Below are 115343 nucleotides of genomic sequence, written 5' to 3'. Positions count from 1 at the left end.
ACACATGCGGCCGGTTCGGGTCGGTAATCAGGTTGGTACGGCCGTAGATGTGATCGGTCATTTCTTTCAGCGACACCACTTTTGAGAAGTAGGCAATGTTTGGACTTGGGCAGATCGTGACGGCGTTCAGCTTGTTGAGGAACGGAACGTTGTAGAGGTTGGGAGCCGCGTTGCTGAGGCCGATGCACAGACATTCTTTTTCGTAGACGGCCGCCAACTGCTTCTGCCGCTCGTCTTCGGGCATATCCAGCGCGTTGATCTGCTCGATTTTCAGCTTCTGGTACTGCTGGGAAGCCGTACAGATCGGCTCTTTCGTAAACTCCGTGTTCGTGACCAGGTGCTTTTCCGTACACGGGCTGCCCGGTTTATGGTGCCGGATGCGGGTCTGCCGCTCTCCGTCCGAGGTGGTCCCTTTCAGGTAATAAAACCGCACACCCAGCGGGGAAGCTTTGCTCAGCACCACCTGCGAGGAGTCGGCATTCCGGAGTTTTTCCAGCGTATGATCGTCTACGGTCGTAGCTTCGGGAACCAGCAGAAAAGGCGTTCCCCAGCCCGTACTGACGACGCCGTAGTGCCGGTGCAGAAAAGCGGCCTCCTCGTGGGTGCCGATGCCGCCCTGAACGGTCAGCGCAATGGGGTGCGGCTGGTCATAAACGGGCTTGTTCTTGGCCAGCAGCGTCTGGTTGTACAGCCCCGCCAGCGTTTCGGTCAGCTCGTCTTTCTTCGCTTTGAATTCTTCCAGAATCGGCCCCATCAGGTAGCCGTCGGTAGCAAAGGCGTGGCCTCCGCAGTTCAGGCCCGATTCAATGCGGAACTCACTCACCCAGATGCCTTTTTTCGCCAGATACTTCCCCTGAATCAGCGCCGAACGGTAATCGCTGACCTTGATGACTACTTTTTTGTCGAAAACGCCCCAGCCTTTGGCCTCAAATTCGGGGCATTTTTCGAGGTAATTGTACAGGCGGGGATTCAGCCCGGCCGAGAAAATGAGAGAGGAGTTGGTCAGGTCGCTTTTGGCATACCCCCGCAGGGAAGCAACCGCGTCTGAGCTGTCGGGGAGGGGAGAACCGGCCTTGTCGAGGTTGGCCTTGTCCACCTTCGTCATGATGTTGACGTCGATGCTTCCCGGCTCAATCTGCAATTTCAGGTAAGCCGCCAGTTGATCCCGTTCGTAGGCATCCACGGCTTCCTGCATCTTGCGGTACAGCTGTTTGAGGGAACTGTCGTCGGGCAGCATCTCGAAGTACTTGACCAGGTCCGAACCCGCCTCGAAAGCCGCGCTTTTCAGCTTGTCCACCTGCATCTGCACCGTCCGGTTGACCAGATTCAGGTAGTCCGTAACGCGTTTGGCGCGGTAGTCTTCTTCTTTGGGGGTAATGGGCACGTACGGCTCATTGATCTGCTGGTAATAGTATTGCCGCATCGACTCAATCAGTCGGTCTTCCACGATGGAAAGCACCGAATTGATGCCGAAGCGGGCCACTTTGATGGGGGTGTCGATGGTAAAGGCCAATCCCATCACCGGGATATGGAAACGGTGTACGGCTGCATGCATGCGCAATCAGGTTTGGACGGGAAGTCCGTCGTGGTTACAACCCGCGCAAGTTAACGCAAAACCGGAAGGCAGAATGGATGATAAATATCAGGTTGATTCAACCGCAAATCAGTAAATAGCGAATTGGCGAATAGGCTCCGCCAGGTCAAAAAACCTGAATCTGCGGAGCCTATTCGCCAATTCGCTATTCACCAATTCACTATTCAATTATTCAATGTCAATCACTTCGCCCGACTCCGGGGGAGCGTCCTGCCGGTTGCGTTCCCGCCGCTTGCGTTCCCGGCGTTCCTGCCGGAGCTGCCGCCGCGACTTGACCGTATCGGCAGGCTGCACCTGAGCGCCGCTGCCCGACTCCTCGTTCGGAGTGCTCACTTCTTCGTTGCGGTCGCGGCCGAAAAGGCGGCGGAAAACATCGTTCAGGTCGTTGCCTTCGCCGTTGGAATCCATTTCCATATCCGGTTCAAACTCCAGGCTGTCGAGGTAGAGGCTGTCGGCCGGGGCGATTTCGTAACGCAGCCCTTCGCGCACCCGCACCCCGTAAAAGCCGTAGGCGCTCGAATCCGCCGGGGTCAGGCCGCGGCGGGCCATGATTTTGCCGATCAGCCTGAAATAGCCGCGCAGATACGTCTTGACCGAACCGTCGGGATTGAAGTGGTTCAGCGCCCGTTTCGGCGAAGGCACCACATAGGCCAGAAAAATACTTTCGCCAATGTCGAGCTGCGACGGGTGCTTGGCGAAATAATACCGCGATGCCTCGCCGATGCCGTAGATATCGCGGCCCCATTCGATGATGTTCAGGTAGACCTCGTACATCCGCTGTTTGCTGACAATCCGCTGGTTTTCAATAAGCCAGACGATCAGGATTTCCTCAAATTTGCGCGAAAGCGTCTTGTTCCGGTTCAGAAAAACGTTCTTGACCAGCTGCATCGAAATGGTACTGGCTCCCCGCTTGAATTTCTTTTCCTTGTAATTGGTCGCAATCGACACCCGGAAGGCCTTTTCGTTGAACCCTTTGTGGGTGAAGAAATTATAGTCTTCGGCCGTCAGGACGGCATTGCGGATGTTGGGCGAAATGTTGTTGAAAGAAACGAAATCCGGGTTTTCCGGCCCTTCCGTCAGCGGTACGATGAACTTCCGGACCAGCTTGCCTTTTTCGTAGACCTCATGCTCGAACGGCTGGTTCATCTTGGCCAGATTGACCTTGCCGAACTGCAGGATTTTGAAGTCGTAGGGCGTCATCGTGGCGTCGAACTTCACCGAATCCGGCAGCGAACTGTCGAGGTGCAGGCGCAGGTCATACTTAAGTTTGCCCGAAACCCGGATGCCATCCAGCGACTCGAAGAGGCCCTGCGGGAAGGCGTCGAACATGGCCTGGGCTTCCTGCGGGTCCGTGTGCAGCGCCACCTCGTAGATTTTGTTCGGCGAAAGGGTGTACTTCACAAACGGCCGCGCTTCGGCCCGGCCTACCCGCACGACGGACGAACTGTCGATGCCGACGTAATTTTCGCCCACAAAAACCCGGGCATCCATCGACGCCTGCGGCACCACCACGTCGTTGAGCGCCACCGCCGGGTGGTTGATGCGCAGGTTGCGGACCGACCCGACGCCTTCGAGGTGAAACTCCCCGCCGGACCGCTCGGCTTCGCGCAGCTCGGCTCCCAGGGTGTCGGCCTGAAGTTTGAGGTCGAAGCGTTCCTGCAAATACGGAATTTCGAGCGGTTTGCCGTCGGCGTACAGTTTCACGGCCGCTTCCCGGTCGCTTCCGTCCACCTGTCCGGCGAGGTGCCAGGTCGCTTCCGTTCCGTTGACGAGGATGGTGGACGAAAGATTTTCGTCGTCGATAACCGCCGTCTGCGTCAGAAAGCTCTGGCGGCGGTTGCCGTCGGTCAGCCGAAACTCCAGATTCTGCACGTTCATGTCGTCGGGAATCTTCGACAGCACGTTGTCGACCAGATTATCCGCCAGTACTGAAAGGTCCGTGCGGCGTTTTTCTTCGGTCTGGGTCGAATCCTTCTTTCGTTTCAGCAGAAAATCGATGTTGGTCAGGCTGTCGCGGCGCACCACGTTGACGAGGCCATTCTGAAGGTTGAGGGACGAAACGGCCACCTTGCCGACCAGCAGCGGCCAGAGACTGACGCCGACTTCCACGCTGTCGATGCGCAGCAGACTGTCCCGTTCTTCGGGCACGACGGCGATGTCAGTAAACGCCACGGTGGAGAGTCCGGTGAACCGGGAGGAGCCGACCGTCACATCCAGTTTATAATCGCGTTTGGCTTTTTTGATTCCGCGTTCGAGCACGGTCTGGAGCAGGGCTTCCCGTTTTGAAAAGGCCACAGCGCCTCCTACCGCGCCAACCGCCAGTAGCCCCAGCAGAACCCAGCCGGTAATTTTGAGTACTTTTTTGGTGTTAACTTGCATTCGCCTGAAAATGAAATCGGTAGGGCTGCTGTTTCCAGTGACCCGCGCAAAAATAGCGTTTTTGACGAAAAAGCCCGGTTGAGGGCCGGAACCCTCCCGAACGGACCCTTAAAAATCCAGATGGCCGTTCCACCATTCGGTATCGAAACGGGTGCCGTAGGTTTTGTAAAATTCAATGGCCGGGGTGTTCCAGTCGAGCACCTGCCACATCATCCCGGTACAGTGGGTCCGGTGCGCTTCTTCAATAGTGGCATCGAACAGGGCCTTGCCCAGCCCTTTGCCCCGGTAACTTTCCGTGACAATCAGGTCTTCGAGATACAGCCGTTTGCCCTTCCAGGTAGAATAACGAAAATAGTACAGGGACATTCCCACAATTTTATCATCGGCTTCGGCCACGATGACGCCGTAGAGCGGATTGTCGCCGAAGCCGTCCCGGAGCATCATCTCCGGGGTATTCGAAACCTGTTCGGGCGCTTTTTCATAAACGGCAAGTTCCATCACCAGATTGTACAGCTGCGGAACATCGGCCGGGGTTGCTTTGCGGAGATTCATTGGTTTTAAGGAGCTGCCGTAAAAAGCGGAAGGGTACGCTCCGTCCGAAGCCGGTCTTTGCGTAATACTTCTCGTTTTGGCGGCAAAAAATTATCGGTTTGCAATATAACTTTCCCATTTCTCCAGCGCCGCCCGGAAGTCATCGGGCAGGTCGGAGTCGAACTGCATCCATTGTTTAGTTTTGGGATGCACAAAACCCAGCGATTTGGCGTGCAGTGCCTGCCGTGGAATGAGGTTGAAACAGTTCTGCACAAACGTTTTGTAGGAGCCGTTGGGCGTGCCCTTCCGGATCTGGTCGCCGCCGTACACGGCGTCGTTGAACAGCGGGTTGCCCAGGTACTGCATATGAGCCCGAATCTGGTGCGTGCGGCCCGTTTCGAGATTACATTGCACCAGCGAAACGTAATGCAGCGGCTTCAGGGTCTTGTAGTGCGTCACGGCATGTTTCCCGTAAGAGCCGTCGGGATAGATGGCCATAACCTTGCGGTCGCGGGGCGAGCGGCCGATATGGCCCGTAATGGTGCCCTCGGCTTCCTTCGGCTCTCCCCAGACCAGCGCGTAGTAGGTCCGCTCGATGGTGTGCTCGAAAAACTGCCGGGCGAGATGCGTCATGGCGTATTCCGTCTTGGCAATAACCAGCAGGCCGGAGGTGTCCTTGTCGATGCGGTGCACCAGCCCCGGCCGGGCCTCGCCGTTGCGGTGGGTCGGCAGGTTCTGGAAATGGTACACCAGCGCGTTGACGACCGTCCCGTTCCAGTTGCCGTGGGCCGGGTGGACCACCATCCCGGCGGGTTTGTTCAGCACCAGCACGTCTTCGTCTTCAAAAACAATGTTCAGCGGAATGTCTTCCGGGACAATATCGGTATCGCGCGGCGGGTGCGGCAGCGAGACGGTGATGACATCCAGTGGCTTGATTTTATAACTCGCCTTCACCGCCTTGTCGTTGACCTTCACGGCCTCCGTGTCGATGGCGTTCTGGACTTTGGTCCGGGTGGCGTTGGGGATTTTTTCGGTCAGAAAGCGGTCGAGACGCATCAGGCCCTGGCCCTTGTCGGCCACGATGCGGTGGTGTTCGTATAACTCGTCTTCGTCGGGTTCCGGGCCGGTCAGTTCGTTGTCCCGGTTATCGGACGTATCTTGCAACATTCTGCAAAAGTACGAATGTTACCAGACTTCTTCGCAACCGCCGCGCCTTCCCGGCTTCAGTTCCTTCCGGACCCGTTCCCGGAGCCGGTTCCCATCGCCCTGTATCTCAAGCGCGACGACGAACTCCACCCGGCCGTGTCGGGCAACAAATGGCGGAAGCTAAAGTATAACCTCCTGGAAGCCCGGCGACTGGGGCACGACACATTGCTGACCTACGGCGGGGCGTATTCCAACCACATCCACGCGCTGGCCGCGGCCGGGCAGGTGTTTGGCTTCCGGACCATCGGCGTCATCCGCGGCGAAGACCACCGGGAACGGGACACGCCGACGCTGGCCTACGCCCGCGCGCAGGGCATGCACCTCCATTTTGTAAGCCGTGCGCAGTTCCGGGACAAAACAGGAGCCGGTTTTCAGGAAAGTCTCCGGCAGCAATTCGGGCGGTTCTACAACGTTCCCGAGGGTGGCACCAACGCGCTGGCCGTGCAGGGCGTGGCCGAAGTCGTGGCCGAAATCAGGGCGCAACTGGGCCGGGAACCGGATTACCTCTGCTGCCCGGTGGGGACGGGCGGAACGTTGGCGGGGCTGGTTTCCAGCAGAACAGGAGCCACCCAAATTCTCGGTTTTGCTGCTTTAAAAGGGCTGCAAACCCTGGAAGCGGTCGCAGATCCTTCCCGCGGTTTGGCCCAGGCGCAGATTTTATTTCAGGAGACGATTGACGATCAGAAAACCGGTGAACCGCTGAAAAGGTCTGCGACCACTTCCAGGGTTCTGACCGGCTACCATTTTGGCGGCTACGCCCGGACCACGCCCGAACTGCTCCAGTTCATCCGGCAGTTTGAGGCCCGGACCGGCGTCCGGATTGAGCAGGTGTATACCGGAAAAATGCTCTACGGCATTTATGACCTGGCCCGGCAGGGTTTTTTCCCCGACAAGGCCACGGTGGTTGCCCTGCATACGGGCGGATTGCAGGGGAGGAGCGGGGAACTGGAACTGTTTCCCGCGGATTGACGGGTTCTCGCAGATTAGCGCGGATTTTTAGCGCAGATATTCGCAGAAAAATCCGCGCTAATCTGCGAGAACCATAAACTGCGCCGTGGCGTAAGACTTCCCCGAACCAGTACTGGGGACACAATACGGGAAATTGTGGCTTATTTCTTGCTTCATTCTAGCTATGTTCAAACAGTATTTAACATAAAATTTACTTATACAACAGATTGAATACCCCTGAAATAGCTTGACACCAACCATGTAAGGCTATGAAGCCGAGAAGCCTTTATATTTAACGCACAAATACAAAGTATACACATGGAGAAAATAACTGAACAGACACTTTTAAACTTTTATAATGATACATTAAATAAGTGTGGTATATTCTTACTTAAAGAAGATGACGAAACAATTGAGTACTGTATTTATGAAGATTTTGATATTGGAATTCATTCCTTTTTTCATATAAATAATTTGCAAAGGCTTTATAATAGCAATTTAATCAGTTTAGAAAAATTAAATGAGAGTGTGTTGTTACGAAGTAAAGTAATTAATTTGCAAAACAATGATGAATGGGGCTTTGAGCATTTTAAAACTTCTAAAAGATGGAAAGAGATAATGATATTATCAGACAAGATAAAATCTATCGTCTAGTAGATATTTAGTTTTCCATAATATTTATAGAAAACTAATTTCAAGTAAAAACTTATAAAAAGCTTTTCAGTCAACATAAGATTAGTGGCTGTTGCAAAAGTCGATAAGCTACTAACTACAGGTTAGTAAGCTAGGAAGTAAGGCCGCTACACCGTTGATTTAGAAACTCAGTAGGCCCCAACTTCCTATATTCTGGACTTTTGCAACAGCCATATTAGTTATAAAACAGATCTATGTAAAGTACAATAAACTGCCCTACAGTAAGTTAATACTATTCCTAGACCTGTTTTATAACTAATGTTATGTTATTCGACTATTCCGTTATTGATGATGCTAAGTTTATATTAGTCAAATTGAAGTAATGCAAAAATTGGTACAGTTCGTCTGCCAAGAAAGTTTTTCAATCCTTTGAAAGGTACATGGGGTAAAAATTACCCGTTCTTTTGGCATCCAACCGGCCTACAATCACTTCTATCGAGCTTTTACTGAGCTCAAGGTTAGGTCTTAAATGAACATGTTCTCTAGCTCCTATTGGCAGGTCATTTATTGTATCTTGATTTAAATCGGCTAGTTGTATCAAGAGATTAGCCAATGATTTCAGGCCTTCCGGATCTCCATGAATCAAGATTTCTTGCCATTTAGTTATTTCACCTTTGTTTTCATCTTCATTATGGACAACAATCATATCAAGATGGCCTTTAATCTCAAACTTGAATTTGTTCATTATTCTAAAGGCTTATGTAAAAATTGCACCAGTAAGAAAAGCTTTTTGAACACTAGAAAGTAATTTGAACCTTTTCCAAGCTTGTTGTATAAGTGCACTTATATTAACTAAGTTATGAAATATGTTCTTCAAGCACTCTAATTGCTTTTTTAATATAGCTCCTCTTGATCTTATCCTCCTGACTAGAAAAATCGCGCTTCAATATGTCTAATGCCAGGAGAATTTTATAATTATCGGTATGAGTAGGTAAATCCTCAAATAGCATCAAAACCATTAAAGTTGCCTCGTAGCTTCCTTTGTCAACTACCCGAGCTAATTCCGATAGGATTGACGAATAATCAAGGTGCCTCAAGGCATAAATCAAGGTGCCAGCGCACGAAAGTAGACTTTCATCCTGCAAGAGCTTAGAGACGACAGGCACTAGCTCAATCACATGCAAATCGCTTAAAGCCATTGCTGATGCGTTTCGAATAGAAGCATCCTGAGTACTGGCTAATATGTCAAGCAATAAAGGAGTAGCCTCCACCTTCTGTTCAACCTTTATGTCTTTTACAGCAGCTAGAACAGTGTTCTTATCTTGAGAAGTTAGCCGTTGTTTGGAGACTGCTCGCTGAACTGTGTCAGGCCACAGGGTGAATAGAAGGAAAGAAAAGCCTACATTCACAACTATGACCGACCAATTCGATTTTGAGGCCTTCAAACAGGCCGCCATCAAGGGCCTTTACGAAGGTAAACCCCTGACGGGAGAGAACGGTTTGTTTGCGCCTCTGCTGAAGCACTTTTTAGAGTCCGCTTTGGAAGGGGAAATGGATAGTCACCTCGCCCAGACTCGGCAGGTAGAACAGAACCGACGTAACGGCAAGACAACCAAGCGCGTCAAAAGCAGTGCCGGTTTGCTAGACTTACAGACGCCCCGCGACCGTACGGGTAGCTACCAGCCTCAGCTTGTGCCCAAGCGCCAGGTAGTACTCACACCCCAACTTGAGCAGAAGGTATTATCACTCTACAGCGTGGGTAACAGCTATGCCGACATCAGCCAGCACTTGCAGGAGATGTATGGCTACGCACTCTCCGACAGCGAGTTAACGGCCATTACTGACAAAGTCATTCCTGCTATGCGGGAGTGGCAGAACCGGCCTTTGGAGAGCCTATATACCCTGGTCTGGCTCGATGGTATTTATTACAAAGTGCGCCACGAGGGGCGTGTGGTAAGTCGGGTGCTCTACAGCGTGATCGGCCTGAATCTGTCAGGCAAAAAGCAGGTGTTGGGCATTTATACAGCAGAAACCGAGTCAGCCAAGTTCTGGCTTTCGGTGCTCACCGACCTCAAACAGCGGGGTGTAGAGGACCTGTTGATCACATGTGTGGACGGCCTAAAGGGCTTCGATGTGGCCATCAACAACGTTTACCCAGCCGCCACCGTCCAGCTTTGTATTGTCCATCAGCTACGCAATTCTTTCCGCTTCGTACCCGATAAGTTGCTCAAAGACTTCGCTAAAGATCTTAAGACGGTCTATCAGGCTCCAGACCGGGAGCAGGCCATGGAAAACTTACTACTGGTACAGGAGCGATGGGGCGGTATGTACCCCAAAGCCGTTCAACCGTGGCTCGACAAATGGGAATTACTCTCGCCCTTTTTCGACTATCCGCCTGCTATTCGCAAGGTAATGTATACGACCAATACGGTAGAGGGCTACCATCGTCAGTTACGCAAGGTTACCAAAACAAAAGGAGCTTTCAGCTCGGATGTTGCCCTGCAAAAATTAGTCTATTTGACGGTTCAAAACCTGCAAATCAAATGGGAAACGACCACCTACAACTGGAAGGAAGTCGTCAACCAGTTTAGTATTATCTTTGAAGAACGCATCAAACAACATCGCTTCGACTAGAACCCTAGGCTGACACAGTTCAGCAAGCACTCCCGTTGTTTGATGTTGTCCAATGCTCCAAATCTGTTGTATAAGTAAATTTTATGTTAACTACTGTTTGAACACAGTTAGAATGAAGCAAGAAATAAGCCACAATTTCCCGTATTGTGTCCCCAGTACTAGGTCATCATGCCACTCGGTGGCTTGGCTTATTTAGCCACCGTGCACATAGACAGACGCTTACTTAACAGACGCTTACTTAATTATAGGCTAAATTCTAATCAAGCTCCAATCTCCTAACCTATTTTTATTCCTCCAGTTCGCCATTCGGCTCATCACCTGCAATCCGGTAATCAGGAATCTTCAGCCGTACGTCCTGCTTCTCCTTCTGGTTCAGATACTGAATACCCAGCCACTTGAGCATGGCGTCCGAGCGCTCGTAAAATTCTCTACCTCGTGAAAATCAATGCCTTTTGTCGTGTTGAAGGGCACCTTCTCCTTGCGCTTGTAGCCGATGGCGCGGTTGATCTGCTGTTGCCGGACTGCTATAGTTGGCCGCGTTGAGCACTTTGGCGTGCTGCAGGCCATTAGCTCGCGGAAAATACCGTTGCAATACGGTTTCTCGCAGATTTCCGCAGATTCCCGCAGATGTTTGCAAAACAATCTGCGGGAATCTGCGCTAAAAATCTGGGGAAATCTACGAGAACCAATCAATCCAGCGCATTCAGCCCCGCCGGGTGCTGCTCAGGCACGTCCGGTTCCGCAATAAAATGGGAAACTGTCGGACGGTCGGGACCGGAATGGTATTGCAGAACGGCTTCCTGAATGCGCAGATCTTCTTTGGTAAACCGCTGGTGCTGCCGGAGGTGTTCGCCCCAGGAAGCGACGGTAAAAAGCTCGACCTGCCGGAGAGGGTTTTTCGGATCGGCAAAAATACCGCCCCGCAGGGCACCGTCGCGGCGGCGCAGTCGCTGAAATTCCTCCATCGCCCGCAGAAAATCGGGCAGTACGGCCGGTTCCACCCGGTACTCGACCATCACGACCACCGGCCCGCGGTCGTGCGGAATGCTATCGCTGATGGGCGGATGCGGCTTGTCGCGGGCGGGTGTCAGGTCCAGTTTATCGGCAATGGGCAGTCGGAACGGAATCGCCAACAGCGTCGCCAATAGCAGCCAGCCCCCCGCAAGGAGCAGGGCCGCCGGAATACCGTAATGCGCCGAAACCCAGCCCCAGAGCACACTGCCCAGCGCCATTCCGCCCTGAAAAACAAGCAGGTAAATGCTCAGCACCCGGGCCTGTACCCATTTGGGCAGGTGAAGCTGCATCGACACGTTGAGGCTGGTCATAACCAGCAGCCAGGCCATGCCGCCCACAAACATGACCGGGTACAGCAACAGCACCGACGGAGCCAGGGCCAGAGCGGCATTAACACCGGCAAACAGCACAAAGGCCGTCACGACCCGCTGGTCCGGATTCTTCCAGCGTTCGTTGATGCGGTTGACCAGCAGCGCCGCCGTAACCGCCCCGGCCCCGAGCCAGGTCAGCAGGAGGCCGTACGTGCCCGAATCGGCCCCGAGCCGCCGGGCCACCACCAGCGAAAGCAGCGCCCACATGGCACTGGCCCCGAGGGTGAAGGAAAACGCCCGGATCAGAATGGCGTGAAGCGAGGGCGAAAAACGGACATATCGAATGCCCGCCGCCAGCGCCGTAAAAAAGTCCTCGACCGGAGCGTTGCTGGTCACGGCTTCCCGCTTCCAGCCCCGAATCACGAAAAAGGTGCCGACGAAGGAGACGCCGTTCAACAGAAAGACAAACGCCGGGGAGTACCAGGCGATGATGAGGCCGCCCAGCGCCGGACCGATGGCCCGCGACAGGTTGATACTGATGCCGTTGAGAGTCAAGGCGTTGGGGAGGATGTGGCGCGGCACCACTTCGGGCGTGATGGCCTGCCAGGCCGGAGCGTTCAGGGCGGCACCGATGCCCAGCAGAAACGTAAAGCCCAGAATCGATTCGGCGCTGGCCCAGCCCTGGAGAGTCACCAGACCCAGCACCAGGGCGACTACGGACATAAACCCCTGCGTGAGCATCAGCAGTCGGCGCCGGTCGAAAAGGTCGGCCAGCGCACCAGCCGGAACGCTCAGCAGAAAAACGGGGAGGCTGGTGGCGGTTTGCATCAGGGCCACCAGCACCTGCGAAGTCGAAAGGGTCGTCAGGAGCCAGACGCCCGCCATGTTCTGCATCCACGTCCCGACGTTGGAAACGAAAGCGGCGAGCCAGATGGCCCGAAACATCGGGATGCTAAACGCCGACCAGAGAGAAGCCGGAGCAGGAGGCGTATTCTTAAGCGTATCGGAGGAGGAAGTCATGAAAAATTGAAACGTTAAGCCATCTTTCAAACCTGAATCGGGAAAGATTGTTGTGGAGTAGACAGGCCGGGCAAGTGGCTTCTTTTACCGGAAAACCAAAGCCCGGTTCGCCCAACAGACCGGTCCCGCAAACCGAAGACCGATTCAACCCATCAATCCATCAACCAATCAACCCATCCATTTATGGAATACCGCAAACTCGGAGACACCGACCTGAATCTTTCCGTCATCACCTTTGGCGCATGGGCCGCCGGAGGCTGGATGTGGGGCGGCACCGAACGCAATGACGCCATCGCCGCCATCCGGACCTCCTACGAACTGGGAGTTACCTCCATCGACACCGCGCCGGTCTACGGCATGGGCGCCAGCGAGGAAATCGTCGGGGAGGCCATCCGCGACCTGCCCCGCGACCAGGTGCAGATCCTGACCAAATTCGGCATGCGCTGGGACACGACGCAGGGAACGCTGGCGTTCAACACGAAGAACAACGACGGGCAACCGACCGACATCTACCGCTTCGCCAGCCGCGAGGGCGTCATGAAGGAGTGCGAAGAGAGCCTCCGCCGCCTCAAAACCGATTACATCGACCTTTATCAGATTCACTGGCCGGACGTGACCACGCCCATCGCCGAAACGTTTGAAGCCGTCGAGCGACTCATCGAGCAGGGTAAAGTCCGCTATGCCGGGGTCTGCAACTACAACGCCGCCCAGATGCAGGAAGCGGGCCAGACCGTCAAACTGGCTTCCAACCAGGTGCCCTACAGCATGGTTCGCCGGGATATTGAGGCGGAAGTGGTGCCGTATTGCCAGCAGTCCGGACTGGGCATTCTGGCCTACAGCCCGCTGGAGCGGGGACTGCTGACGGGCAAAATCCGGCCGGGTCACCAGTTTGCGGAAGGCGACCACCGCGCCGGCTGGCGGTATTTTCAGGAACCTAATCTGAGCCGTACGAACGAGATGCTGGACAAAATCCGGCCGCTGGCCGACGAAAAAGGCGTGCCGCTGAGCCAGCTCGTGCTGCGCTGGACGCTCGAACGGCCGGGGATCACGATTGCCCTCGTAGGCGCCCGAAATGCCGAACAGGCCACCCAGAACGCCCGAGCCGCCGAGGTGAAACTGACCGCCGAAGAACGGGATCTGATCACCCGACAGGTCGAAGAACTTGAATTGGCCGTTCCCTAATATACGCGTCCAATCGCTCAAAAAATAGGAAATCTACCGCTTAAATATAGTTGCGGCCTTATGGAAAGAGCGAACACCGAACTGGACGACCAGTTGCACTGGTACAAGGATGCCATCATTTATGAATTGCACATTAAAGCGTTCCGCGACAGCAATGGCGACGGAATCGGCGATTTTCAGGGCTTGCTCGAAAAGCTCGATTATTTGCAGGAACTGGGGGTAACGGCGGTCTGGGTACTGCCGTTTTACCCGTCCCCGCTCAAGGACGACGGCTACGATATTGCCGATTATTACAGCATCAACCCGTCGTACGGGACCATTGAGCAGTTTCAGGAGTTTCTGCGCGAGGCCCACAACCGGAACCTGAAAGTCATCACCGAACTGGTCATCAACCATACGTCCGACCAGCACCCGTGGTTTCAGCGGGCCCGGCGCGCGCCGAAAGGGTCGCCGGAGCGGGATTTTTACGTCTGGACCGACAACCCGTCGCAGTGGAAAGACGTCCGGATCATTTTTCAGGACTTCGAAGCGTCGAACTGGACCTGGGACCCCGTAGCGGAACAATACTACTGGCACCGGTTTTTCTACCACCAGCCGGACCTGAATTACGACAATCCGCTGGTGCAGGAAGAGATTTTCCGGATCATCGATTACTGGTGCGCGATGGGCGTCGATGGCTTCCGGCTGGATGCCGTGCCGTACCTCTACGAACGGGAAGGCACCAACGGCGAAAACCTGCCCGAAACGCACGCTTATCTCAAAAAACTGCGGGCGCATGTCGATGAGAAATTTCCCGGCACCGTTTTTCTGGCCGAAGCGAACATGTGGCCGGAAGACTCGGCTTCGTACTTTGCCAACGGCGACGAGTGCCACATGAACTACCATTTCCCGGTCATGCCGCGGATGTTCATGGCCGTGCAGATGGAAGACCGCTACCCGATTACGGATATTTTCGACCAGACGCCCGACATTCCGGAGACCTGCCAGTGGGCCATTTTTCTGCGGAACCACGACGAACTGACGCTGGAAATGGTGACCGACGAGGAGCGGGATTACATGTACAAAATGTACGCCCGCAACCCGAAGGCCCGCATCAATCTGGGCATCCGGCACCGGCTGGCCCCGCTGATGGACAACGACCGCCGGAAGATCGAACTGCTCAACAGCCTGCTCTTTTCGCTGCGCGGAACGCCGGTGCTGTACTACGGCGACGAAATCGGCATGGGAGACAACGTGTACCTGGGCGACCGCGACGGCGTCCGGACGCCCATGCAGTGGTCCCCCGACCGGAACGCCGGGTTTTCGGGCACCAACCCGCAGAAGCTGTATCTGCCCGTCATTCTGGACCCGCAGTATCATTACGAGTCGGTCAACGTGGAAGTGCAGCGGCAGAACACCTCTTCGCTCTGGTGGTTTACGCGCCGGATGATCACGATGCGGAAACGCTATAAGGCGTTCGGCCGCGGCGATCTGCGCTTCCTGAATGCTGAAAATCCGAAAGTGCTGGCCTACACCCGCTGCTACCGGGACGAAACGCTGCTGATTGTCGTCAACCTGTCCAAGTACTCGCAGGCGGCGGAAATTGATCTGGAAGAATTCAAAGGCTACATCCCCGTCGAAGCGTTCAGCAAAAACCGGTTTCCGCTGATCCGGCAGGGGCAGCCTTACGTCATGACGCTGGGGCCGTACGATTACCAGTGGTTTGTGCTCGAAAAAGCGCATTCGGACGCCGATACCCAGATGCAGGTTCCCGTTGTGCAGGCCACGCGCTGGGAAGACCTGACCGAGGGCACCCTCCGGGCCGGGCTGGAAACCCGGATTCTCCCGGCTTACCTGGCCCGCATGCCGTGGTTTATGGGCGGCCAGAAAACGGTGAACGACATGACGATTGCCGAGGTGGTGCCCATCGCGCTGGCCGACCGTCCGGCGTTTCAACTGCTGGTCGAAGTGGCGTACGAGCGCGGTTTGCCCGAACTGTACCAGCTGCCGGTCGTTTTTGTGGGCGAATCGCAGGGCGACCAACTGACCGAGAACTGCCCGCAGGCCGTGATCGCGCGGCTACAGATGGGGGAAGAGACCGGTTTGCTGGTCGATGGCCTGTACGTGCCGGATTTCCAGCGGACGCTGTTCGACCAGCTCGTCAATAACCAGCGGATCACGACCCGGACCGGCAGTCTTTTCTTCTCCGGCAGTCAGACGATGGCGCAGTATCTGGCCGAAAACCCGACCGTCCGAACGCGGATTCACACTTCCGAACCGGGGTACACGTCGCTGGCGCTCGATTCGGCCTTTGTGCTGAAGCTGTTCCGTAAAGTGGAACGGGGCGTGCAACCGGAACTCGAAATCTCGCGGGCGCTGACCTGGGAGCGTTCTTTCGAGCAGGTGCCCACGCTGGTCGGAACGGTGGAGCTTCGGCTGGATAAGGACAATCTGGTGTTGGGTGTGGTGGAGGAATACGTCGAGAATCATGGCGATTCGTACGGCTACCTTTATGAGCGGGTCAACAACTACATCGAGCGGATTCTGGCCCGGGACCCGCTGCCGGCCTACGAAAAGCGGGGCACCCTGACCCGGCCCGTGGGCTACGACGAACTGCCGGATGATCTGCAGGACCTGCTGGGCGGACCGGCGGCCGAACACGCGCAGCTGATCGGCCGCCGGACGGGCGAAATGCACCTGGCCCTGGCGGCGGTGGACAACCGGGATTTCAGGCCGGAGGAGTTTTCGCTGCATTACCAGCGCTCGCTGTACGCGGGCATGCAGTCGCTGGTGCGGGAGGCGTTTCAGCGGCGCGATTTAAGTGCTGTGACCGACAGCATGCGGTCCGACCTGGCGCTGCTGATGACCCGAAAGGCCGAAATCCAGGAGTCGTTGAAGCGGATTTATGCCAAAAAGCTGGATGCGGTCAAGATTCGCATTCACGGCAATTATCACCTGGGGCAGCTTCTGCAGACGGGCAAGGACGTCATTATCCGGGATTTTGGTGGCGAGCCGGCCCGGCCTTACAGCGAGCGGCGTATCCGGCGGTCGCCGCTGCGGGATGTGGTGGGCATCATCCGGTCCATCTATTACGTGGCCTACGACGCCTTTTCGCAGACCGTGCAGACGACGCCTGAACGGATTCCCGAGATTCTGCCGATGGCCCGGCTCTGGACGCATTACATGACGGGCTTTTTCCTGAAAGCTTACTACGAAACGGTCGCTGACAGCCTGTTCCTGCCTTCGGATGAAGAGGACCTGCGGGTAATGCTGGAAACCTACCTGCTGGAAAACGCGCTCGACGACCTGCGAAAAGAGCTAACCACCCAGCCCGAACGCGCCCTGGTGCCGATGATGGTGGTAAATAAGATCGTTTAAGGGTTTATGGTTTATAGTTGCTTCGCAAGGCTTGGGAATGGCGGAGCAACTATAAACCCTAAACTATAAACTAAGAACCCTAAACCTTACTTAAAACTCCCCCTCAAATTATTATACAGCGTTTTCTGGCTCCAGTACCCGCTGGCGATGAGGCGTCGGACGCTGAGCATGGGGTTTTCTTCATCCCGTTTTTTCTCCGAAAGCTGATAGGCCGTCAGGTAGCCGCGTTTTTTCAGTTCGACTGTTGCTTCGTGGTTCCAGAGGCCAAACGGGTAGGCGAAATGCCGCACCGGCTTGCCGGTAATTTCTTCCAGTTTTTTGGTGGGTTCTTCGATCTGTTCCACCCAGTCTTTGGCCTCGTACTTTTTCACGTTGTGGTGGTCCCAGGTGTGGCAGCCGATGGTATGTCCCTTGTCGGCCAGCTCCTTGATCTGGGCTTTGTCGACATACGGCTGTTTGCCCCGGCGTCCGATGGCGACCGTCATGATGAAAAAGGTACCGCGAAAGCCGTGCTTTTCGAGTTCTTTGGCGGCAATTTCGTAGTGTTCCAGCGTGCCGTCGTCAAAAGTGAACATGATCGGCTTTTCGGGCAGGGCCGCGCCGGTTGCCAGATAGGCGTACAACTGGTCGGGCGTGATGGAGTGGTAGCCGCTGTCGGCCAGCATCTTCAGCTGCTGCTGGAACGCATCGGTCGGGATGATGTAGTCTTTGGCCGACTTCGAATCGCTGGCCCGCCACGGACGAATCTGGTGGTAGCACAGGATGGGCACCTGTTTCCGGCTCAGAATCGTGGCGGCATCGGCAATCCGTGAAGCGTCGATTTTGGTGGGGTCTGCCGCCGGGCCGGGGGGCGTCGTGACCGCCGCGGCCGCTTTCACGGGGGCGGAAATGGGAGACTCTCCAGTGGTTTTTTCGGTGGTTTTAGATTCCGAAGTGCAGGCGACAGCCATTGTCGCCAGAAGCGCAAGCGCAAGGGGGGAAAACGTACGGGTCATTTTTTGAAAGGTTCCTAACGGCCACTACCGGACAACACGCGTTGAGTGGTTACGGAAGCAAGATACGTATTTTAGCCAAAAAGAACTCCGCGGCGACCCGCCCGTCCGATAAATTAGCCCACGGATTTATCCGTGGGAACAGATCCCACGCACGAACCATGAGGCCGGTTTACCGGACGGGCCGGGGTCACGAAGCCGAGGGAGTTCGCGGCGAACCGTTGATCTTTCGCACAAACTTCATCCCCCGCGTCGCAATCACCCAGCCGACAAACGCCAGCAGCGCGATCACCAGCACCGCCGTCAGCAGAGGGACCAGGATCGCCATGAACGACAGCCCGAACGAAAGCAGGTTTTCCGTGGTAGACACGACCGGATTGCCCAGTCCGCCCGTCGTGGTGGACGAGCCGAGCCGCAGCATGCTGGTTCCCGCCTGGATGAGTCCGGCCGCGCCGCCGCCCGCAATGAGGCCGAGGCCCCATTTGAGCGCTGGAACGTCCACGTCCACCACCGAGGTCGTCAGCACCGTTCCGGCGGCGAAGGCGAGCGGCGTGGCGATGGTGTCGAGGGCGTTGTCCAACCAGGGAATGTAATAGGCACCGATTTCGAGGATGGTGGCGGTGGCGAAAAGCATCAGGGCCGGAAAGGTGCTCATCCATTCAAAACCCGGCGAGGTGTCCATCCAGCCGATGCGCTGCGCCAGACAAGCCACCAGAAGCGGCACAAAAACCCGAAAACCGGCACAGGCACTCAGGGCCACTCCCAGACACAAGCTTATAATCCATTCCATAAAAGGAAGTTATGAGTTAAGAGTTATGAGTGAAAAGTTTGCCTGTACCGAAGCGGAGCAGGATGCGTCGCTTGGTACAACAGTAAGTTTAGCAAAGAATATTAACTCATAATTCATAACTCTAAACTCATAATTGAAAATTTGTGTTAGAACAGACACCTTCCAACTGACTTTTTTCGTGAATCAGGAAACCAAAAGCGGGCAGATATTCGACTGGATTACCCTCCGGCGACTTTTTTCGTTTCTCAAACCCTATCGTTTTCAGTTCGTTAGCCTCGTTGCGGTCATCCTCGTCAGTGCCACGCTGGCCCCGCTGCTGCCGCTGCTGATTCGTTACACCATCGACAACAAAATTGCCTCCGGCGACTATAACGGCCTGACCCTCATGATGCTGGCTATGGTCGGGGTGCTGGTCGTGCAGGCCGTCGTTCAGTTCCTGAATACTTATTTATCGGGCTGGCTGGGGCAGCACGTGATTCGCGACATCCGGGTTCAGCTCTACGCCAAGGTCCTACAACTCCGGCTCAAATTTTTCGACAATACCCCCATCGGGCGACTGGTCACCCGCACTATTTCGGACATTGAAACCCTGGCCGACGTCTTTACGGAAGGCATGGCGGCCATCGCCGGGGATTTGCTGCAGCTGATTCTTATCATCGGCGTGATGTTTTATACCGACTGGCGGCTTTCGGCCATCAGCCTGTCCATGATTCCGCTGATGCTGCTGAGCACGTATATTTTTAAGGAAAAAATCAAGGATTCGTTCAACGAGGTGCGCGTGGCCGTGGCGAACCTCAACTCGTTTGTGCAGGAACACATCACCGGCATGAACATCGTGCAGATTTTCGGCAGCGAGAAGATTGAGTCGGTCAAGTTCCGCGAAATTAACCAGCAGCACCGGAAAGCCAACATCCGGTCCATTCTGTACTACTCGGTTTATTTCCCGGTGGCCGATATTCTGTCGGCGGCGGCCACGGGCCTGGTCGTCTGGTACGGCGCCCGCGAAATTCTGAACCAGGAAGTGACGTTCGGGACCGTAACGGCCTTCATCATGTTCATCAACCTCTTTTTCCGGCCGATCCGGATGCTCGCCGACCGCTTCAACACCCTCCAGATGGGCATTGTCAGCACCGACCGCATTCTTAAACTGCTCGACAGCGACGAATTTATTCCCAACACGGGCACCTACGTACCGGAGCGGCTGAAAGGCGATGTGGAGTTCAGAAACGTCTGGTTTGCCTACAACGAGGAAGATTACGTCCTGAAAGACATTTCGTTTTCGGTGAAGGAAGGCGAAACGGTCGCATTTGTCGGGGCGACGGGCGCGGGCAAATCGTCCATCATCAATCTGCTGAGCCGCTTTTACGAAATCAACAAGGGGCAGATTTTCATCGACGGCCACGAAGTCCACGAGTTCGAGCTGGGCGCGTTGCGCCGCAACATTGGGGTGGTGTTGCAGGACGTTTTTCTGTTTTCGGACACCATCGAAAACAACATTACGCTGGGCGACAAGCGCATCAGCCGGGAAACCATCGTTGAAGCCGCCAAACTGGTCGGCGTGCACGACTTCATCGAACGGCTGCCGGGCGGCTACGAGTACAATGTGCAGGAACGGGGCTCCACGCTGTCGGTCGGGCAGCGGCAGCTGATTTCGTTCGTGCGGGCGATGGTGCATAACCCGCGCATCATCGTGCTCGACGAAGCCACCTCGTCGGTCGATACCGAAACGGAGGAAATGATCCAGGAGGCCATCCGGAAACTGATGAAGGGCCGCACGGCCATTGTCATCGCCCACCGTCTCAGCACCATCCGCGAAGCCAGCAACATCATCGTTGTGGACAAGGGCCGCATCATGGAACAGGGCACCCACGAGAGCCTGCTCCAGCACGAAGGCTTCTACGCCAACCTGTACCGGATGCAGTACAAGGAAGTCATCAGCTAACGGATGGGACGGTCAGCGTCCCATCCATTTTTTAAAATCACTCACTTTTTCCCGGCTGACCAGCGCCTCCTTGTCAAAAACGGGTTTCAGCGTCAGCGACAGGCGGTTGCCGAAATAAGGCTGCATCTGCTCCACGGCCCGGTGGGTCAGGATGAGGCCGCGGTTGATGCGGAAGAAATTGGTCGGATTGAGGGCGTCGGCCAGTTCGTCGAGCGTATAATCGACCAGGAACTTCTGATTCTGCCAGGTTTTGAAAAAACTGAACCCGTCTTCGGTGTAGAAATAGGCAATCTCACCCACTTCCACTGACAGCAGCCGTTGCCCCTGACGGACCAGAAACCGCTGGCGGTAGTCCTTCGGTGCCTGCTGGCGTTGCAGTTCCTGCAGGAGTTTGTCGAGGTTGGGCAGGGCGGTCGTTCCGGCCGGTTTGGTGCCCCGGAGGTCCCGGAATTTCTTCAGACTCCGCTGCAAATCTTCTTTCAGAATCGGTTTCAGCAGGTAATCGATGCTGTTCACCTTAAAAGCCTGGAGGGCGTACTCGTCGTAGGAAGTCGTAAAAATGACGCCGCTGTTGACTTCGGTGCGCTCGAAGATTTCGAAGCTCTGCCCGTCGGCGAGTTCAATGTCCATAAAGATCAGGTCCGGGGCGGGGCGGTTGGAGGCCCGGTTGGACTCCAGCCAGTCCACGGTATCTTCGATACTGGCGGTTACGCCGACCACGTCCAGGGAATTATCAACTTCGGCCACCAGTTTCTGCAGCTTCCGGACGGCCAGTTCTTCGTCTTCAACAATCAGTACGTTCATAATCTCACGGGAGGGATAAGGGGTAAAGTTACACTGAAAAAGCCATCATCTTTCGAAATGACCGGTTCCTTTTGGGAGAGCAGCCGGTACTTGGCGGCAATGTTGGTCAGGCCGACCTGGCCGGGGGCTTCCAGTCGACGGTCGGCTGCGCCGGTCTTGGGCTGAAGATTGTTTTTGACCCGGAGCCGCCCGTCCACCGGAGAGACGCTGATGCTGATCATCAGCGGCCGGCTGGCCAGAATGACGTTGTGTTTCACGGCGTTCTCCACCAGCATTTGCAGCGTCAGGGGCGGGAGGCGGTGGTTCAGCGACGTGGTCGGAATGTCCGTCAACAGATTGATGCCGGTCCGGTAACGGGTTTTCAGCAAGTGAAAATACGAATCGATAAAGTGGAGTTCGGCCCGGAGCGTGGTCAGCTGGCAGTCCTCGCTGCCTTCGTCTCCGCCGTCGGGCGGGCGGTTGGTCTGCAGGAGGTAGCGGTACACATTGGCCATCTCGTCCACAAAAATCTCCGCCTGTTCGGGGTCGTCGGCAATCAGGGACGAGAGCGAGTTAAGGCTGTTGAATAGAAAATGCGGATTGACTTGGTTTTTGAGACTTTCGTACTGGCTTTGCAGATTTTCCTGCTGAAGCCGTTCGCGCTCCATGGCGTTCTCCCGCCACTTCGTCAGTGAATAATAGGTTTCATCGATTCCGACCGAGAAAAAGTTGGCTCCCAGATTCAGCAGCAGGACTTTGGCCAGAGCCGCATCGGTGTAAACTGCTCCGAACCAGTGAAACGTGCTGTACAGGCTCACGCACCCGATGCAGAATAGCGTCGTGACGAACGTGGTGATGATCAGCATGCGGGACACCCGGGAGCGGGTCTGGTCGAGGCCCGGATAACACCGGATGACGCCCTGGATGAGCAGGTCCACCAGCACCAGCGCCAGGAGCGCCAGCGCGAGATTGAACAGGGTGACGCCCGAAAACGTGCGCAGATCGCCGACATAGGCGGGCCCCACGACCCAGTAGCCAACCATCGGCACAAACCACGGAAAGACCAGCAGGCACTGCCAGCGGGCCTGCCGCCGGAGCCGGGGGAGGGCGGGCGCTATGTTGGCTGAAACGGTTGTCATGCTTTCTCGGCGGTCAATTCCTGAGGAAGGGCGGGCAGTTCGACCAGAAAGCGCGCTCCGTCGTCCCGAACCTGAATGTCCTGATCGCCCACCAGCCGGTATTTGGCGGCCAGTCCCGACAGACCCGCCGGGCGGGTATCTACCCTGACCATGCGTTTCCGGATGGTGTTCCACACCAGAATCTGGCCGGATTCGGTGGCCCGGATGTGAATGTGCAGGGGATTCTGGGTGAGAATAACGTTGTGTTTCATGGCATTGTCCACCAACGTCTGGAGCGTCAGGGGCGGCAAGTAACAGTGCGCCGGGTCAGTTTCCAGCTCCATATGCAGCGAAATGCCGTTTCCGTATCGTGTCTTGAGCAGAAAGGCGTATGAATTGATAAAGGCCAGTTCGCGGTCGAGCGTCGTGAGCGGCTCGGAGGTGTTGAGGTGCAGCAGGTAGCGGTAGACCTTCGCCAGTTCGTCCACAAAGCGTTCGGCGCAGGGGCGATCCTCGGCGATCAGGGACGAGAGCGAGTTGAGGCTGTTGAACAGAAAGTGCGGGTTGACCCGGCCCTTGAGGTCTTCGAACCGCCGCCGGAGCGTGTTTTTCTTCAGCGCCTCGTTCTCAATCTCTTCGGTTTGCCACCGCTGCAGCGCGTAGAAGTAGCTGTTTCCCAGCGAGAAAACCACCACGAACAGCACCCCAACGCCCAGCACGGTCCAGTAGCTTTCCCAGGAAAACGGAATGGCGAGCAGCGGAACCTTGCTGAACAGCCAGAGGGTCAGAATATTGAGCGTATACACCACTGGCAGGCTCCACCCGATCATCAGCCGAAGGCGCTGTCGGGTCTGCGACAGGCCAGGGTACTTCCGGATGCTGTACCGGATGAGGGCCGTCACCAGCAGCACATTAGGAATGTAAGCCAGCACCACCACTGAAGACCCCAACAGAAAGATCAGGAGGTCTTCCAGGTACCGCTGCCCGACGAGCAGCAGGTTGGCCACCGGCGTAAACACAAAGACGGCGAGGCTGTGAAAGCCCCATTCAAAAGGAGAAAAGCCCGGGGCGGCCTGCCCGGAAGGCAACGCCGCTTTCTGTTGCGGGTACTGCCGGTGATACGCGTCGAAGAGGAGCAGGGCGCCGCAGAGAAAAACGTCGAAAATAAGGCCCAGCCGCCAGATGGCTCTCACAATGTCCCAGCTAAAACGAACGCCGGTCGCCGGAACCAGGCTATACAGCCAGGTATCGAAAATGCCCAGCACCAGGGTAGCGCCGCCGACGACGCCTCCCATCACCAGCAACCGGCGCAGGGGCCGGTTCGCCGCCGGAAAACGCCGAAAAACGCAGCGCACGGCCAGCGTCATCAGCACCACCGAGAGCCAGTACAGCCCGATGACCAGCAGCGTAGCCGACACAAAGGTGGTCCGGTCGGTGGCGTACCGCGGTCCGATAAAAAAGTAATTACCGAGCGGAGCCAGCACCGGCATCATCAGCAGGTGATAAATCCACTCGGATTTGGAGAAGAAACAGGGACGGACTCGCTCGACTAGGTTCATGACAACGGCAATAACCGAAAGTACGAACGGTCGCCCCAAAGACTGTGCCCCTTGTCGGTTAATTGCGAAACGAACCGGATGAATTGAGAAAAAGGAGCGATGAATTGTAAAACGGCTTTCCCGGTCGACGACCCAGGGCTAGCGGGTTCGCTTTGCCCGGAACTTGAGCGTAAAGGGTTTACTGTCGCTGCCGCAGTTGCCGCCGCCGTACAACTGGGTAGTGACGTTGCCCTCGATGTACTCGCCCACGTTCCCCCATTTGGTGATCGTGACGCCGCCGGTTGAGAAAACGGCATTGTAGGGCGATTGGCAGGAGGAGTATGAGGACACATACCGGGAAGAGCCGACGCCCGCCAGTACTTCGATGCCCGCAAGGTCCGTGTGAAAGGCATAATTACCGGCTTTGCTCGGGAAATTCCAGATAATCAGACTCATCGTCCGGTTGTTGGGCGCCGTGGTCCGCAGCGAAAAGTGGCCGTTCCGGGCTTCGCAGGTGATGCAGCCGGTCTCGCAGTCGCCGTTGATATCCAGCGTTTCTCCGTTAAAACTATACTTGACGTAATCGCCCTGCGCAATCTCAATGGGCGTGATGATGGTCATCTGGGGCGAGGAGGCCCCGGTGCGAATTTTCGGGGAGCCTGTGAAGCCCGACAGCGTCAGGTTGACCAGCACCGGATTCTGTTGCGGCGTTGTGCCGGGGGCGGTGTAGACGCACTGGGTCTGGGCGGGTACCAGGCTGCCTTCCCCAACCAGGCTCCAGGCCAATTTCATGCCGCTGGTCATGGTCACGTGGTCGGTCCACGGGGTTATGTTCTTATCGGGTCCGGTAAGGGGAGCCACCAGGTCAATTTCCTGTAATTTCAGCGTTGCTTTTTCCCCGCGTTTGAGGGTCGTCCGGTCGGCCACCACCCGGAAGGTTTCGCAGATTTGCCAGTCGCTGAAGTGCGTCGTTTCGACGGTCAGCGTCTGGGTCGCCTTGTCCAGCTGCGTTTTGTCCACCAGCGCATACCGGCCTTCGGCATTCTGGTAGGCCAGAAACAAAGCTTCGGGAAGGGTCCCGTGCTGCGGAAAGTTTTTGTACGAAAACGTCAGGGTTACGGGTTTGGCAAAGTGGGCGTCTTCCGGCAGCAGACGGAACGATTCGCCCCGGGCACCGGGCAGCGTATTCTCAACGGGCTGGATGGAAAAGGCGGTGGCTTTCGTAACCGCCCCGGCCGGGACGGTCAGGGCCACCGAGCCGTCGGGCAGCGTCAGGGTGCCGCCTTCGGGGCCGATGGTTCGGGAAGTAGCCGTTCCGGTGGGCGCGCCATGTTCGAAGGCGGGAGCCCCGGCCGGTTCGGTCATCCGGTCCGTTTCTTTTTTGCAGGACGTGAAGAAAAAAGCGCCCAGCAGCAGGGCGGAGGCAAGCAGTCGGTTCATGATTTGTTGTGTAAGACAGTTGGAAGGCGGGGCTTCAGCCCCGTTTTGGCGGGTTACTCGCCCTGAAATTTATACCCCAGCCCCATGCAGTTTTTGCAGTGGCGCGGCGAATCGAAGCCGTAGAAGTCCTGGGTGAGGCTTTCGGCATACGGCTGGTTGCTGTTTACGTTCTGGAGCAGGACTTTGCGGCCGGTCGGCTTGTGAACGGCCGAAATGGTGTAGCGGCCAATGGGAATGTCCACCAGAAAGAGGTAGTTGGGCAGGCCCGGATCGGCGGATTTCATCGTCAGGGTCCTGCCCGTCGAACCGTCGATCAGCGGACCGACCGGCTTCAGGGTAAACTCCACGTTTTCGATATCCCACAACTGGCTGTTCGGGTCGTGCAGAAGCTCGATGGTGCCGCCGTGGTAGAGGTTGTAGCGGGCGTTCTTCTTGCCGCTCAGTTTCCAGGTAAAGTTGCGGACGGCACCTTCGTCGTCGGTGAAGCTCTGGTCGTTGTCGGGCTGCAGATCAAAGACGTAATGGCGGTTGTTGTAGTCCACTTCGTACTGCCCTTTGGCGAGGTAGGAGCCCAGGGTCAGCTTGATCTTGTAGTTGCCTTTGTCGTCGGATTTGGTGTCGGCTCCCGAGCTGACGTACAGCGTGTTTTCAACAAAAAGATAAGCGCCTTTCAGCGGGCGGCCCTGCGAATCGGTCACCTGGCCGGTCACGTATTTGGTTTGGGGTTTGGCCGGGTCGGTTCCGCCGTCGGGGTCGGTCGTGGCCGGTTCGGTGCAGGCAGAGGCCAGAAACAGGGCAGACAGGAAGTAAATCGCTTGCTTGTTCATGAGGATGTTGTTTACTGAGGTGTGTTGTTCGATGGGACAAAAGTGGCGGGCGACGGCCGGGAAACCGAGGGGATTTCGGTGAGATGCCAAATGGGCGGGGTGAATTGCGCAAGGGCGGGGTTTGATTGTACGGGCCGCCTGCCGGGCCGGAGACTTTCGGAGAGCGACCCGACCAAAGCAAAAAGACCGGCTGGCCGGTCCCGGAAACCCGGCGAAAGCGGGTTTGGCGCAACAAAAAAAGGCCCGTCGGGGCAGGTCGGATCGTTGTCCGCCTAACCCCGACAGGCCAGCCTGATTTGTGTGGATGTGGTTTTGGAATGCTTAGTTCTTCGTCGCGATGATCGTGAACGCGGTGCCGTCCTCGTCTTCGCCTTTGATCGTCATTTTGTCGCCTTTTACCTGGCCCACTTCGTCGCTGTCCACGCGCAGGCCGATGGCTCCGCCGCCGGCATCGGTCAGTTCTACATCGCCCACGTTGCCGACCAGAAATTCGCTGTTGTCGGCTTTGGCCCGGATGTTAAAATCCATGTTGACCGTCGAAGCCGTGTGTTTGGTCACTTCGATGCTGCCTTTGATGTTGGTCTGGCTGGCCGGGTACGTTTTGCCGCCCATCGTCAGTTCCGTGTAGGTGTAGTTGCCCGCCACCTGCGTGGCCTTGTCGGGAGCAGCCGGTTCGGTTTCTTTCTTACAGGCGGTAAACGAAGCGGCTGTCAGCAGAGCCAGCAACACGGTGCGACGGGAAATGAAAAAGTTTTTCATGGCTTTTGATTGAATTGGTATGGTTATCAAGAGGAAAGTTCTGTCCGGAAGTGCGTTCCGATGATGCAAAGGTGGAGCAAGGCCGCCGGTCCGCGAAGCTGATCCTGTGCAAAGCCGCAGGAATAAAGCCTCAACTGTACGATTCGGGGTTTGAAATGGAATGGCCAAGCGCCGAAAGCGATGCGTTGTGGGGCTTATCTGGCTGGTGATGGACGCAGCACTCCGGAACCGGCGGTGGCCCTACAGTTCATACCCGGTCCGGTGCAGTTCACCCCTTCGACCGGGCGTTTCAGCCGGGAAAGCGTTTCGGACCGGGAAGCGGGCGGCTAGTTTTGACAAAAAATCACGTCACTCTTCGCCAATCACCCATGCATCCTTTCTTACGAAACTTATTCACCACCGCCGGACTGCTTACCGGGTTTCTGACAACGGCACTGACTCCGGTACAGGCTCAGTCGGGCAAGAACTTTCAAATGGGGCTGAAGGTCGGGGCCAACTTTTCCCAGCTCAATACGCTGGAATTTTCCACGCCCCGGCTGACTGCCGACGGCCTGCCGGTGATGTCGGGGGGCAGCATCGTGTACGATTTTTTCCAGAAAAACGACTCCCGGACGACGGGCATCGTAGGCGGCATCTACGCCCGGTTCGGCCGAAAGCTGTATCTCCAGCCGGAAATCCTGTTTTCGGCCAAAGGCGGCAAGTTCAACCTCGTCCGGCAGGGGCTGGAAACGCAGTCGGTCAACGTGCGCTTTTCCACCATCGACATTCCGCTGCTGCTGGGGCTGCGTCTGGGTCCGCTCCGCCTGAACGCCGGACCGATGGCCTCGCTGCGGGTGACAGAGAGCGGCAGTCTGAAAGAAACCCTCAGAACCTATACTTCCCAGTCGTTCCGCCAGACGGTGGATAAAGCCCTCTGGGGTTATCAGGCCGGTATCGGGCTGACCATCAGTGGTATGCAGCTCGACCTGCGGCACGAAAGCGATCTGAACGGCCTCGCGGGGATCATCACCAAGTCGCCCGCCAACGACGGCAGCGCCTTCAATCGTACCGGTTTGTGGCAGTTGACCGTCGGCTTTGGATTGTAGTCGAGCTATTCATTTTCAGCAAGATGTTCACAACACGCTTTATTACCATTCTATTTGGCGGATTGCTCTTTCAGACCGGGACAGTTGAGGCGCAGACGCTGGCCGACAAGGCGCCCGGCCTTCGACAACATTCTGCCCCAAACGTAATGAATCAGGAGGAAACGGTTGAGCGAACGCCCCAGCGGGTGCTGCGCGGCGAGAAAATTGCCCAGTTTCTCTGTGTAAGCTGTCATGCCGACAACCAGAACCGCCTGACGGGCAAGCGCATGACGGATGTTCCTAAAGCGTTCGGGAAGATTTATTCGAGCAACATCACCCAGCATCCCACAACGGGCATCGGTGCCTGGTCCGACAGCGATCTGCTCCGGTTCCTGCGCACCGGTCGCCGCCCGAACGGCTCCCTTGCCCCGGCTATGCCGCGTTTTCCGCTGATGGCCGACGAGGATTTGCGTTCCATCGTTGCCTGGCTGCGTTCGGATGCGTTCCCGGTTCAGGCCAGTGAACAGCCCGCTCCCCGGTCGCGGTACAGTCTGCCCGTGAAACTGATAGCTAAAAAAATGTTCAGGCCGCTGCCCATGCCCCAAAAAGTGATTCTGGTGCCCGACAGCACCGATTCGGTGGCCTTCGGCCGGTACGTTGCCGACGGCATGGTGGGCTGCTTCAACTGTCACTCGGCGGGCCTTACCCGGCTGAATCCGCTGGAGCCGTCCCGTTCCAAAGGGTATTATGGCGGAGGCACCCGGCTGATTGGCGAAAATGGCAAGCCAGTCTACTCGTCCAATCTGACACCGGACCGGGAAACGGGAATCGGTCGGGCCTATACGCGGGAAACTTTTGTCCGGGCGGTGAGGTGGGGCGTGGGGCACGACGGCAAGCCGCTTCGGTACCCCATGATGCCGCACGTTACCCTGACCGAGCGGGAGGCCGGAGCTATCTACGACTATCTGCAAACCCTGACGCCTGCCCGGGTCAAAATTCCGAAAGGCTAAGGGGCATTAACCGAAAAGGGGCAGACTTTGCGAAGCCTGCCCCCTGGGTACGGATCGTGTTCGGGATTAATCCCGGGCGTTCGCTTCTTCATCCTGGAGCGACGCGCCGGTCATCCCACTGTGGGTCACTTTTCCAACGGTCGGTTCGCCAAGGGGCGTTGACTCGGAACCGTCGAGCGCGTAGGCAATCTTGCTGCCAAGATCGTCGTCGTCGGTCGGGTCCGGCGCCACCTGGGACGGAATCCGGCCCGTGCCGTCTGCCGGAGTCAGGTCGGTTTCCTCCTGACTGGGCCGGGGTGTAGTCTGGTCGATAATCTCCTCGTCAGCATTCGGATCATTGTCCATGCCGGATGGAGTTCCTTTCAGCGGATGTAACAGGGGATTGTTCGCCGGGTTCATAACGTTATCCTGATTTGGTTGAGCAATCGGTGGCCCGGATGCCTGTAACGGAAATACCTTCCCGGCCTACCGGGAATCCGGTAAGCCATCGGGGCACTGCCAATACAACGGGTGTAGGTGTAAAACTATATTGGACGGGTAGTGTTTTGGTAGACAACCGTTTTCCCGAAAAAAGCGAACCGTCACCGCGTCAGCACTTCCCGTAGTTGATAAGCTAACTTTTCCAACAGCCGACTATTATCCGTTTGAATCTCGGCCGTGGCCGAAAGGCCGGTTTTGAACGGGATCCGGCGATGAAAGGTTGTCTCCAGGCCGTTTGGAAGGGCCACTTTCGCCAGAAAAACACTGTCCTTGAGTGGTACTTCCGCAATGGCGGTAATCCGACCGCGCACGGCTCCAAACTCGGCGTAAGGATACCCGGCAAACTTCACCAGTACCTGCTGACCAATTTTTACTTTTCCAAAGTTCACCTGCGGAACGCGCAGCTCACCATAATACGCAGTGCTGTTGGGTGCGATGTAAAACAGTTCCTCGCCGTTTCGGACCGGATGCCCTTCTTGCAGCAAAACCGAAAAATGCACCCGGCCAGCCATCGGAGCCGTTACGACGTAGCGAGCCTTCCAGCTTTCGACGGTGCTTTGGAGCGTGTGCAAGGCCTGTATGAACGCCGCCCGTTGTTCGTCGACCAGTTTGTCCAGTTCCAGAATTTCCTTTTGCTTAGCGCGCTGGGCGGTTTCGTTGTTAATCAGCGCCGAAAGCGTTTGTTGGTAAGGAAGCTTGCGCGAAAGATTTTTGCTTTCTTCGCGCTTCAGGTCCAGCGGTGCAATCACTTTCTGCCGGGCCAGACTTTGCTGAATATCGAAGTCTTCCTGCGCCAGCCGCATATCCTGCGCCTGAATGGCTTGCTGTTCGCGGAGGTTTTGGGCTAAGGCCTGCAAGTCCCGGATTTCCTGCTGCAGCAGCGTCCGCTTGCGGGCGTAGAACCCATTGGACAGATAAGCTTGGAGTTCGATATGGGTTTTCTCGAACGTCTGAAAGGCCGCCTGCACCTCGCCTAAGCTGTGGAAGGTTGTCAGGTTCAGGTGCCGCAGCGGTTCCAGATTGCCCCGGCGCGTGGTACGTTGGAGGTTGATTAACACTTTTTCCAACCGAAGTAGCTGCGCGTGGTCGGCGGTGTTTTCGAGCCAGGCCAGCCCCGTTCCGGCCTGAACGTCCAAGCGTTCGCGAGCAAAAAGCCGCACTAGCCGCCCTTCCGACCGGGCCAGCACCGGCTTGGGCGCGTTGACGGAAGTCAGCCGAAACGACGACTTTACCAGGTCGGGGTAGCGAATGACCCAGGCCGCCGTAAACAGCAGCGCCACCACCGCAAACACCATCGTGATGCCCCAGCGTAGGGGCCAGGCGGGCGGGCGGCTCAGAATTTCGTGGACTTCTTCGGAGCGGAGTTCGGGCAGGGTAGGGGTCATGGTCAGTTTTACATTCCTAATTCCAACTGATTTTTTACCAACTGCCAGTACTCGCCCCGGCGGGCGGTCAGGTCGGCATGGGAACCCAATTCGGTCAGGCGGCCCCGGTTGAGCACGGCGATTTGATCGGCATTACACACGGTGCTTAAGCGGTGAGCGACCACTACGACCGTCCGGCCACGTCCGTGGTGGCCGCGAAAAAACTCTTCTAAATTCTGCATGATAACGGCCTCGTTGTTGGCATCCAGCGCGTTGGTAGCTTCGTCGAAGAAAATAAACTGCGGGTCTTTGTAGACGGCCCGTGCGATAAGAATTCGTTGCCGTTGCCCCTGGCTGATGCCGTTGCCTTCGGCCCCCAGTTTGGTGTGGTAGCCCAGCGGCAGGGTGTCGATAAACTCCCGCAAATTGGCCACCCGAACGGCATGTTCGAGCAGACGCAAATCGACGCGTTCCACGCCCATGGCAATATTGCGGGCCAGCGTATCAGAGAACAGAAACCCGTCCTGCATCACCACGCCGCATTGCGACCGCCAGAAGGCGTGGTTCAGGTTGGACAAGGCTCCCTCGCCTAGGCGTATGTTGCCCTGCCCCGGCTCGTAAAACCGCAATAGCAGTTTAAGCAGGGTCGTTTTGCCGCTGCCGCTGCTGCCCACAATGGCCGTGGTGCGCCCGACCGGGATGTCGAGCGTAATATCGTTCAACACGGGTTCGTTGCCCGCGCCGGGATATGTAAACGATACCTTTTCGAGCCGCAGGCCTTTTTGGTCGGGCAGTTCGGTGAGGCGGGGGTGGTGGGCCGGTTCTTCGTCGGGCAGGGAGTGAATTTCGGCCAGGCGTTCGAGGCTGATTTTGGCGTCCTGCAACGCCTGCGTAAAGCCAATCAACTGCTCCACCGGGCTGTTCAACTGCCCCAGGATGTACTGCACCGCCAGCATGCCCCCCAATGTGAGGTTTCCCTGCATGACGGCCTGCGCCGCCAGAAACGTAATTAGAATATTCTTCCCTTCATTGATGGCGAACGCCCCGCCCTGTTGAATCTGTCCCAGCGCCAGCCCGCGCATCTGCAACCGGAACAGCCGGGCCTGAATCCGTTCCCAGCCCCAGCGCATGGGCCGCTCGGCTCCGGCTAGCTTGATTTCCTGCATTCCCTGGATGAGCTGCACCAGACTGCTCTGGTTTTTGGCCGCCGCGTCGAACCGCTTGTAATCCAGCTTGCGCCGCTGCCGCAGGAACAGCATCACCCAGCCCACGTAGAGCAGACTCGCCGCGCCGAAAATCCCGAAGATAGTCAGGTTGTAAGAGGCCAGCACCACGCCGAAAATCAGCAGGTTGAGCAGCGAGAACAGCACGGACAGGGTTTGGCCGGTCAGAAACGACTCAATGCGATGGTGGTCGCCGATACGCTGCATGATGTCGCCGAACTGCTTGGTATCGAAAAATGACACCGGCAGGCGCATGAGCTTGGCCAGGAAATCGGACAGAATGCTGAGGTTGATACGGGTGCTGATGTGGAGCAGAATCCAGCTTCGGATAAATTCGATGGACAGCCGCCCGGCCATTAGGGCGAGCTGAGCCGCCAGCACCAGGTACACAAAAGGCAGGTTTTGGGTGTTGATGCCCACATCGACTACCGACTGGGTCAGAAACGGAAACAACAGCTGCAGACCGCTGCCCACGGCCATTCCCAGCACCAGTTGAACCAGCAGATGGCGGTGTTGCCAGAGGTAACGCAGCACCTGCCCGAAGCCGTAGGTAACCGGCGCGGCGGAATCTTCCTCTGTTTCGTAGAACGCCGGGGTGGGTTCCAGCAGCAGCACCACGCCTTCTTCCTGGCCATTTTGACCGGATGCCAGCCAGCCCGCGCAGAACTCCTCGGCCGTGTAGGTAAGCAGCCCGCCGCTGGGGTCGGCCACGTAAACCGTGCCGCGGCGGTTGCCGGTTGTGCTCGTTTTCAGGCGGGGCGCGGGGTAATTATTTTCCTGACGGTCTTGGGTGAACGTCTCGGCGGGTACGGCCTCCAGGGAAGGGACTTTGCGTCCGCCCCGGATGACAGTCATCCAGGGAGCGGGTTGTTTGATGCCGTAAACGACCACAAAGTGATTTTGTCGCCAGTGAACAATGCAGGGTAGCGGAGCTTCGGCGGCAAGCTTGGCAAAAGGAATTTTAGCCCCGATGGTGCGGAAGCCAATGGCCTCGGCGGCTTCGGCGATGCCGAGCAGCGACACGCCGTCTTTCCCAATCTGCGCCTTCTCCCGCAGGGACTGGGCCGTAAACGCCCGCCCGTAGTGTTTGGCCACCATGCGCAGGCAGGTGGGGCCGCAATCCATTTGGTCGAGTTGGCGGTAGTGGGGAAAGTTAGGCATGACTTTCAGGGTGTTGAATACGCTTATCTTTTTTTCGCAACAAAGCATACGCATCGAACGTGGAAGAGGTTTTCATGAGTCCTAATGCTACGAGTTGCTGCCAATCTTTATAGCGTACAGATTGAGTATTCGCCAGGCATAAATCCGGCTCTTCGGAGAGTTTTCGATTAAAATCTTTATAGTAGGCGGCCTTGTTAAAATGCTCTTCCCGAACGCTTTCTTCCGCTGCCTCCTGCACAAAATCATGCAGGAATTTCGTGTGAAAGACAACGCCCTGAACGTCACTTACTACAGCTCCATTGATGGCGTGCATCCCCTGACCCAGATAGGTGTCGCGGGTATTCTTAAACAACGGATACTTATTGAGGGAAGTAATCGGCGAACTGATGCCAAACACCCGTTCGCGCATGCCGCCCGTATAATGCGTAGAAGAAAACGTTTGCCACCGTTTTCGGTCGAAGTAGGGAAAGATGACTTCATAGTGAAACGTATCAAAAAAAGGTGTAGTTGCCAAAGGGTTACTGCCCGGCTCATAGAGTGCATTTTTAACCGGTTTATCCGAATACATATCAAGCAGTAGGGCACGCATGGCCGTATAACCGGAACTTTCCAGGAAAGAGCAGAGTTCGGGAAGCCGAATTGTATCCTCGTGAGGAAAGGACAAGAGTTCATCAATATCTACGACGACACACCAATGATTTTTGCCGTATTTCTCCAACAGATATTCCATCCAATACCAATGGTTTTTGTAACTGTCACTTGTCTGAAATACGTGTACGTTTGAATAAGATGAGGCTAATTTGGCTGAACCGTCTGTAGAATTGTTGTCGATGAGAATAAAACGATCTACGCCTAAATTAGAATAATGACTCAAAAAATACGGTAATCGCAAAGACTCGTTACGCATAAGAGCAAAGAGGCGAATTTCCGATACTTGATTTGATATAGGGTGGCTATGGAACGGTTTTATGGAATTTATGCATTTAATTCGTGCTCTGTTATGGAGAATACGATTCCAGTACAATTGCCAAGCTTTTTGACTTTGATTGAGCCAGGTTAGATAGGTATACCTCAAATTTATATTCACCATTTATGCTATTTATTATATGATATATTTAAAAATAATTAAGCATTTCAAAGATTATGAATTAAAATATAAAATTACATATAATGAAGCATTAAACTGTATTAAACAAACTTCCTTTTAAAGAAGTTAGTACCTATTTTTGCACCTGATTCTGGTATTTTTAACAAGTCAATAACCTATTATAAGGCAGTCAAGGGATATTTTTTTCAAATTAGGCTTTAGATGAATGTAGAATAGTTTCACTGAATTGATTTCAGGTAGACTGGTAAATGTTCTAATCAAGCAATGAAGAAGATCTTGACTGCTCCAATACAGTTAGCCTTCAAACAATCTGTCAATTCTTAATCTTTACTTTAACCGCTTGCTTTTGTTTTACCAACCTGTTATAAATATAAGCTATGATGAGAATAATTAGTAGTCCAATCAGTATAAATTGTTTTCCTTGAGTTGTAATTCTCCAAGTCTGCCAGTTGCCTTGCTGATCAAGGGTTACACTTAAAAATTTCCACCTCGCCGGGGCTTTTCCGGAATTAAAAAAACCTGCATAATCATATATTGGCTTTATAACCTCCTTCCCAGTTCTATCAACAAACCCCCACTTATTACCTTTTTTAATAACCCCAAGCCCTTCATTGAAATATTGTGCCTGATCATACACAGCCCGTATCCGCAATATTCCGTTTGTGTCTACATAACCCCATTTTCCGTTTACTGAAACACAAGCTAATTGATGGTAAAATGGTTGAGCTTTGGAATAAGCAAAGGGAATCCGGATTCTATTTGTTGCGTCAACTGCCCCCCATATTGTATCTTTTTTAACCCAAATACGGTTTTTGCCTGCTATTACTATTGAATCATATTGTATTGGAATTACTACCGACCCGTTACTTTTTCGTATATAACCGTATTTGCCTTGTTGGCCAACCATCCGCAAACCCTGCCAATCCGTCTGCTTATTCATGGATACGAAAGAATATATGGGGGGGACGATTTCCTTTCCATTTGTGTCCAAGAATCCATATCTGCCTTGCCTACTGTACATTCTCAACTCGCCCTTTTGAAAGACCTCTATAAATTGATAGCGAGCAGGTATTAGTAGTTTTCCTGTATGATCAATATAATTATCAAAATTATTTCCATCATAATCATTTTTATTTGGATTAATATCAACTCTTGCTAAGCCCCCTTCAAAGCCTTGTGCTGCAAGATATCGATAGGGAAAGACTATTCGATTCATCTTGTTGATAAATACGAATTTTTCATCTTCTGAAATCACCCAAGCCACACCTTCTTGAAACTCACCAACCGCTTTATATTTAAGTGGAATTGATGTTTCTCCTTTTGTATTAATGAAGCCATGTTCTCCTTCAAGTGCAAAAGATTTACACTCGCGTCTGTCCCAGCAACTCGTACAATACCCTCCTATCACTACTTCAGCTAATCCTTCACTAAAACGGCTAATATCATCATACATAAGTGGAACAATTACATGCCCTTGCCTGTTGACAATGCCTGCTTTCCACTTACGCTCAATCCTGACTGGATTTATTGTATCATTATAGTACCGCTTAACGACAAATAAATCTTCTGTCGGCGTAATTATATCATACTGTTTACGCCAGGAAGAGTCTGGCTCAGATACAGATAAAAGTAGTAGTAAATTTAAGGTTATACTGAGCATGGTAGTAAAGTTTTATAGCAGAGCCTAAGCGTAGTGCTACGCTTAGGCTCTCAGTTAATTATGCTTTGGAGGCAGTACACGGTTCACGGCCACCTGTATTTTTTGGGTTGCTGCAGTAAGTAGTAGCCGTACTCTGACTAGTAGATTCAAACTTCGTCGACATTGCACCATTACACCAGCAACGATAATAAGCACCCCCCCTCACATTTTTCATTTCTGACCTTGTCAGAGCCGCATTCGAAAATCTTGACAACATAGTTTTAGATGTTAAATGTTAAACAATTGATTTATATGAATTGGCCAATTCCGTAGGTTTAGTCGGTGCCGGAAGAATGCGGCATAGGATTTCCATATCGTTGAGCGTGTACGAAAGCGGCAGTTGCCGTCCGTTTAAATAGATTGTGGGCGTTCCAGTTACCTGCGCTAGCTCGCACCAGCGGGCGTGGAGTTGTAGTTGAGCTGTGGCGTCGCCGTACGCAGCTGAGGTGGTGATAACCTTGCTCCACTCTTGTGCATCCCGGAAGCGGCCGTTGTACCAGAGATGCATAGCTCGTTCGGCTTCTTCTGGGGAAAGGGTTAGCAACTTTTGCGTTATAGGCACAGAAGCCGGGGAGCCGATAAATACAAGCTGACAGCTTACGGCATCGGTACGGCTCATTAAGGCTTCCAGATCAGGATGCAAACGTCGGCAGGGGCCGCAAAGCGGGTTGGTTACCACGGTCAGGACATGCGCGGCGGTTGGATTACCTATGTTTATAACCCGCATCTCTTCAAAAACAGGCGGCATTTGCGGTTGTCGGGCAAAGAGACTTTCGACATAGTCGGGGTTAAACTTGGCCCGCTGCAACTCCCGGCGGAGCGGAAACACCCTGGCGGCCTCCTGCAGGGGCTTTTTCATCCAGGTCCATAGCACAATTGGAAGCGTAAACGAAAGGGCAAATACCGCAATTAGTTCTGAGCTAACCGCCAGCGTTGCCATCTGCCAGTATGTTAGACCCAACGCAAACTCTACCCACAACAAAGCCTGCACGGCTACACAAAGCGTACACCAGTATTTGGCTACAGCATATTGATAATAAATGGAATAGACGGTGTAGGGCAGGGCCAGCGCGTTAAGCACCAACAGCCACGCCAGCACAGAAGGAAGGGCTGTACCCTGCCCAATCAGGAGCGCGAGGGAGGTGCCCGAAAAGTAAGTAAATCCTATTTCGGACCAACCCAGCCAACCCCAAAGTTTAGCTGCTTCAGAGGTCAGTACGCTGTTGCAGTCGGTTCGGTTATCGAGGCTGCAAAGACTGCGGAGCAGGTTGTTGTCAGTGTCGATGGTATACCACAGTAACAGGGTTGTTACGACGATGCCGATCACTTTGGCCGCAAGCAGTGCCGGAAGGGTCCAGTCATTGAAAAACGTTTGCGGCAGGGCCAGCGAGCTAACGCACCACAGGCACAGAAGCAGGCCACCCATCACAACCGGCATCCGGGCGTTAGCCATAAGCTGTTCCTTCTTTTTCTGCAAGTAAGCCGCTTCGCCCGAGGCTTCGTTCGGTTCCATCAGCAAAACCACGTGGTTCCACTTGCGCGAAAAGTCGGCCAGGCTTTCGGTTTGCCAGCCCCGGTTGGTGTCGAGCCATTCTACCCGCTCGGCCGTTGCTTTCCGAATAGGGGCAAAATAGCCGCCGTTCACCTCCAGATAGGCCATAGCCGGTAGCGGTATCTCGGTAAGTTGTTCACTATACACCCGCGTTGCCAGATTGGGGACGTTCCACTCGGTCAGCACATCGCTCATCGCCAGCAGCGACGGGAAATCAGGGTGCAGGTATAACTGCTCTTTGACCGAGGCCGCCGTTATGGGTAGCTTAACGGCCTCAATCAGATAGACCAGCGCATCGTAGGCGTTTTTTTCAGCGGGCGTTAGCTTCATGATGGGCAAGGAGTAAGAGTGAGTTTAGGGTCTGGGTTATTTCAACGTCGTTATGGGAGGTTTCGATGTCATTTTTGAACTGTCGTAACCGCGCCTTGAAGGCTTTATCATCCAACAGGCGTTGTAATTTGTCGCGTAATTGAATGGTGCCTTCGGTATGAAAAACGCCCCGCAATCCCAGGCCATGATGCGCTACTTTCAGGGCGTTGCCGGGTTGGTCGTAATGCGGGTCGAGGGGGTAAACCAGCATCGGCACTTCGTAGTAAATGCTTTCTTTAATAGAGCCAAAGCCGCCGTGGGTAATGAAGATATCGGCCTGCTGTAATACCTGCAACTGCGGCACCCGGCTGAAAAACCAGACATTACCGGGTTGCCGGTGCCACGCCCGGACGGTCTGGATGACCAGGTGATTGACGGAACAAACCAACTGAACGTTTTCAAGGCTACTGACCACCTCCAGCAGGCTTTCGATAAAGGTCAGCAGCGTGCGGTCGGGACCTTGATAAAACGTGCCAAAACTGCAATAAATCAGCCGTTGTCCTTTGCTTAGGCCGCTTTTGATTTGCGGCCATGCGGCGGCAAAGGCCGGATCGAGTTCGGTATCCTGCCGATGTTCACGCATACACAACCCCAGGTAGTGCTGATTCGGCTTACGGATTTGTGGCGAAAATTCAAATGCTATTGGTGCCAGCAAAATTTCCGGCACGTTGGCAAGCAGCAGCGTGACGGTGCCATCAGGAGCTACTGGAAAATCGGGAAGGCTTTGGGCAAGTTGCTGAAGGTGTTTCTGTTGCCTTACTACCGTATGCCGTAGCAGAGCCGCTTTAGGGTGCCGCAGCCAATCCGCTAAGGTTTTATGACAGGACGTTTTGGGTGGTGTCCAAACCGGCGAAGTCGGCCAAATGCCTTCCGAGACTGCCGGAAACCCGGCTACCCGATATGTAGAGGGCATAGGGTTAAAGAACAACAACGAAAATTCAGCCCGGCGAGGGTGCATGACCCAAAAGTCGGTACACGTAAACAAGTCAATAAGAACAGAAACGGGCTTTAGCTGGTCGATCAGGGCGTATAACTCCCGTTGCCGGAACGCATACACCTCACTGCTGCGGTAGGCTTTCAGCAGACGGCGATAAGTGAGTTTCTGTTTCCGGCTTGCCAGAAAGCCGCTTTCCTGATGGTAGCCTACCCGCCATTCGGAGTTCCGCACGACCCGGTAGCCATTTTGCGTGACGATGTCGGCGATTATATCGTTGGTAACGGCATAAACCACGTCATACTGTTGTGCCAGCTGATCGGCCAGAAATAGCGACGGCAGGACATGGCTACGAATGGAGGCGGGTAAGATAAGCACTACGGGCTTTTCCGTCGGCTGGACACGACTTGTGTCCAGTACCGCCGCTGCGTTATCCTGGGGAAGCGTCCCGAAAAAGCCCGCCATACAAAGGGTTCGTTTTGGTTAAGGAGTACGAACCAAAGGTGAAAGCTTTTTATGTAGGCTCCAATCGAAAAAATGATAATTTCAATCAATAAAATGATAATTCGTCACGTTATTGACAATCGTTATCAGTTTTGGGGGCTTGCCTGTTCAACTCCCGACGCAGGGCTTCGTTCTCGGCTTCGAGCTGCTGCACGCGCTGCTGTAGCAAGAGTATTTGCGCCTGTTGTGAGTCGGTGAGGGCCTGATACAGTTGCTGGGCGGTATAAGTAGCCTCACTTTTGGGTGACGAATCGGTTTGAAGTTTCTCCTGCAGGTCGCCGGGAATCAACTCGGTCACGGGCACACCAAAGAGCTGTGCCAATTGGGAAAGAGAACGGGCATTAGGCAGGGATTTACCACTTTCCCAGTTACAATAGGTACTTTGCGAAATACCAAGCCGTTCGGAGATAATTTCCTGAGATAGTTTACTCTTCAGCCGGAGTTGCCGCAGGGTCTGACTAAGTAGCATGGGTGGCAGGGAATTGCTTCTATACCGGTCGATACCAAATGAGAAATGTATCAGCATTTGGGTATACAAGCAATGGCTCCCCGCGTGAAATGACCAAAATCCTGCGCGAAATCACCACACTTTTGAGTGAACGGCAAGAATAGGGATGAGGTATGAGGTGGCTTCGCCAGGCAGCACCGTGACCGGCGAAGCCACCTCATACCTCCTACCTCGTCCCGGTCGTGTCCGGTGCCTCGGCGGGCAGGGTGGGCGGCGCCTCAATGTCCAGCGAGTCGGACGCGGGGCTGTCAACGTCGGTCGAATCGGACTCGTCGTCATTGCCTTCCTCTTCGTCGTACCCGCCGCCGCAGTTCATGTAGTCTTTCGTGATGGTAATACCCGGTTTGGGGAACGGCCCCTGGTAAAGCCCGACGGATTTGTCGTCGTATACTTTTTCCAGAAAACGCCCGACCAGCGGCAGCGCCGTTTTGGCCCCTTCGCCGAGATCGGTGGAGCGGAAGTGGATGCTGCGGTCGTCGCCGCCTACCCAGGCCCCGACTACGAGGTCGCGGGTGACGCCGATAAACCAGCCGTCGGAGTTGTTGGAAGTCGTGCCCGTTTTGCCGCCGACTTCGTTGTTTTTGGCAAACAGGTCGAACGACCACAGGTTCTGCGACGTTCCGCCCGGTTCCTGCAGGCCGCCTTTCAGCATGTGCAGCATCAGAAAGGCCGTTTCTTCCTTGATGGCCTGTTTGCGCTCGGGCACAAATTCTTCGATCACCTTCCCATTGCGGTCCTCGATGCGGGTCACCAGCAGCGGTTCGGTATATACGCCGTTGTTGGCAAAGGTGCAGTAGGCCGCCACCATTTCGTACAGCGACACGTCCGACGAACCCAGCCCGATGGACGGCACCGCCGCCAGCGAACTCTTGATGCCCATTGCGTGGGCCGTCGCCACGACCTTCTGCGGCGTAGCAACCTCGTTGGTCAGGTGGGCCGTGACCGAGTTGATTGACCGGGCCAGCGCCCGGCGCAGCGTCAGGTTGGAATACGAAAAGTAACCGACCGAGTTTTTCGGCTCCCAGACTTTCTCTTCCCCGTTTTCGACGTACTCGGCCCGGAATGGCTCATCCCGAACCCGATCACAGGGGCCCATGTTGATGGTCGAGTCGTTGATGACCGTGGTGTAGACGAACGGCTTGAAGGTGGAACCCGGCTGGCGTTTGCCCTGCTTGACGTGGTCGTACTGGAAGAAGTTGTAATCCAGCCCGCCGACCCACGCCCGGATGAAGCCCGTATGCGGGTCCATCGCCACCATGCCCGCCTGCAGGAAGCGTTTGTAATACCGGATGGAATCCATCGGAGAGAGCAGGAGGGTGTCCACGCCGTTTTTCCACGAAAACACCGGCACCTTGTTTTTCTTCTCTTCCATGTAATACTTCACCGAGTCCGGCTGGTTCGGGAATTTGGCGACCAGCGACTTGTAACGTTCGGTCCGCTGGGCCACTTTTTCGATGAAGTTTTCGATCACCTTGCCGTCTTCGTCCCGCCACGGTTGCTGATCCCGCCAGTGGTTGTCGAAGGTCCGCTGCAGCTGCTTCATCTTTTCGGCGGTCGCTTCTTCGGCATAATTCTGCATGCGGGAGTCGATGGTGGTGTAGACTTTCAGCCCGTCGGTGTAGAGGTCGTAGCCGTTTTTCTCGCCCCATTCCTTGACAAAATCGACGACGGCATTCTTGAAATAGTTGGCCGGACCCGAGTACGGATTGTCGGGTTTGAAGCGGGTTTTGAGCGGCAGGGCCTTGATGGAATCGGCCTGGCCGGCGGTCAGAAAGCCATATTTGGCCATCTGCCCGATCACGACGTTCCGCCGGTTTACGGACTTCTCAAAATTCCGCTTGATGAGCGGGTTGTAGGTCGTGGTGGCCTTTTGCAGACCCACCAGCACGGCGGCTTCCTGGATGCTGAGGCTGTCGGTCGATTTGCTGAAATAGGTGCTGGCGGCCGTTTTGATGCCGTAGGCGTTGCTGCCGAAATCGACGGTGTTGAAATACATCGTCAGGATTTCCTCTTTCGTGAAATTCCGTTCGAGCTTGATGGCCGTCAGCCATTCCTTTGTCTTGTAAATAATCGGCCGGACAATCGGAACACTGTACAGCAGCCCCCGTGATTCCTTACGGCGGGTTTTGAAGAGGTTCTTGGCCAGCTGCTGGGTGATGGTACTGCCGCCGCCTTCGCGGTTGCCGGTCAGAATGCCGAACACCGCCCGCCCGATGCTCCGGGTGTCGATGCCCGAGTGTTTGTAGAACCGGATGTCTTCCGTAGCGACCAGCGCGTTGATCAGGTGCGGCGGCAGGTCCTTGTATTCAACGGGCGTCCGGTTCTCGGTGAAGAACTTGCCAATCAGGACTTTGTCGTAAGAGTAAATCTCCGAAGACTGCGCTACTTTAGGGTTTTGCAGATCTTCCACGCTCGGCATACCTCCGCTCAGATACAGGAAATTGGTCTCAATGCAGAAGATGTAAAAGGCAAAGGCAAGAAAGAAGTAAACGGTAGCCTTCCAGAGTTTCCAGATGGGCTTGAAATACGGTGACTGGGTATCAAATTTACCAATAAGACGACCCCGAACCCGTTGCCGGGAGGAGCGGTAGCCGCCAATCCACGAATCAGCCCGTTCCTTTCCGACAATGGCGGTAGCAAGGCGGTAAAAGACGGTGAAAAGCGCACCGCCCACTCGTCCGAAAACTGCCCCAATTCCACGCCGGAAGGCCCGAAGCCATTCCCCCATTTGACTCATGCGTACTGTTGTGTCTGTTACAAAAAAACGACCCGCCGGTTTTTCGACAGGTCGCCAAATATAACGGTTTTTCGTTGGGAAATAGTACGGGAAAAGTAGTCGTAAGTGTTGTAAGTCGTAAGGGCTCCGCAAGACCGGGATTGAGGGGCAGCCCTTACGACTTACGACTTTCGACTAATCACTTACCACTTACGACTATTTTTTGACAAACTCCAGCGCCGCCCCGTTGATGCAGTACCGCAGGCCGGTGGGCTTGGGGCCATCGTCGAACACGTGACCGAGGTGGCCGCCGCAGGTGCCGCACAGGACCTCGTCGCGGACCATACCCAGCGATTCGTCTCGGTCCTTCACCACATTTTTTCCAATGTAGGTGTAAAAGCTCGGCCAGCCCGTTCCCGATTCAAACTTGGTGTCGGAGGCAAAAAGCGGCGTTTTACAGGCGGCGCAATGGTAGGCACCTTTTTCCTTGTTCTTGTTCAGCGGGCTGGTAAAGGCCCGTTCGGTGCCTTTTTCGCGCAGAATGTAATACTGCTCGGGCGTCAGGAGCCTCTTCCACTCGGCGTTGGTCTTGCTGACTTTCCACTTGCCGGGCGGGTCGTCCTGCGGTCGGTCGGTTCTGTTAAGGCCGGCGTCGTTGGCCCAGACGAGGGCGCCAATGAGCACCACAAACGTAACCAGAAAAGCGGTTAACCAGTTTTTTGTTTTCATGTGTATGAGTTGTTTTGCGGTGTAAGGTTGAGGGTTTGGGGTAACTAGTTTAGAGTTTATGGTTTAGGGTTTATAGTTGCGCTGCCTCTTTACAAACTTCTCATTGAGGCAGCGCAACCCTAAACTATAAACCCTAAACTATCAACTATTGACCCTACCCTATTAACCCCAAACGCTTCACAATAAATCCTGAACCAGCCCTCATGCGTTTGTTTTTCCCAGGACCACCATCGTGCTCATGGTCGGGGTGGGGCTGCCGCCGCGCTTCTCGACGGTGATTGCAAAGGCGTCGGCGCGGGGGAACGCCTTCTGCGTCCGGACCAGGTGCTGCCAGTCGTCAATTTCGAATACGCCCGCATCGACCGGTTTGCCGTCCACAATCGCCCAGAGCTGGTATTGCATGAACTCGGGCGGGCGCACCAGTGAATCGACTTCCAGCTGCACTTCCCCGGACTGCGGATTCCAGAAAAGCGTCACGGCTTTGGCCTGGTCCTGGGCCACGGGGTCCAGCCGGATGAGCCGGGTTCCGGGCCGCCGGACTAGGGCGAGCGTCTGTTCGGACCGCTGCTGCTGAACCTGAACGCGGCGGAAGTCCTGTTGCAGGGTTTCGTTACTGCTTCTTAATTCTGAAACGGTTTGCTGGCTGTCTCTTAACTGAGACAGGAGGTAGAGCGAGAAAAACAGCAGTGCCAGTCCCGTGGATGCTGCCACGACCCAGCTGAAACGGTAAGTGGGTCGGGAGTTGGGCCCCCAGAGCGGACGGACGGGCGTTTCGGCTTCAGCTTCCATTCCCTCGGAAGCGGCCACTACTGGCACGGCCTTGTCTTCCTGAGGAGTCTGAAAGTCCAGTTGTTTGAGCAAGTTTTCCTTAATAACGGCGGGCGGGTCGCGGCGCAGGGTCAGGGCGTACTGCTCCATAGCCACGGAGAGGTCGTCGAGTTCCTGCTGGATTTCGGGGTAGATGCCGGAAAGGCATTCCACCTCGCGTTTCTCCTGCGGGCTGACGGTTCCGAGCACATACGCTTCCAGAATACCGGACTCTATGTATTCCTGAATGTTCATCGCTTGAATATCTTTTTCAAATCCTGCAAAGCGGCTCGTACACGGGTTTTGACGGTCCCAAGAGGCAGGCCGAGCAGGTCTGCTGCTTCTTCATGGGTATAGCCTTTAAAATACACCAGATCAATGAGTTCCTGCCGTTCGGGCTTCAGCTGACCGACCTTATCCGACACATCCATATGGTCCGGATTCGGCTGGGTAGTATGCACTTGTCGGTCAATTGTATATACGACATTATCCCCGTTTTGGATTGACTCTGCCGGATGGGAGGTACGAAGCGAATCGATGGCCGTATTCCGGGCAATATTCAGCAGCCAGGTGAAGAGGCGGCCTTTTGAAGCATCGTAGGAACCGATATTACGCCAGATCTTGACAAACGCGTCCTGCAGGACGTCGCGGGCGATCTCTTCTTCACGCACAATCCGGCAGACGACTCCGTAGAGGGCCGGACTGTACTGGTCGTATAGCTGATGAAATGCCTGCTCGTTCCGTTGCCTGAGCTGCTCGACCAGGCGTTCTTCGGAGAGTGGAGGATAGGAATGTTTCAACGTTTTCTACCAGGTAAGATAAAACTGAAAAACGGCTATTGGGATAAAAAACAGCAGTTTGACGGCAAGATAAATCATTTATAGTAATTGTAACGCCAAAACGGCATTAATGCACCTACTGTTTTGGCAGCGGTTCACTTCTGGCATTTTCCGGACGAAAACTTGCCCTAAAAACTTGTATATTTGCACCCTCAAGAGACTTATTCTCCCTTACATGCAGTTGATTGATAACCGCTATCAGATTCAGGGCGTGGATGTCCTGTCGATAGCCGAGGAATTCGGCCTGCCGTTGTACGTGTACGACGCCGAAAAGATTGTGGAAAAAATCGGTCTGCTCCGGTCTGCTTTTGCCGGGGTCAACCTGAAGATAAAATACGCCGCAAAGGCACTGACCAACGTGGCGATTCTGAAACTGATGCGGAGCCGGGGCGTCGAACTGGACGTGGTGTCGTTCAACGAAGCACGGCTGGGCCTGCTGGCGGGTTTCGAGCCGGGCCAGATGATGTTTACGCCGAGCGTGAATTCGACGGACGAAATCCGCGAAGCCATCGAAGCCGGACTGCAAATCAACGCCGACAGCCTGCCCCTGCTCGAATGGCTGGGCCAGCAGTACGGCAGCCAGATTCCGGTCTGCATCCGCGTCAATCCGCACATCTCCGAAGGAGGCAACATCAAAATTTCGACCGGTCATGCCGATTCGAAGTTCGGCATCTCCATCGAACAGCGGGCCGAGATGCGGGCCGTGGTGCAGAAATACGGCATCCCCGTCGTGGGGCTGCATATCCATACCGGGTCGGATTTCAAAAGCGCCGGAGCGTTCCTGAAAGGAGCCGAGGTGCTGTTTGACCTGGCTGCGGATTACCCGGACCTGCGTTTCCTGGATTTCGGCAGCGGCTTCAAGGTCGCTTACCGCGAAGGCGACTACGTGACGGATGTGGAAGAACTCGGTCGGCAGGTGTCCGCCGCTTTCCGGGATTTCTGCGACCGCTACGGCCGCCCGCTGGAACTCTGGTTCGAACCGGGTAAATTTCTGGTCAGCGAAAGCGGCGTGCTGCTGGTGCCGGTCAACGTCGTGAAGGAAAACCCGACCCGGACCTTCGTCGGCGTGGACTCCGGCCTGAATCACCTTATCCGGCCGATGATGTACGACGCCTACCACGACATCGTGAACGTGTCGAACCCGTTGGGGACGCCCCAGACCTACACGGTCGTCGGCTACATCTGCGAGACGGACACCTTCGGCACCGACCGGCTGCTGGGCGAAGTGCGGCCCGGCGACGTGCTGGCGCTGAAAAATGCCGGGGCCTACGGCTTCAGCATGAGTTCGAACTACAACGCCCGGGTCCGTCCGGCCGAAGTGCTGGTCTACGAAGGCCAGGCCCACCTGATCCGTCGCCGCGAAACGTTCGAGGATCTGCTCTCGACGCTGGTGCCGATGGAGTTTGAAGAAGAAATTATTGTCAAATAGGGCTGACACCCTTTTCAGCCTAATACACACAACCATGGGACGCGCATTTGAATACCGTAAAGCCAGGAAATTCAAACGGTGGGGCATGATGGCGAAGACCTTCACCAAAATTGGAAAAGACATTGCTCTGGCCGTGAAAAGCGGCGGGCCGGACCCCGAATCCAACGGGCGTCTGCGGGCAATCATCCAGAACGCGAAGGCGGCCAACATGCCCAAGGAAAACGTTGAACGGGCCATCAAGAAAGCCTCATCCAAAGAGCAGGAGGATTACAAGGAGATCACCTACGAAGGATACGCCCCGCACGGCGTAGCGGTGGTGATCGAAACGGCCACCGACAATCACAACCGGACGGTCGCCAACATCCGCAGCTATTTCAACAAACTGGGCGGGTCGCTCGGCACCTCGGGCATGCTCGATTTCATGTTCGACCGGAAATGCGTGTTCCGGATTGCCGCGGCGGACGTTGACCTGGAAGAACTGGAGCTGGAAATGATCGACTACGGCGCCGACGAACTGATGCTGGACGAAGAGTCCGGCGAAATTGTGATCTACGGCGACTTCACCGCTTTTGGAGCCATCCAGAAATTCCTCGAAGAAAAGAAGTTTGACATCAGGCAGGCCGAATTTGAGCGGATTGCCAACGACTACAAGGAATTATCCGAAGAAGAAGCCGCCGACGTGGAAAAACTGCTCGAAAAAATCGAGGAAGACGAAGACGTGCTGAACGTATACCACAATATGAAATGAGTTAAAAATTAAGAGTTAAGAGTTAAAAGTAGGCTCCGCTGATTCAGGGTTCTGGTGCAGCGGAGCCTACTTTTAACTCTTAACTCTTAACTCTTAACTCTTAATTTTTAATTCTTAACTCTTCCCGCTCCGGCCTTTCCGAGGCAACGTCGTACGGTATGCCCTCCAGGTCCAGCTCATCCACAAAGGCGGCGTACTGCTCGACCGTGAACAGGTAGAGGTTGGGGTGCGGTTCGTTGAAAACCTCCACTTCCGTCAGGGCTGCTTTCTTCTGCAACTTTTCGTACTGGGGCTGGGAAAGGTCTTCCTGTCTGATAATAAAATACCACATTCCGATTTTCTATTGAGCGACCGACAGCAGCGGATCGGAGGTCGGGGTGCGGTTCATGGCCTTTTCGAGGACCTGAGACCAGCGCTGTCCCTGCTTCCGCATCAGGTCGGGCGTGATGGCGTTGCGCAGGACCGTTTCGCTGACCGGCGTTTCGCCCGTCATGACCCGCTGCATGGCCGCCGCCATTTCCCGGACGTTGAAGCCTTCCACGACCTCGCCCATCCCCGGCTTGACAAACTCCGTAATGCCTCCCGAACTGAAGCCGACAATGGGCTTGCCCAGCACGGCCGCTTCCCGCATCACAATCGGGTAGGAATCTTCGCGGGACGTGAGGGCGAACCCGTCGCAGCAGTTGAAGTAGTCGTAATAATGCTCGGCCTGTTCGGTCAGGAAAATGACGTTCTGCCGGAACTGTTTGGTGTAGCGCTCGACGTAATAGGTATAAGCCGTTTTACGGGCGGAACCCATCCACACAAAATAAGTATCCTGGGGCAGATGCCGGAGCAGTTGTGGCATGTAATCGAAGCCTTTCCGGGGCGACCAGGCGCCCGACATCAGCCACACAAAAGCGTTCTCCGGAATACCGAGTTTGCGGCGCAGTTCGGCCCGGTCCTGTTTGACCTGAATGTCTTCCACGTTGATCAGCCCGTGCATGACCACCGCTTCGTAGCCCATATCGTTGAGGTTTTCGACCACCGTTTCGGAGGCGCAGAGCCGGACAATGGCGTGGTCGAGCATCTGGCGGAACCCTTCATACGGCTGAAAATCATATTCCTGCGGCAGTTCGTGGACGTGAACCGCGTAGGGGACGCCGAGCTTGATGGCCAGCTGGGCATATTCCGGCATCACGATGGTATTGATGTACCACATATCCGGCTTGAATTCCTCATGGGCTTTCAGCAGTTCCTTCTCGTGCAGCGTTTTGCCGGTAGCGTTTTTGTAAACCGCCTCATAAATCGAGTACCGGAACCGATAGGAAAAGTTGCCGAAATACTGTTTGAAGGAAGGTACGTCTTTGCCAATCGATAATTTACCATTCATTCGGCTGAAGAAGCCAAACTCATGCCTATCACCAGGGGAATACTGCATATAGTTCAGAATCGTGGTAACGGACCCTGAACGGTCAGCCGCAGGACTGAGGAAGAGAATGCGCATGGGGGTAGTAATGAAAATGTGGATGCCAGGGCAAAGTATTCCTTCACCTGTTCAAGTATACATATTTGTTATATATCGAAACAAAGATAGGGCGTGAAAACCTGATATTTTTGTTAGGAGAAATCTATTGGCGGAAACATTTATCGTATGGACAATGTCTGATAATGGAGCCCGGATCGGCGGGGGTAACAAACAAAAGAAGCGGCTCCTGTATCAACAGGGAGCCGCTTCTGGAAATATCCGGCAAAAGGCTTGACCGACCTTTCGGGCACCGGATGTTAGAACTTAAGACCTACGTTTACCCCCAGCGACCGGCGCTGTGAGTCGTTGAAGCCACGAATGGCGTCGTTGAAGCCGTGGTGATACATGAAGTCGATCAGGACCGGGCCGATGTCGAAGCCGAGGTTGATCAGGCCCAGAAACGCGCCGCTGCGGATTTCGCCTTCGTCAATGTCCACCGTGTTGCTGGAGCTCAGCCGGTTGGCGTATTCAGCCCCGACGCCCAGACGTACGGCCGAGATGCCGCGGTCTGACTGCGCCAGCTTCACGCCGATCAGGGCCGGAATCTGGAGCCATTTGGTGTCGATACGGCCGGAGATGTCGTTCAGCGAAGAGCCATCGCCCGGACGGAAGAAGTTCGAGCTGGAAGCAAAATACTCCGCCCCGATCTGTCCGTAAATTCGGCCGCCGCCCCGTACAAATACCCCAATCTGATAACCCAGACGGCCCGTCAGATTGTCGCCGTCCACGTCTTCACCGCGGTAGCGGGTTGAGTTGGCACCGACGTAGAATCCGCCCGTGAACGCCTTGTAAGGTCTGTCCATAGCCCGGTCTTCCCGGCCGTAACCTGTCGAAGTCGTCGTGGTTGTAGACGTAGAGTAGGTGCCGTTGTCAGTGCTGGTCGACGGAGTCGTGGTCGAATACGTGCCGGTGGTGCTGGAAGGCGTGGTTGAATACGTGCCCGTACCGGTCGTTGAGTTGTTCATGTCCGTCGATGTGCCGGTCGTGCCCGTTGTTCCGGTTGTGGTCGGGTCAGTCGTTCCGGTAGTAGTGCCGGTGGTTGTTCCCGTGTTGCTCTGGTTCGAGTACGTGGAGTTCGTCGTGGTCGTGCTCGTGCTTTGGGGTTGATCCGAGGTCGTTGACGAACCGCTTGTCTGGGCAAATGCGCTCCACGATCCTATCAGGCACAGCGCAAGCAATGTACTGCGTTTCATTTTCATAACGTTTGTTGAGTTTGACAAATAAAAAGGGTGCATGATTGCTCATACACCCTCTATAACCAGCGGCAAACATGAATGTTTGCCGGATTTACAAATTGGTTCGTCCTCCGACTTAACGGCGCATTTCCTTGTAGGCGTTAATAAGCCCGTTGGTCGAGCTGTCGTGGCCGGTTACGGCTTCATCGCCGCCGAGTTCGGGCAGGATGCGGTTAGCCAGCTGTTTGCCGAGCTCGACGCCCCATTGGTCGAAGCTGAAAATGTTCCAGATGACGCCCTGGGTGAAAATCTTGTGCTCATACATGGCAATGAGGCTGCCCAGCGAACGGGGCGTGATCTGCCGGACCAGGATCGAGTTGGTCGGCCGGTTGCCGGAAAAGACCTTGAACGGCGTCAGAAAGTCGATCTCCGCTTCGGTTTTGCCCGCTTTTTTGAATTCTTCCACCACCTCGTACCGGGTTTTGCCGTTCATCAGGGCTTCGGTCTGGGCGAAGAAGTTGGAAAGCAGCAGCTGGTGGTGGTTGCCCATCGCCCGGTGGCTGATGGCGGGGGCGATGAAATCGCAGGGAATCAGCTTGGTGCCCTGGTGAATCAGCTGGTAAAAGGCGTGCTGGCCGTTGGTGCCGGGTTCGCCCCAGATGATCGGGCCGGTCTGGTACTCCACGGGCTTGCCGTCGCGGTCGGCCGACTTCCCGTTGCTTTCCATATCGCCCTGCTGGAAGTAGGCCGCAAACCGGTGCAGGTACTGGTCGTAGGGCAGAATCGCCTGCGACTCGGCGCCGAAGAAATTGTTGTACCAGATGCCCAGCAGCGCCAGCGTCACCGGGATGTTCTGCTCAAAAGGCGTGTGGCGGAAATGCTGGTCCATCGCGTGCGCGCCCGCCAGCAGTTCTTCAAAGTGGTCGAAGCCCACGGCGCAGGCAATGGAAAGGCCGATGGCCGACCAGAGCGAATACCGTCCGCCGACCCAGTCCCAGAAACCGAACATGTTGGCCGGGTCGATGCCGAATTTCTCCACTTCGGACTGGTTGGTCGAAATGGCTACAAAGTGTTTGGCGACGGCGCTTTCGTCGCCCGAATGTTCGATGAACCACTGCCGGGCCGAATGGGCGTTGGCCATGGTTTCCTGCGTCGTGAAGGTCTTGGACGCAATCATGAACAGCGTCGTTTCGGGATTGACGCCCTGCAGGGTTTCGTAGATGTGCACGCCGTCCACGTTCGACACAAAGTGCACCTTCAGGCGGGTGGCGTAGGGCTTGAGCGCCTCCGTGACCATCACCGGGCCGAGGTCCGAGCCGCCGATGCCGATGTTGACAATGTCGGTAATGGGCTGACCCGTGTAGCCTTTCCAGTCGCCGGAAATGACGCGTTCGGAGAAGCCTTTCATCTTTTCCAGCACTTCGGCCACGTCCGGCATCACGTCCCGGCCGTTGACGGTAATGGATTCGCCGGAGCGGTTGCGGAGGGCTACGTGCAGCACGGCCCGGTTCTCGGTGGCGTTGATGGCGTCGCCCGTAAACATCTTGTCGATGGCTTCGTGCAGGCCCGCCTGACCGGCCAGCTCGCGGAGCAGCTGCATCGTCTCGGTCGTCACCCGGTTTTTGGAAAAGTCCACCAGCATGTCTTCAAACCGAAGGGAGAACTGCCCGAACCGCTGCGGGTTGTCGGTAAAAAGGTCTTTCAGGTGGCGGTCTTTGACCTGCTGAAAATGCTCCTGAAGCTGCGCGTAGGCGGGGAGAGATGTGAAGGAGTAGTTGGTTAACATAGAACAGGGGTTCTGAACCGGGGTTACACAGATTTACAGATTTACCAGGATGCTCGGCTTTTATACAGGCATCGTGGTAAATCCGTTAATCCGTGTAATCCCGGTCCACGATTATAAACAGATTTCCTGCATTCTCGCTGAGTCATACAGGAACACATTGAAATCGACCGGGCCGCGAATGCCGCTGACGGCGCCGCCTTTGTTATGCTGCCAGAAATACAGGGGTTTTTCCCGGTAATCGCGGAGGTGCTCACGCGAGTAATCAGCAATCCAAAGCGGATAGTTGTCCAGATGGCCGGCAATATACATCCGATAAAAATGACTGTTGGTATAAATAATGGGTTTGACGCCGTATTCATCCTCCACCAGGTCCAGCCAGGTTTTGAGGTCAGCAATCAGTTTGTCGTGCGGAATGCCCCGGTCGAGCTCAAAATCGAGCACGGGCGCAAAGTCGCCGGATTCGAGGGTAACCGTTTTGATGAAGTTGCGCGCCTGTTTTTCCGGGTCGCGGCGGGGGTGGTAGAAATGGTAAGCGCCCCGTTTGAGGCCGACTTTTCCGGCTTCCCGCCAGTTCTGTTTGAAGTGGCGGTCCACCAGCGTAGCGCCTTCGGTGGCTTTGATAAACACAAACTGAAGTCGGACATCCTGTCCGTCGAGGCCCTCCGCCCGCATGGCCTGGACCTTTTCCCAGTTAATCTTTTTGTTGTGGTGCGAAACGTCGATGCCGTGAATCCGGTAGTCGAGCGGCACCCGAATGCCGAAGCGGTCGATGAGTCGCCACTGCGCCTTCACTTCCTGTCCCTCCCGGAACGTCAGCCACAAACCCGTCAGCACGGCCAGCGCCAGCAAAGGCAGCACCAGCGTTTTTCGTTTCCGAAATAAAAATAGAACTATCCGCTTCATCCGGCGGCAAAAATAGGAAAAACAGTTGTAAGTGCAGAAGCGGTCCGCCGCAGCGGTCGTAAGTCGTAAGTAGCTCCGCCCATTTTTCAATGGAGGCAGCGCACTTACGACTTACGACCGCTGCGGCGGACCGCTTCTGCACTTACGACTACTTTAATCGTGTCCTTCCAGCTTCACTACTTTGTTGTAGAAGCCGAGGATCAGGATGGGAGCGGCCCACTGGCCTACCAGCAGCGCTTCTTCTTTTTTACCGTTATAGAAAAGGCTCGCTGCGGTAACGAGCGCACCCAGCCCGCCCCAGAGGAACAGGTCGGACGGCAGTTTGGCCGTTTGTTCTTCGATTGCTTTGGCTACCGGGCCCTCGTCGTGCGAGAGCTTCATGTTCTTGCCAAAAAAGCCTTTGTCAGCGTTAGCGTATTTCACCGCTTCTTTCAATGCAGATGCCATAACGTTTGTAATGGTTTATAATGGATATACGCAAACGTAACGGCGGGGCGGCGGGAAATGTTGGAAAAAAGTAATCCAGTGCATAAGGGGGTAAGTGCTCAAGGGGGTAAGTGATTAAGGGGACAAGCCCTGCTTCCTTACTTCCTTAAGCACTTACCCCCTTGAGCTCGGCGATTATTTATTCGGCTGCGGTGTTGTCCGCAGATACGGCTTGATGACGTTGACGCCTTTGGGGAATTTCTGAATGGCGTCTTCGGTGCTCACCGCCGGAACCACGATGCAGTCCTGACCTTCCTGCCAGTCGGCGGGCGTAGCGACCTGGTAGGTGGCCGTCAGCTGGAGCGAGTCGATGACGCGCAGGATTTCGTAGAAATTGCGGCCGGTCGATGCCGGGTAGGTCAGCGTCAGCTTGATTTTCTTGTCGGGACCGATGATAAAAACTGAGCGTACGGTCGCTTTTTCGCTGGCGTTGGGGTGGATCATGTCGTAGAGTTCGGCCACCTTCCGGTCCGAATCGGCGATCAGCGGGAAGTTAACGGTCGTTTTCTGCGTCTCGTTAATGTCCTTGATCCATTCCGTATGCTGGTCGAGCGGGTCCACGCTCACGGCGATAACCTTGACGCCGCGCTTTTCGAATTCATCTTTCAGCTGAGCGGTCCGGCCCAGTTCCGTGGTGCAGACCGGGGTAAAATCGGCGGGGTGGGAGAAGATCATGCCCCAGGAATCGCCCAGCCATTCGTGGAAGTGCAGGGTGCCTTCCGTGGTTTCGGCCGTGAAGTCCGGCGCGATGTCGCCTAATCGGAGTGACATAGTGTTGGGTTGGTTTATGTGTTGTGGTTTATGGTTTGGAATGTAGGGTTTAGAGTTTAGAGTTTATGGTTGGCTCCGCCTCTTTACAGGCTTTTTATGGAGGCGGAGCCAACTATAAACCTTAAACTCTAAACCCTACACCCTATATCAGCTTTTCTTCCACCGCCATTTTCACCAGTTCGGCGGCGTTTTTGACCTGGAGGCGGCGCATCATGTTGGCCCGGTGGTTGTCTACGGTCCGGACCGACAGCTGAAGCTTCTCGGCAATTTCCCGGCTGCTCATGCCATCGACGAGGAATTGCAGGATTTCCTTTTCCTTCTTGGAGAGTTTGGACCGGCGCAGGCGGCTGTTTTTGTCGGCTTTCTTCAGCTGCGACATGTAGCCGTTGAGGATGATGTTGGCGACCGGCGAGCTGAAGTACTTTTCGCCGCCCATCACCGTCCGGACCGCCTTGATCATCTCGTCGCTGGACGAATCCTTCAGAATGTATCCGTACGCACCGGCCTCGACCGCCCGCAGGATGTAATCTTCGTTATTGTGCATGGAAAGCATGAGCGTGCGTACATTCTTGTACAACCGACTCACCACCTGCGTCGTTTGAATGCCGGACATGCCGGGCAGCGAAATGTCCATCATGATGACATCCGGCTGGTGGTTTTTCAGCTTTTCGAGTGCTTCTTCCCCGTCGGCGGCTTCGTCGATGATTTCAAAATCTTCGACCTGGTCGAGCAGCATGCGGATGCCGTTCCGGACGATGGCGTGGTCATCGACCAGCATCAGTTTGATCGTATTCATATTCTGGGTAAGCGATTTTTATGGGGATGCTAACTTGAACTTTGGTTCCTTTATCCGGTGCGGACGAAATCCGGAATTTGGCGTTGATCAGCGCTGCCCGCTCGCGCATGTTGTGCAGGCCCTGCGACCGCCGGCTCCCTTCCGGGTTGCCGTTGCGATGCACGCGGAAGCCCGTTCCGTCGTCGCAGACAAGCAGGTGCAAATACGCATCTTTTTCGAACAATTCAATCGTTATCTGGTGCGGATTTGCGTGCCGGACGGCGTTGCTGACCGCTTCCTGCGTAATGCGGTACAGCACGACCTCCATATTCTTATCAAACCGCACATCGGGAAAGGTCGAATGAAAAATAATCTCGATCGGGCTGTTCTGTCCGTGGGTGTCGGCCAGCATTTTCAGCGCCGGGATCAGCCCGAAATCGCTGAGAACGGTAGGCATCAGGTTGTTCGACACGTTGCGGGCTTCCTGGATGGTCTGGGTCACCAGACTTTTGAGGGCACCGATATTCTTGACGGATTTTCCTTCGCCCTGCAAGCCCGTTTCGAGGCTTTCGATCTGCAGCTTGATGGCCGTAAGCATCTGCCCAATGCCGTCGTGCAGCTCCCGCGACAGCCGCTTCCGTTCTTCTTCCTGACCGGCGAGCAGGTAGGAAGTCCGCAGTTTCTGTTCGTCCATCTGCTGCTGGTACTGCTGGCGGGTAGCATCGAAGAGCTGCTGGCGCGTTTCCTTGAGGGTTCGGTTCAGTGACAGAAGCTTGCGGTTGGCGGTGGCCGTCCGGTTTTCCGCTTCGATCAGCTGCCGGATAGTCTGCTCCAGGCGGACCACGGCGGGGCGGATAATGAGCCAGCCAATGACGGCCAGCACGATGAGGGTGAAAAAATACTGGTACAGTTCCAGCCGCTGCAGCGCCGAGGTGTTGGCGATTGTCTCCCGGTTGGTCTGCTGGATAATGCCGTCAAACTGTTTCAGGAAAGGCTCGTCGTACCGGGCCAGCATCGCCAGTTCCTGCTGGGCGTTCAGGTCGCGGGCCGATCCGGCCTTTTCGGCTTTCCGGATGAGCTGCTGGGCGTTTTTCTCCAGAATATTGAACGTGGGTGCAATCGCCTGGTACCGGGCCTTGATGCTGTCGCTGTACGGAATGCGCAGGTCAGAGCCCGGAATGCCGCCCGCCCGGGCGCTGAGGTAAATGGAAACAAACTGCTTATAAATCGTTCGGAGGTTCTCCCGACTGCGGGCAAATTCCGCCGAATCCGAAGACTGCGTCAGGTGCAGGGCCTCCTTGGTAATCTGCTGGCTCAGGTGACGCTGCAGAGCCGAAACGCGAAGCACCCGAATTACATCCACCTGCCGCTCCAGACGCACCTGCGTAACCACCTGCCCAACCGACAACAGAACGGCCACAATGATGAGCGTCGCTCCAAAAAGCCGGGTGAATCGTCGGGAAGATGGAGGCTCCGGTTTGTTCAAAACGTCAAGTTCATCCGTCACGAAAGTAACTGTTTATGGTGCAATAGTGAGTAAAGGTACAAAAAAACCAAAAAATACCCTTATTTGGCCCCTCCGGCCGCAAGAACCAATCCTGCGGAGCCGTTGTTGTGAAAACAAATCCTCGTAGATTTGCATAACGCCTGAAAGCGATTCCCAGACTGCTATGAAAAAGATCAGCCTTGCCGTTGCCTTACTAACTCTCCTGACCGCAACTGCCTTCCGCCCGGTCCTGACGGAAGCCCCCCGCACGACGGTTGCTGCCGAGCCGGTAAAACTTTCCTGGGAGATGCTCCGGGACGTAACGTTCAAGAAAAAATGGTACCCGGAAGAGTCCGTTTATATGCTGTACCCGACGTTCGGACCTTCGGTTCAGAAACTGAATGGCAAACCGGTGGAACTGACGGGCTACGTCCTGCCGGTTGATCTCGAATCCAACCTGTACGTTTTGTCGGCCTTTCCGTACAGCGCCTGCTTTTTCTGCGGCGGTGCCGGTCCGGAATCGGTCGTTTCGCTGAAATTCAAGAAGGGCGGACGCAAATTCAAAACCGACGAACGCCGCACGTTCCACGGCACCCTGAAACTGAACGCCGATAATATTTACGAACTGAACTACATTCTCGCTGATGCAGAGGTAGTTGAGTAAAAAGACGTTTTTTTCTGCAAAAAAAGCGGAAAAATGTTCGGGTGTTCAGTTGACAGACGTTCTTCTTTTCCGCATATTTGCACCCACAAAACAGAATGAAGCGGCAAAAGCGAAGCCCACTTTTCTCTTTGCAATTTTCATTTTGACTTGTATTTGGGGGTATAGCTCAGTTGGCTAGAGCGCTACAATGGCATTGTAGAGGCCGTCGGTTCGAATCCGACTATCTCCACCCAACTTAAATCAGCCGCCCTCAGCGGCTTTTTTTATGCACTACGTGTACGTGATATTCAGCGAGACCGCCGACCAGTATCACATCGGTCTGGCAAAGGATGTGCAGATTGCGCTCTGGCAGCATAATGCGAAGGCAAACCCCGCGACGGCTGCCGGTAAACCCTGGGTAATTCGGTTTAAACAGGGATTCGAAAAACGCCCGGCCGCCCAGAGTCTGGAAATGAAACTGAAAAACAAGGACAGGCTCGGCCTCGAAGAGTTTTTGAACAATCAGAATTAAAACAAAAAAGCCGCTCGGGGGAGCGGCTTTTTTGTTTCCCCCAAAGCAAACATCGTTGCCAGGCGGCTGAGGAGGGAGGAGTTCGCCCGCACACCTCGTCCACCAGCGGGCACCCGCGTTTGGCGGAACCGCCCGTTGCCATCGGGATGCCCGCTGGTGGACGATGCGCACAAATAACCCGTCAGTACGCTACCGTAAAGCGCTGGCGGACGTGGTTCGCCTGTTCGAGTTCGTCGACGATGGCAATGGCCAGGTCCTCCACGGAGATAATGCTCCGGCCGTTGTCGTCAAACACCGGATTTTCCAGCCCCTTCCGGTAAGCGCCTTTCCGCACGCCTGAGGTGCCCTGGTGCATTTCGATGGCGGGGCTGAGAAACGCCCAATGCAGGTCTTGTTCGCCCTGGAGATGCGTTAAGTAATCACGGGCGGCCGAGGCGCCGGCTTTGTATTCGGCGGGAAATTGCGGCGTATCGATCAACTGAACACCGGGGGCCACGTACAGACTACCCGCGCCGCCGACGAACAGCAACCGCTTCACGCCGGCCTTTTTGATTCCTTCCTGAATAGCCTTGGCCCCTTTCAGGAAATCGTCGTAAATATTGGGGTTCGTCCAGCCGGAATTGAACGTACTGACCACCGCATCGTGGCCTTCAACGGCGGCGGCCACTTCGTCCGCGTTATACACATCGGCTTTGCGGACCGTTACGCCGGGGCCGGCTCCTTCCGCCTTTTCCGGATTCCGGGCAATGGCCGTTACCTGATGCCCTCTATTGGTTAATTCGTTCAGAACTGCGGAGCCCACAAAACCGGTGGCTCCAATAAGCGCTACTTTCATACTACATGGGTTTAAAAGGTAAACTCTTGTTTTAAACTGTATTGATTATTGTTACAGTTTTGTTGAAAAAAATATCAGTGAAACTTCATCGTGAATTCGGCAAGGGTTGTCTTGCCCAAACGCTGCAAAACGGCCTTGTCCGCTTCGTCGAAAACGGAATTAATGTGTTCGTTGATTTGTCGGCCAACGGGGCAGTTGGGATTTGGCTCGTTCGAGCGGCCCAGCAACGACGACTGGCGCACAACCCTGTAAATGTCCGACAGAAGAATGCTTTCGGCCGGTTTGGCGAGCATGGTGCCGCCACCTTTCCCTTCCCGGCTTTGCACCAGACCATGCGCCTTCAGATTGCCGATTTCTTTACGGACCAGCACCGGATTGATGTTGATGCTTCCGGCGATCAGGTCCGACGTCAGCCACTCGTCCTTCTGGTACTGAAGGAGGGCCAGGATGTGGAGCGCCGTGGCAAATCGACCGTTGTTCATTCTGTAATATTTTTTATTACAGTACAAAGGTATAGCAGATTTCCGTCATAAAAAAGCGCTTCGGTCTATTTTCTGGCAGATTTTGTAAGAAGGCTGTCACGTCCGAAAAAAAAAATCGAAAATTTTTCACCTTTTTTTAAACAAGGTCGGAAGCGGGCGAGTTATGTATGTGTAAATCGCTTCCAGATGGGGATACCGTGAAACGTATCCGTTTTGAAAAGAACAAACCGGACGGAGTGCGATTCAAAAAAAGCCAGGTGACATTCGTCGTCTGGCTTTACTTTTTTCCGGCGGTCGAGTTACAAAATCAGCTTAGAACGGTCGCACCGCCTTGACAAACCGGCCTTTAAAATACTTTGAGAATAGATTGTCTTCCCGAACGCCCCGCGAAGACGAAGCGTGAATGAACACGATGTCGTTGCGGCTCCGGACTTCCGTCACGATACCGGCATGGGAAACATACCCGGCTTTGCCGCTGTCGGGCACAAAGAAAATCAGGTCGCCGGGCCGAATCTCGGCCACGTCCACTTCATAGCCTACTTCTGACTGCTGCCACGAAATGCGGGGAATCTGGAGGCCCACCGTCTGGAAAGCCGCGTAGATAAGTCCCGAGCAGTCGATCCCGTCGAACCCGTTGCCGCCGGAGCGGTAAGGCGTCCCGGTGTAGGTGCGGGCCACTTTCACCACGTCGGGAACGTAGCTGCGCTGGTAGGTCCGGGTATCCACGGTTTTCAGCGGTTTCCCGGCGGGTTTGCGGACGGCCGTCGCTTTGCCTCGCTGGGCGGGCGGCGTGTAGGGCGTAGACCGAAAAACGGAACACGACGACAGGCTGAACGAAAACAGCAGGGCCGTCAGCAGGCATTTGGGGACAAAAGACGTTTTCACAAGCATGAGCAGTGGGATTGGCGACCCGTTACCGAGCCGCCTGAATTTCTAAATTTTCATCGTCAGGGCAATCCGTTTTCGCTGCAAATCGACCTCGACCACTTTCACCTGCACTTTCTGGAAGACCTTTACCACCTGCCGCGGATCGGAAACGTACTGGTGTGAAAGCTGCGAGATGTGCACCAGCCCATCCTGCTTGACGCCAATGTCCACAAACGCCCCGAATGCCGTGACGTTGGTGACCACACCGGGCAGAATCATGCCTTCGTGCAAATCCTCCACTTTCCTGACGCGTTCGTCGTATTCGAACACCGAAAGCTGCCCGCGGGGGTCGCGGCCGGGTTTTTCGAGTTCGGCCAGAATGTCGCGCAGGGTCGGCAGGCCCACTGTATCCGTAACGTAGCGTTCGGGTTTAATCTGCTTCCGCAGCTCCGGTTTTTTTACCAGTTCCTGAACGGATGCGCCCAGGTCTTTCGCCATGCGCTCGACCACCGGGTAGCTTTCCGGGTGGACGGCGCTGTTGTCGAGCGGGTTCGGCGCGTTGTCGATGCGCAGGAAGCCGGCGCACTGTTCAAAGGCTTTCGGGCCCAGCCGCGGCACTTTTTTCAACTGATCGCGGGATTTGAACGGCCCGTTTTTCGCCCGGAACTCGACGATGTTCTGCGCCAGTTGCGGACCCAGTCCCGACACGTACCGCAGCAGATGGGCGCTGGCCGTGTTGAGCGATACCCCCACCTGATTGACGCAGCTTTCCACGACCGAATCCAGGCTGTTTTTGAGGGCCGTCGGGTCCACATCGTGCTGGTACTGCCCGACGCCGATGGATTTGGGATCAATTTTCACCAGTTCCGCCAGCGGGTCCATGAGCCGCCGTCCGATGGAAACGGCTCCGCGCACCGTGACGTCCTGGTCGGGAAATTCCTGCCGGGCCACTTCCGAAGCCGAGTAGACCGAAGCACCCTGTTCGCTGACCATGAAAAGCGGAATCGTTTTGCCGAAATTCAGGCTCCGGACAAACGCTTCCGTTTCGCGGCCTGCCGTCCCGTTGCCGATGGCGATGGCTTCCAGCGCGTACTGCTGCACCAGTTTGAGCACTTTCTGCTCGGCTTCCGGGCGTTTCCAGTCGGGGTAAATCACGTCATTGGCAAGCAGCGTTCCCTGAGCGTCGAGGCACACCACCTTGCAGCCCGTCCGGAAACCGGGGTCGATGGCCAGAACGCGCTGCTGGCCCAGCGGGGAGGTCAGCAGCAGTTGCCGCAGGTTGTCGGCAAAAATCTGAATGGCCTCTGTATCGGCTTTTTCTTTGGAAAGATTATCGAATTCGGTTTCCAGCGACGGCTTGATGAGGCGTTTGTAGCTGTCTTTGATGGCCAGCGCCACCTGCTCCTTGCTGCCCGGCAGGCCGCGGAGAAACTGCCGTTCGAGCCGTTCGACGGCCGCTTCCTCGTCGGGCGAAATGCTCACCGACAGCACGCCCTCGGCTTCGCCCCGGCGCAGGGCCAGGAGCCGGTGGGAGGGAACCCGCCGCAGCGGTTCGGCAAAATCGAAGTAATCCTTGAATTTGACGCCTTCGGTTTCTTTGCCTTTTTTGACCGTCGAACGAATGATGGCTTCCCGTTCAAACAGGGTCCGGACGCGCTGCCGGGCTTCGGCATCTTCGCTGACCCACTCGGCCATGATGTCGCGGGCGCCCTGCAGGGCTTCGTCCACGGAGGCGACCTTATCGTTCAGAAACGCTTTGGCCTTCCGTTCGGGTTCGGCTTCGCGCTGCATGAACAGGGCCGCGGCCAGGGGTTCGAGGCCTTTTTCGACGGCGATGGTGGCGCGGGTTTTCCGTTTGGGTTTGTAGGGCAGATAGAGGTCTTCCAGCTCGGTCATTGTGGCCGCCGCTTCGATCTTTTTCCGCAGCTCGGCCGTCAGTTTGCCCTGTTCGTCAATGCTTTTGAGAATGGCGTCCCGGCGTTTGTCCAGTTCCTGAAGTTTCTGGTAAGTGTCTTTAATGGCCGTAATTTGAACCTCGTCCAGTCCGCCGGTGGCTTCCTTGCGGTAGCGGGCGATAAACGGCACGGTGGCTCCCCCGTCGAGGAGTTGCAGGGTATTGGCGACCGGGCGGCTCTGTAAATTCAGCAGCCCGGCAATGCGGGTTTCGTAGGTAGTACTCATAAAAAGTTACGCGCTATGGGCGCAAAAATGGGCAGGATGGGGCAGACGGACAAGAAATAACGCCGTTTTCCGAGGAATCAGACCAGCGGCGTTACGTCCACATCTCCTTTTCCGCCGAGCCGGACAAAGCGGGCTTCCACCTGCCGGTGGCCCATTTTCTGGTACAGCAGCCGTAGTTTTTCCAGATTTTCCCGCTGCGGTTCGGAAGCCTGACCGTTCTGATAGTCCAGCAGAATGACTTTTTCGGCCGTATGAACGACCCGGCTGGCCCCCCGCTTCGCTACGCCTTTCGGCAGCAGAATAGGTCGCTGGCCATCCGTCCGCAGGTCGGCGGCGTAGAAACGGGCTAGTTCCGGATGGGCGAGAACGTCCTGAAGAGCCGTCTGCATGGCGGCCGTTTCGGTCGGTCGGAGCTGGCCTTCCGCCACCATTTTCCGGATGGTTTTTTCGATGCAGGCGGGCGTCCGGACGAGCGAAAGCGCCTTGCAGACTTTGTTTTCCCAGTCCTGATTCTGCGCAAACCGTTCCTGCATCGCCTCCGACAGTCGCCGGAGCCGCAGCGGCCGGTTCCCTTCGCGGCTGTGCGTCTGCACCGACAGCGACTCGCCCTCGCGGACTTTCCTGCGGTGATCCGGGTTCGGCACTGTCTGGCAACCGTGAAGGACATAGCTGAGCTGGCCTTCTTCCCAGCCGCATTCGCCGATGGGCTGGTGCTTCAGGAAGTTGTACAGCCAGAAGTCGATACCGTCCTGGTTCTTTGCTTCGCCCTTTTTGGTTTCGTATTCTTTTTTGAGCGAAAGAATGTACAGCCGGTCGGTCGGTCGGGTGAAGGCGACGTACAGCAGGTTCATGCACTCTACAAATGTCCGGTAAAGCTCGTCCCGGTACTGCGGTGCCAGGGGCGTACTGACCAGATCTTTCTTCAGCGTGACCGAAGCCGTCCGGAGTCGCCGGAGCGGGCCGTCTTCGGAAGGCGGGCAGCACAGGACTTCGTCTTCCAGCGCCGACAGATTCATCCAGATGGTGTCGCCCGTGCGCGGCTTGCTGCTCCAGTCGGCAAACGGCACAATGACCACCGGATACTCCAGCCCCTTCGATTTGTGGATGGTCGTGATCGTAACGGCGTTGGCATCCGCCGGGGCGCTGACCGAAATCTTTTCCTGAACGGACTCCCAATAGGCCAGGAAATCGCCCAGATGGCTGCCGAAGCGGGCACTGAAGGTCAGCACTTCGTCCAGAAAGCGAAAGATATACGGGCACTCGCCTGCGTCGTCGAACAGGTTGTAGTACAGCGACAGTTTTTCGGCCAGTTCATAAACGCTCAACTGGGCCAGCATCAGCGGGTCGAGGGCCTCTTTGGTAATCGGCGAGGAGATGTACTCGAACAACTGCACCGAGTCGTCGGACTTTGCCCGTTCGTCGATATGCCGCGCCAGTTCCGCCGCCGGGATTTCGTACCGGATGATGCGGTGGTACAGAAACAGAAGCTCGTAGCGGACCAGGCGGTTGTCCGGCTGATAAAGCAGCTGCATCAGCGCCAGCAGGAAGCGGACGCGCTCGGACGACATCAGCGTCAGCGAATCCTCCGAGGTCAGCGGAATGCCCTGGCTTTTCAGAAAATCCGCCAGGAGCCGGGCATTTTTCTTGAAGCGGCACAGAATGGCTACATCGCCGAAAGTGTACCCGTCGTCCACGGCTTTCCGGATGAGTTCCAGCGTCCGCTGGGTGATCTGGCCGGCCACTTCTTCGGTCTCCTCGTCGCCCTGTTCGGGTTTTTCGAAGAAATCGATCTGGACATGCCCCAGAACGCCGGCCTTGATGGGCTGCTGCCGGAATTCTTCGTCAAAGACGTCGGTGACCTGCGCGTAATCCGTGTTCTGGTACTGGGCCGCCAGAAAGCCAAAGAAGCGGTTATTGAACTCGACAATGGATTCGGCGCTGCGCCAGTTGGTGCCCAGCCGTTCGGGCTGGAGGTAGTCCGGCAGCGCCCGAAGCCGTTCGAGCGTCATCTGGCTGTCGGCATTGGCGGAGAGCAGGCTGTCCAGCTGGTTGCGGTGCAGGGCCACGATCTGGTCCATGTCGCCGCCCCGGAAGCGGTAAATGGCCTGTTTGGCGTCGCCCACGGCCAGATTGAAGCGGTCGTAGCCGAGGTTGTTTTCGATGAGCGGCAGGAGGTTGATGAACTGGAGCCGGGAGGTGTCCTGAAACTCGTCGATGAGAATGTGGTGGTATTTTTCGCCCAGGCGCTCGTAGACAAACGGCACCGGTTCATTGGCGACCACTTCCAGAATCAGGCGGTTGAATTCCGAGATGTGGACCCGGTTCTGTTCGCGCAGCAAATCGTCGCATTCCTGCCGGATCTGTTTCAGCAGAGAGATTTTCTGGAGGTGTTTTTCGAGCAATTCGTACAGGACGTGTTGCCCGCCGTTGTTTGCGACAATGTCTTCAATCTGTTCGATATACGAACGAAGAATGTCTTTAATGGCGTCAATCGCCTCATGCTTCTTGCCCGTATACCAGCGGTTTTCTGTCAATGCCTTCTGAATGGGAGTTTTTCCCGGCTCTGGTAACCCGGAGCCAAACGCCCGTTTCTCAAAGTAGGCGCCAACTCCACCGTTTTTGCCGTTTAAGAAATCCCCCAGTTCAATCCCGTGCGCCTGAATCAGGGCGTATCCGCTGGCGGCCAGCTGCTGAATGGAGTTTTCGATGTGCTGGGTAAACGACCGGAGCTGGCGGCGCAGATGCCGGAAGTCCTCCGGCTGCAGATCGGCCAGCAGTTTGACGTAATCGTAATTTTTATCGCCGAGCTGATTTCGGGAAAACTCCACCAGCGTATCCGAGAGGTTGTACCAGCTTCTGCCTTCGCTGGCATTTTCGCGGTAGTATTCGTCCAGCACCTCGGTCAGGGCGGCGTTGTCTTCGGTATTGACCTTTTCGATAAGTCGCTCGATGGCCGTCTGCAGCACCGTGTCCGTTTCCATTTCGACCTCGAAACTGTATGGCAGTTCCAGGTCGTCGGTAAAGGCCGTCACGACGCGCTGCACGAAGCTGTCGATGGTGAGCACCGAAAAGCTCGAATAATCGTGGAGGATGGTCAGAAAGACTTCTTTCGCCCGCTTTTGCAGTTCGTCGGCAGGCAGGGGCGGCTGGATTTCCCCGGCCAGTGCTTTGAGCAGGGATTTTTCCTCGCCGCGCACCATCCGTTCGAGTTCTTTCAGGATACGCTCCTTCATTTCGTTGGCGGCGGCATTGGTAAACGTCACGGCCAGAATATGCTTGAACTGGTGCGGTTCAAACGGCTTGCGGCCTTCCACCTCCGGGCGGTCGCGCAGGGCCAGTTTGAGGTATTCCTTGGTGAGCGTATACGTTTTGCCGGAACCGGCCGAGGAGCTATATATCTTGAAGGACATAAGTCGAGTTTGTATTCACGGGCTGAAGCCCCTGGACACATGGGGATTCAGCCCGAAAATTTTACTGAATTTACTACGGCCAGAACAAAAAACAAGGCCGACCGGGCTTAAAGTCCGGCGTTACAGGTTAAACCGCAGCCCAATGCCCGACTGCACGTTGAAGAAAAGCGGCTGGGGCAGGACTTCGGCGTAAAGTCCGGCTTCGAGGAAGATGGACGTGGTTTTGTTCGGCATGAAGTATTCAACGCCGCCCACGCCCGAGCCGCCCAGGGAGATGTTGTTGACGTAATCCGTCCGCTGCCCGCTCAGGTTGCGCGGGAAATACCGCCGGGAGCCGACCTGCCCGCCGAAGCCGTAGTAATAATGCAGGGTTTGCGAACTGCCCACATCGCCATGCCATAGGTAGTGGCCCTGAATGGCCAGGCCGACGTTGCGGTAATACCCCTGCCGGTAGCTCCGGACGTTGGCATAGACCCCGCCATAGGTGCCGATATTGACGTCGAATGCGTGGTTTTCGCCGAAGTACTTGCGGACGTTGAGGCCCGCCGGTTCGCCCAGCCGGAAGCCGACGGCCCAGTTGTTGAACTGCGCCTGCGCCCGTTCGGCAGTGAAAAGACCGCTGAGCAGGATCGCCGCAGCGAGGAGAAAACGTTTCTTCATGGTTGTACGGATTGTGTGAACAGGACACGCCTGATAAGAAAAACCCCCACCTGCACCGGCGAGGGTCTTCCGATAAGACGTTTTTAAAACGTCGTTGTTACACTTTCCGCGTATTTTTTTAGCATTTCCAGAAGCCGGTTGTTCTCGGCGGCCGTCCCGACGGTGATGCGGAGGCACCCTTCGCAGAGCGTTACTTTCGAACGGTCCCGTACAATGACCTGATGGTCAATCAGAAAGTCGAATACCGCTTTGGGCTCGTCGAACTGCACGAGCAGGAAGTTGGCGTCGGAGCGGTGTACGCGGCGGACGAGCGGCGAAGCGAGCAGTTTTTCGTGCAGGACCGTACGCTGGTCCAGCACATCGGCCACCATCCGGTCTTTTTCCGCCACGCGGCCGAGGGCCAGCAGCGCCAGTTTCTGCGTCGGAGCCGAGATGTTGTAGGGCGGTTTGATTTTGTTCAGAATCCGGATCAGTTCTTCCGAAGCGAAGCACATGCCCAGCCGCAGCGCCGCCAGTCCCCAGGCTTTGGAAAAGGTCTGAAGCACGACCAGATTCGGGTATTGGTCGAGCAGCGCCGTCATGCTTTCCATCTCGGCGAAGTCGATGTACGCTTCGTCGACCACCACCAGTCCACTGAAGTTTTCAAGCAGCGTCAGGATGGCCTCCCGGTCGACGAGATTGCCCGTGGGGTTGTTCGGCGAACACACAAACAGGAGCTTGGTGGTCGGCTGAACGGCCTTCAGCACAGAGGGTACGTCGATCTGGTAGTCCGGCGTCAGCGGGACTTTGATAACCGGCACATCGTTGATGCCCGCACTGACTTCGTACATGCCGTAGGTCGGCGGCAGAATCAGGATCGAATCGTGTCCCGGCTGGCAGGTGGCCCGCACCAGCAGGTCGATGGGCTCGTCGGAGCCATTGCCGAGGAAAATCTGGGAGGGCCGCACGCCTTTCAGCGGAGCCAGCTTCTCCTTGATGGCCGTCTGGTACGGGTCAGGGTAGCGGTTGTAGGAGCCGTCGGTAGCCGAGCCGAGCGGGTTTTCGTTGGCGTCCAGAAAGACGCCTTCCTTGCCGGTGTATTCATCGCGGGCCGACGAATAGGGCGTCAGCGCGAGGATGTGCGGGCGGAGGATATCGGTTAACGCAAAAGGTTTCATCCGGTGATTGTCAAATAAACCGCTAAGATAACGACAACCGCCGCGAATCGAAAACGGGGAAGGCCGAGTCGGGCCCTGCGAAAAAGGGAACCGGCCCTTTCGCCAACGGAATCAGAAGACAGGAAGCATGGTCAGCTTTTTTCGTGCCGGTGGTAACTTTGGTCGGTGTTGGGGCCGTAAAGGAGTTAATATTGAGGGGGCTAATTTCCTGATATTGAGATACTTATTTTGATATTAATAAAGCGATACAGCAGCAAAGGTAACTTTCATACACCCGCGGTCCGGTTGGGGAAAAGGAAGGCGGAGTACCCTCCACCTTCCTTGGTTTTTCCGGCTACTTTTGCAGGACTTCCTGAAAATCAAGCTGCTGGATCAGGCCCGGATTTTCCGGGGTAAGCGTAAAGAAAACGTTGATCTTCCCGCGTTCGCCTTCCAGTAGAAAATACCCGCGAAGCTGGTTTTCCGGCACCAGTTCGCTCACGCGGACGATGCGACCGACTTTGGTGTACAACTCCTGCACCTGCTTCCTCCGCAAATCCGCGCTTTGGTCCGGGAAGAAGTTTTCGGCAAAAATACCGCTCGCTTCGGCTCCTTTCCAGTCGGGCAGCAGACCGACGAGCTGGTTTTTCCGCAGGGCCAGGATGGGTGAAACGGGAAGCTGCCGGGGTTTGAGGCCGCCAATCGCGATCAGCGTGTCCAGCACCGCCGCGTTGACGCCCCCCGTACCGGCATACGTCAGGTTGGCAAACGAAATCACTCCGAGGCCGTACTCAGGCAGGATGCGCCACTGCGAACCAAAGCCCGGCAACCCACCGCTATGCCCCACGGCCACCCGGTCGCGGCAGTCTTTGGTCCAGTTGAGGCCGTAGCCGTAGCCCACCGTCAAAGGGCATGGGGCGCTGCCGACAGTTCTAGCCTGTGCATTCAGAGCGACAAAATTCCAGGGCTGCTGCATTTCCCGAATCGAACTGCGTTTGACGGGTCCCTTTTCGGACTCGTTGCGGGCGGGCCAGGCGTCCAGATGCAGGGTCACGTATTTGCTGAAATCCTCAATGGTGGTCATCAGGCCGCCCATCGCGCCCCACGAACCGGCATCGTGCAGCGAAGGTTCGAACACCCAGCTGTTGTTCAGCCAGCGATAGCCGGGAGCCAGACGGTCGGCGGGGGCCTTGGTGTATTCCCAGTGCGTATCGTTCATGCCCAGCGGCTTCAGAATGGTTTCGGTGATGTATTGCTGATAGGGTTTGCCCGAGACGTTCGTGATAATTTGCCCGAGCAGCGCAAAGCCGAGGTTGCTGTACTCAAAGGTGATGCCCGGCGGGTTGGAAAGCGAAAGGCCGCTGCCGATCAGTTTGGCCAATTCGGCATCCGAGTCGGCCAGCTGGCGGTCACCCCAGGGATTGTCTTCCGGAAAGCCCGCCGCGTGCGTCATGCAGTGCCGGACGGTAATGGTCGGCGCGTCGGCGGTCAGCGGCGTGAGCGTTTTCAGGGCCGGAACGTAGGTGGCCACGGGCTCGTCGAGCCTGATTTTACCCTCGTCGCGGAGTTTCAGAATCGCCATGGCCGTGATGCTCTTGGTCATGGACGCAATGCGAAAGACGGATTTGGCCGTGGCGGGCGTTTTTTTCTCCACATTGGCCAGACCGATGCCCCCGGCGTATACCAGTTTTCCGTCGAGCACAATGCCGTAGGCCAGGCCGGGGTAATGCGCCTTTTCGGCCCGTTCCCGAAACATTCTTTCGACAATGGGAAAAGCCGCCTGGATCTTCTGAAGCCGGTTCTGATCCGCAAAAACGGGCGGCTGGTAGGTCGTACGGTTGCTGATGGGTGCTTTCTGGGCGAAGACGGTGGTGCCCAGAAAGAGGAAGGGAAGAAGTCGTTTCATAGTTTCCAAAACTACAAAATAGATGCCGTCAGCCAAAGTCCGAACGTTCCCTACCCAAACATGCGTTACCTTTGTCAGGCGGACGGGGTATGCCCCATTTCGGAAATATAGCATATCCCGTCCGCCTGATAAAACAAGAATCGCCTTTGGAAACACGCATTCTGCTCGTTACCCCACCCTTTACCCAAATCAACACCCCGTATCCGGCGACCGCCTATCTGAAAGGCTTCCTGAATACGAAAGGGTACGCTTCGTTGCAGGCGGATCTGGGCATCGAGGTCATTCTGGAACTGTTTTCCGGAAAAGGACTGCGTGCGCTTTTTGACGAACTGGATGCGTCCGATGCCGAACTGACCGAAAACAGCTTCCGGATTTACGCCCTGCGCGACGAATACATCCGAACGATTGACCCGGTGATTCGTTTCCTGCAAAATAAAAACCCGACCCTCGCCCACAGCATCTGCGACCGGACCTACCTGCCCGAAGCGTCGCGCTTTGGTGAAATTGACGACCTCGACTGGGCGTTCGGCACGATGGGAACCCACGACAAGGCCCGCCACCTGGCGACGCTGTACCTTGAAGACCTGTCCGACCTGATCTCCGAGGCCATCGACCCGCACTTCGGCTTCAGTCGCTATGCCGAACGGCTGGGCCGCACCGCTACGCATTTTGACGAGCTGGAAACGGCCCTGATGGCACCTGAAACGCTCATCACCCGCACGCTGACGGGCTTACTGGAAGAGAAAATTCAGCGCTTCGGACCTACGGTTGTGTGCCTGTCGGTGCCGTTCCCGGGGAATCTGTTCGGCGCGCTTAAGTGCGGACAGTACCTCAAAAAGCACCATCCGGACATCGCCGTCGTCATGGGCGGCGGCTACGCCAATACCGAACTGCGGACCCTGCGGGAACCCCGCGTGTTCGACTACCTGGATTACGTCAGCCTGGACGACGGTGAGGCTCCGCTGCTTTCCCTGCTGGAATTTCTCGAAGGCCGCCGCGAAGCGAAGCAATTGAAACGCACCTACGCCCGGACGGAAGGTAAAGTGACCTATTACAACGGGGCACCCGAACGCGACGTGGCCCAGCGCGATACCGGCACGCCGGACTACCGCGACCTGCGGCTGCTGGATTACCTGTCGGTGATTGAAATCGTCAATCCGATGCACCGGCTCTGGAGCGACGGCCGCTGGAACAAGCTGACGCTGGCCCACGGCTGTTACTGGGGAAAATGCTCGTTCTGCGACGTCACGCTGGACTACATCAAACGCTACGAGCCACTGACCGCCGCGCTGATCTGCGACCGAATCGAGGAAATCATCGAACAGACGGGCCAGAACGGGTTTCACTTCGTGGACGAAGCCGCCCCGCCCGCCCTGCTGCGCGACGTGGCGCTGGAAATCATCCGCCGCCGTCTGACCGTGGTCTGGTGGACTAACATCCGGTTCGAGAAAAATTTTACGGCCGATTTATGCCGCCTGCTGAAAGCGTCGGGCTGCATTGCCGTGTCCGGTGGGCTGGAGGTGGCCTCCGACCGGCTGCTGGAACGAATGAAAAAAGGCGTAACGGTAGCGCAGGTAGCCCGCGTAGCCGAAGCCTTCACCCGGGCGGGCATCATGGTCCATGCGTATCTGATGTATGGCTTCCCGACGCAGACCGCCCAGGAGACGATGGATTCGCTCGAAATGGTGCGACAGTTGTTCGAAGCCGGGGTCGTGCAGTCGGGGTTCTGGCACCGGTTCGCCATGACCGCCCACAGCCCGGTGGGGCAGCATCCGGCGGGGTTCGATGTGATGCGCATCGGCCCGGACTTCGGCGGGTTTGCCGATAATGACCTGCACCATGACGATCCGCAAGGAGCTGAGCATGAACGTTTTTCGGAAGGGTTACGAAAGTCTTTGTTCAACTACATGCATGGCGTCGGCTTTGAATTTCCACTCCGCAAGTGGTTCGATTTCAAGACACCGCCGACGACCATTCCGCCCAATTACATCCAGCGGAGCATCCGGGAGCGGGCGCTGAACGACCACCGGCCCAATGCCGTTGTGCTCTGGATGGGCAGCCAGCCGACCGTATCCGTTCTGGAAGTGCAGCAGGGGAGAAAACTGACCGAACGCGCTGAACTCGTGTTTTACAACAAGAAAACCGAATGGGCGCTGGAAACCGGTCTGCCGCTCGGCGAGTGGCTGGAATCGGTGATGCCCCGGCTGGTGATCGGTTCGCACGAGCCGGAGTCGCTGGAAAACCTCAAAGCGGGTTTTGAAGCCGCCGGACTCGGCAGTTTTGCGAAATTCATGGAGTCCGAGACGTGGCGGGTGCTGAAGGAAAACGGGCTGCTGGTCGTGTAGCCGTTTACAGACAATCAGATTTATTTTTATGCCAGAATCACAACCCAACAACCCGCTCCACGGCATTACGCTGGAGACAATTCTATGCGAACTGGTGGCTCATTACGGCTGGGAGAACCTCGGCGACCGGATTCCGATCCGCTGCTTTCAGTTCGACCCGAGCATCAAATCGAGCCTCACGTTTCTCCGGAAAACGCCCTGGGCGCGGCAGAAAGTGGAGGAGTTATACATCCGGATGGTGAGCCGGCGGTGAGGTTTTTCTTTGCGGATTGGTTTTTCCCGCAGTTTAATGTTTCTCGCAGATAGCCGCAGATTTCAGGCGCAGATGCTTGCAGAAAATCAGTTGAATCTGCGCTGAAAATCTGCGGTAATCTGCGAGAACCGTTCCTCTGCTGAAAGCTTCCAAAGGCCTTAATTTTACAAACATGAAATTTCAAGACTACAACATAGCGCCCGAAGTAAAGCGCAACCTCGAAACGCTGGGGTTCAAGCGCCCAACGGACATTCAGTACAAGGCTATTCCTTCCATTCTGAAGGGCGAGGACGTGCTGGCGATTGCACAGACGGGGACGGGCAAAACGGCCGCTTTTGCCATTCCGGCCATTAGCCTGCTGCACGAACGAAAGGTTTCGAGCCGGACCGAAGGCATCAAGTGCGTGGTCATGGAGCCGACCCGCGAACTGGCCCAGCAGGTGACGGAAGTGTTTCAGGAAATCGGCCGGCATACTCGCGTGAAGACGTTCTGCGTCTTTGGCGGGGTGGAGCAGGGGCCGCAGATCGCCCGCCTCGAAAAAGGCATTGACATCCTCGTCGCCACGCCCGGCCGGGTCTTCGACCTCGTGCACCAGGGCCATCTGCACCTGAGCCGCGTGGAACTGCTGATCGTGGACGAGGCCGACCACATGCTCGAACGGGGCTTTCTGAAAGACATACAGGACCTGATCCGCTTTCTGCCGCGCAACCGGCAAACGCTGTTTTTCTCGGCAACCATCGACGAAACCATCAAAAAGCTGGCCTACAAACTGGTCCGCAATGCCGTCCGGATTCAGATTTCACCGGACAATCCGGTCAACAAAAACATCAACCACGCGGTTGCCTTCATCGAAATGGACGACAAGCGGTTCTTTCTGGAACGCTTTATCAAGGAGCATCCCGACAACAAGGTTCTGGTCTTTGTCCGCACGAAAGTCCGGGCAGAGCGGGTCGCCAAGGCGCTCGACCGGGTCGGCATCCGGAGCCTGACCATCCACGGCGACAAGGAGCAGACCGACCGCCTGGCCGTTATGCAGCAGTTCCGCGAGGGCGAAGCGAAAGTCCTCATCGCGACGGACGTGAGCGCCCGGGGCATCGACATTCCGAACGTGGAGTACGTCATCAATTACGACCTGCCCGAACAGCCCGAAAACTACGTCCACCGCATCGGGCGGACCGGTCGGGGCACGGCCAAGGGAGAAGCCGTTTCGTTCTCGGCGCCGGAGGAGAAAGAACTGCTCTTCAGCATTGAGCAATACATCGGCGGCCCCATCGCCCGGATCGACATCACCAAAGCCGATTACATGGCCACCCGCGACCTGAGCGAAGAAATTACCAGCGACCTGAAAGCCCTCCTCAAGGAAGCGGAAGAGTGGGAATCCGGGCGCGGCAAGAAAAAACGGCGGTAGCTTATCGATCCCCTGACCAAAGCCAAAAACTCGTTCGCTAACTCCTTTGAGCAAGAGTTGTGGAATCTATATAGAAAATAAATCTATATAGAAAATATAGACTTACTTCTAATATTTCCAAACCTCAGCCCTCTTCGGGCAGTTACAGGAAGGAAGTCAACTAACTATTTTCCACACGTTATGAAAAAAGGAATGGCAATGGGCCTGATCGCGCTGTCGCTGACAACGGTCACGTATGCCCAGCAAACACGGGATACCCGGACCAACCCGGGCACAAACACCTCGACCAGCGGATCGACGGGTGGTTCGATGAACAGCACCATGGGCATGTCCATGAACATGGAGGAACTCGACCGGATGAACAAGGAAGGCGCGGCCAAGGTAGCGGCGGTGACGCCCACGAGCGCCCCGCTGTCGAGAGCCGATCAGAACCTGATGAAGGAAGTGGCGATGGGCGGCATGATGCAGCTCGAAATCAGCCGGATTGCGCTGGAGAAAGCCAGCACGGACGAGGTTCGCAAAATCGCCCAGGCGGAAGTAGAGGAGCAGACCGGTCTTTCCAACAAACTGAAAGAAATCGCCCAGGCCAAAGGCATGACGCTGCCGACCGAAATGGATTCCAAAACCCAGGCGATGGTTTCCCGGATGCGCAACGCCACGGGCACCAGTTTTGACCAGATGTACCTGCGCGAAAGCGGCGTAAACGGGCATAAAATGCTCGACCAGGTGATGAGCCGGGTCGAAAAGAACGCTTCGGATGCCAGCATGAAAGAACTGGCGGCGGCGGCTCATCCGCTGGTCATTACGCACATGCAGGTTTCCCAGAGCATGCTCGATAATATGAAGGGCAGCGGCACATCGAAAAGTCGATAAAGCCCGGCTGAATAGTCTTTTTGGATAAGGAAAAGACTTTTTTGGGTTTAAATTAGCTACTTGCAAAATCGTAACGCGGAAGGACCTTTCGCGTTACTTTTTTGCGTTTACCGGTTCTTTTTCTGGGATAAAATAGCCTAATTGGTAAGGAAAAGCCATTCCGGCCTCTTTCTCCAATCCTATTTTTCAAAAATCCTATGAACCGTACTCTACCCCGACTGCTTACCGCTCTGCTGGTTTTGCTGGTTACGGTAGCCCATGCGCAGTCGATTCCTTCTCCCAAGGAGCACTTCGGCTTCAACATCGGCGACGACTACCAGCTGGCCACGTTTACCCAGACCGAAGCGTACTTCAAAAAACTCGCCACGTCCGACCGTACCAAATGGGTGGATATTGGCCCGACCGAAGAAGGTCGTCGCCAGTTTATGATGATCGTTTCCTCACCTGAGAACCTCAAAAAGCTCGACCGCTATAAAGAAATTTCGCAGAAAATGGCCCGCGCCGAGGGGCTAAACGACGAACAGGCCCGCGCTCTGGCCAACGAGGGCAAAGCCATCGTCTGGATCGACGGCGGTCTGCACGCCACCGAAACCGTCGGAACGCACCAGCTCATCGAAACCGCCTGGCAGCTGGTGAGCCGCAAAGACCCCGAAACCCTCCGTATTCTGGACAACTGTGTGATTCTGCTCGTGCACGCCAACCCGGACGGACAGGAACTGGTCACCAACTGGTACATGCGTGAACTGAAGCCCGAAAAGCGCTCCCTCGATAACGTACCTCGCCTGTATCAGAAATACATCGGCCACGACAACAACCGCGACTTCTTCATGATGAACATGAAGGAGACGCAGAACATGGGTCGGCAACTGTTCGTCGAATGGATTCCGCAGATCATGTATAACCACCACCAGCGCGGCCCGGCGGGTTCGGTGCTGGCCGGTCCGCCGTACCGCGACCCGTTCAACTACGTCTTCGACCCGCTGATGATCACCGGCATTGATGCGCTCGGCGCGGCCATGTATAACCGCCTGAACGCCGAAAACAAGCCCGGTTTTACCCGCCTGAACGGCGCCAGCTTCTCGACCTGGTACAACGGCGGACTGCGCACGACGACGCACTTCCACAACATGATCGGCCTGCTGACCGAAATTGTCGGAGGCCCGACGCCCGAAAATATTCCGCTGGTGCCGAACCGCCTCATTCCCAACGGAAACACCCCCAACCCGGTGACGCCGCAGAAATGGCATTTCAAGCAGTCGATTGATTACTCGCTTTCGCTCAATTACGCCGTGCTGGATTACGCGGCCCGTCACCGCGACGAACTGCTGTTCAACATTTACCGGATGGGCAAAAACTCCATCGAACGCGGCGCCGCGGATTTCTGGACGCTTTCGCCCAAGCGCGTGGAGGTGATCAATCAGGCGTATCAGGCCGACCAGCGGAAAGCCAACCCGACGGCCTCTACGGCCAGCGCAGCCGACCCGATGGGCTGGTCGAACCGGGGCGGCATCCCGACCAAATACTACGACAGCCTTTTCCGGCAGTCGGCTTCCCGTGACCCGCGCGGCTACATCATCCCGGCTACACAGGCGGATTTCGGAACGGCCGTGAAATTTGTCAACGCGCTGATCCGGACGGGCATTCAGGTGCACCAGGCCACGGCGGCGTTTACGGTAAACGGCAAAAGCTACCCGGCGGGCTCGTACATCGTGAAAACGGCCCAGGCCTTCCGCCCGCATGTGCTGGACATGTTTGAACCGCAGGACCATCCGAACGACTTCCAGTACCCCGGCGGCCCGCCGATTCGTCCGTACGACGCGGCAGGCTGGACGCTGGCTTACCAGATGGGCGTGCAGTTTGACCGGGTTCTCGACAGCTTCGACGGCCCGTTCAAAGCCATTCCGTACGGCGAACTGCAAACGCCGAAAGGGCAGGTGATCGGTACGTCCGGTTTTGTGCTGAGCGCCAAAGCCAACAATTCCTTTATTGCCGTGAACGAACTGCTGAAAGCCGGGATTGAGGTGTTCCGCGTACCGGGCGGCATTCCCGGCAAACCGGAACTGGGCACGGGCGCTTTCTACGTAGCCGGAAACGGAAAAGCGAAGGCCATTCTGGACAAAACAGCCGCAGAACTGGGCGTTTCGGCAACCAGCATCGGCAAACGTCCGGCCGGAGCGGTGAAGCTTTCGCCGATGCGGATCGCCCTTTGGGATACTTACGGCGGCTCCATGCCGTCGGGCTGGGTGCGCTGGATGCTGGAACAGTACAAATTCCCGATGCAGGTGGTGTACGCGCCGGAAATCGACGGCGGTGACCTGCGGAAGAAATACGATGTGATTGTGTTTGTAACCCGGGCCATTCCAGGCGTGGGAAGCAATACCCAGACCAACGAATACGGCTACGCCAGCCGCGAACCGAAAGCCGAAGAACTGCCGGCCGAATACCGTCCGTGGCTCGGAAAAATCTCGGCGGATAAGTCCGTTCCGCAACTGAAGAAATTCATGGAAGCGGGCGGCACCGTGGTGACCATCGGCAGCAGCACCAACCTGGCTTACCACCTTGGGTTGCCCGTCCGCAATGCCCTGGCCGAAATGACCAATGCCGGGGTAGAACGTCCCCTCGGTCCGGACAAATATTTCATTCCGGGAAGCATCCTGCGCGTTTCGGTTGACTCGACGCAGCAGGCGACCTGGGGCATGTCTTCGGAAAGCGACGTGTATTTTGAAGCCAGCCCGGTCTTCAAGCTGTCTCCGGAAGCGGTGGCGAAAGGCAAAGTTCGGCCGCTGGCGTGGTTCCCGAACGCCAAACCGCTGCGCAGCGGCTGGGCCTGGGGACAGGCGTACCTGCAGGACGGAGTAGCCGCTTTTACGGCTCCGGTCGGCGCGGGTAAACTCTTCGCTTTTGGTCCGGAGATTACCTTCCGGGCGCAATCTCACGGCACGTTTAAGCTCCTGTTCAACCAGTTGTACGGCGTGGCGGGGCAATAACCTACGGCTAAATCGTTAAAACGATTAGTCGTTCATGATGAATTATCTGGTGGCCCACGGTTTAAACCGTGGGCTTTTTTTGGCGGAATGGCGTCTTATCGGACCCGGCTCACGAGCCAGACCACTAATAGGCCGAACAGGCTCATCATGCCAAACGACCACTGTAAGTTCAGCGCCTCGGCCAGATAACCCACGATGGGCGGCACCAGCAGAAAGCCGAAATAGGCAATGGTGGTGACGCCGGTAATGATCGACCCCACCGGCCCTTCGCTGTTCTGCGTGGCAATCTGAATCACCAGCGGCACCACGTTGGACGTCCCGAAACCGACCATCACAAAGCCGAGACAAGCCGTAATCGGGTGCGGAAAGGCCGCCGCCAGGAACATTCCGGCGAACATCAAAAATCCGCTGTATTTCAGTACGTTTCGGCGCCCAAGCCGGTTGACCACCCAGTCGCCGGAGAAGCGGCCGAGCGTCATGGCAATCATAAAAAACGTAAATCCGGCCGCCGAAAGGCTTTCGCTGGCCTGCACCACTTTCCGGAAGTAAACCCCGCTCCAGTCGTAGAGCGTGCCTTCGGCAGCCATGGCCGAAAACGACATAAAGCCGAATTTCAACAACGATTTATCGGGAATGACAAAGACCGAGCCGCGTTCGGCCGGACGGTGGCTTACCGGCGGCTGCGGTTTGTCGTGAACCGTGTACGGATGCATTCCCAAAGCCGCCACGACCAGCGCCAGCGCCACAATCAGAAAATGCCAGGCCGGAGTAACGCCCATCGAAATCATCAGCATGCCCAGCCCGGCCCCCGCAAATCCGGCAATGCTCCAGATGCCGTGAAATGACGAAATGATCGAACGGTCGTAGAGGTTCTGCAACTCCACCGACTGCGCGTTGACCGAAATACTGAGCATATTCCGCGCCGAGCCGAAAAAGAACAGCACGAAGGCCAGTTGCCAGCCCGTCGCGGCGAAACCCAGCACGGCCAGCAGGGCGTTCAGGACGAGCGCCCCGACCAGAATCATGACCCGGCTGCTGAAGCGGTTGACCAGATACCCCGTCAGCGGCATCATCAACAGCATACCCATCGGCATCACAAACAGAATGGTGCCCAGTTGAGCCTCGCTTAAGCCCAGCTGGTGCTGAATGTTGGGAATGCGCGACGCCCAGTTGGAAAAGCCGAAACCCGAAATAAAGAAAAAGACCGAAATGGAAAGGCGGGAGAGCCGGAGAGACTTACTGGGAAGGGGTATGCTTAACTCGCTCGAATCGTTTGCCACTGCACTGGAAGAGGTTGTATGAAAGGGTAACCGGCGGCGGAGGTTTTGGGTTCGAAAAGAGTTGCCTCACAAACCGGACCAACGGGCAGTTTGCAAGACAACTCTTTTCGACCTTTACGAAAGCACTTCCTGCGCGACCGGCTTCGGGACGGGCTGCGACATGCCCAGCAGGTTCAGCATTTTTTGCGTCGCCTGAATGGCCGAAACCGTCTGGTCGGAGTCCAGGCCGCGGGTTTTGACATCCTTGTTATTGATGCTCCACGTGATGATGGTCTCGCAAAGGGCGTCGGTTTTTCCACCGGGCGGAATCCGGACGGCGTAATCGGTCAGCATCGGCAGGTGAAGGCACTTCCGGGCGTAGATTTTTTTGAGTGCGTTCATGAAAGCGTCGTACTGTCCGTCGCCCTGCGCGTGTTCCTCAAAAGTCTCCTCGCCCATCCGGACCAGCACCGTAGCGGAGGGCCGCAGCCCTTTGGAATGCGTCAGGACGTAATTCAGAACCGTTACTTTTTCCTCGATGGCGTTGCTGTCCAGCACGTCCGAAATGATGTACGGCAGGTCTTCCCGCGTCACCATTTCCTTGCGGTCGCCAAGTTCGATGATGCGCTGGGTGACTTTCTTCAGATCCTCGGACGACAGTTTCAGGCCCAGTTCCTGCAGATTCTTTTCGATGTTGGCCTTGCCGGAGGTTTTGCCGAGCGCGTATTTCCGCCGCCGCCCAAAGCGTTCAGGCATGAGGTCGTTGAAATACAGGTTGTTCTTGTTGTCGCCGTCGGCGTGAATCCCGGCCGTCTGCGTAAACACGTTTTCGCCGACCACCGGCTTGTTGGCCGGAATCCGGAAGCCCGAGAACGTTTCAACGAGCTTACTGACGGTGTAGAGCGAGTTTTCGTTGACCGCAATTTCAACGTCTTTCACAAAGTCGTTCAGCACGGCCACCGCTGAGGCCAGCGGCGCGTTTCCGGCCCGTTCGCCCATACCGTTGACCGTCAGGTGCAGCCCGTTGGCCCCCGCCCGAACGGCTTCGAGGACGTTGGCGATGCTCAGGTCGTAGTCGTTATGAGCGTGAAAATCGAAATGGGCGTCGGGATAGCGTTCGCGCAGCGTCCGGATAAAGGCATACGTTTCGCCCGGCGTCAGCACGCCGAGGGTGTCGGGCAGCAGGATGCGGCGGACGGGCTGGGTGGTCAGAAAATCGAGCAGCTGGAACACGTACTCGGGGGAGCTGCGCATGCCGTTGCTCCAGTCTTCGAGGTAAACATTGCAGGAGATGTCGTTAATGCGTGCCAACTCGATGACTTGGGCAATGTCCGAAAAGTGCTCGTCCGGTGTTTTCCGGAGCTGGTGGGTGAGGTGGTTGAGCGAACCTTTGGTCAGCAGGTTCATCACCCGCGCACCGGCCGCCAGCATCCAGTTGATGGACGTATCGCCGTCAACGAACGTCAGTACCTCGATCCGGTCCAGCAGACCGGCCTCCCGCGCCCAGTCGGTGATTTTGCGCACGGCCTGAAACTCCCCGTCCGACACCCGGGCGGAGGCGACTTCAATGCGATCGACGCGCACTTCCTGCAGGAGCAATTGGGCAATGGTCAGCTTTTCAGAAGCAGAAAACGACACCCCGGACGTTTGTTCGCCGTCCCGGAGTGTCGTATCCATGATTTCGAGGTATCGTTTGGTCATGGGTTTAGGAATTTTGAATGATTGAATTTTGAATGATAGAATAGCTCCGCAAAAACCTGGACATGGCGCAGCCAATCAATCAAAATTCAATCATTCAACGATTAATATGGGCTCGCCGTGGCGAATTGCTGGATTTCGGCTTTCATGGACTGCAGGTAATCGATGTCGTCGAAGCCGTTCATCATGTTGTGTTTCTTGTAGCCGTTGATCGTAAACGACTCCTGTTCGCCCGTTGCCAGAATCGTGACGGTCTGATCGGGCAGGTTCACTTCAATCTCCGCTTTCGGGTCGGCTTCGATGGCCAGGAAAATCTGGTGCAGAAACTCCGGGCTCACCTGCACGGGCAGGATGCCGACGTTCAGGGAGTTGTTCTTGAAAATATCGGCAAAAAAGCTCGAAATCACGCAGCGGAAGCCGTAGTCGTAAATCGCCCAGGCGGCGTGCTCGCGGCTCGAACCCGAACCGAAGTTCTTGCCCCCGACGAGGATTTGTCCGCCGTAGATCGGGTTGTTCAGGATGAAATCTTCCTTCGGCGTGCCGTCGGCGTTGTAGCGCCAGTCGCGGAACAGGTTGTCGCCAAAGCCCTTGCGCTCGGTCGCTTTCAGGAAGCGCGCGGGGATAATCTGGTCAGTATCCACGTTCTCAATCGGCATCGGAACGGCAGAACTGCGGAGTATGGTGAATTTATCGTATGCCATAAAGGAATTAAAAGTTAAAAGTTAAAAATTAAAAGTTTAAAAGTGGACCGCTGCCCGTGGTAGGCTCCGTCGAAGTGCCTGGTCCCTGGACGAAGCTTACTTTTCACTTTTAATTTTTAATTTTTCATTAACTCGCGCGGGTCCGTTACCACACCCGTTACGGCGGCGGCGGCGGCGACCAGCGGACTGGCGAGGAGCGTGCGGGCACCGGGTCCCTGACGGCCTTCGAAGTTGCGGTTCGAGGTCGAAACGGCGTATTTACCCGCCGGAATCTTGTCGTCGTTCATGGCCAGACAGGCCGAGCAGCCCGGCTGACGCAGTTCGAAACCGGCCGCGTTCAGGATGTCGAGAATGCCTTCTTCCCGGATTTGTGCTTCCACGATATGCGAACCCGGCACGAGCCAGGCCGTCACGTTATCGGCTTTCCGGCGGCCTTTCACGATGGAGGCGAAGGCGCGGAAGTCTTCGATGCGGCCGTTGGTGCAGCTGCCGAGGAAGACGTAATCGATGGGCTTGCCGATGATGGCTTCGTTTTCGTGGAAACCCATGTAGTTCAGTGATTTGGCATAAGAAGCCGCGCCGTCGAGGACCTGGTCGGCCGTCGGGATGGCTTTCGTAATGCCCGTGCCGAGGCCGGGGTTTGTGCCGTAGGTGATCTGCGGTTCGATGTTGGCGGCGTCGTAGACGTATTCGAGGTCGAAGGCAGCGCCTTCCTCCGTGTAGAGCGTCTGCCAGTAGGCGAGGGCTTTGTCCCAGGCGTCGCCTTTCGGAGCCTGTTCGCGGCCGTTGAGGTAGGCAAACGTCTTTTCGTCCGGGGCGATCATGCCGCCGCGGGCACCCATTTCGATGCTCAGGTTGCAGACCGTCATGCGGCCTTCCATGCTCATGCTGCGGAACACCTCCCCGGCGTATTCGACGAAGTAGCCCGTCGCACCGGAGGCTGAGATTTGCGAAATAATGTAGAGCGCCACGTCCTTCGGCAGCACGCCTTTCTGGAGCTGGCCGTCGATGGTGATGCGCATTTTCTTCGGCTTCGGCTGCATGATGCACTGCGAGGAGAGCACCATTTCCACCTCCGAGGTGCCGATGCCGAAGGCGATGGCCCCAAACGCGCCGTGGGTGGACGTATGCGAGTCGCCGCAGACGATGGTCATGCCGGGCTGGGTGATGCCGTTTTCTGGTCCTACCACGTGCACGATGCCGTTTTTGGCGTGGCCGAGGCCCCAGTGCGAAATGCCGTACTTGGCCGAGTTACGGGCTAGCGCGTCGAGCTGGTTGGCCGACAGCGGGTCCTGAACGGGCAGGTGCTGGTTGATGGTCGGGGTGTTGTGGTCGGCGGTAGCGAAGGTCTTGTTCGGGAACATCACGCCGATGCCGCGGCTTTCGAGGCCGAGGAAGGCCACCGGGCTGGTGACTTCGTGAATAAAATGACGGTCGATAAAGAGCACATCCGGCCCGTCCTCAATCTTCCGCACCACGTGGGCGTCCCACACTTTGTCGAAAAGGGTCTGGGGGGTATTCATAGTGTACATTGAAAGTCGTTAGGCAAAGGTGCGCATTTGCCGCCCAACGACCGTCACGGTATACGTTCAGGAAATAGCGATTTTAGTTCAGAGGGGGTATGTGGGAGGGAAACGGTATTGGGGGGATTTTAGAAGGAGATAATTTCCCGCTCTATTTTATAGCTCATACGAGTGTTATGAAAGTTCCTGCAATTGTCGAGCAAAGACCTTTCCTGCATATGCACAGAAAATAGCGATTTTGGCACGTTTTACTGCTTTACGTCTTTGGCTGCTACTTTGGTGACTTTACCGTTTTGAGAAACAACAACATCCGCATTGTCCCGTCTCTTCCGATCAAGCATTCGCTGAACGGCAAGCTGACTACCCTCTAGTACCTTATCTCTGATCTCAACGTGCGTCATAGCTTGCTAATTTATTGAATTTGTCCCATTTCTCCTGAGAGGTAACCACTGCCTCTCCGGTTTCGTTGCTCTCAGCGATGATTTGCGGTGTAGTTTGGGAATTGTCTATCAAGAGCCAATAGTCTGCGCTTGCTTTGTACAAATGTATAAAGTTCTTGATTCCCGCATAGTAGCGGCGGGTTATAGTGTCTTCCGGAATGTTGTGCCCGCCTTCAGCTACACGGATGCGAACCCGCTCTTTGGCAAGTTCCACCGAGTCTAACCAATAATAGATCAGGTTGATAGTATAGCCAGATAGCCTTGCTTTGTGGATTAAGCCTACAAAGCTCCTTGTCGAAAGCGTAGTCTCAAAAGCGAAATCCTCCTTTTGTGCAATCAAATCGCTCATTCGCCTCAGCATGATTTTGCCAGCTTCAATGGAAACTTTTTCGGGTTGGAAAGGGGAGAGGCCACGGGCAATTTCATCTGCATTGACAAATTCTCTGACTTCAAGCAGTTCTGGAAGAACAGTGTAGGAAGCTGTAGTCTTGCCTGCTCCGTTGCAGCCGGATATGATAAATAGGTCGGGCACTGCTTTTTGTCGCAATTTAGGCAAACTTCTAACCGGAAGGCATTCTTCCGGCGGGGAAAGAGCAATTCAGCCAACGTTTTGGGTATTGCTGAAGGCGGGGAATTTTGGCACTACCGCTTAATAAAATCACAAATCTTCTATTATTTCCGACAACCGAATAGTATAGCGTCAGCCCCGCTTTTGGCAATACGTTGTTAGCGGCTGTTAATACTTTTAAGTTTTCTCAAAGCCAATTCAGCAATATCTGAGGGTTGATGGCTCCTTGCATCCAAGTAACCTACTGTCTTATCAAGTTCAGGTAGTTGTGTGTCATCAAATCTCACTGGCAGTATGTACTCTCTATTCTCTTTAAATACTCTCGCTTGCGCACTCTTTAATTCGTGGTTAGTCCAATGCTTTCTTGAATATGCTTCGCTAATGAAAATGATTGTGAATTTGCATTTGGTCTTATATATTTCGTTTAGATGCTGGTAAAGATTTTTTCCCCAAAGACTGTCAGCTTCAAAAGAGTCGTAAAATACCTTAACTCCGTTTTCTCGTAGAATCAGTGCAACATTTTCAACAAAAGATCTGTTTTCGCCTGCAAATGATAGTCCTATATCGTAGTCTGATTTCTCCAAGCCTTCGGGGATTGTCAGTGATTGTTCTACTGAAGCAATCGTTTCATTTGCTTTTATGGTAAATTCTTTTCGCCAATTGTGGTATTGATTAATAATTACCTCTCTAATCTCATTATCTGGTTTACCTTTTTGGACAATTTCAATCCTTTGGCTGCATAGTTCCACAAATTTTTGACCCTCTGTTTGGAATACATCTATAAACAATGCATTGCATAATGAATATATTTCTTCTGGAATTGAATGCTTTTCCGCCAAAATAAATTTGTAAGTATCAATTGCCCAATTCCATTTCATCGGTTCCATTACAGGACTCTTAGAAATGTAATCCAAAAAATCATGGTTAAGGAAATCACGTGTCAATCGTAATTTTTCTGCTAATAAGTGTAATGCCTTAATTTTTTCTTGATTCATAATTCAATGCTTTGTCTAATTACATGCATTGCCCAATTGCCACCAACTCGTAAATAGACGCAAGCTTCCAGCTTGCTGTAACGATAGGAAAAATCTGTAAATTATAAAAACTACTTTTTAAAAAAATTATTACGGTTTGATAGTTAAGGTGTTAAGAGAGGTTTATTCCTTTTGTTGGGTGTAAGCAATAAAAATTGCGAAGTACATTATGGATAAACAAGGTCTTCTACAGCAATACAAAATGCGCACTGCGTCATCAATGAAACTTTTTTCGGCTTTGACAATACAAAAAACGCATCGTTTTTAAATTCGAGTATTTTATGCTTATCCGCCTTGCAAATAGGAATGCTCAAAGTGCGCTTACTATAAACTAATTACAGACATGAGTACTCGAGAGCACCATAACGGCATTCTGTGTGTATGCTACGTCAACTCGACTACCCCCAAACCATCGCCACCTTCCCCCTTGTCCGCATCCCTTCAATATACCGAATCGCTTCTGGAATGTCCGTATACGGATAGGTCTTCTCCAGATGAACCCGGAGCTTCCCCGCCTGCATCAACCGGGCCAGTGTCTCTAAATCCTTTGTGTTGCATTCCGCCGTAAACTGCGTAAGCGGATACTGCCGGAGTTTGGCTTCCAGATTCAGCGAAATCATGTGTTGCAGGGTGGTGAACCCCACCACGACCCCGCGCTGGCCCATGCGCCGGTAGTCCCTGTACGTCAGGTTGCCGTGGGTGTCCACAAGGAGGTCGTACTTTCCGGTATGCTGATGAATGCTTTCCTTGTCATAGGCAATCACCCGGTCTGCTCCCAATAAAGTCACAAAATCGCTGTTTTTACCCGAACAGACCGCGGTTACGGTCGCTCCGTACGCTTTGGCGATCTGCACGGCCAAATGTCCCACGCCCCCGGACGAGCCGTTGATCAGCACGGATTCGCCTTCCCGCAGCTTTCCATACGTGATGAGGGCCTGCAAAGCTGTGACGCCCGCAATGGGTACCGCAGCCATTTCGGCAAAGCCCGTTCCGTCCGGCATTTTGCCGCACATCGTCGCCGGGATGGAGATATACTCGGCAAAAGCGCCGCCTTGCAAAGTTTCGCCAAAGACCCGGTCGCCGGCGGAAAAATGCGTCTCCCCGCTGCCGACTTCCTCGACAATGCCCGCAAAGTCGGCGCCCAGAATCTTGATGCTAGGTTTGAACAGGCCGAATTCAAAGCGGGCCAGAATCGGCTCCCCGCGCAGAATATGCCAGTCGGCGGGATTGGCCGAGTTCGCCATCACTTTTACCAGAATGTGGTCCTCTTTAACCGTCGGCTTTTCGACTTCCTCCAGGTGGAGTACTTCCGGACCTCCGTATTGTGTTTTCGTAAACGCTTTCATCGGGGACAGAACGGGTTGGTTGTGCAGGGGCAGAAACGCCCTTTCGATAGCCATATTAAGGCAAAAACACCTTTCGCTGTCCGGCGACTTGATAAGCGGTCGTTTGGCTTGAGGGTAACGGCGGCAGTCGGGATTGGCTTCGGGTGGGCGAAACCGTTGCGCCGGTCGGGGGAGAAGGGCGTCAGGCCGTCACTCCGTTCCGCTTCGGCGTAGTCCCGTACTGCTGCTTATACGCCTTGATGAAGTGCGAGACGCTTTCGTAGCCGATTTCCATGCTCACTTCCGAGACGTTCTTGTCCGTATTGCGCAGCAGAAAATGCGCGTGTTCGAGGCGTTTGTGCCGAATCCAGTGGCCGGGGGACGTGCGGAAATGCGCCTCAAAATCCCGTTTGAAGGCCGACAGACTCCGGCCCGAGAGGCGCGCCAGTTCGGCCATCGACAGGGGCTTGAGCAGGTAGGTGTTCATCAGGTAGTCGAGGTCGGCTTTCTGGCCCTGGGAGATGTGCAGCAGGATGGAGCGGAGTTTGCCCGAGGTGTCGAGTTCGAGCAGGTGGAGCAGCAGTTCCTGAAACTTGAGCCGCAGCAGTTCGTTCAGAAATGGCGTTTTGGCACCAAAATAAGGCAGCAGCGATTGAATGAAGGTCGAAAAGGTAGGGGAGGCCGTCAGCGACAGAATGGGCTCGGCCGGGGGCGCAGACGGGTCTGATATGGCTCGTACGTTTCTGAAAATGCCGAGGTGCTGGCTGACGAATTCCTTCAGGAGCTTCTCCGGGAAGAAGAAGACCAGACTCCGGTAATTGGGGTCCATCGACTCGTTCATCGAGTAGCAGCCCCGCTGGAAAAACAGAATCTGTCCCTTGTGAACGTGCAGGTCCTGCGTCGGCGAGGCGAATTTTTTCTGGCCTTCCAGCACGAAAATAACGGCATGTTCCTCGAAAAAGACCTCGTTCCGTTCCGGGTACACGTCGCTGCGGTACGCCACAAACGTCATGTCCTGAATCTGCAGGGACTGGAAGGTGGCGGGGTTGATGGAAGAAGGAACGCGGAGCATAATCGTGTTTTTTAACCACAGAGTTACACGGAGTTTGGCACAGAGTTTTTACCTTTTAGCCTCTGTGCCAAACTCCGTGTAACTCTGTGGTTAATCAAAAATCAAGCCTCCGCTTCCAGCATCAACGCCCCCACCGTCACGTTCGACGTTTCATCGATCAGGATCGCCCCGCCGTTGACGCGGTTCTTCTGATACGGGTCGAAGCTCACCGGCTGGGCCGTTTTCAGCACCACCTTGGCGATGTCGTTCAGCTTCAGGCTTTCGACGCCTTCCGTCTCCTCGTAGGTATTGACGTTCAGCTGGTAGCTGATGTCGCGGATGACGCAGCGCGTCCGGAAGGTGCCGTGCTGCAGCAGGTATTTGCTGCCGATTTTCAGTTCCTTGGTGTCCATCCAGCACAGCATCGCTTCGATGTTCTGCGACACTACGGGCTGGTTGTCGGTCTTCACGATGAGGTTGCCCCGGCTGATGTCCACATCGTCGGCGAGGTGCAGCACGACGGACATGGGCGCGAAGGCTTCCTCTTGATGCCCTTCGAAAACCTCAATGGCGTCGATGGTCGAGGTTTCGCCGGAAGGCAGCACGGTCACCGAATCGCCCTTCCGAAAGATGCCGCTGGTGATTTTTCCGGCATAACCCCGGTAGTCGTGGAGTTCGGTCGTCTGCGGACGGATGACGTACTGCACGGGGAACCGCGCGTCCGTCAGGTTGGCATCCTGGTCGAGTTCGACGGTTTCGAGGTAGTCGAGCAGGGCCGGACCTTCGTACCACGGCATGTTGTCGGACTTGTCCACGACGTTGTCACCGTTGAGGGCGCTCATCGGGATATAGGTCACGTTCGAGACGTTCAGCTTCTTCGCCAGTTCGTTGTACTGGATGCAGATGTCCGAGAACGTATCCTGCGAGTAGCCCACTAGGTCCATTTTGTTGACGGCCACCACGATGTGCGGAATGCCGAGCATCGACGCGATGAGCGAGTGTCGGCGCGTCTGTTCCACCACGCCGTTGCGGGCGTCGACGAGCACGATGGCGAGTTCGCAGTTGGAAGCGCCCGTCACCATGTTGCGGGTGTACTGGATGTGTCCCGGCGCGTCGACGATGATAAATTTCCGCTGGGGCGTCTGGAAGTAGCGATAAGCTACGTCGATGGTGATGCCCTGTTCGCGTTCCGAGCGGAGGCCGTCGGTCAGCAGCGCGAGGTCGATTTCCCCGTTGTCGCGGCTTTTGCTGGCGCGTTCGATGGCTTCGAGCTGGTCGGCCAGAATCGATTTGGAGTCGTACAGAAGGCGACCGATGAGCGTGCTTTTGCCGTCATCCACCGAGCCGCAGGTTATGAATCGAAGTAAATCCATTTCGGTAATGAGTGAAAGAGTGAGAGAGCGAAAGAGTGAATGCACAACCGCGCTCTTTCACTCTTTCGCTCTTTCGCTCATTAAAAATATCCTCCCTTTTTCCGGTCTTCCATCGCCGCTTCGGACACCTGGTCATCGATGCGCGTTTCGCCGCGTTCGGAGATGCGGGTGGCCTGAATCTCGTTGATGACATCGTCCAGCGTCGACGCGTCGGACTCGACGGCAGCCGTGCAGGAAATGTCGCCAACGGTTCGGAAGCGCACTTTCCGCGTCACGATCTGGTCGGTTTCCTCGCGCTGGATAACGCCGCCGGCCGTAGCCAGCAGTTTACCGTCGCGCAGGATACACTCGCGGTCGTGGGCGAAGTAGATGCCCGGCAGGTCGATTTTTTCGCGCTTGATGTAGTTCCAGACATCCAGTTCGGTCCAGTTCGAGATCGGGAACACGCGGACGTTTTCTCCTTTGTGAATCTTGCCGTTATAGGTGTTCCAAAGCTCCGGACGCTGCCGCTTCGGGTCCCAGGAGCCGAATTCGTCGCGGACGGAAAAGACCCGTTCTTTGGCGCGGGCTTTCTCCTCATCCCGGCGGGCACCCCCGATGCAGGCGTCGAATTCAAACTCTTCGATGGTATCCAGCAGGGTAAACGTCTGCAAGCCGTTGCGGCTGGCGTTGCGGCCGGTCGGCTCCTTCAGCTTTTTCTCCCGAATGGTGTCTTCCACGTAGCGGACGATCAGCTTTTCGCCCAGCCGTTCGGCCAGATTATCGCGGAAATCGAGGGCTTCCTGAAAGTTATGGCCCGTATCGATATGCACCAGCGGGAACGGGAATTTGCCCGGACGGAACGCTTTCAGGGCCAGATGCACCAGCGTAATGGAGTCTTTTCCGCCCGAAAACAAGAGCGCGGGCCGCTCAAACTGCCCGGCCACTTCGCGCATGATATGAATCGCTTCGGATTCGAGTTGATCGAGATAATCGAGTTTCATTTTTTTAATGATTGAATGATAGAATGACTAATTGACTGAATGGTAGACAGGCGAAGCCTAATCAATCATTCAATCATTCAGTCAATCAGTCATTTTGCATGGAGTCCACATTCCTTCTTCGACTGGTCTTCCCACCACCAGCGGCCGGCGCGGAAGTCTTCGCCTTCGCGGATGGCGCGGGTGCAGGGCTGGCAGCCGATGCTCACAAAGCCTTTGTCGTGCAGGGGATTGTAGGGCACGTTGTTGGCCCGCACGTAGTCTTTGACCTGCTCAAACGACCAGTTCATCAGCGGGTGAAACTTGAACAGCTGGTGGCTTTCGTCCCATTCGAGCTGCGTCATGGTCTGCCGGTTGGGCGACTGTTCGGCGCGGATGCCCGTAATCCAGATTTTGTTGCCCGCCAGCGCCCGGTTCAGCGGCTCCACCTTGCGGAGAAAGCAGCATTCCTTGCGGTTTTCGACCGATTCGTAGAAGCTGAACGGGCCTTTTTCGCTCATCAGTTTTTCGATGGCTTCCTGATTGGGAAAGTAGCTTTCTATTCGGGCGTCGTAGCGACTGTTGGTCTTGTTCCAGACCTGATACGTTTCGTGAAACAACCGGCCCGTATCGAGCGTAAAGACCCGAATGGGAATGTTGTTCGCAAAAATCATGTCCGTTACCACCTGGTCTTCGTAGCCGAGGCTGGTCGAAAAAACGACCTGACCCGGAAACAACTCTGCCAGTGTCCGCAGCGCGTCGACTTCGGATTTACCCGCCAACTGCGCCGACAGGCTTTCGAGTGTATAGGAAGGTTCTGCAATCATATGTATCTGCTGGCTTCAGCCCGTGATTATTTATTCTTCATCCTCTCTAAAAATACAAACCGAGCACCGCTCAGTTTTACAGCGATACCGGCCGCTTTTCCCGCGCCGAACGCCGCGCCGCGTCCAGAATCTCCATCACCACCATATTAGTCGGCAGCGAGGTGAGTCCGTCGATGGGTTTGCCGTCGCCGCGAATCACCGCCGCCAAATAGGCAAACGGATCTTTGGCCGGAGCCGTTCCCGCGGGCGCGTCCTGGGCTGATTCGGTTTTCTCGCCCGGAAGCCGGATGCGCATCCGCCTGTTGTCCAGCGTCATCACATAGCCCGTCTTGCCGTAAACTTCCATGTCCTTGCGGCTGAAAGGCCAGTTCCAGGACGCCTGGATGACCACCTGCGCTTTCGGATAAGTCAGAACAATCGTGGCTTCGTCGTCCACTTTCGGATAAATCTCCGGTTTGATGGTCTGCGTCACGGCCGTGACCGTCAGCGGACGCTGTCCGTTCATCAGCCAGGTGGCCAGATCGGCCCCGTAACAGCCGAAATCGAACAGCGCTCCGGCTCCGTTGGTAGCGGGGTCGGTCAGCCATTCGAAGAATTCCGGATCGACGCCGATTTCCTTTGGGCCTTCGTGCCCGTCGTGGACCACGATTTTCCGGATGTCGCCCACCGCTTTCCGGCCGTTCACGAGGTCAAAAGCGTAGTGGTTGCTGTCGTACCAGGTCGTTTCGTAGTTCGTCAGCAACTGGATCTTGTGCTTTTTAGCCAGACTTTCCATCTGCCGGGCGTGGTCGAGGCTCACGGCCAGCGGTTTTTCCACCATGACGTGAATGCCTTTCGGCGCGCAGGTTTTGACGGTTTGCAGGTGGTCCACAATGCGCCCGAAATCCATTACCGCGGTCGGCTTCGTTTGGGCGATCATGGCCTCCAGCGACGGATACCACAGGCTCATCGGCAGGTTGTGCCGTTTCAGAAATTTCTCGGCCAGCGCCTTATTCGGTTCGGCAATTCCCACCAGTTCAATATCGCCCTGCGGCTTGCGGCCCAGAATCCAGTGCACGTGCGAGTGCACCAGTCCGGCCACCCCGACCCGGACGGGTTTAGGAGACTGGGCAGAACTGTCAACAAGAGCTGTCAACATTAAACACAGAGTGAAGAACACGAAAAGATTAGTGGGTTTCATACGATTCGCCTGCCTTATCCAGTATCGTTGGATGTTTCTTAAGACAATAAGGCAACTTGTATCAGCGATGACAAGCATAGCTTAAAGATTTGCAATATCCTCCGGTGTTTCTCCAAAGATGGAAACGCCTAGTTGCCCTACTTTTTCAAGAAACTCAGCCTTCGTAATGCCTGCCATTTCTGCCGCCTGACCTGAGGAAAGGACACCTTTCGCAAAAAACATACCTGCAATCTGAAAAAGTAGTTCTCCTTCATTGGCCCAATCCGGAATCTGAACTTCTATAGTTTTCATGATCTTATACGTTTTTTCTAAAACGGCGTTTATTCCTGATTAACTCGCAGCCTGCAACTCCTCCGCCGACTTGGTTACCGCCTGCGTAAAGTCCTCAATCAAATCCTCCACGTTTTCCAGACCTACCGAAATCCGGATCAGGCCCGGCGTGATGCCGAGGACTGCTTTTTCATCGGGCTTCAGCTTTGCGTGCGTCGTGGTGTTCGGGTTGGTGACGATCGTGCGCGTATCACCCAGGTTTGAGGACAGCGTCGGAATCGTCAGCGCGTCATAAAACGCTTTCACGCGCTCAAAACCGCCTTCCAGTTCAATCGTGACGATGGCCCCGCCCGCCGACATCTGCTTCTGCGCCAGCTCGAATTGCGGGTGCGAAGGCAGAAACGGATACAGCACTTTCTGCACGTCCGGATGCTGCTGGAGAGCTTCGGCCAGTCTCAGCGCGTTCGAGCAGTGCTTTTCCATGCGCAGTTCCAGCGTTTCGAGGCTTTTCGACAGCGTCCAGGCGTTGAAGGGCGACAGCGACGGACCCGTATGCCGCGCAAAAAACCGGATGGGCGCAATGAGTTCTTTCGGTCCAACCACGATGCCGCCCAGCACCCGTCCCTGCCCGTCCATGTACTTCGTGGCCGAGTGGACCGACAGGTCAGCCCCGAAATCCAGCGGCGTCTGCAGAATCGGCGTGGCAAAGCAGTTGTCCACGTTCAGGATAAAGCCGTACTTCTGTTTCAGCCGACCCAGCATTTCCAGATCGACCAGTTCGAGGCCGGGGTTGGAGGGCGTTTCCAGGTAAACCATTTTCGTGTTCGGCTGCATGGCCGCTTCCCACTCGGCTTCCGTAGCCGTAGCGTCCACGTAGGTATGCGTGATGCCCCATTTTGCCAGTATCTGGGTGATGATCTGGTGCGCCGAACCGAACAGGGCCCGGCAGGCCACAATATGGTCGCCCGATTGCAGCAAACCCGCCATACTGGCAAACACCGCCGCCATGCCCGTTGCCGTCGCAATGCCTTCTTCGGCACCTTCCAGCATGCAGACCTTGTCCACAAACTCGGTGACGTTCGGGTTCGAAAAACGGCTGTAAATATTTCCTTCCTCCGTTTCCTCAAACAAGGCCTTACCCTGTTCGGCGCTTTCAAACGTGAAGCTGGAGGTTAAAAACAGCGGGGTTGAGTGCTCGCGATACTGCGTTTTACCCGTCTGGGTGCGTATGGCTTTGGTTTGTTTTTTCATTTCAAGGACTTTAGACGCCAGACAAAAGAGAAGAGACAAAAGAGTAAGCTTTCAAAGAAGTCTTTTGTCTCTTGTCTATTCTCTTTTGTCTCACTAAATAAATTGTAAAATCTTCCGCAAACTTACGATGATCACGACAATTCCGACCAGCACCATCATCGTTTTCACGGGCAGACGACGCGAAAGATGGGCGGCGATGGGGGCGGCGACCATTCCGCCCAGGATGAGTCCCAGAATGACCAGCCCGTAGTTTTCCAGACCAATGTACAGGGCAAACACGACGGAGCTGGCGAAGGAGACGAAGAATTCGGCCAGGTTGACCGAGCCGATGGTGTAGCGCGGATGGCGTCCGGAAGCAATGAGGGTCGAGTTGACAATCGGACCCCAGCCGCCGCCGCCGATGGCGTCCACAAACCCGCCGAACCACGCCAGCAGGCCAATCTTGCGAACGGGCTGCTTCTTGGTCCGCTTGGTGAGTGCCTTCTTGATGATCAGAATACCCAGAATCGCCGTGTACACCGAAATGACCGGCTGCAGGTATTTGGCGATCAATTCCAGTTCCGACAGGGACGAAATCAGAAAAGCGCCGAGCGCGGCCCCGATCACCCCCGGAATCAGCACGGCCTTGAACAGCTTGCTGTTGATGTTGCCAAATTTCAGGTGCATGTACCCCGAAACGCCGCTGGTGAAAATCTCCGAACTGTGCACGCTGGCCGTGGCAAATACCGGACTGATGCCGACGTTGATCAGAAACGTGGTCGCCGTCACGCCGTACGCCATGCCCAGCGCCCCGTCGATCATCTGGGCCACAAAACCGGCCATCAGAAAGTAAAAAATATCCGGATTGACCTCCACGGAACTGGCCAGCAGCGTCAGCCGGTCGAGGGTGAAATAGCTGAAAGTCAGATGGCCGACAATCATCAGCGACAGGGCCGCAAAAATATAGATGGCTATTTCGGTCCGGTTGCGCTTCCGGAGCAGGAGTGTGGAAGCGCCGACCTTTATTTTTGCCTGAGGGAAGGCCTTCTGCAGCTCGGCAGCCTGTTCGGGAGCCCGATCGCCGTCCAGCCTCACGGTCAGCCCGTTAAGGTCCAGATGTTTCAGGGAAGCCACCGGCTCATCTGCCGACTTTTCGAAAACCACCTCCGGATTATCAGCCATAAGGTATAAAGTCTATATAGTAAATAGAGTATCTATTAAGCGGAAAGCGGCACTGTTGAGGTGCCGCTTTCTGTTGATGGAGTCTTTACAAAAGTGAGCTTCTTCCGGAAAAGAAGCAAATCTACCCGACTGATGTTTGTTAGCTACCTGAACATTATTTGGAATTTGTTACAAAATACCAAAAAAATTCAATGTTTACTCCCGGGCAATCGGGTCGGGTGTTCCGTCGGGATCGTTGGTAACAAAGCCGCGTTTGGGAATATTGGCTCCCCGGATGAGCAGCAGACCGGCCACGTGCGGGGCGGCCATCGACGTTCCCGACAGGGTAGCGTACCGACCGTCCTTGTACGTAGACTGAATCCGGACGCCGTACGCACACACGTCGATATCCGGACCGAAGTTGGAAAATTCGGCAAAGTTCAGGTTCCGGTCCATCGCCGACACCGTAAACACGTTCGGGTGATTGATGTTGGCGGGCGCGTAGTCGCTGGCGTTTTTGCCTTCGTTCCCGGCGGCAATGGCAAACAGAATGCCTTTGTCGGCGGCCGCCCTGATGGTCCGTTCCAGCGTGGTGGAAATGCCTTCGCCGCCGATGCTGATGTTGATCACGTCGCCAGCCTTGCCGACGCGGGAGACGTAGCCGACCGCCTGCACGATGGTCGAAAGCTTCCCGTCGCCTTCGCTGTCCAGAATCTTCAGCGCCACCAGACTCACGCCGGAAGCAACGCCGGTTACCCCGATGGTGTTGTTCAGCGCCCCGATGATGCCCGCTACGTGCGTGCCGTGGCCGTTGTCGTCGTCCGCCGTAGTGCCGCCGATAAAGTTCTGGCTGCGCTCCTCGTCCACATTCAGATCGGGATGGTCAAAATCGATGCCCGTATCCAGCACCCAGGCAGTTTTGTCCGTCTGGCGATCGCCGCGGCCGAAGCCGGTCGCCGACACGTTCCAGGACAGGGTCGAAACCGTCGCCACGTCCACGCAGCTGCAGAGCGAAACCACGCGGTCCGGCTCGACGAGCTCCACCGCCGGGTCGGTTTTTAGTTCGGCGGCTTCCGGTGCGGAGATATGGGCGAGAAAGGACGTTTTTTCTCCGGAGACCAGCAGTTCGGGCTGCGCATCGGCCAGCTCATGCTTGTCCAGCAGACGCTGAATGGCGCTGGTGGCGGCCATCCGGGCGTTCGGGCTGGTGGCAGTTACCGGCTCGGACGGCTTGTAAGTGACAATGTAGGCGTTGGCAATAGGCTGGCCGCTGAGGGCAGAGGCCTTGACAAGGCAATCGGCGGCGGGCTCAACATCCTTGTCGGACTGGCAGGCAAGGAATCCGGTGAGCAGGGTCAATCCGGCAAGTGCGCGAAAACGCATAAAATCAAGTCAGTAGATTGGTGACACAATGAATCCCAGAAAGTAGCGGTTGTTTCATGCAGTCTTGTTTGGCTATAGGATAACGTTGGTGCTTGTGGAAAAATTCTGCAAATGAATGGCTTTCCCCTTTTTACCGCATCATTCGTCCCGAAATTTCTGCCTTCATTCCGAGCGAATGGTCCGAAGTGCCGTCAATCCACGAAACGGTGGAGCGCCTGAGCATCCGACCGTTGTACTTTTGAGACGCCGCCGTCCGGCAGAGTGTTGCAATTCCGCTGATGAATTACCCAACGGGCAGAACAGTGCAGGATGGTCCGGTGGTTTGTAACCCGCAGGTTTGCGAAAAATGGGATTAAAACGGTTAGTTTTTTACCTTTGTCCTGACGTTCTTAATCCGCTATGCCCCAATTCTGTAAGCCTATCTGCCTTCTTCTTTTATTTGTCAGCACGTTGTCGATGGGTCAGGCGACCGACACGACGCTGGTCATCAAAGCCATTGCCGGACTTCAGTACGACGTGCCCCGTTTTGCCGTCCGTCCGGGTACCCGCGTAACCATCAAAGTCGAGAATTACGACGACATGGCGCACAACCTGGTCGTGGTGCGGCCCGGTGCCCGTACGCGGGTGGTCAATGCGGCCCTGAACCTGGGCGAAAATGCCATCCGGCAGCATTACGTCCCCCGTATGCCGGACGTGGTGGCGCATACGAGCAGCATCGAGCCGGGCCGTTCGGAAACGCTGACCTTCGCGGTGCCCGCCGAGCAGGGAGCCTATTCCTACGTCTGTACCTTTCCCGGGCACGGATTTGTCATGTACGGCGCCCTGTACGTGACCCGCAATCCGCAGAGGCTGCCGCCGCTGGCCCAGGACCCCAACATTGCCGCCAACCGCAAAGACCCCGCGACCGGGCACGAAGGCCACGAATCCGCTTCCGGCCATCCGTTTGACCTCAAACTGCCGGCGGTCTATCGCACCTTCATGCCGGATTGCAGCCCGGCCGCCATTGCCGTCGGACTGCCCAACGCGCAGTCGTACTGCTGGGATGCGGGCACCTGTCGGCTGCGGTACGCCTGGTCGGGCGGGTTTGTCGATATGGCCGAACAGTGGGAGGCCAAGGGCAGCAAACTGTCGCATCCGGTGGGCGATGTGTACTACCGGGATACGGCCGGATTTCCGTTTCGGGTGGCGAACAAAGAGGCCAGCGACGTGCAGTTTCTGGGCTATCGGCTCATCAACCGCTATCCGGAATTCCGCTATACCGTCGATGGGCTGGAGGTAAGGGAGCTGATTAAACCCGCGGCGAAAGGTCGTGGTCTGGTGCGGCAGTTTACGCTCGCCAGCGCGGCTAAGCCCGTTTCCTTTGTCTGCAAATCGGGCGACGGTGCCCGGCTGATTGCCTCCGTGGGCAAGGTCCAGAACGGTCTGCTGCAACTGCCCGCCGGAACAAAGTCTTTCACGATAACGATGCTGGCTGAATAAGTCTGAACCCGGATTTGGACGATTTTTCTGATTCACTATGAAAAAATTGATTGCTTGCGCGGTAGCTGTCTTCTGGGGATTGGTAGCAAGTCAGGCGACGGCCGCGTCGTTCCCCGCCGACACGATTACGGATTATTACGAAGTCGAAACCATCACGCTGCCGAAGGGCCTCCGGGGTGAGGTGGGCGCCATCGATTTCCTGCCCGACGGGCGGATGGTGGCCTGTTTCCGGCGCGGCGAGGTGATGTTTTACAATCCCAAAACCAAAGTCTGGAAGCTGTTCGCCGAAGGGCTGCACGATCCGCTGGGTATCCTGGCCATCAGCCCGACCGAAATTCTGGTCATGCAGCGCCCGGAGCTGACCCGCCTGAAAGATACCAATGCCGACGGTGTGGCGGATGAATACCAGGTGGCGTATGACGACTTCGGCCTGTCGGGCAATTACCACGAATTTGCCTTTGGCCCGGTGCGCGACAGGCAGGGCAACATTTTTATCAGCCTCAATCTGGCTTCCAACGGGGCGGGCATCTTCCCGGAAGTCCGGGGTAAGTTTGAACCGCTGGGGCGCAACGGCCGCATGTATTCGACGGTTCCGTACCGGGGCTGGGTGATGAAACTGACCAAAGACGGGAAAGCAATTCCGTACGCGCTGGGCTTCCGGTCGCCCAACAGCCTTGGCTTCGACGCCCAGGGCAATCTGTGGGTGGCCGACAACCAGGGCGACTGGCTCGGCACCAGCAAGCTCTACCACGTGCAGGAAGGGAAATTCTACGGCCAGCCTTCGAGTCTGGTCTGGAAGGAAGGTTTCCCCGACATCGACCCGCTGAAACTGCCGGTCAAAACGCTGGATAGTATGCGGACGGTGGAAAGCATCGCCTTTCCGCACAGCCGTCTCGCCAACTCGCCGACGCAGCCGCTGCTGGATAATACCGGCGGAAAATTTGGGCCTTTTGCTGGAAAAATGCTGATCGGCGAAATGGACCATCCGTACCTCATCCGGCTCATGCCCGAAACGGTGGGCGGGCAGATGCAGGGCGCCTGCGTGCCGTTTCTGGCCGGAACGGGCCTCGCCCGGGGCAACAACCGCCTGGCTTTTGCGCCGGACGGAAGCTTGTGGGTGGGCCAGACCGACCGCGGCTGGGTGGGCAACCAGGGCATCCAGCGCATCCGGTGGAAAGGCGGCGTCCCGATGGAGGTGGCGGATATGAAACTGACCACGACCGGCTTCGACCTGACGTTTACGCACCCGCTGGAAGCCTCGGCGGTGCAGGAACTGCAGAATTTTGCCTTCAAACGGTACTACTACGAATACCACGAGGCGTACGGCTCCAAGCAGTTCGACGTGCAGCCGGTACCCGTGCGCTCGGCCCAGCTCTCCGCCGACGGCAGAACCGTTTCGCTGACCCTGGCCGAACTCAAACCGGGGTACATTCACGAACTGGTGCTGGGCGACCTGCGCGCCCGAACCGGGCAGAAGCTGAACAGCCGACTGGTGTTTTACACCCTCAACCGGCTGAAAAAGGACAATCAAACGGCGGAAGGGCGGACGAATCCGTAATTAGTCCTAATTTTGCACCCTATAGAACGGACGGGGCCGCCCGAGCGGCGCTGCCCCGTCCGTTTTTAACCCATCTCAATTCGTTACCGAGATACCGTTTCGTGTTCAAAAATTGAACGGAGCCGCGCCGCTCGGGCGGCCCCGTCCGTTCTACAGCATATGGAATACAACCACAGAGAGATTGAAACCCGCTGGCGAAACTTCTGGGAAGAAGCCCAGACCTACCGCACCTCCAACGACACCACCAAGCCCAAATACTACGTGCTCGACATGTTTCCGTACCCGTCCGGGGCGGGCCTGCACGTGGGACACCCGCTGGGCTACATCGCGTCGGACATCTACAGCCGGTACAAGCGCCAGAAAGGCTTCAACGTGCTGCACCCGATGGGCTTCGACTCGTTCGGACTCCCCGCCGAGCAGTACGCCATCCAGACCGGGCAGCACCCGGCCATCACGACCGAGCAGAACATCACCCGCTACATCGAACAGCTGAAAAACATCGGGTTCAGCTACGACTGGAGCCGCGAAGTCCGCACGTCGGACCCCGGTTTCTACAAATGGACACAGTGGATTTTCATGGAGCTGTTCCGTTCGTGGTACAACAGGGAAACCGACAAGGCCGAGCCGATTGAAACGCTGTACGAAAAATTGGCCGCCCACGGGACGGAAGGAGTCAATGCCGTCTCGGACGACGACGTACTTTCGTTCTCCGCTGACGAGTGGAACGCCTTCTCCGAAGAAAAGAAATACGAAATCTCACTGAAATACCGCCTGACCTACGTGGCCGATGCAGTCGTGAACTGGTGCGCGGCGCTGGGAACGGTACTGGCCAACGACGAAGTAAAGGACGGCGTTTCGGAGCGCGGCGGTTTCCCCGTCGAGCAGAAAAAAATGCGGCAGTGGATGATGCGCATTACGGCCTACGCCGACCGCCTGCTGCAGGGTCTCGACACCCTCGACTGGTCGGAATCGCTGAAGGAACAGCAACGCAACTGGATTGGTAAATCGACCGGGGCGAGCGTAAAGTTTGCGCTGGAGACTAGCCCGGACCAGGTCGTTGAGGTTTTTACAACGCGTGTCGATACGATTTTCGGGGTTACCTTCATGGTGCTGGCTCCCGAGCATCCGCTGGTGGAGGGCCTGACGACGCCGGAGCAGAAAGAAGCTGTGGAAGCGTACGTGGCCGCCGCCAAACTGCGGTCGGAGCGTGACCGCATGGCCGATGCCAAAACAGTCTCGGGCGTCTTCACGGGCAGCTACTGCCTGAACCCCTTCAACGGCGAGAAAGTCCCCATCTGGCTGGCGGATTACGTACTGGCGGGCTACGGTACGGGTGCGGTCATGGCCGTTCCGTCCGGCGACCAGCGTGACTGGACCTTTGCCAAACATTTCGACCTGCCCATCGTACCCATTCTGGACGCCCAGAAAGACATCGAAACCGGGGCCGATGCGACGAAGGAAGGTCGCTACATCAATTCCGGCATGATCAACGGCCTGACCTACGCCGAAGCCATGCCCGTTCTGATCAAGTTTCTGGAAGAAAATGGCATCGGCCGGGCCAAGATCAACTACCGGATGCGCGACGCGGTCTTCAGCCGCCAGCGCTACTGGGGTGAACCGGTTCCGGTGTATTTCAAAAATAATTCGGCGGGCCAGCCGCTTCCGTATTTAATTGAGGAAAGCAGCCTGCCGCTGGAGCTGCCCGCCGTGGACAAATACCTGCCGACCGAAACGGGCGAACCCCCGCTGGGCCGCGCCGAAGGCTGGAAGTACCAGGGTGAGTACGAATACGAACTGAGTACCATGCCCGGCTGGGCGGGCTCGTCCTGGTACTGGTACCGCTACATGGACCCGCAGAACAACGGGGCCTTTGCCGACAAAGCCGCCATCGACTACTGGCGCGACGTGGACCTGTACGTGGGCGGCTCCGAACACGCGACGGGCCACCTGCTCTACAGCCGTTTCTGGAACAAATTCCTGAAAGACCGGGGCTATGTGCCCGAAGAGGAGCCGTTCAAGAAACTGGTGAATCAGGGCATGATTCAGGGCTTGAGTATGATGGCAACTGTTGCTACTGAAGCTCATTTGCAACCTGATGAGGAAGTTAATTACTACTTAATTCCGTATAATCTAACAACCCGAACGGCTAATTCTCGGCAGAGTCTTTTGAATATCGAGCATCGAATGATTTCGACTCATATTCCTGTTGAGTTTGTCACTTTTGAAGAGGGTAAATACTGGCTTAAAGAAGATTCTCTGAAAGAATTGATTCGAAAGTACCCCAAGTTTGAAGATCATGTAATTTCGAAAAGCTTCACGGAATCCTATTTCGTGACGGAAGGTACTTCTCTTCAAGATGACAGAATTGAACTGGCGCCAGTTGTTGAAAAGATGTCAAAATCTAAATTCAACGTAGTCAACCCTGACGACATTGTCGAACGCTACGGCGCCGACACCCTGCGGCTGTACGAAATGTTCCTCGGCCCGCTGACCGACGCCAAACCGTGGAATACCAACGGCATCGACGGCGTCTACCGCTTCCTGAAGAAATTCTGGCGCCTGTTCTACACCGAAGGCACCGAAACCCGCCCGGCGCAGTGGCTCGTCACCGACGAGGCTCCAACCCCCGCCGAACTGAAGGTGCTGCACAAGGCCATCAAAAAGGTGGAGGAAGACATGGAAACCCTGTCGTTCAACACCTCGGTCAGCTCGTTTATGATTGCCGTCAACGAACTGAGCACGCTGAAATGCAGCAAAAAAGCCATTCTGAGCGATATGGTCCGGATTCTGGCACCCTACGCCCCGCACATCTGCGAAGAACTGTGGGAGAAACTGGGCAACCCGGCCGGCTCGCTGACCGAAGCGGGCTTCCCGACCTTCGAGCCGAAGTATCTGGTGGAAGATTCCATCGAATATCCGGTGCAGATCAACGGCAAAGTCCGCGTCACGCTGACCATCGCCGCCGACCGCGCCGCTTCCGAAATCGAAAAGGAAGTTCTCGCCAATGAAATCGTGCAGAAATGGCTGGAAGGCAAATCGCCCAAAAAGATCATCGTCGTGCCGAAGAAAATCGTGAACGTGGTGGTCTAACCGTAACCCGAAATGATATTCCGGGCACTGTCTATTCCGTGCCGTCTGGAAGATTGAGAAGGGATTCCCGGAATAACATTCCGGGCCACAAAAGCGCCCCGCCAGTTGATTATAACCGGCGGGGCACTTATTTTGGTGGGAATTACCTAAACATTCATGCTGCCGACTGCTCTTCTTCCATCCCGTCTTGTCGTTCGCCTCACCCTCGCCGTCCTGCTTGGACTCTTCTTTCTTTCCGGATTTGCCGCCCTTCTGTATCAGGTAATCTGGCAGCGCATGCTGGTCTTTTATACGGGCTCTGATACCGTTAGCATCAGTCTGATCGTGACGGCGTTCATGTCCGGACTCGGCATTGGCTATCTGGTGGGCGGGAGGCTGGCCGACCGCAGCCGCCCGGCGACCAATCTGCTTTACTTCGTGGTGGCCGAACTGGGTATTCTGCTTTTTGCGGCGTTCAGTAAAAGACTCCTTTACGACTGGCTCTACGAATCGGGACCCGCGGCGGGCGAAAACATCCTGCTGCTGTACGCGCTGGTGTTCGGCGTCCTGCTGGTGCCCACGTTTTTGATGGGCGTATCGCTGCCGGTATTGTCGCGGGCATTTCGGCTGGGCGACATGGGCGAGCAGTCGCGGTACATCAGTCTGTTGTATTTCGTCAACACGCTGGGCGCGGCCTTCGGGGCGCTGGCGACGGGCGTGGTGCTGGTGCGGGCGATGGGCTACGAACGGGCCTTGTGGGTGGGCATGGTGTTCAACGGGCTTTGCGCGGTCGGGGCGCTCGCGCTGGGTCTTTGGCTGCGCCGTTTTACGGGGTCCGCAACGGAGAAAGTCGCCGGTGCCCGTACCGAGCCGCTGTCCTTTACGCCAACCCTGACGGCCTGGTCGGTGCAGTACGCGCTTTCGGGCTTTGCGGCGCTTTCGCTGGAACTGATCTGGTTCCGGATTCTGGAGACGCTCATCAAATCCGTCTCGCTGACGTTCTCCATCCTGCTGGCGATCTACCTGGGTTCGATGGCCCTCGGCACGGCGGTCGGTTCCTGGCTGACCCGGGGCCGTTCGGCGGCAGGTCGGGAACGGATTTTTCTGCTGGCGCAACTGGGCCTGTACCTGTATACCGGGCTTTCGGTCGGCATTTTCGTCAATGCCATCAGCCGCATGGACAGTCTCCGGTACCTGTGGGACTATTTCGCCAGTTACGAACCCAACCTCAGCCTGACCTACGGCTTTCCCACCTACGTGCTGATTCCGATGTTTCTGCTCTTCGTCCCGACGTTTCTGATGGGCCTGAGTTTTTCCGTTTCCCAGTCGCTGATTCAGGATAAATACGAAGAAGTCGGGCGGAAGGTCGGCTGGCTGCAGTTCATCAACATCGTCGGCTCGGCGCTGGGAGCCTGGTGGGTCACCTGGGTAGGCTTCCCGGTGTTCGGAACGGCCATGCTGCTGAAGGGCATCGCGGCATTTGGATTTATCTACTGCCTGCTGCTGTTTTCGCGGAAGTACCTCAGCCTGTTCGGCACACTGGGTCTGACGACGCTGCTGTTGCTGGCGGTGATGATCCTGCCGGGCAATTTCCGCCTCTGGCGCCAACTGAACGGCATTCCGGAGGACGATCGGTTTCTGTACGACGAAAACCAGTCCGGGCTGTCCATCATCAAGTTATTCCCCGAAGAGAACACCCGCATCGGGGTTGTCTTCGCCAACGGGCTCGGGCAAAGCATTATGCCTTACCACCGCGATGCCATCCACACCCTGCTCGGCGGACTTCCGGTGCTGATTCACCCGAACCCTCAGAAAGTGGCGGTGATTGGCCTCGGTTCGTCCGGGACGCTGAACGGCATCGCCGCCCGGCCCGAAACGCGGGAGATTGTCTGCTTCGAAATCATGAGCAACCAGCCCGATGTGCTGTCGGAGTACGCCGCCCAGGCCGGGGACACGGCCATCGCCCGCGTGCTCGACGACCGGCGGCTCCGGCTGGTGCTGCACGACGGACGTTACCAGCTGCGGACCATGCCCGACCGCTACGATGTCATCGAGGCCGATGCGCTGCGGCCGAACTCGGCTTTTTCCGGAAACATTTATTCGCTCGAATATTTCCAGCTGCTCAAAGAACGCCTGAAACCGGGCGGTATGGCCGTCAGCTGGTGCCCCACGCCCCGGGTGCTGACCACCTTTTGCAAGGCGTTTCCCTACGTGGCGTATGCCGAAGGTTTTATGCTTATCGGCAGCAATCAGCCCATCCGGATTGACTGGCAGGCGGTCCGGGAGCGCCTGAATCATCCGTTTACCAAAGCCCACTTTGGGCGCAGCGGCATCGACATGACCGGGCTGGTGGCTCCGTACGAAGGAAAGCTGACGGTGCTCGCGCCCGGCAATCAGGTCGCCGGAGAGGTGAACACCGACCTGTACCCGCGCGATGAATACAGTCTGCCGGAAGAGTGGAAGTCGGCTTACCGGCGGTACCGCGGCTATCTCCGGATGCCTTTTTAACGGCTGAGCTGACCCAGAAACAATAATTTGGTACCCAGAATCCGGGCCTTTGGGCTTACCTTTGTGTTTTTGCACCGGGCGTCCGGTGCGGTTGATCATTCCATGAAAAAATACTTCATCGCCTTTCTGCTGCTGGCGGGTTGTGCCCCCAAAACGTTCGTCAGCGTTCCCAAAAACGGCCTTTACGAGTACTTTAAACCCGCCCCCGGCAAAGCCCTCATCAGTGCCCACCGCGGCGGCGGCGACATCACGGGCTATCCCGAAAACTGCATCGAGTCGTTCGAGTACCTCGCCAAACGCATGCCCGTAACGATCGAGTGCGACATTTCGCTCACCAAAGACAGCGTGCTGATGATGATGCACGACAACACGCTGGAACGCACCACCACGGGCCAGGGCGCCTTGAGCGACGTGACCTGGGCGTATTGCCAGACGCTGAAACTGGAGGACAACGAAGGCAAACTGACCAGCTATAAAATCCCGACGCTCGAAGACGTGCTGCGCTGGGGCAAAGGCAAAGCGACGTTCACGCTGGACGTGAAGCGGAGCGTGCCGTTTGAAAAAGTGGTCGAGGCCATCCGGAAAACGGGCGCGAAGGATTATGCCGCCGTGATTACCTACAACTCGACGGACGCCGCCAAAATCCACAAGCTGGACCCGGAACTGATGATTTCGGTTAACGTCCGCAACCGAGCCGATTACGACCGGCTGCGGGAACTCGGTATTCCGGACAACCGCATGCTGGCCTTCATCGGCGTCCGCGAGGCCGACCGGGAGCTGTACCAGTTTCTCCGCAGAAAAGGCATTCCGTGCATTCTGGGTACGCTCGGCAACCTCGACAAACAGGCCATCGCCAAAGGCGACCAGGTTTATAAGGAATTTGTCAAAAACGGAGCCGACATCCTTTCCACCGACCGGCCGCTGGAAGCCTACAAGGCAACGCGATAACGGGTTAAACGAACGGCGGACTGACCCGCCCGGGCCATGCGGTCCGGGCTTTTGGGTGGTTATGAGGAGTTTTCGCGGGGGAGGCGCTTTTCTAACCGTACCTTTTCCTGCTCCTTACCGTCCCTCCGCATGAAGCATCTGCCTGCTGATAACCTGCCCATGACCCGCCGGAATTTCGTCGGCAGTCTGGGTGCCCTGATGGCCGCGACCGGGGCCGCGTCGTCCGTGCCGCTGCCGGTGGCTGCCCCGGCCCGAATTACCGTCCAAAAAGTAGCCTCCAATTTTGAACGCGAACCGCTGAATCCGTACCGCTTCAAAGGCAGCGCCATTACGGAAGCCTGGCAGACGGTCGCTTACCTCGAAGACGAATCCGGCACGGGGAAAGTGGGGCTGGGGACGCAGAACATCCTCTGGTCGGATGCAAAAGTGTTCGAACAGCATTCCGAAAGCGGGGGAAATGCGCTGATGTACGCCCTGAGCGAACGGGCCCTGCAACTGCTGAAAGGCCGGTCGTTTACCAATCCGGTCCAGCTGCTGGACGACCTGTTTCCGGACGTGCTGGCGTACGGAAAAACGGTCACGGGCAACCCGAACCTGCGCAAAACCTTCGCCCTCAACGCGCTGGTGCCGGTCGACAATGCGGCCTGGCTGCTCTACGCGCACCGCAACGGGCTGAAAACCTTCGACGCGATGGTGCCCGAAACGTACCGGAAAGGCCTGTCGCACCGCCACGACAAAGTGGCGAGCATCCCGTCGTTCAGCGTGGGAACGCCGGTCGAGCGGATCAAACAGGCTGCGGACGAAGGGTATTTTATCATGAAGCTGAAAACCGGCTCGGCCGGAACGCAGGCCGAAATGCTGGAAAAGGACATCGCCTTCCTGACGGCGCTCCACAAAGCCATCGGCCATTACGAAACGCCGCACACGAAGTCCGGCAAAATTCCGTATTACTTCGACGCCAACGGCCGCTACGAGAAGAAAGAGACGCTGCTGCGGTTTCTGGACCATGCCCGCAAAATCGGCGCGCTGGAGCAGATTGCCGTGGTGGAAGAACCGTTTGCGGAGGAGAATGAAGTCTATGTCGGGGATGTCGGCGTACGGATTGCCGCCGACGAAAGTGCGCATACCGTAGAAGACGCGGCCCGCCGCATCGAACAGGGCTACGGGGCCATTGCCCTGAAAGCCATCGCCAAAACGCTGAGCATGACCATGAAAATTGCGCAGCTGGCGTCGGAAAAGAACATTCCCTGCTTCTGCGCCGACCTGACCGTAAATCCGATTTTACAGGACTGGAACAAGGCCGTTGCCGCGCGGCTGGCCCCGTTTCCGGGCATGTCGCTTGGGCTGCAGGAAACCAACGGGCATCAGTATTACAAAAACTGGAACACCATGCTGTCGTATCACCCCCGGGCCGGAGCCCGCTGGACGAAGACCGTCAAGGGCGTTTACCAGACGGACGCAGACTTTTACGCCGAAAGCGGCGGCATCTTTGAACCATCGGGACATTATCAGGCGCTGGTCACCTCCGACCGGACCTGAGTGCTGTCACATCAGCGACACTTCCACTTCCACGAGCATCTCCGGGTGTGACAGCCGGGAAACGGGGACAAGGGCGCAGACCGGGCTAATCCCCAGTTTGTTCAGCCACTTTGCCCACGTGCTGTAGACCACCGTGAGGGCTTCCGGGTGGGTTGTGTACAGGGTCATGCGGACCACGTCATCGGACGCAAAGCCGCCATGATTCAGCAGAAGCCGGAGATTACGGGCCGCCTGGCGCAACTGGCCGGGCAGGTCAACGGGGAACAGCGGCCGGTCGTCGGCGGTGTTAAAACCGGAAACGGTCAGGGTCCGCGCCCGGCGACCCGTGGCGGGCATAGAGGCCGGAATGGACTGGCCATAGCTCCACGGGTCGGTGGAAGCGGGGCGTACGTACGTTGGAATTACCGTCTTCATGTTCATTAGCGTTGTTGTTTAACAGAAGAAAGTTGTCACGTAATCGGAAGAATTACAACGCTTAGAAGCTGAGTCGGGCAAAAGGATTAATGAACCGGTAGAAAAAGGGGATAAAAAGAAAATCGCCGTTCCCGGAAGCAGGAACGGCGATTTTTACCGGATTAGACCCCGGTCAGGAGACCACCACGACCGACGGCATCACCTCCGGATCGTTGTCCGGCGAGGCTTTTTTGCCGTTTTTGCGGGAAACCTTCTTCACCGACACTTCGTAGAGGTCCGTCCGCCGGTCTTTCAGGTTCTGCACCGAGCCGAATTCGTGCAGTTCCTTCAGATGCGACAGGTCCACGTCGGCAATCATCACCATCTCGGTATTCGGCGTGGCCTCGGCCTTGATGGCGTTGTTGGGAAACTGAAAATCCGAAGGCGTAAACACGGCCGACTGGGCAAAGTTGATGTCCATGTTCGGGACGTTGGGCAGGTTGCCCACGCAGCCCGAGATGGCAATGTAGCACTCGTTTTCGATGGCCCGGGCCTGGGCGCAGTTCCGAACTCGGTAATAGCCGTTCTGCGTATCGGTCAGGAAAGGCACAAAAACGATCTGCGCGCCCTGCTGGGCCAGAATCCGGCCCAGTTCGGGGAACTCCACGTCGTAGCAGATCAGCAGACCGACCTTCCCGCAGTCGGTATCGAACGCCCGGATTTCGTGGCCGCCCACCATGCCGTAGTGCCGGACCTCGTTGGGCGTAATGTGAATTTTCCGGTATTCCTCGAACGTCCCGTCGCGGCGGCATAAATAGGCCACGTTGTAAAGCTTGCCCTCTTCGACCAGCGGCATGGAGCCACCGACGATGTTCACGTTGTACGAGATGGCGAATTCGGTCAGTTTGTCCCGAACGTCGGTCGTGTACTCGGCCAGCTTCCGAATGGCCTGTGGTTCGGGCAGTGTGTTGAACTGCGCCATCAGGGGCGTATTAAAGAATTCCGGCAGGACGAGAAAGTCCGCTTTGTAGTCGCTGACCACGTCCACGAAAAACTCAATCTGGTCGTAAAACGCCTTCAAGTCCGGAAAATGGCGCATCTGCCATTGCACCACACCCAGCCGGATGATCTGGTCGGTATGCGGCTTTTTCTTTTTTTCGTCGGCGTAATAAATGTTGTTCCATTCCAGCAGCGTGGCAAATTCCTTCGACTCGGTATCGCCCGGCAGATAACCCCGCAGGACTTTCTTGACGTGAAAATCGTTCGACAGCTGGAACGTCAGCGTCGGGTCGTAGATTTCCTTCTGCTTTACCTGCTGAATGTACTCCCGGGGCGTCAGCTTGTCGGCGTACTGCTGGTATTTCGGAATGCGTCCGCCGGCCAGAATGCCTTTCAGGTTCAGCTGCTCGCACAGCTCCTTCCGGGCATCGTAGAGGCGTCGGCCCAGCCGAAGGGAGCGGTAATCCGGGTGGACGAACAGTTCCAGCCCGTACAGCCAGTCGCCCTTGGGGTTGTGGGTATCAAACGTGTAGCCGCCCGTAATTTCGTAGTACGTGTGCGAGTCGCCGAAGTCGGAATACTTGACCCGGATCGCCAGCGCGCAGGCCACGACCTTGTCATCGACCTCGACGCAGAACTGGCCTTCGGGGAACAGGCGCAGCAGTTTATCAATCAGGTTTTTTTCCCAATAATCCCCGCCAATGCCGCTATACGACTCGATCATGGCCTCTTTGAGGTCGTCGTAGTCGGACTTTTTCAAATTTCTGGTGTGTATTCGCATATGGTTCTGAACCGGGATGACGCTGATTAATGGATTAGCTATGATAAGCTTCGCCCGTCTGATTTAGCCAGGCTTATCACAGGAAATCCATTAATCAGCGGAACCGTAGTTCTAATTGTTCCAGCATCTCGTCTGTAAAGTCCAGGTGCGTCACAAAACGCACGAGGTGTTTGCCGAAGGTAACGGCTTTAATTCCCTTCTGGTCCAATTGGTTAACATAATCGGCGGCCAGGATGGTTTCGGGAAGACGGAAGATAACGATGTTTGTTTCGATGGGAAAAATTTCTTCCACTTCGGGCAGTTTTTCCAGCATCTGACCAATTTTCCGGGCCCGGGCATGGTCCAGTTTCAGGCGGTTGACGTGATGGTCAAGGGCGTACGAACCTGCCGCTGCCAGAAAGCCCGCCTGCCGCCAGCCGCCGCCCATGAGCTTGCGGAAACGCCGCGCCTGTTTGATGAAGTCCCGGCTGCCGAGCAGCAGTGAGCCAACGGGGCAGCCCAGCCCCTTGGACAGACAGATCGAAATCGAATCGAACAGATTGCCGTAGGATTCCGGACTTTCGCCCGTTTCGACCAGCGCGTTGAAAAGTCGGGCCCCGTCGAGGTGCAGCTTCAGGCCGTGTTCGTCGCAGACCTGGCGGATGGCCGCAATCTCCGGAATCGTGTAGTAACAGCCGCCGCCTTTGTTGATCGTGTTTTCGAGCGAAACCAGGCGGGTAGCCGGCTTGTGAATGTCGTCTGGCTGGATGTGCGCGCGCACCAGTTCGGGCGTGAGCTTACCCCGTTCGCCCTGCGGCAGGCTCACCGAGGCCAGCGCGTTGACGGCAATCCCGCCGCCTTCGTACAAATAGATGTGGGAAAGCACGTCGCAGATCACATCGTCGCCGGGGCGGCAGTGCGTCCGGATCGCGAGCTGGTTGGTCATCGTGCCGGAGGCGCAGAACAGGGCCGCCTCCATGCCGAACATGCGGGCTGCTTTTTCTTCAAGGGCATTCACCGACGGGTCGTCGCCAAAAACATCGTCGCCGACTTCGGCGCTGAACATGGCTTCCCGCATGGCGGGCGTGGGTTTGGTGATCGTGTCGCTGCGGAGGTCAATAATCATTCGATTCGGAAATTCTTTGTGCAAAGTTCGGGCAGAAAATTAAATTTGTATGTTGCACTTTGCATCGAAAAAATATGAAAGACCTCATTCACTACGCCATTCCCGCCTTTGTCATCCTGCTGACGGCCGAAATTATCGCTACGGCTGTTCAGCAGAAAGAATATTACGAGACCAAAGATACCGTCAGCAGCCTGTCGATGGGCATCGGCAACGTGATTATCGGACTGGTCGGGAAGGTGCTGGTGTTCGGAGCCTATTCGCTTGTTTACGAGTTTCGGCTTTTTACGGTCGATATGACCACCTGGTGGGCCTGGGTGCTGCTGTTTTTTGCCGACGATTTCAGCTATTACTGGTTTCACCGCATCAGCCACGGCAGCCGGTATTTCTGGGCGTCGCACGTGGTGCACCATTCCTCGCAGAAATACAATCTGGGAACGGCCCTGCGGCAAACCTGGACCGGGACCCTCAGCGGTTCGTTTCTGTTCTGGATCTGGTTGCCGCTGCTGGGCTTCCATCCGGCGGCCGTGATGAGCATGCAGGCCATCAGTCTGCTGTACCAGTTCTGGATTCACACGGAGTTTATTTACAAATTCCCCAAACCGATTGAATTTATCTTCAATACACCTTCGCACCACCGGGTTCACCACGCCACCAATCTGGAGTACCTCGACAAAAACCACGCGGGTATCCTCATCATCTGGGACCGGATGTTCGGGACGTTTGAGGAAGAAAAGGAGCGGCCGGTCTACGGGCTGACGACCAATCTTACCACCTACAACCCCGTCCGGATTGCCTTCCACGAATGGACGGACATGGTCCGGGACGTGGCCCGCGCCGGGTCGGTCCGGCATGCACTCGGGTATCTGTTCGGGCCTCCGGGCTGGAGCCATGACGGACGCCGGAAAACCACCCGGCAGCTTCGGCAGGAGAGAGCGGCGCAATCCGCCCAGGCGCCGGAAAAAGTGGTTTAAAAAAGAGTGTTTCTCGTTAGTTTCCGCAGATTAACGCGGATTTTAAACGCAGATTTACGCAGATTTTTTCTGTGACAATCTGCGTTTAAAATCCCCGTAAATCTGCGAGAAACCCCGCGACTTAATTCAGACTTCATGTTCAGTTATTGGGAACAACAGACGTTTCTTTCCGGCATTGATGTGGCCGTTATCGGCAGCGGAATCGTGGGCCTGTCCGCCGCCATTTCGCTCAAAGAAAGAGAGCCGTCGCTGAACATTGCCGTTTTTGAGCGCGGGATGCTGCCCAGCGGAGCGAGTACCAGAAATGCCGGTTTTGCCTGCTTTGGCAGTATTTCGGAACTGCTGATGGATCTGGAGAACGGGTCGGAGGACGAGGTGTTTGCCCTGATCGAAAAACGGTACGCGGGTTTGCAGCGCCTGCGGCAGAACGTCGGTGACCGGGCCCTGCAGTTTGAATCGCTGGGAGGCTACGAACTGTTTGACGACCAGCCGTTCTTCGAGCGGTGCGCCGATCAGATGGGCTGCTTCAATCGCCGCCTGCATTCCCTGATCGGGCCGGAAGTCTATCGCCGCGCTGATGAACGGATCGCGGAATTTGGTTTTGAACGGGTCAGTCACCTCATCTTCAACGCGTACGAAGGGCAGGTGCATACGGGCCGGATGATGGCCGCCCTGCTCGACCGGGCCGCAGCGCTGGGCATTCGGATTTTCAATGGCGCGCCTATTGACGGGCTGAAAATCGAGGAAAACGGCGTCGGGTTACAGATGCCGGCCGGGCGGGTGCACGTCCGGAAAGTCCTGGTGGCGACCAATGGGTTTGCCCGCCAACTGTTGCCCGAACTCGACGTGACGCCCGCTCGCGGGCAGGTGCTGGTGACGGCGCCGATCCCCGGTTTGCGCCTGCGCGGCACGTTTCATTATGACAAAGGGTATGTGTATTTCCGCAACATCGACGGGCGGGTGCTGCTGGGCGGTGCCCGCAACCTGGATTATACCGGGGAGGCGACCACCGAATTCGGCCTGACGGACGGCATCCAGCAACGACTGGAAACGCTATTGCAGACGGTCATTTTACCCCATCAGGCTTATGCCGTGGAAGCCCGGTGGAGCGGCATTATGGGTTTCGGGCGGCAGCAAAGGCCCATTGTGCAGGCCGTTGTGCCGAACGTGGTCTGCGCCGTCAAGATGCAGGGAATGGGTGTTGCCCTCGGCAGCCTGACGGGCGAGGAGGGAGCGGACCTGTTGCTGAGGACTTAAAATTCCTCGCTCGGGTAGTAGTCATCCGACAGGAGCCGGTTCCATTCCGGGTGACGGCGGACGTACGCTTCCACAAAAGGACAATAAGGCAGCATCTTCAGATTATGCTGTTCGAGGTATTCCAGCACGCTTTTAACCAGCCGGGAGCCAATGCCCTGGCCTTCGAGATCGGGATGAACTTCGGTATGCGTCAGAGCCAGCGTCTGGGGGCCATGCTGAATGAATTCGACAATGGACAGTTTTCCGTCCGTCAGCAGTTCAAACCGGTTTTTGGCCTGATTAAGCGTCATGGTAGTGTTATCAGTCGTCATATTGTGACAAGCGGTTTGGGTTCTCTCCCGATTTTACTAAACTTTACAATCTGCAACAAAAATTGTTTATGGCAACGTTTTCCCTCACAATTAATGGCAAAAAACATACGTTTGAGGCCGACCCGCAAATGCCTTTGCTCTGGGCCATCCGCGACGTCGTTGGCCTGACCGGAACGAAGTTTGGCTGTGGCATGGCCCAGTGCGGCGCCTGCACGGTCCACCTGAACGGACAGCCGACCCGTTCCTGCATTACGCCGGTATCGTCAGTGGCCGGGAAAAAAATCACCACCATCGAAGGGCTCGGCACCGAGAAAGCGCTGCATCCGGTGCAGCAGGCCTGGATTGAAGAGCAAGTCCCACAGTGCGGCTACTGCCAGTCGGGCCAGATCATGGCCGCCGCCGCTCTGCTTAAAAGTAAACCCAAGCCGACAGATACTGATATTGACGCCGCCATGCAGGGACACATCTGCCGCTGCGGAACCTACGGCCGCATCCGCAAAGCCATCCACCGGGCCGCTGAGCTGAACCAGGAAGTGGCGAGCGCGGGGAAGTAACTGCCAATTAAAAATTACGAATTACGACCGGGGTGACGTTTCGCTTACGAATTATTAGCTCAACATGCCAAATCACGTAACTCGTAATTATTAATTCGTAATCAATAAAAATCGCCATCACATGACCACCTCTATAAACCGCCGCGATTTCCTCCGCGCCGCTGGCCTGACCGGGACCGGCCTGCTGCTGGGCTTCTCGGCCCGCGCCAACGGCAGCGCACAACTGGTCAACCTGACCGAACCCAATGCCGTGCTGTCCTTCGAACTCCACCCGTTCATCGTCATCGAAAACACGGGCAGCATTACCCTTATCAACCACCGGCCGGACATGGGCCAGGGCTCATGGCAGGCCGTCCCGATGATGATTGCCGAAGAACTCGAAGTGTCGCTCGATCAGATCAAAATCCGGCAGTCCGACGGGCTGCGCAAATACGGCGACCAGCTTTCGGGCGGCAGCAGCACGGTCCGGACGGGCTGGAAACGCCTCCGCGAAGCCGGAGCCGCCGCCCGCGAAATGTTCCGACAGACGGCCGCCACCCGCTGGAACGTGCCCGTGGACGAATGCTACGCCGAAGCCGGAACCATTAAACACCGGCCTTCCGGCAAAAGTCTGGGGTACGGCGAACTGGCCGACGACGCCTCGAAACTGACGGTTCCGCAAAAAATTACGCTGAAGTCCAAAAAGGATTTCAAATTGCTCGGCAAGCCGCTGCCCCGCCCGGATGTGCCGTCCAAAGTAACCGGGAAGGCCGTTTTCGGGATGGATGTAAGCGTGCCGGGCATGCTGTATGCCAGCATCGAACACAGCCCGGCCATTCACGGCAAAATCGTGTCGATCAATGATGCCGCGGCGAAAAAGATTCCCGGCGTAAAGGCCGTTCTGAAAGCCGAACGCCCGATGCCCCACCGGACGTCGGAAGCCGTGGCGGTGATTGCCACCAACTACTGGGCGGCCCTGCAGGGACGCCGCGCTCTTCAGGTGAAGTGGGATAACGGCAATTACGAGCAGACGATGGATTCGGGGCGGTACACGGCCCGTCTGAAAGAAGCCGCCAAGAAGCCCGCCGCGCCTTACCATACGGCCGGGGATGTGGCCGCCGCTTTTGAAGCCGCTCCCAAAAAGCTGGAGGCGCAGTACGAAACGCCGTTCCTGGCCCACGCGCCGATGGAACCGGAGGTCGCCATCGCCCACGTGAAAGAAGACGGAAGCTGCGAAATCTGGGCACCCGTGCAGGGACCGGACGGAGCCATTCAGAGCGTATCGGCCTACCTGAAAATTGCGCCGGAGAAGGTAAAAGTCAACGTGCCGTTCCTCGGCGGAGCTTTCGGCCGAAAGGCGTACCTGGACTTCGTGCTCGAAGCGGTTTATCTGTCCCAGCAGATGAAAGCGCCGGTCAAAGTGGTCTGGACCCGGGAAGACGATGTCACGCAGGGGCCATTCCGCCCGGCCATGCTGAGCGCCATGCGCGGCGCCGTCGATGCCGGTGGTAATCTGGTCGCCTTTGAACATAAGCTCATCGGCGAATCCATCCAGCGGCAGGTCTTCAAGGCTCCGCTGGGAGAAAAGGCCGACGACTGGGCCGCCGAAGCCATCACGCCGCACGAAAGTCCGTACCAGATTCCGAACGCCATGATGGGCTGGCGGACGGTAGAAACCGACATTCCGATTGTCTGGTGGCGCTCGGTTTACCCGTCCAACAGCAGCTTTGGACACGAAAGCTTTATCGACGAACTGGCCCATGCGGCCGGGAAAGACCCGCTGCAATTCCGGCTGGACTTACTCCAAAATGCGGAGGGCGAAGTAGCCGGCCGCTTCCGGAACGTGTTGACGCAGCTGCGCGAAAAGTCCGGCTGGGACGCTCCGCTGAAGCCGGGTCAGGGTAAAGGAGTGGCTATTGCCCGTTCGTTCGGGAGTACGTGTGCCCACGCCTTTTTTGTGACCAAACAGGGCAGTGGCGTTAAAATCGACCGCGTCGTGTCCGTGCTCGACTGTGGCATGTACGTCAACCCCGACAACGTGCGGGCACAGACCGAAGGTAACATTGTCTACGGCCTGACCGCCGCGATCAAAAGCCCGGTGACCTTCTCCGACGGCCGCGCCAACCAGACCAATTTTCATGATTATCAGGTGCTGCGCTTCCACGAAATGCCGAAAGCAGACATTCATCTGGTCGAAAACGAGGAAGCACCGGGTGGCGTGGGCGAACCGGGTCTGCCACCGATTGCCCCGGCGCTCTGCAACGCTATTTTTGCCGCGGCGGGCGTTCGCATCCGAAAATTGCCGTTTGACATAACCAATCTGACCGCATGAAAAAAGCAATCCTTCTCTGTTTTACGCTGTTGCTGGCGGGAGGTCTTTTCCTCGCATTCCGTCCGGAAGCAAGCAGCATGGCCGGTGCCTGGCGTCAGGTGGGCTCCGGTGGCCCCAACGTGGTGTATGTTCTTTCGGACGGCTACCTGATGGGGACGTATTACGAAAACAACCGTTTCCTGGGAAGTACCGGCGGAACCTACCAGACCGATGGCAAGCAATTGACCATCACGATTGAGTTCGATACGCAGGACAGTACGAACGTCGGGCAAAGCCGGACTTTTTCCATTGCTTCTTTGACGGATAAACAACTGGTCATCAGCGCTGACGGCGAATCGGAAACCTACGAGCGAATCGACCAGGCGGCGAACGCCCCGCTGGCCGGACTCTGGCGGATTACGGGCCGGGCCGGCAACGACGGGCAGATTTCGGCCATGCAGCGCGGAGCCCGCAAAACGCTCAAAATCCTGTCCGGAACGCGTTTTCAGTGGGCCGCCATCAACCCGCAGACGAAACAGTTTTCCGGTACGGGCGGAGGAACGTACACGCTCAAAGACGGGAAATACACCGAAACCATCGAATTTTTCAGCCGCGACAACAGCCGGGTAGGCAAGTCCCTCACCTTTGACTGTGAGATCAAGGGCAACGATTGGCACCACCGGGGGCAAAGCTCGACCGGGGGGCCGGTGAGCGAAGTCTGGAGCCGGGAGAAGTAAGCCGGTGCCGGAGCGAACGGGAGAGCGAATCCGTCGAAAGGCGGGTTCGCTCTCCCGTTTGTGGGGACTACGTTCTGAGAGGCCCGCCGGGAAAAATCCCGTTTTTTGCAACAGGAGGTTACTTTTTTGGGTACGGTGCGTCTAAGTAGCCGAAACCCATTTGTAACGTAACCTACCGTTCTATGCACTTCTTACCTCCAAGACTGGCGGTTT

General features: G+C 56.0%; 94 protein-coding genes and 1 tRNA gene (2 of these 95 running past the window's edge). 30 read left to right on the top strand and 65 right to left on the bottom strand.

What is annotated here, in order from left to right:
• From ORG26_RS02460 to ORG26_RS02445, 4 genes are all read right to left on the bottom strand, one after another.
• Positions 1-1555, bottom strand: the 5' portion of a protein-coding gene (locus ORG26_RS02460; protein WP_266366937.1) for a hypothetical protein. The gene continues 230 nt to the left of window position 1, outside the view; only the first 1555 of its 1785 coding nucleotides appear in the window; its start codon is at positions 1553-1555; the stop codon falls past the left edge of the window.
• 207 nt (positions 1556-1762) lie between these two features.
• Positions 1763-3973: a transglycosylase domain-containing protein gene (locus ORG26_RS02455; RefSeq protein ID WP_266366936.1), complete on the bottom strand. Its 2211-nt coding sequence runs from the start codon at positions 3971-3973 to the stop codon at positions 1763-1765.
• 108 nt (positions 3974-4081) lie between these two features.
• Positions 4082-4525, bottom strand: a complete 444-nt coding sequence (locus ORG26_RS02450) for a GNAT family N-acetyltransferase (RefSeq protein WP_266366935.1) — start codon at positions 4523-4525, stop codon at positions 4082-4084.
• A gap of 90 nt (positions 4526-4615) precedes the next feature.
• Positions 4616-5671 carry an RluA family pseudouridine synthase gene (locus ORG26_RS02445; protein WP_266366934.1) on the bottom strand — a complete coding sequence of 352 codons (1056 nt, stop codon included), beginning with the start codon at positions 5669-5671 and terminating at the stop codon, positions 4616-4618.
• Between the two features lie 15 nt (positions 5672-5686).
• Here ORG26_RS02445 and ORG26_RS02440 point away from each other — a divergent pair, with 15 nt between their 5' ends.
• Positions 5687-6679, top strand: a complete 993-nt coding sequence (locus ORG26_RS02440) for a 1-aminocyclopropane-1-carboxylate deaminase/D-cysteine desulfhydrase (RefSeq protein ID WP_266366933.1) — start codon at positions 5687-5689, stop codon at positions 6677-6679.
• A gap of 297 nt (positions 6680-6976) precedes the next feature.
• On the top strand, positions 6977-7312 hold the full coding sequence (locus ORG26_RS02435) for a hypothetical protein (RefSeq protein WP_266366932.1): 336 nt from the start codon (positions 6977-6979) through the stop codon (positions 7310-7312).
• A 400-nt stretch (positions 7313-7712) separates the two neighbouring features.
• On the opposite strand, the gene ORG26_RS02430 is transcribed toward ORG26_RS02435, so the two are convergent.
• Complete coding sequence (locus ORG26_RS02430) at positions 7713-8036, bottom strand: Imm32 family immunity protein (RefSeq protein ID WP_266366931.1); 324 nt, start codon at positions 8034-8036, stop codon at positions 7713-7715.
• A gap of 112 nt (positions 8037-8148) precedes the next feature.
• The gene (locus ORG26_RS02425; protein WP_266366930.1) at positions 8149-8700 is read right to left on the bottom strand and encodes a hypothetical protein; all 552 of its coding nucleotides are present in this window, start codon (positions 8698-8700) and stop codon (positions 8149-8151) included.
• 4 nt (positions 8701-8704) lie between these two features.
• Between ORG26_RS02425 and ORG26_RS02420 the strand changes: the two genes are divergently transcribed.
• On the top strand, positions 8705-9925 hold the full coding sequence (locus tag ORG26_RS02420; RefSeq protein WP_266362045.1) for an IS256 family transposase: 1221 nt from the start codon (positions 8705-8707) through the stop codon (positions 9923-9925).
• A 689-nt stretch (positions 9926-10614) separates the two neighbouring features.
• Here ORG26_RS02420 and ORG26_RS02415 read toward each other — a convergent pair.
• Positions 10615-12270 (bottom strand): MFS transporter, encoded by a 1656-nt coding sequence (locus ORG26_RS02415; protein WP_266366929.1) that lies wholly within the window; start codon positions 12268-12270, stop codon positions 10615-10617.
• A gap of 183 nt (positions 12271-12453) precedes the next feature.
• Between ORG26_RS02415 and ORG26_RS02410 the strand changes: the two genes are divergently transcribed.
• Entirely contained in the window at positions 12454-13452 is a 999-nt protein-coding gene (locus ORG26_RS02410) for an aldo/keto reductase (protein ID WP_266366928.1), read from the top strand.
• 60 nt (positions 13453-13512) lie between these two features.
• Positions 13513-16809, top strand: coding sequence for a maltose alpha-D-glucosyltransferase (gene treS, locus ORG26_RS02405; RefSeq protein WP_266366927.1), 3297 nt, complete (start codon positions 13513-13515; stop codon positions 16807-16809).
• Positions 16810-16895: 86 nt separating this feature from the next.
• Here treS and ORG26_RS02400 read toward each other — a convergent pair whose 3' ends face one another.
• Positions 16896-17804, bottom strand: coding sequence for a polysaccharide deacetylase family protein (locus tag ORG26_RS02400; protein ID WP_407704809.1), 909 nt, complete (start codon positions 17802-17804; stop codon positions 16896-16898).
• Between the two features lie 187 nt (positions 17805-17991).
• The gene (locus tag ORG26_RS02395) at positions 17992-18591 is read right to left on the bottom strand and encodes a DUF4126 domain-containing protein (protein ID WP_266366925.1); all 600 of its coding nucleotides are present in this window, start codon (positions 18589-18591) and stop codon (positions 17992-17994) included.
• Positions 18592-18769: 178 nt separating this feature from the next.
• Between ORG26_RS02395 and ORG26_RS02390 the strand changes: the two genes are divergently transcribed.
• The gene (locus ORG26_RS02390; protein ID WP_266366924.1) at positions 18770-20533 is read left to right on the top strand and encodes an ABC transporter ATP-binding protein; all 1764 of its coding nucleotides are present in this window, start codon (positions 18770-18772) and stop codon (positions 20531-20533) included.
• 12 nt (positions 20534-20545) lie between these two features.
• Here ORG26_RS02390 and ORG26_RS02385 read toward each other — a convergent pair whose 3' ends face one another.
• The 6 genes from ORG26_RS02385 to ORG26_RS02360 all read right to left on the bottom strand — a co-directional run bounded on the left by ORG26_RS02385 (position 20546) and on the right by ORG26_RS02360 (position 26998).
• Positions 20546-21337, bottom strand: a complete 792-nt coding sequence (locus ORG26_RS02385; RefSeq protein WP_266366923.1) for a LytR/AlgR family response regulator transcription factor — start codon at positions 21335-21337, stop codon at positions 20546-20548.
• On the bottom strand, positions 21334-22455 hold the full coding sequence (locus tag ORG26_RS02380; RefSeq protein WP_266366922.1) for a sensor histidine kinase: 1122 nt from the start codon (positions 22453-22455) through the stop codon (positions 21334-21336). The genes ORG26_RS02385 and ORG26_RS02380 overlap by 4 nt, the downstream gene beginning before the upstream one ends.
• The gene (locus ORG26_RS02375; protein ID WP_266366921.1) at positions 22452-23993 is read right to left on the bottom strand and encodes a sensor histidine kinase; all 1542 of its coding nucleotides are present in this window, start codon (positions 23991-23993) and stop codon (positions 22452-22454) included. The genes ORG26_RS02380 and ORG26_RS02375 overlap by 4 nt, the downstream gene beginning before the upstream one ends.
• A gap of 138 nt (positions 23994-24131) precedes the next feature.
• Positions 24132-25412, bottom strand: a complete 1281-nt coding sequence (locus tag ORG26_RS02370; protein WP_266366920.1) for a hypothetical protein — start codon at positions 25410-25412, stop codon at positions 24132-24134.
• Between the two features lie 53 nt (positions 25413-25465).
• A complete protein-coding gene (locus ORG26_RS02365) occupies positions 25466-26239 on the bottom strand; it encodes a carboxypeptidase-like regulatory domain-containing protein (RefSeq protein ID WP_266366919.1) in 774 nt (257 codons plus the stop codon).
• A 321-nt stretch (positions 26240-26560) separates the two neighbouring features.
• Positions 26561-26998 carry a hypothetical protein gene (locus tag ORG26_RS02360; protein WP_266366918.1) on the bottom strand — a complete coding sequence of 146 codons (438 nt, stop codon included), beginning with the start codon at positions 26996-26998 and terminating at the stop codon, positions 26561-26563.
• Between the two features lie 368 nt (positions 26999-27366).
• Here ORG26_RS02360 and ORG26_RS02355 point away from each other — a divergent pair, with 368 nt between their 5' ends.
• Positions 27367-28083, top strand: coding sequence for an outer membrane beta-barrel protein (locus tag ORG26_RS02355; RefSeq protein WP_266366917.1), 717 nt, complete (start codon positions 27367-27369; stop codon positions 28081-28083).
• Between the two features lie 146 nt (positions 28084-28229).
• Complete coding sequence (locus ORG26_RS02350) at positions 28230-29072, top strand: c-type cytochrome (RefSeq protein ID WP_266366916.1); 843 nt, start codon at positions 28230-28232, stop codon at positions 29070-29072.
• A 66-nt stretch (positions 29073-29138) separates the two neighbouring features.
• On the opposite strand, the gene ORG26_RS02345 is transcribed toward ORG26_RS02350, so the two are convergent.
• The 13 genes from ORG26_RS02345 to ORG26_RS02290 all read right to left on the bottom strand — a co-directional run bounded on the left by ORG26_RS02345 (position 29139) and on the right by ORG26_RS02290 (position 45026).
• Positions 29139-29471 carry a hypothetical protein gene (locus tag ORG26_RS02345; protein WP_266366915.1) on the bottom strand — a complete coding sequence of 111 codons (333 nt, stop codon included), beginning with the start codon at positions 29469-29471 and terminating at the stop codon, positions 29139-29141.
• Between the two features lie 182 nt (positions 29472-29653).
• Positions 29654-30937, bottom strand: a complete 1284-nt coding sequence (locus tag ORG26_RS02340) for an HlyD family secretion protein (RefSeq protein ID WP_266366914.1) — start codon at positions 30935-30937, stop codon at positions 29654-29656.
• 8 nt (positions 30938-30945) lie between these two features.
• The gene (locus ORG26_RS02335; protein WP_266366913.1) at positions 30946-33300 is read right to left on the bottom strand and encodes a peptidase domain-containing ABC transporter; all 2355 of its coding nucleotides are present in this window, start codon (positions 33298-33300) and stop codon (positions 30946-30948) included.
• Positions 33293-34207, bottom strand: coding sequence for a glycosyltransferase family 2 protein (locus ORG26_RS02330; RefSeq protein ID WP_266366912.1), 915 nt, complete (start codon positions 34205-34207; stop codon positions 33293-33295). Before ORG26_RS02330 ends, ORG26_RS02335 begins: the two co-directional genes overlap by 8 nt.
• Positions 34208-34721: 514 nt before the next feature.
• Entirely contained in the window at positions 34722-36068 is a 1347-nt protein-coding gene (locus ORG26_RS02325) for a WG repeat-containing protein (protein WP_266366911.1), read from the bottom strand.
• Between the two features lie 58 nt (positions 36069-36126).
• Positions 36127-36324 carry a TIGR04149 family rSAM-modified RiPP gene (locus ORG26_RS23625; RefSeq protein WP_407704808.1) on the bottom strand — a complete coding sequence of 66 codons (198 nt, stop codon included), beginning with the start codon at positions 36322-36324 and terminating at the stop codon, positions 36127-36129.
• 18 nt (positions 36325-36342) lie between these two features.
• Positions 36343-37989: a vitamin K epoxide reductase family protein gene (locus ORG26_RS02320; protein WP_266366910.1), complete on the bottom strand. Its 1647-nt coding sequence runs from the start codon at positions 37987-37989 to the stop codon at positions 36343-36345.
• Positions 37970-39427: a glycosyltransferase gene (locus tag ORG26_RS02315; RefSeq protein ID WP_266366909.1), complete on the bottom strand. Its 1458-nt coding sequence runs from the start codon at positions 39425-39427 to the stop codon at positions 37970-37972. Before ORG26_RS02315 ends, ORG26_RS02320 begins: the two co-directional genes overlap by 20 nt.
• A gap of 109 nt (positions 39428-39536) precedes the next feature.
• Positions 39537-39935, bottom strand: a complete 399-nt coding sequence (locus ORG26_RS02310) for a helix-turn-helix domain-containing protein (protein WP_266366908.1) — start codon at positions 39933-39935, stop codon at positions 39537-39539.
• A 205-nt stretch (positions 39936-40140) separates the two neighbouring features.
• Positions 40141-42711, bottom strand: a complete 2571-nt coding sequence (locus ORG26_RS02305; RefSeq protein WP_266366907.1) for a penicillin-binding protein 1A — start codon at positions 42709-42711, stop codon at positions 40141-40143.
• A 195-nt stretch (positions 42712-42906) separates the two neighbouring features.
• Positions 42907-43419, bottom strand: coding sequence for a peptide-methionine (R)-S-oxide reductase MsrB (msrB, locus tag ORG26_RS02300; RefSeq protein WP_266366906.1), 513 nt, complete (start codon positions 43417-43419; stop codon positions 42907-42909).
• 201 nt (positions 43420-43620) lie between these two features.
• Complete coding sequence (locus ORG26_RS02295) at positions 43621-44481, bottom strand: anti-sigma factor (protein ID WP_266366905.1); 861 nt, start codon at positions 44479-44481, stop codon at positions 43621-43623.
• Positions 44478-45026, bottom strand: coding sequence for an RNA polymerase sigma factor (locus ORG26_RS02290; RefSeq protein ID WP_266366904.1), 549 nt, complete (start codon positions 45024-45026; stop codon positions 44478-44480). Before ORG26_RS02290 ends, ORG26_RS02295 begins: the two co-directional genes overlap by 4 nt.
• Positions 45027-45240: 214 nt before the next feature.
• Between ORG26_RS02290 and lysA the strand changes: the two genes are divergently transcribed.
• A complete protein-coding gene (lysA, locus tag ORG26_RS02285; RefSeq protein ID WP_266366903.1) occupies positions 45241-46494 on the top strand; it encodes a diaminopimelate decarboxylase in 1254 nt (417 codons plus the stop codon).
• 34 nt (positions 46495-46528) lie between these two features.
• Entirely contained in the window at positions 46529-47242 is a 714-nt protein-coding gene (locus tag ORG26_RS02280) for a YebC/PmpR family DNA-binding transcriptional regulator (RefSeq protein ID WP_266366902.1), read from the top strand.
• Between the two features lie 100 nt (positions 47243-47342).
• On the opposite strand, the gene ORG26_RS02275 is transcribed toward ORG26_RS02280, so the two are convergent.
• The 9 genes from ORG26_RS02275 to ORG26_RS02235 all read right to left on the bottom strand — a co-directional run bounded on the left by ORG26_RS02275 (position 47343) and on the right by ORG26_RS02235 (position 56152).
• On the bottom strand, positions 47343-47573 hold the full coding sequence (locus tag ORG26_RS02275) for a hypothetical protein (RefSeq protein WP_266366901.1): 231 nt from the start codon (positions 47571-47573) through the stop codon (positions 47343-47345).
• Positions 47574-47582: 9 nt separating this feature from the next.
• Complete coding sequence (locus ORG26_RS02270) at positions 47583-48614, bottom strand: glycosyltransferase family 4 protein (protein ID WP_266366900.1); 1032 nt, start codon at positions 48612-48614, stop codon at positions 47583-47585.
• A 392-nt stretch (positions 48615-49006) separates the two neighbouring features.
• Positions 49007-49942: a PorT family protein gene (locus tag ORG26_RS02265; RefSeq protein ID WP_266366899.1), complete on the bottom strand. Its 936-nt coding sequence runs from the start codon at positions 49940-49942 to the stop codon at positions 49007-49009.
• A gap of 118 nt (positions 49943-50060) precedes the next feature.
• Entirely contained in the window at positions 50061-51710 is a 1650-nt protein-coding gene (gene pgi, locus ORG26_RS02260) for a glucose-6-phosphate isomerase (RefSeq protein ID WP_266366898.1), read from the bottom strand.
• 111 nt (positions 51711-51821) lie between these two features.
• Positions 51822-52613: a glycoside hydrolase family 25 protein gene (locus ORG26_RS02255; protein WP_266366897.1), complete on the bottom strand. Its 792-nt coding sequence runs from the start codon at positions 52611-52613 to the stop codon at positions 51822-51824.
• Between the two features lie 153 nt (positions 52614-52766).
• A complete protein-coding gene (locus ORG26_RS02250) occupies positions 52767-53060 on the bottom strand; it encodes a hypothetical protein (protein WP_323134340.1) in 294 nt (97 codons plus the stop codon).
• 174 nt (positions 53061-53234) lie between these two features.
• Positions 53235-53870, bottom strand: coding sequence for a peroxiredoxin (locus ORG26_RS02245; protein WP_266366896.1), 636 nt, complete (start codon positions 53868-53870; stop codon positions 53235-53237).
• Positions 53871-54012: 142 nt separating this feature from the next.
• Positions 54013-54648: a response regulator transcription factor gene (locus tag ORG26_RS02240; protein ID WP_266369300.1), complete on the bottom strand. Its 636-nt coding sequence runs from the start codon at positions 54646-54648 to the stop codon at positions 54013-54015.
• Positions 54635-56152: a sensor histidine kinase gene (locus tag ORG26_RS02235; RefSeq protein WP_266366895.1), complete on the bottom strand. Its 1518-nt coding sequence runs from the start codon at positions 56150-56152 to the stop codon at positions 54635-54637. The genes ORG26_RS02240 and ORG26_RS02235 overlap by 14 nt, the downstream gene beginning before the upstream one ends.
• Positions 56153-56315: 163 nt before the next feature.
• Between ORG26_RS02235 and ORG26_RS02230 the strand changes: the two genes are divergently transcribed.
• The 3 genes from ORG26_RS02230 to ORG26_RS02220 all read left to right on the top strand — a co-directional run bounded on the left by ORG26_RS02230 (position 56316) and on the right by ORG26_RS02220 (position 57306).
• Positions 56316-56795: a DUF3299 domain-containing protein gene (locus ORG26_RS02230; protein WP_266366894.1), complete on the top strand. Its 480-nt coding sequence runs from the start codon at positions 56316-56318 to the stop codon at positions 56793-56795.
• A gap of 155 nt (positions 56796-56950) precedes the next feature.
• Positions 56951-57024, top strand: a tRNA-Ala gene (locus ORG26_RS02225).
• A 36-nt stretch (positions 57025-57060) separates the two neighbouring features.
• Positions 57061-57306: a GIY-YIG nuclease family protein gene (locus tag ORG26_RS02220; protein ID WP_266366893.1), complete on the top strand. Its 246-nt coding sequence runs from the start codon at positions 57061-57063 to the stop codon at positions 57304-57306.
• 181 nt (positions 57307-57487) lie between these two features.
• On the opposite strand, the gene ORG26_RS02215 is transcribed toward ORG26_RS02220, so the two are convergent.
• From ORG26_RS02215 to ORG26_RS02180, 8 genes are all read right to left on the bottom strand, one after another.
• Positions 57488-58141 (bottom strand): NAD(P)-dependent oxidoreductase, encoded by a 654-nt coding sequence (locus ORG26_RS02215; RefSeq protein ID WP_266366892.1) that lies wholly within the window; start codon positions 58139-58141, stop codon positions 57488-57490.
• A gap of 74 nt (positions 58142-58215) precedes the next feature.
• The gene (locus ORG26_RS02210; protein ID WP_266366891.1) at positions 58216-58623 is read right to left on the bottom strand and encodes an RrF2 family transcriptional regulator; all 408 of its coding nucleotides are present in this window, start codon (positions 58621-58623) and stop codon (positions 58216-58218) included.
• A 312-nt stretch (positions 58624-58935) separates the two neighbouring features.
• Positions 58936-59508 carry a C40 family peptidase gene (locus tag ORG26_RS02205; RefSeq protein WP_323134338.1) on the bottom strand — a complete coding sequence of 191 codons (573 nt, stop codon included), beginning with the start codon at positions 59506-59508 and terminating at the stop codon, positions 58936-58938.
• A 48-nt stretch (positions 59509-59556) separates the two neighbouring features.
• A complete protein-coding gene (locus ORG26_RS02200; RefSeq protein ID WP_266366889.1) occupies positions 59557-61671 on the bottom strand; it encodes a Tex family protein in 2115 nt (704 codons plus the stop codon).
• A gap of 77 nt (positions 61672-61748) precedes the next feature.
• Complete coding sequence (locus tag ORG26_RS02195; RefSeq protein ID WP_266366888.1) at positions 61749-65081, bottom strand: UvrD-helicase domain-containing protein; 3333 nt, start codon at positions 65079-65081, stop codon at positions 61749-61751.
• A 120-nt stretch (positions 65082-65201) separates the two neighbouring features.
• Positions 65202-65741, bottom strand: a complete 540-nt coding sequence (locus ORG26_RS02190) for a hypothetical protein (protein WP_266366887.1) — start codon at positions 65739-65741, stop codon at positions 65202-65204.
• Positions 65742-65824: 83 nt separating this feature from the next.
• Positions 65825-66898 (bottom strand): histidinol-phosphate transaminase, encoded by a 1074-nt coding sequence (gene hisC, locus ORG26_RS02185; RefSeq protein ID WP_266366886.1) that lies wholly within the window; start codon positions 66896-66898, stop codon positions 65825-65827.
• 334 nt (positions 66899-67232) lie between these two features.
• The gene (locus tag ORG26_RS02180) at positions 67233-68783 is read right to left on the bottom strand and encodes a serine hydrolase domain-containing protein (RefSeq protein ID WP_266366885.1); all 1551 of its coding nucleotides are present in this window, start codon (positions 68781-68783) and stop codon (positions 67233-67235) included.
• A 146-nt stretch (positions 68784-68929) separates the two neighbouring features.
• On the opposite strand from ORG26_RS02180, the gene ORG26_RS02175 reads away from it, so the two are divergent.
• From ORG26_RS02175 to ORG26_RS02155, 5 genes are all read left to right on the top strand, one after another.
• Complete coding sequence (locus tag ORG26_RS02175; RefSeq protein ID WP_266366884.1) at positions 68930-71128, top strand: B12-binding domain-containing radical SAM protein; 2199 nt, start codon at positions 68930-68932, stop codon at positions 71126-71128.
• Between the two features lie 28 nt (positions 71129-71156).
• The gene (locus tag ORG26_RS02170; RefSeq protein WP_266366883.1) at positions 71157-71381 is read left to right on the top strand and encodes a VF530 family protein; all 225 of its coding nucleotides are present in this window, start codon (positions 71157-71159) and stop codon (positions 71379-71381) included.
• A 172-nt stretch (positions 71382-71553) separates the two neighbouring features.
• Positions 71554-72789: a DEAD/DEAH box helicase gene (locus tag ORG26_RS02165; protein ID WP_266366882.1), complete on the top strand. Its 1236-nt coding sequence runs from the start codon at positions 71554-71556 to the stop codon at positions 72787-72789.
• 180 nt (positions 72790-72969) lie between these two features.
• Positions 72970-73662, top strand: coding sequence for a DUF4142 domain-containing protein (locus ORG26_RS02160; RefSeq protein WP_266366881.1), 693 nt, complete (start codon positions 72970-72972; stop codon positions 73660-73662).
• Between the two features lie 197 nt (positions 73663-73859).
• On the top strand, positions 73860-76649 hold the full coding sequence (locus ORG26_RS02155; protein WP_266366880.1) for a M14 family metallopeptidase: 2790 nt from the start codon (positions 73860-73862) through the stop codon (positions 76647-76649).
• Positions 76650-76744: 95 nt separating this feature from the next.
• Here the strand turns inward: ORG26_RS02155 and ORG26_RS02150 are convergent, their stop codons facing one another.
• The 16 genes from ORG26_RS02150 to ORG26_RS02075 form a co-directional block, all read right to left on the bottom strand.
• Positions 76745-77929, bottom strand: a complete 1185-nt coding sequence (locus tag ORG26_RS02150) for an MFS transporter (RefSeq protein ID WP_266366879.1) — start codon at positions 77927-77929, stop codon at positions 76745-76747.
• 114 nt (positions 77930-78043) lie between these two features.
• Entirely contained in the window at positions 78044-79609 is a 1566-nt protein-coding gene (locus ORG26_RS02145) for an alpha-isopropylmalate synthase regulatory domain-containing protein (protein ID WP_266366878.1), read from the bottom strand.
• Positions 79610-79710: 101 nt separating this feature from the next.
• The gene (gene leuD, locus ORG26_RS02140; RefSeq protein WP_266366877.1) at positions 79711-80307 is read right to left on the bottom strand and encodes a 3-isopropylmalate dehydratase small subunit; all 597 of its coding nucleotides are present in this window, start codon (positions 80305-80307) and stop codon (positions 79711-79713) included.
• A gap of 116 nt (positions 80308-80423) precedes the next feature.
• On the bottom strand, positions 80424-81830 hold the full coding sequence (gene leuC / locus ORG26_RS02135; protein WP_266366876.1) for a 3-isopropylmalate dehydratase large subunit: 1407 nt from the start codon (positions 81828-81830) through the stop codon (positions 80424-80426).
• Between the two features lie 387 nt (positions 81831-82217).
• A complete protein-coding gene (locus ORG26_RS02130; RefSeq protein WP_266366875.1) occupies positions 82218-82802 on the bottom strand; it encodes a zeta toxin family protein in 585 nt (194 codons plus the stop codon).
• Between the two features lie 194 nt (positions 82803-82996).
• Positions 82997-83833, bottom strand: coding sequence for a toll/interleukin-1 receptor domain-containing protein (locus ORG26_RS02125; RefSeq protein WP_266366874.1), 837 nt, complete (start codon positions 83831-83833; stop codon positions 82997-82999).
• A 437-nt stretch (positions 83834-84270) separates the two neighbouring features.
• Entirely contained in the window at positions 84271-85272 is a 1002-nt protein-coding gene (locus tag ORG26_RS02120; RefSeq protein ID WP_266366873.1) for an NAD(P)-dependent alcohol dehydrogenase, read from the bottom strand.
• A 127-nt stretch (positions 85273-85399) separates the two neighbouring features.
• Entirely contained in the window at positions 85400-86269 is an 870-nt protein-coding gene (locus tag ORG26_RS02115) for a helix-turn-helix transcriptional regulator (protein ID WP_266366872.1), read from the bottom strand.
• Between the two features lie 101 nt (positions 86270-86370).
• Positions 86371-87621 carry a sulfate adenylyltransferase subunit CysN gene (gene cysN, locus ORG26_RS02110; RefSeq protein ID WP_266366871.1) on the bottom strand — a complete coding sequence of 417 codons (1251 nt, stop codon included), beginning with the start codon at positions 87619-87621 and terminating at the stop codon, positions 86371-86373.
• Positions 87622-87701: 80 nt separating this feature from the next.
• A complete protein-coding gene (cysD, locus tag ORG26_RS02105) occupies positions 87702-88604 on the bottom strand; it encodes a sulfate adenylyltransferase subunit CysD (protein ID WP_266366870.1) in 903 nt (300 codons plus the stop codon).
• An 89-nt stretch (positions 88605-88693) separates the two neighbouring features.
• A complete protein-coding gene (locus tag ORG26_RS02100) occupies positions 88694-89407 on the bottom strand; it encodes a phosphoadenylyl-sulfate reductase (RefSeq protein WP_266366869.1) in 714 nt (237 codons plus the stop codon).
• A gap of 76 nt (positions 89408-89483) precedes the next feature.
• Positions 89484-90545 (bottom strand): Gfo/Idh/MocA family protein, encoded by a 1062-nt coding sequence (locus ORG26_RS02095; RefSeq protein ID WP_266366868.1) that lies wholly within the window; start codon positions 90543-90545, stop codon positions 89484-89486.
• A gap of 123 nt (positions 90546-90668) precedes the next feature.
• Positions 90669-90878: a UPF0175 family protein gene (locus tag ORG26_RS02090; RefSeq protein ID WP_266366867.1), complete on the bottom strand. Its 210-nt coding sequence runs from the start codon at positions 90876-90878 to the stop codon at positions 90669-90671.
• A gap of 39 nt (positions 90879-90917) precedes the next feature.
• Complete coding sequence (locus ORG26_RS02085; RefSeq protein WP_266366866.1) at positions 90918-92108, bottom strand: trans-sulfuration enzyme family protein; 1191 nt, start codon at positions 92106-92108, stop codon at positions 90918-90920.
• A 93-nt stretch (positions 92109-92201) separates the two neighbouring features.
• Entirely contained in the window at positions 92202-93269 is a 1068-nt protein-coding gene (locus ORG26_RS02080; RefSeq protein WP_266366865.1) for a sulfite exporter TauE/SafE family protein, read from the bottom strand.
• A gap of 195 nt (positions 93270-93464) precedes the next feature.
• Positions 93465-94631 carry a S8 family serine peptidase gene (locus ORG26_RS02075; RefSeq protein ID WP_266366864.1) on the bottom strand — a complete coding sequence of 389 codons (1167 nt, stop codon included), beginning with the start codon at positions 94629-94631 and terminating at the stop codon, positions 93465-93467.
• A gap of 399 nt (positions 94632-95030) precedes the next feature.
• Between ORG26_RS02075 and ORG26_RS02070 the strand changes: the two genes are divergently transcribed.
• The 6 genes from ORG26_RS02070 (at position 95031) to ORG26_RS02045 (ending at position 105732) form a co-directional block, all read left to right on the top strand.
• Entirely contained in the window at positions 95031-96110 is a 1080-nt protein-coding gene (locus tag ORG26_RS02070; protein ID WP_266366863.1) for a plastocyanin/azurin family copper-binding protein, read from the top strand.
• A gap of 37 nt (positions 96111-96147) precedes the next feature.
• Entirely contained in the window at positions 96148-97668 is a 1521-nt protein-coding gene (locus tag ORG26_RS02065) for a PQQ-dependent sugar dehydrogenase (RefSeq protein ID WP_266366862.1), read from the top strand.
• Positions 97669-97827: 159 nt separating this feature from the next.
• Positions 97828-100758 carry a leucine--tRNA ligase gene (locus ORG26_RS02060; protein ID WP_266366861.1) on the top strand — a complete coding sequence of 977 codons (2931 nt, stop codon included), beginning with the start codon at positions 97828-97830 and terminating at the stop codon, positions 100756-100758.
• 156 nt (positions 100759-100914) lie between these two features.
• Complete coding sequence (locus tag ORG26_RS02055; protein WP_266366860.1) at positions 100915-103245, top strand: fused MFS/spermidine synthase; 2331 nt, start codon at positions 100915-100917, stop codon at positions 103243-103245.
• A 102-nt stretch (positions 103246-103347) separates the two neighbouring features.
• Positions 103348-104193 (top strand): glycerophosphodiester phosphodiesterase family protein, encoded by an 846-nt coding sequence (locus ORG26_RS02050; RefSeq protein WP_266366859.1) that lies wholly within the window; start codon positions 103348-103350, stop codon positions 104191-104193.
• A gap of 129 nt (positions 104194-104322) precedes the next feature.
• Entirely contained in the window at positions 104323-105732 is a 1410-nt protein-coding gene (locus tag ORG26_RS02045) for a mandelate racemase/muconate lactonizing enzyme family protein (protein ID WP_323134337.1), read from the top strand.
• 6 nt (positions 105733-105738) lie between these two features.
• Here ORG26_RS02045 and ORG26_RS02040 read toward each other — a convergent pair whose 3' ends face one another.
• The 3 genes from ORG26_RS02040 to ORG26_RS02030 all read right to left on the bottom strand — a co-directional run bounded on the left by ORG26_RS02040 (position 105739) and on the right by ORG26_RS02030 (position 109010).
• Positions 105739-106146, bottom strand: coding sequence for a RidA family protein (locus tag ORG26_RS02040; protein WP_266366858.1), 408 nt, complete (start codon positions 106144-106146; stop codon positions 105739-105741).
• 172 nt (positions 106147-106318) lie between these two features.
• Entirely contained in the window at positions 106319-107905 is a 1587-nt protein-coding gene (locus ORG26_RS02035) for a GNAT family N-acetyltransferase (protein ID WP_266366857.1), read from the bottom strand.
• 94 nt (positions 107906-107999) lie between these two features.
• Positions 108000-109010 (bottom strand): threonine aldolase family protein, encoded by a 1011-nt coding sequence (locus tag ORG26_RS02030; RefSeq protein WP_266366856.1) that lies wholly within the window; start codon positions 109008-109010, stop codon positions 108000-108002.
• Positions 109011-109084: 74 nt separating this feature from the next.
• Here ORG26_RS02030 and ORG26_RS02025 point away from each other — a divergent pair, with 74 nt between their 5' ends.
• Together ORG26_RS02025 and ORG26_RS02020 are read left to right on the top strand one after the other, a co-directional pair.
• Positions 109085-109981 (top strand): sterol desaturase family protein, encoded by an 897-nt coding sequence (locus tag ORG26_RS02025; RefSeq protein WP_266366855.1) that lies wholly within the window; start codon positions 109085-109087, stop codon positions 109979-109981.
• Positions 109982-110116: 135 nt separating this feature from the next.
• Positions 110117-111238: an NAD(P)/FAD-dependent oxidoreductase gene (locus tag ORG26_RS02020; RefSeq protein ID WP_266366854.1), complete on the top strand. Its 1122-nt coding sequence runs from the start codon at positions 110117-110119 to the stop codon at positions 111236-111238.
• Here ORG26_RS02020 and ORG26_RS02015 read toward each other — a convergent pair.
• Entirely contained in the window at positions 111235-111528 is a 294-nt protein-coding gene (locus ORG26_RS02015) for a GNAT family N-acetyltransferase (RefSeq protein ID WP_266366853.1), read from the bottom strand. The two genes, ORG26_RS02020 and ORG26_RS02015, sit on opposite strands and share 4 nt — an antisense overlap.
• An 89-nt stretch (positions 111529-111617) precedes the next feature.
• On the opposite strand from ORG26_RS02015, the gene ORG26_RS02010 reads away from it, so the two are divergent.
• The 4 genes from ORG26_RS02010 to ORG26_RS01995 all read left to right on the top strand — a co-directional run.
• On the top strand, positions 111618-112103 hold the full coding sequence (locus tag ORG26_RS02010) for a (2Fe-2S)-binding protein (RefSeq protein WP_323134335.1): 486 nt from the start codon (positions 111618-111620) through the stop codon (positions 112101-112103).
• Between the two features lie 121 nt (positions 112104-112224).
• Positions 112225-114414 carry a xanthine dehydrogenase family protein molybdopterin-binding subunit gene (locus ORG26_RS02005; RefSeq protein ID WP_266366852.1) on the top strand — a complete coding sequence of 730 codons (2190 nt, stop codon included), beginning with the start codon at positions 112225-112227 and terminating at the stop codon, positions 114412-114414.
• Positions 114411-115130 carry a membrane or secreted protein gene (locus ORG26_RS02000; RefSeq protein ID WP_266366851.1) on the top strand — a complete coding sequence of 240 codons (720 nt, stop codon included), beginning with the start codon at positions 114411-114413 and terminating at the stop codon, positions 115128-115130. The genes ORG26_RS02005 and ORG26_RS02000 overlap by 4 nt, the downstream gene beginning before the upstream one ends.
• A 182-nt stretch (positions 115131-115312) precedes the next feature.
• A protein-coding gene (locus ORG26_RS01995; protein WP_266366850.1) for an autotransporter outer membrane beta-barrel domain-containing protein crosses the window boundary here: on the top strand, positions 115313-115343 show its 5' end (the start). The gene runs 1835 nt beyond the window's last position; only the first 31 of its 1866 coding nucleotides appear in the window; it begins with the start codon at positions 115313-115315; its stop codon lies off the right edge, out of view.

Origin of the sequence: Tellurirhabdus rosea, from assembly GCF_026278345.1 — a bacterium.
GTDB classification, from domain to species: Bacteria; Bacteroidota; Bacteroidia; order Cytophagales; family Spirosomataceae; genus Tellurirhabdus; species Tellurirhabdus rosea.
The sequence above is the reverse complement of the archived record's forward strand: the minus strand, read 5'-3'. Positions and strand labels throughout refer to the sequence as shown.

Coding starts and splice junctions, on each gene's coding strand:
- ORG26_RS02455 (WP_266366936.1), bottom strand. CDS start 3,973: ATGCAAGTTAACACCAAAAAAGTACTCAAAATTACCGGCTGGGTTCTG.
- ORG26_RS02450 (WP_266366935.1), bottom strand. CDS start 4,525: ATGAATCTCCGCAAAGCAACCCCGGCCGATGTTCCGCAGCTGTACAAT.
- ORG26_RS02445 (WP_266366934.1), bottom strand. CDS start 5,671: ATGTTGCAAGATACGTCCGATAACCGGGACAACGAACTGACCGGCCCG.
- ORG26_RS02440 (WP_266366933.1), top strand. CDS start 5,687: ATGTTACCAGACTTCTTCGCAACCGCCGCGCCTTCCCGGCTTCAGTTC.
- ORG26_RS02435 (WP_266366932.1), top strand. CDS start 6,977: ATGGAGAAAATAACTGAACAGACACTTTTAAACTTTTATAATGATACA.
- ORG26_RS02430 (WP_266366931.1), bottom strand. CDS start 8,036: ATGAACAAATTCAAGTTTGAGATTAAAGGCCATCTTGATATGATTGTT.
- ORG26_RS02420 (WP_266362045.1), top strand. CDS start 8,705: ATGACCGACCAATTCGATTTTGAGGCCTTCAAACAGGCCGCCATCAAG.
- ORG26_RS02415 (WP_266366929.1), bottom strand. CDS start 12,270: ATGACTTCCTCCTCCGATACGCTTAAGAATACGCCTCCTGCTCCGGCT.
- ORG26_RS02410 (WP_266366928.1), top strand. CDS start 12,454: ATGGAATACCGCAAACTCGGAGACACCGACCTGAATCTTTCCGTCATC.
- treS (WP_266366927.1), top strand. CDS start 13,513: ATGGAAAGAGCGAACACCGAACTGGACGACCAGTTGCACTGGTACAAG.
- ORG26_RS02400 (WP_407704809.1), bottom strand. CDS start 17,804: ATGACCCGTACGTTTTCCCCCCTTGCGCTTGCGCTTCTGGCGACAATG.
- ORG26_RS02395 (WP_266366925.1), bottom strand. CDS start 18,591: ATGGAATGGATTATAAGCTTGTGTCTGGGAGTGGCCCTGAGTGCCTGT.
- ORG26_RS02385 (WP_266366923.1), bottom strand. CDS start 21,337: ATGAACGTACTGATTGTTGAAGACGAAGAACTGGCCGTCCGGAAGCTG.
- ORG26_RS02380 (WP_266366922.1), bottom strand. CDS start 22,455: ATGACAACCGTTTCAGCCAACATAGCGCCCGCCCTCCCCCGGCTCCGG.
- ORG26_RS02375 (WP_266366921.1), bottom strand. CDS start 23,993: ATGAACCTAGTCGAGCGAGTCCGTCCCTGTTTCTTCTCCAAATCCGAG.
- ORG26_RS02370 (WP_266366920.1), bottom strand. CDS start 25,412: ATGAACCGACTGCTTGCCTCCGCCCTGCTGCTGGGCGCTTTTTTCTTC.
- ORG26_RS02365 (WP_266366919.1), bottom strand. CDS start 26,239: ATGAACAAGCAAGCGATTTACTTCCTGTCTGCCCTGTTTCTGGCCTCT.
- ORG26_RS02360 (WP_266366918.1), bottom strand. CDS start 26,998: ATGAAAAACTTTTTCATTTCCCGTCGCACCGTGTTGCTGGCTCTGCTG.
- ORG26_RS02355 (WP_266366917.1), top strand. CDS start 27,367: ATGCATCCTTTCTTACGAAACTTATTCACCACCGCCGGACTGCTTACC.
- ORG26_RS02350 (WP_266366916.1), top strand. CDS start 28,230: ATGAATCAGGAGGAAACGGTTGAGCGAACGCCCCAGCGGGTGCTGCGC.
- ORG26_RS02345 (WP_266366915.1), bottom strand. CDS start 29,471: ATGAACCCGGCGAACAATCCCCTGTTACATCCGCTGAAAGGAACTCCA.
- ORG26_RS02340 (WP_266366914.1), bottom strand. CDS start 30,937: ATGACCCCTACCCTGCCCGAACTCCGCTCCGAAGAAGTCCACGAAATT.
- ORG26_RS02335 (WP_266366913.1), bottom strand. CDS start 33,300: ATGCCTAACTTTCCCCACTACCGCCAACTCGACCAAATGGATTGCGGC.
- ORG26_RS02330 (WP_266366912.1), bottom strand. CDS start 34,207: ATGCGTAACGAGTCTTTGCGATTACCGTATTTTTTGAGTCATTATTCT.
- ORG26_RS02325 (WP_266366911.1), bottom strand. CDS start 36,068: ATGCTCAGTATAACCTTAAATTTACTACTACTTTTATCTGTATCTGAG.
- ORG26_RS23625 (WP_407704808.1), bottom strand. CDS start 36,324: ATGTTGTCAAGATTTTCGAATGCGGCTCTGACAAGGTCAGAAATGAAA.
- ORG26_RS02320 (WP_266366910.1), bottom strand. CDS start 37,989: ATGAAGCTAACGCCCGCTGAAAAAAACGCCTACGATGCGCTGGTCTAT.
- ORG26_RS02315 (WP_266366909.1), bottom strand. CDS start 39,427: ATGGCGGGCTTTTTCGGGACGCTTCCCCAGGATAACGCAGCGGCGGTA.
- ORG26_RS02310 (WP_266366908.1), bottom strand. CDS start 39,935: ATGCTACTTAGTCAGACCCTGCGGCAACTCCGGCTGAAGAGTAAACTA.
- ORG26_RS02305 (WP_266366907.1), bottom strand. CDS start 42,711: ATGAGTCAAATGGGGGAATGGCTTCGGGCCTTCCGGCGTGGAATTGGG.
- msrB (WP_266366906.1), bottom strand. CDS start 43,419: ATGAAAACAAAAAACTGGTTAACCGCTTTTCTGGTTACGTTTGTGGTG.
- ORG26_RS02295 (WP_266366905.1), bottom strand. CDS start 44,481: ATGAACATTCAGGAATACATAGAGTCCGGTATTCTGGAAGCGTATGTG.
- lysA (WP_266366903.1), top strand. CDS start 45,241: ATGCAGTTGATTGATAACCGCTATCAGATTCAGGGCGTGGATGTCCTG.
- ORG26_RS02280 (WP_266366902.1), top strand. CDS start 46,529: ATGGGACGCGCATTTGAATACCGTAAAGCCAGGAAATTCAAACGGTGG.
- ORG26_RS02275 (WP_266366901.1), bottom strand. CDS start 47,573: ATGTGGTATTTTATTATCAGACAGGAAGACCTTTCCCAGCCCCAGTAC.
- ORG26_RS02270 (WP_266366900.1), bottom strand. CDS start 48,614: ATGAATGGTAAATTATCGATTGGCAAAGACGTACCTTCCTTCAAACAG.
- ORG26_RS02265 (WP_266366899.1), bottom strand. CDS start 49,942: ATGAAACGCAGTACATTGCTTGCGCTGTGCCTGATAGGATCGTGGAGC.
- pgi (WP_266366898.1), bottom strand. CDS start 51,710: ATGTTAACCAACTACTCCTTCACATCTCTCCCCGCCTACGCGCAGCTT.
- ORG26_RS02255 (WP_266366897.1), bottom strand. CDS start 52,613: ATGAAGCGGATAGTTCTATTTTTATTTCGGAAACGAAAAACGCTGGTG.
- ORG26_RS02250 (WP_323134340.1), bottom strand. CDS start 53,060: ATGGCATCTGCATTGAAAGAAGCGGTGAAATACGCTAACGCTGACAAA.
- ORG26_RS02245 (WP_266366896.1), bottom strand. CDS start 53,870: ATGTCACTCCGATTAGGCGACATCGCGCCGGACTTCACGGCCGAAACC.
- ORG26_RS02240 (WP_266369300.1), bottom strand. CDS start 54,648: ATGCTGGTCGATGACCACGCCATCGTCCGGAACGGCATCCGCATGCTG.
- ORG26_RS02230 (WP_266366894.1), top strand. CDS start 56,316: ATGAAAAAGATCAGCCTTGCCGTTGCCTTACTAACTCTCCTGACCGCA.
- ORG26_RS02220 (WP_266366893.1), top strand. CDS start 57,061: ATGCACTACGTGTACGTGATATTCAGCGAGACCGCCGACCAGTATCAC.
- ORG26_RS02215 (WP_266366892.1), bottom strand. CDS start 58,141: ATGAAAGTAGCGCTTATTGGAGCCACCGGTTTTGTGGGCTCCGCAGTT.
- ORG26_RS02210 (WP_266366891.1), bottom strand. CDS start 58,623: ATGAACAACGGTCGATTTGCCACGGCGCTCCACATCCTGGCCCTCCTT.
- ORG26_RS02200 (WP_266366889.1), bottom strand. CDS start 61,671: ATGAGTACTACCTACGAAACCCGCATTGCCGGGCTGCTGAATTTACAG.
- ORG26_RS02195 (WP_266366888.1), bottom strand. CDS start 65,081: ATGTCCTTCAAGATATATAGCTCCTCGGCCGGTTCCGGCAAAACGTAT.
- ORG26_RS02190 (WP_266366887.1), bottom strand. CDS start 65,741: ATGAAGAAACGTTTTCTCCTCGCTGCGGCGATCCTGCTCAGCGGTCTT.
- hisC (WP_266366886.1), bottom strand. CDS start 66,898: ATGAAACCTTTTGCGTTAACCGATATCCTCCGCCCGCACATCCTCGCG.
- ORG26_RS02180 (WP_266366885.1), bottom strand. CDS start 68,783: ATGAAACGACTTCTTCCCTTCCTCTTTCTGGGCACCACCGTCTTCGCC.
- ORG26_RS02170 (WP_266366883.1), top strand. CDS start 71,157: ATGCCAGAATCACAACCCAACAACCCGCTCCACGGCATTACGCTGGAG.
- ORG26_RS02165 (WP_266366882.1), top strand. CDS start 71,554: ATGAAATTTCAAGACTACAACATAGCGCCCGAAGTAAAGCGCAACCTC.
- ORG26_RS02160 (WP_266366881.1), top strand. CDS start 72,970: ATGAAAAAAGGAATGGCAATGGGCCTGATCGCGCTGTCGCTGACAACG.
- ORG26_RS02155 (WP_266366880.1), top strand. CDS start 73,860: ATGAACCGTACTCTACCCCGACTGCTTACCGCTCTGCTGGTTTTGCTG.
- ORG26_RS02145 (WP_266366878.1), bottom strand. CDS start 79,609: ATGACCAAACGATACCTCGAAATCATGGATACGACACTCCGGGACGGC.
- leuD (WP_266366877.1), bottom strand. CDS start 80,307: ATGGCATACGATAAATTCACCATACTCCGCAGTTCTGCCGTTCCGATG.
- leuC (WP_266366876.1), bottom strand. CDS start 81,830: ATGAATACCCCCCAGACCCTTTTCGACAAAGTGTGGGACGCCCACGTG.
- ORG26_RS02125 (WP_266366874.1), bottom strand. CDS start 83,833: ATGAATCAAGAAAAAATTAAGGCATTACACTTATTAGCAGAAAAATTA.
- ORG26_RS02120 (WP_266366873.1), bottom strand. CDS start 85,272: ATGGCTATCGAAAGGGCGTTTCTGCCCCTGCACAACCAACCCGTTCTG.
- ORG26_RS02115 (WP_266366872.1), bottom strand. CDS start 86,269: ATGCTCCGCGTTCCTTCTTCCATCAACCCCGCCACCTTCCAGTCCCTG.
- cysN (WP_266366871.1), bottom strand. CDS start 87,621: ATGGATTTACTTCGATTCATAACCTGCGGCTCGGTGGATGACGGCAAA.
- cysD (WP_266366870.1), bottom strand. CDS start 88,604: ATGAAACTCGATTATCTCGATCAACTCGAATCCGAAGCGATTCATATC.
- ORG26_RS02100 (WP_266366869.1), bottom strand. CDS start 89,407: ATGATTGCAGAACCTTCCTATACACTCGAAAGCCTGTCGGCGCAGTTG.
- ORG26_RS02095 (WP_266366868.1), bottom strand. CDS start 90,545: ATGTTGACAGCTCTTGTTGACAGTTCTGCCCAGTCTCCTAAACCCGTC.
- ORG26_RS02090 (WP_266366867.1), bottom strand. CDS start 90,878: ATGAAAACTATAGAAGTTCAGATTCCGGATTGGGCCAATGAAGGAGAA.
- ORG26_RS02085 (WP_266366866.1), bottom strand. CDS start 92,108: ATGAAAAAACAAACCAAAGCCATACGCACCCAGACGGGTAAAACGCAG.
- ORG26_RS02080 (WP_266366865.1), bottom strand. CDS start 93,269: ATGGCTGATAATCCGGAGGTGGTTTTCGAAAAGTCGGCAGATGAGCCG.
- ORG26_RS02075 (WP_266366864.1), bottom strand. CDS start 94,631: ATGCGTTTTCGCGCACTTGCCGGATTGACCCTGCTCACCGGATTCCTT.
- ORG26_RS02070 (WP_266366863.1), top strand. CDS start 95,031: ATGCCCCAATTCTGTAAGCCTATCTGCCTTCTTCTTTTATTTGTCAGC.
- ORG26_RS02065 (WP_266366862.1), top strand. CDS start 96,148: ATGAAAAAATTGATTGCTTGCGCGGTAGCTGTCTTCTGGGGATTGGTA.
- ORG26_RS02060 (WP_266366861.1), top strand. CDS start 97,828: ATGGAATACAACCACAGAGAGATTGAAACCCGCTGGCGAAACTTCTGG.
- ORG26_RS02055 (WP_266366860.1), top strand. CDS start 100,915: ATGCTGCCGACTGCTCTTCTTCCATCCCGTCTTGTCGTTCGCCTCACC.
- ORG26_RS02050 (WP_266366859.1), top strand. CDS start 103,348: ATGAAAAAATACTTCATCGCCTTTCTGCTGCTGGCGGGTTGTGCCCCC.
- ORG26_RS02045 (WP_323134337.1), top strand. CDS start 104,323: ATGAAGCATCTGCCTGCTGATAACCTGCCCATGACCCGCCGGAATTTC.
- ORG26_RS02040 (WP_266366858.1), bottom strand. CDS start 106,146: ATGAAGACGGTAATTCCAACGTACGTACGCCCCGCTTCCACCGACCCG.
- ORG26_RS02035 (WP_266366857.1), bottom strand. CDS start 107,905: ATGCGAATACACACCAGAAATTTGAAAAAGTCCGACTACGACGACCTC.
- ORG26_RS02030 (WP_266366856.1), bottom strand. CDS start 109,010: ATGATTATTGACCTCCGCAGCGACACGATCACCAAACCCACGCCCGCC.
- ORG26_RS02025 (WP_266366855.1), top strand. CDS start 109,085: ATGAAAGACCTCATTCACTACGCCATTCCCGCCTTTGTCATCCTGCTG.
- ORG26_RS02020 (WP_266366854.1), top strand. CDS start 110,117: ATGTTCAGTTATTGGGAACAACAGACGTTTCTTTCCGGCATTGATGTG.
- ORG26_RS02015 (WP_266366853.1), bottom strand. CDS start 111,528: ATGACGCTTAATCAGGCCAAAAACCGGTTTGAACTGCTGACGGACGGA.
- ORG26_RS02010 (WP_323134335.1), top strand. CDS start 111,618: ATGGCAACGTTTTCCCTCACAATTAATGGCAAAAAACATACGTTTGAG.
- ORG26_RS02005 (WP_266366852.1), top strand. CDS start 112,225: ATGACCACCTCTATAAACCGCCGCGATTTCCTCCGCGCCGCTGGCCTG.
- ORG26_RS02000 (WP_266366851.1), top strand. CDS start 114,411: ATGAAAAAAGCAATCCTTCTCTGTTTTACGCTGTTGCTGGCGGGAGGT.